95 protein-coding genes and 2 pseudogenes (1 of these 97 running past the window's edge) are annotated in these 115343 nt (G+C 63.1%); 49 read left to right on the top strand and 48 right to left on the bottom strand.

All coding sequences use genetic code 11. From position 1 onward, the window contains the following. The 12 genes from AAHB08_RS15805 to AAHB08_RS15750 all read left to right on the top strand — a co-directional run. Window positions 1-275, top strand: the 3' portion of a protein-coding gene (locus AAHB08_RS15805; RefSeq protein ID WP_342059459.1) for a hypothetical protein. The gene continues 439 nt to the left of window position 1, outside the view; 275 of the gene's 714 nt are visible here — the last part of the coding sequence; its start codon lies beyond the left edge, outside the window; its stop codon occupies window positions 273-275. A 667-nt stretch (window positions 276-942) separates the two neighbouring features. Beyond that, on the top strand, window positions 943-2076 hold the full coding sequence (gene hybO, locus AAHB08_RS15800; protein WP_342059458.1) for a hydrogenase 2 small subunit: 1134 nt from the start codon (window positions 943-945) through the stop codon (window positions 2074-2076). A gap of 2 nt (window positions 2077-2078) precedes the next feature. Beyond that, window positions 2079-3128: a hydrogenase 2 operon protein HybA gene (hybA, locus tag AAHB08_RS15795; RefSeq protein WP_342059457.1), complete on the top strand. Its 1050-nt coding sequence runs from the start codon at window positions 2079-2081 to the stop codon at window positions 3126-3128. Next, window positions 3121-4308 (top strand): Ni/Fe-hydrogenase cytochrome b subunit, encoded by a 1188-nt coding sequence (gene hybB / locus AAHB08_RS15790; protein ID WP_139744840.1) that lies wholly within the window; start codon window positions 3121-3123, stop codon window positions 4306-4308. The genes hybA and hybB overlap by 8 nt, the downstream gene beginning before the upstream one ends. Further along, a complete protein-coding gene (hybC, locus tag AAHB08_RS15785) occupies window positions 4305-6008 on the top strand; it encodes a hydrogenase 2 large subunit (RefSeq protein ID WP_342059456.1) in 1704 nt (567 codons plus the stop codon). Before hybB ends, hybC begins: the two co-directional genes overlap by 4 nt. Continuing rightward, window positions 6008-6538 (top strand): HyaD/HybD family hydrogenase maturation endopeptidase, encoded by a 531-nt coding sequence (locus tag AAHB08_RS15780; RefSeq protein WP_342059455.1) that lies wholly within the window; start codon window positions 6008-6010, stop codon window positions 6536-6538. The genes hybC and AAHB08_RS15780 overlap by 1 nt, the downstream gene beginning before the upstream one ends. Further along, complete coding sequence (hybE, locus tag AAHB08_RS15775; RefSeq protein ID WP_342059454.1) at window positions 6520-7047, top strand: hydrogenase-2 assembly chaperone; 528 nt, start codon at window positions 6520-6522, stop codon at window positions 7045-7047. The genes AAHB08_RS15780 and hybE overlap by 19 nt, the downstream gene beginning before the upstream one ends. A 104-nt stretch (window positions 7048-7151) precedes the next feature. Continuing rightward, complete coding sequence (locus AAHB08_RS15770) at window positions 7152-8768, top strand: ABC transporter substrate-binding protein (protein ID WP_342059453.1); 1617 nt, start codon at window positions 7152-7154, stop codon at window positions 8766-8768. After that, window positions 8753-9757 (top strand): ABC transporter permease, encoded by a 1005-nt coding sequence (locus AAHB08_RS15765; RefSeq protein WP_342059452.1) that lies wholly within the window; start codon window positions 8753-8755, stop codon window positions 9755-9757. Before AAHB08_RS15770 ends, AAHB08_RS15765 begins: the two co-directional genes overlap by 16 nt. Then, window positions 9747-10559 carry an ABC transporter permease gene (locus tag AAHB08_RS15760; protein ID WP_342059451.1) on the top strand — a complete coding sequence of 271 codons (813 nt, stop codon included), beginning with the start codon at window positions 9747-9749 and terminating at the stop codon, window positions 10557-10559. Before AAHB08_RS15765 ends, AAHB08_RS15760 begins: the two co-directional genes overlap by 11 nt. Continuing rightward, window positions 10553-11347: an ATP-binding cassette domain-containing protein gene (locus tag AAHB08_RS15755; RefSeq protein WP_342059450.1), complete on the top strand. Its 795-nt coding sequence runs from the start codon at window positions 10553-10555 to the stop codon at window positions 11345-11347. The genes AAHB08_RS15760 and AAHB08_RS15755 overlap by 7 nt, the downstream gene beginning before the upstream one ends. After that, a complete protein-coding gene (locus tag AAHB08_RS15750; protein WP_342059449.1) occupies window positions 11340-11981 on the top strand; it encodes an ATP-binding cassette domain-containing protein in 642 nt (213 codons plus the stop codon). The genes AAHB08_RS15755 and AAHB08_RS15750 overlap by 8 nt, the downstream gene beginning before the upstream one ends. Before the next feature lie 328 nt (window positions 11982-12309). Here AAHB08_RS15750 and hypB read toward each other — a convergent pair whose 3' ends face one another. Next, complete coding sequence (gene hypB / locus AAHB08_RS15745; protein WP_342059448.1) at window positions 12310-13188, bottom strand: hydrogenase nickel incorporation protein HypB; 879 nt, start codon at window positions 13186-13188, stop codon at window positions 12310-12312. On the opposite strand from hypB, the gene AAHB08_RS15740 reads away from it, so the two are divergent. After that, on the top strand, window positions 13069-13470 hold the full coding sequence (locus AAHB08_RS15740; protein WP_342059447.1) for a hypothetical protein: 402 nt from the start codon (window positions 13069-13071) through the stop codon (window positions 13468-13470). The two genes, hypB and AAHB08_RS15740, sit on opposite strands and share 120 nt — an antisense overlap. Here the strand turns inward: AAHB08_RS15740 and hypA are convergent. The 7 genes from hypA to AAHB08_RS15705 all read right to left on the bottom strand — a co-directional run bounded on the left by hypA (window position 13448) and on the right by AAHB08_RS15705 (window position 23589). Beyond that, complete coding sequence (gene hypA, locus AAHB08_RS15735) at window positions 13448-13789, bottom strand: hydrogenase maturation nickel metallochaperone HypA (protein ID WP_005301911.1); 342 nt, start codon at window positions 13787-13789, stop codon at window positions 13448-13450. The two genes, AAHB08_RS15740 and hypA, sit on opposite strands and share 23 nt — an antisense overlap. 69 nt (window positions 13790-13858) lie before the next feature. Further along, window positions 13859-14863 carry a hydrogenase expression/formation protein HypE gene (gene hypE, locus AAHB08_RS15730; protein ID WP_342059446.1) on the bottom strand — a complete coding sequence of 335 codons (1005 nt, stop codon included), beginning with the start codon at window positions 14861-14863 and terminating at the stop codon, window positions 13859-13861. After that, window positions 14860-15978: a hydrogenase formation protein HypD gene (hypD, locus tag AAHB08_RS15725; RefSeq protein WP_342059445.1), complete on the bottom strand. Its 1119-nt coding sequence runs from the start codon at window positions 15976-15978 to the stop codon at window positions 14860-14862. Before hypD ends, hypE begins: the two co-directional genes overlap by 4 nt. Further along, complete coding sequence (locus AAHB08_RS15720) at window positions 15972-16223, bottom strand: HypC/HybG/HupF family hydrogenase formation chaperone (protein ID WP_342059444.1); 252 nt, start codon at window positions 16221-16223, stop codon at window positions 15972-15974. Before AAHB08_RS15720 ends, hypD begins: the two co-directional genes overlap by 7 nt. A 5-nt stretch (window positions 16224-16228) precedes the next feature. Then, on the bottom strand, window positions 16229-18646 hold the full coding sequence (hypF, locus tag AAHB08_RS15715) for a carbamoyltransferase HypF (protein WP_342059443.1): 2418 nt from the start codon (window positions 18644-18646) through the stop codon (window positions 16229-16231). Between the two features lie 453 nt (window positions 18647-19099). Beyond that, complete coding sequence (kup, locus tag AAHB08_RS15710; RefSeq protein ID WP_342059442.1) at window positions 19100-20968, bottom strand: low affinity potassium transporter Kup; 1869 nt, start codon at window positions 20966-20968, stop codon at window positions 19100-19102. A 620-nt stretch (window positions 20969-21588) separates the two neighbouring features. After that, entirely contained in the window at window positions 21589-23589 is a 2001-nt protein-coding gene (locus AAHB08_RS15705) for a hypothetical protein (RefSeq protein WP_342059441.1), read from the bottom strand. A 711-nt stretch (window positions 23590-24300) separates the two neighbouring features. Here AAHB08_RS15705 and recR point away from each other — a divergent pair. The 9 genes from recR (at window position 24301) to AAHB08_RS15660 (ending at window position 34017) form a co-directional block, all read left to right on the top strand. Continuing rightward, a complete protein-coding gene (gene recR, locus AAHB08_RS15700) occupies window positions 24301-24900 on the top strand; it encodes a recombination mediator RecR (protein ID WP_025326665.1) in 600 nt (199 codons plus the stop codon). Between the two features lie 293 nt (window positions 24901-25193). Continuing rightward, entirely contained in the window at window positions 25194-27107 is a 1914-nt protein-coding gene (gene htpG, locus AAHB08_RS15695; RefSeq protein WP_247626671.1) for a molecular chaperone HtpG, read from the top strand. Window positions 27108-27360: 253 nt separating this feature from the next. Beyond that, on the top strand, window positions 27361-28005 hold the full coding sequence (gene adk / locus AAHB08_RS15690) for an adenylate kinase (protein WP_025326667.1): 645 nt from the start codon (window positions 27361-27363) through the stop codon (window positions 28003-28005). A gap of 155 nt (window positions 28006-28160) precedes the next feature. Next, window positions 28161-29135, top strand: coding sequence for a ferrochelatase (gene hemH, locus AAHB08_RS15685; RefSeq protein ID WP_025326668.1), 975 nt, complete (start codon window positions 28161-28163; stop codon window positions 29133-29135). Between the two features lie 64 nt (window positions 29136-29199). Continuing rightward, window positions 29200-29592: an MAPEG family protein gene (locus AAHB08_RS15680; RefSeq protein WP_342059440.1), complete on the top strand. Its 393-nt coding sequence runs from the start codon at window positions 29200-29202 to the stop codon at window positions 29590-29592. Between the two features lie 185 nt (window positions 29593-29777). Then, window positions 29778-31082, top strand: a complete 1305-nt coding sequence (locus tag AAHB08_RS15675) for an inosine/guanosine kinase (protein WP_139439438.1) — start codon at window positions 29778-29780, stop codon at window positions 31080-31082. Window positions 31083-31245: 163 nt separating this feature from the next. Beyond that, window positions 31246-32874 (top strand): methyl-accepting chemotaxis protein, encoded by a 1629-nt coding sequence (locus AAHB08_RS15670; protein WP_342059439.1) that lies wholly within the window; start codon window positions 31246-31248, stop codon window positions 32872-32874. Window positions 32875-32988: 114 nt separating this feature from the next. Beyond that, on the top strand, window positions 32989-33351 hold the full coding sequence (locus tag AAHB08_RS15665) for a DUF2750 domain-containing protein (protein ID WP_010674427.1): 363 nt from the start codon (window positions 32989-32991) through the stop codon (window positions 33349-33351). Between the two features lie 171 nt (window positions 33352-33522). Beyond that, the gene (locus AAHB08_RS15660) at window positions 33523-34017 is read left to right on the top strand and encodes a hypothetical protein (RefSeq protein WP_139439436.1); all 495 of its coding nucleotides are present in this window, start codon (window positions 33523-33525) and stop codon (window positions 34015-34017) included. On the opposite strand, the gene AAHB08_RS15655 is transcribed toward AAHB08_RS15660, so the two are convergent. After that, complete coding sequence (locus AAHB08_RS15655; protein WP_342059438.1) at window positions 33980-35620, bottom strand: EAL domain-containing protein; 1641 nt, start codon at window positions 35618-35620, stop codon at window positions 33980-33982. The genes AAHB08_RS15660 and AAHB08_RS15655 overlap by 38 nt on opposite strands. 187 nt (window positions 35621-35807) lie before the next feature. Between AAHB08_RS15655 and glgC the strand changes: the two genes are divergently transcribed. Then, window positions 35808-37082, top strand: coding sequence for a glucose-1-phosphate adenylyltransferase (gene glgC, locus AAHB08_RS15650; RefSeq protein ID WP_342059437.1), 1275 nt, complete (start codon window positions 35808-35810; stop codon window positions 37080-37082). A 64-nt stretch (window positions 37083-37146) separates the two neighbouring features. Here glgC and AAHB08_RS15645 read toward each other — a convergent pair whose 3' ends face one another. Together AAHB08_RS15645 and AAHB08_RS15640 are read right to left on the bottom strand one after the other, a co-directional pair. After that, window positions 37147-39144 carry a hypothetical protein gene (locus AAHB08_RS15645; RefSeq protein WP_342059436.1) on the bottom strand — a complete coding sequence of 666 codons (1998 nt, stop codon included), beginning with the start codon at window positions 39142-39144 and terminating at the stop codon, window positions 37147-37149. A 147-nt stretch (window positions 39145-39291) separates the two neighbouring features. Further along, window positions 39292-39843, bottom strand: a complete 552-nt coding sequence (locus tag AAHB08_RS15640) for a lipoprotein (protein WP_247626665.1) — start codon at window positions 39841-39843, stop codon at window positions 39292-39294. 322 nt (window positions 39844-40165) lie between these two features. Between AAHB08_RS15640 and AAHB08_RS15635 the strand changes: the two genes are divergently transcribed. The 7 genes from AAHB08_RS15635 to AAHB08_RS15605 all read left to right on the top strand — a co-directional run bounded on the left by AAHB08_RS15635 (window position 40166) and on the right by AAHB08_RS15605 (window position 55704). After that, a complete protein-coding gene (locus tag AAHB08_RS15635; RefSeq protein ID WP_342059435.1) occupies window positions 40166-41341 on the top strand; it encodes an isochorismate synthase in 1176 nt (391 codons plus the stop codon). A gap of 76 nt (window positions 41342-41417) precedes the next feature. Then, the gene (locus AAHB08_RS15630) at window positions 41418-43085 is read left to right on the top strand and encodes a (2,3-dihydroxybenzoyl)adenylate synthase (protein ID WP_202045228.1); all 1668 of its coding nucleotides are present in this window, start codon (window positions 41418-41420) and stop codon (window positions 43083-43085) included. Between the two features lie 23 nt (window positions 43086-43108). After that, window positions 43109-44017: an amonabactin biosynthesis bifunctional protein AmoB gene (gene amoB, locus AAHB08_RS15625; RefSeq protein ID WP_342059434.1), complete on the top strand. Its 909-nt coding sequence runs from the start codon at window positions 43109-43111 to the stop codon at window positions 44015-44017. Further along, window positions 44014-47103: an amonabactin biosynthesis non-ribosomal peptide synthetase AmoF gene (amoF, locus tag AAHB08_RS15620; RefSeq protein WP_342059433.1), complete on the top strand. Its 3090-nt coding sequence runs from the start codon at window positions 44014-44016 to the stop codon at window positions 47101-47103. The genes amoB and amoF overlap by 4 nt, the downstream gene beginning before the upstream one ends. Window positions 47104-47123: 20 nt before the next feature. After that, window positions 47124-47873, top strand: coding sequence for an amonabactin biosynthesis protein AmoA (gene amoA / locus AAHB08_RS15615; protein ID WP_342059432.1), 750 nt, complete (start codon window positions 47124-47126; stop codon window positions 47871-47873). A gap of 14 nt (window positions 47874-47887) precedes the next feature. Beyond that, window positions 47888-54160, top strand: coding sequence for an amonabactin biosynthesis non-ribosomal peptide synthetase AmoG (gene amoG / locus AAHB08_RS15610; RefSeq protein ID WP_342059431.1), 6273 nt, complete (start codon window positions 47888-47890; stop codon window positions 54158-54160). After that, window positions 54157-55704, top strand: coding sequence for an amino acid adenylation domain-containing protein (locus AAHB08_RS15605; RefSeq protein WP_342059430.1), 1548 nt, complete (start codon window positions 54157-54159; stop codon window positions 55702-55704). Before amoG ends, AAHB08_RS15605 begins: the two co-directional genes overlap by 4 nt. A gap of 83 nt (window positions 55705-55787) precedes the next feature. Here the strand turns inward: AAHB08_RS15605 and AAHB08_RS15600 are convergent, their stop codons facing one another. Further along, window positions 55788-56726: an iron-siderophore ABC transporter substrate-binding protein gene (locus tag AAHB08_RS15600; RefSeq protein ID WP_342059429.1), complete on the bottom strand. Its 939-nt coding sequence runs from the start codon at window positions 56724-56726 to the stop codon at window positions 55788-55790. Window positions 56727-56936: 210 nt separating this feature from the next. Here AAHB08_RS15600 and AAHB08_RS15595 point away from each other — a divergent pair, with 210 nt between their 5' ends. Further along, window positions 56937-57662, top strand: a complete 726-nt coding sequence (locus tag AAHB08_RS15595) for a 4'-phosphopantetheinyl transferase family protein (RefSeq protein WP_342059428.1) — start codon at window positions 56937-56939, stop codon at window positions 57660-57662. Window positions 57663-57720: 58 nt separating this feature from the next. On the opposite strand, the gene AAHB08_RS15590 is transcribed toward AAHB08_RS15595, so the two are convergent. The 5 genes from AAHB08_RS15590 to AAHB08_RS15570 form a co-directional block, all read right to left on the bottom strand. Then, entirely contained in the window at window positions 57721-58515 is a 795-nt protein-coding gene (locus AAHB08_RS15590) for an amonabactin ABC transporter ATP-binding protein (RefSeq protein ID WP_342059427.1), read from the bottom strand. Between the two features lie 43 nt (window positions 58516-58558). Continuing rightward, complete coding sequence (locus AAHB08_RS15585; protein ID WP_342059426.1) at window positions 58559-59641, bottom strand: amonabactin ABC transporter permease subunit 1; 1083 nt, start codon at window positions 59639-59641, stop codon at window positions 58559-58561. An 11-nt stretch (window positions 59642-59652) separates the two neighbouring features. Further along, a complete protein-coding gene (locus tag AAHB08_RS15580; protein WP_043132296.1) occupies window positions 59653-60669 on the bottom strand; it encodes an amonabactin ABC transporter permease subunit 2 in 1017 nt (338 codons plus the stop codon). 75 nt (window positions 60670-60744) lie between these two features. Beyond that, window positions 60745-62718, bottom strand: a complete 1974-nt coding sequence (locus tag AAHB08_RS15575) for a siderophore amonabactin TonB-dependent receptor (protein ID WP_139435299.1) — start codon at window positions 62716-62718, stop codon at window positions 60745-60747. Window positions 62719-62776: 58 nt separating this feature from the next. Continuing rightward, entirely contained in the window at window positions 62777-64012 is a 1236-nt protein-coding gene (locus AAHB08_RS15570; RefSeq protein WP_342059425.1) for an MFS transporter, read from the bottom strand. Between the two features lie 300 nt (window positions 64013-64312). On the opposite strand from AAHB08_RS15570, the gene AAHB08_RS15565 reads away from it, so the two are divergent. Continuing rightward, window positions 64313-65059: a hypothetical protein gene (locus AAHB08_RS15565; protein WP_342059424.1), complete on the top strand. Its 747-nt coding sequence runs from the start codon at window positions 64313-64315 to the stop codon at window positions 65057-65059. Window positions 65060-65077: 18 nt separating this feature from the next. Here AAHB08_RS15565 and AAHB08_RS15560 read toward each other — a convergent pair whose 3' ends face one another. From AAHB08_RS15560 to AAHB08_RS15550, 4 genes and pseudogenes are all read right to left on the bottom strand, one after another. Further along, window positions 65078-65539: a DUF2919 domain-containing protein gene (locus AAHB08_RS15560; RefSeq protein WP_342059423.1), complete on the bottom strand. Its 462-nt coding sequence runs from the start codon at window positions 65537-65539 to the stop codon at window positions 65078-65080. A 131-nt stretch (window positions 65540-65670) separates the two neighbouring features. Continuing rightward, window positions 65671-66618, bottom strand: coding sequence for a magnesium/cobalt transporter CorA (gene corA / locus AAHB08_RS15555; RefSeq protein ID WP_005332981.1), 948 nt, complete (start codon window positions 66616-66618; stop codon window positions 65671-65673). Window positions 66619-66908: 290 nt separating this feature from the next. Beyond that, a pseudogene (locus AAHB08_RS21175) lies at window positions 66909-66989 on the bottom strand (4Fe-4S dicluster domain-containing protein); the annotation flags it as partial. A gap of 19 nt (window positions 66990-67008) precedes the next feature. Beyond that, window positions 67009-68769, bottom strand: a pseudogene (locus AAHB08_RS15550) (electron transfer flavoprotein-ubiquinone oxidoreductase). Window positions 68770-68895: 126 nt separating this feature from the next. On the opposite strand from AAHB08_RS15550, the gene AAHB08_RS15545 reads away from it, so the two are divergent. The 5 genes from AAHB08_RS15545 to aroG all read left to right on the top strand — a co-directional run bounded on the left by AAHB08_RS15545 (window position 68896) and on the right by aroG (window position 74712). Further along, on the top strand, window positions 68896-69648 hold the full coding sequence (locus AAHB08_RS15545) for an electron transfer flavoprotein subunit beta/FixA family protein (protein ID WP_342059422.1): 753 nt from the start codon (window positions 68896-68898) through the stop codon (window positions 69646-69648). Window positions 69649-69751: 103 nt separating this feature from the next. Continuing rightward, the gene (locus tag AAHB08_RS15540) at window positions 69752-70681 is read left to right on the top strand and encodes an electron transfer flavoprotein subunit alpha/FixB family protein (RefSeq protein WP_247626650.1); all 930 of its coding nucleotides are present in this window, start codon (window positions 69752-69754) and stop codon (window positions 70679-70681) included. 225 nt (window positions 70682-70906) lie between these two features. Continuing rightward, window positions 70907-71995 carry a 3-phosphoserine/phosphohydroxythreonine transaminase gene (gene serC, locus AAHB08_RS15535; protein WP_342059421.1) on the top strand — a complete coding sequence of 363 codons (1089 nt, stop codon included), beginning with the start codon at window positions 70907-70909 and terminating at the stop codon, window positions 71993-71995. Window positions 71996-72167: 172 nt separating this feature from the next. Further along, window positions 72168-73448 (top strand): 3-phosphoshikimate 1-carboxyvinyltransferase, encoded by a 1281-nt coding sequence (gene aroA / locus AAHB08_RS15530; protein WP_163156478.1) that lies wholly within the window; start codon window positions 72168-72170, stop codon window positions 73446-73448. A 208-nt stretch (window positions 73449-73656) separates the two neighbouring features. Next, window positions 73657-74712: a 3-deoxy-7-phosphoheptulonate synthase AroG gene (aroG, locus tag AAHB08_RS15525; protein WP_265437431.1), complete on the top strand. Its 1056-nt coding sequence runs from the start codon at window positions 73657-73659 to the stop codon at window positions 74710-74712. A gap of 79 nt (window positions 74713-74791) precedes the next feature. Here aroG and AAHB08_RS15520 read toward each other — a convergent pair whose 3' ends face one another. Beyond that, window positions 74792-75514 carry a TerC family protein gene (locus tag AAHB08_RS15520; protein WP_404838290.1) on the bottom strand — a complete coding sequence of 241 codons (723 nt, stop codon included), beginning with the start codon at window positions 75512-75514 and terminating at the stop codon, window positions 74792-74794. 118 nt (window positions 75515-75632) lie between these two features. Here AAHB08_RS15520 and AAHB08_RS15515 point away from each other — a divergent pair, with 118 nt between their 5' ends. The 3 genes from AAHB08_RS15515 (at window position 75633) to AAHB08_RS15505 (ending at window position 78899) form a co-directional block, all read left to right on the top strand. Continuing rightward, the gene (locus tag AAHB08_RS15515) at window positions 75633-76748 is read left to right on the top strand and encodes an ATP-NAD kinase family protein (protein WP_342059420.1); all 1116 of its coding nucleotides are present in this window, start codon (window positions 75633-75635) and stop codon (window positions 76746-76748) included. Between the two features lie 108 nt (window positions 76749-76856). Continuing rightward, window positions 76857-77135, top strand: a complete 279-nt coding sequence (locus tag AAHB08_RS15510; RefSeq protein ID WP_005332956.1) for a YfcL family protein — start codon at window positions 76857-76859, stop codon at window positions 77133-77135. Between the two features lie 99 nt (window positions 77136-77234). Further along, on the top strand, window positions 77235-78899 hold the full coding sequence (locus AAHB08_RS15505) for an AMP-binding protein (protein WP_342059419.1): 1665 nt from the start codon (window positions 77235-77237) through the stop codon (window positions 78897-78899). A gap of 128 nt (window positions 78900-79027) precedes the next feature. Here AAHB08_RS15505 and cdd read toward each other — a convergent pair whose 3' ends face one another. From cdd to AAHB08_RS15490, 3 genes are all read right to left on the bottom strand, one after another. Continuing rightward, on the bottom strand, window positions 79028-79909 hold the full coding sequence (cdd, locus tag AAHB08_RS15500) for a cytidine deaminase (RefSeq protein WP_139435323.1): 882 nt from the start codon (window positions 79907-79909) through the stop codon (window positions 79028-79030). Between the two features lie 233 nt (window positions 79910-80142). After that, on the bottom strand, window positions 80143-80829 hold the full coding sequence (locus AAHB08_RS15495; RefSeq protein ID WP_247626647.1) for an LrgB family protein: 687 nt from the start codon (window positions 80827-80829) through the stop codon (window positions 80143-80145). Then, window positions 80826-81185, bottom strand: a complete 360-nt coding sequence (locus tag AAHB08_RS15490; RefSeq protein ID WP_139435327.1) for a CidA/LrgA family protein — start codon at window positions 81183-81185, stop codon at window positions 80826-80828. Before AAHB08_RS15490 ends, AAHB08_RS15495 begins: the two co-directional genes overlap by 4 nt. 130 nt (window positions 81186-81315) lie before the next feature. Between AAHB08_RS15490 and AAHB08_RS15485 the strand changes: the two genes are divergently transcribed. Beyond that, entirely contained in the window at window positions 81316-83031 is a 1716-nt protein-coding gene (locus AAHB08_RS15485) for a glycoside hydrolase family 36 protein (protein WP_342059418.1), read from the top strand. 58 nt (window positions 83032-83089) lie between these two features. Here the strand turns inward: AAHB08_RS15485 and AAHB08_RS15480 are convergent, their stop codons facing one another. From AAHB08_RS15480 to AAHB08_RS15455, 6 genes are all read right to left on the bottom strand, one after another. Further along, window positions 83090-83596: a hypothetical protein gene (locus tag AAHB08_RS15480; RefSeq protein ID WP_342059417.1), complete on the bottom strand. Its 507-nt coding sequence runs from the start codon at window positions 83594-83596 to the stop codon at window positions 83090-83092. A gap of 146 nt (window positions 83597-83742) precedes the next feature. Next, window positions 83743-85170, bottom strand: a complete 1428-nt coding sequence (sbcB, locus tag AAHB08_RS15475) for an exodeoxyribonuclease I (protein WP_342059416.1) — start codon at window positions 85168-85170, stop codon at window positions 83743-83745. A 187-nt stretch (window positions 85171-85357) separates the two neighbouring features. Further along, window positions 85358-86074: a metallophosphoesterase gene (locus AAHB08_RS15470; RefSeq protein WP_342059415.1), complete on the bottom strand. Its 717-nt coding sequence runs from the start codon at window positions 86072-86074 to the stop codon at window positions 85358-85360. Between the two features lie 203 nt (window positions 86075-86277). After that, window positions 86278-87048 carry an ABC transporter substrate-binding protein gene (locus tag AAHB08_RS15465; protein ID WP_342059414.1) on the bottom strand — a complete coding sequence of 257 codons (771 nt, stop codon included), beginning with the start codon at window positions 87046-87048 and terminating at the stop codon, window positions 86278-86280. A gap of 53 nt (window positions 87049-87101) precedes the next feature. Next, window positions 87102-87917, bottom strand: coding sequence for a carbon-nitrogen hydrolase family protein (locus tag AAHB08_RS15460; protein ID WP_342059413.1), 816 nt, complete (start codon window positions 87915-87917; stop codon window positions 87102-87104). Window positions 87918-87925: 8 nt separating this feature from the next. Next, window positions 87926-89077 (bottom strand): methionine aminotransferase, encoded by a 1152-nt coding sequence (locus AAHB08_RS15455; protein WP_342059412.1) that lies wholly within the window; start codon window positions 89075-89077, stop codon window positions 87926-87928. Between the two features lie 114 nt (window positions 89078-89191). Here AAHB08_RS15455 and AAHB08_RS15450 point away from each other — a divergent pair, with 114 nt between their 5' ends. Further along, complete coding sequence (locus AAHB08_RS15450) at window positions 89192-90082, top strand: LysR family transcriptional regulator (RefSeq protein ID WP_342059411.1); 891 nt, start codon at window positions 89192-89194, stop codon at window positions 90080-90082. 67 nt (window positions 90083-90149) lie between these two features. Here the strand turns inward: AAHB08_RS15450 and araA are convergent, their stop codons facing one another. Genes araA through AAHB08_RS15435 form a run of 3 tightly spaced genes read right to left on the bottom strand, consistent with a single transcriptional unit; the run spans window position 90150 to window position 94036 of the window. Beyond that, window positions 90150-91649, bottom strand: coding sequence for an L-arabinose isomerase (gene araA, locus AAHB08_RS15445; RefSeq protein WP_342059410.1), 1500 nt, complete (start codon window positions 91647-91649; stop codon window positions 90150-90152). Window positions 91650-91664: 15 nt separating this feature from the next. Then, window positions 91665-92363: an L-ribulose-5-phosphate 4-epimerase gene (locus tag AAHB08_RS15440; RefSeq protein WP_342059409.1), complete on the bottom strand. Its 699-nt coding sequence runs from the start codon at window positions 92361-92363 to the stop codon at window positions 91665-91667. Next, window positions 92360-94036: a ribulokinase gene (locus AAHB08_RS15435; protein ID WP_342059408.1), complete on the bottom strand. Its 1677-nt coding sequence runs from the start codon at window positions 94034-94036 to the stop codon at window positions 92360-92362. Before AAHB08_RS15435 ends, AAHB08_RS15440 begins: the two co-directional genes overlap by 4 nt. Before the next feature lie 360 nt (window positions 94037-94396). Between AAHB08_RS15435 and AAHB08_RS15430 the strand changes: the two genes are divergently transcribed. The 4 genes from AAHB08_RS15430 (at window position 94397) to araC (ending at window position 99039) form a co-directional block, all read left to right on the top strand. Beyond that, a complete protein-coding gene (locus tag AAHB08_RS15430) occupies window positions 94397-95380 on the top strand; it encodes an arabinose ABC transporter substrate-binding protein (RefSeq protein ID WP_342059407.1) in 984 nt (327 codons plus the stop codon). A gap of 66 nt (window positions 95381-95446) precedes the next feature. Beyond that, on the top strand, window positions 95447-96943 hold the full coding sequence (gene araG / locus AAHB08_RS15425; protein WP_342059406.1) for an L-arabinose ABC transporter ATP-binding protein AraG: 1497 nt from the start codon (window positions 95447-95449) through the stop codon (window positions 96941-96943). Window positions 96944-96993: 50 nt separating this feature from the next. Next, a complete protein-coding gene (gene araH / locus AAHB08_RS15420; RefSeq protein ID WP_342059405.1) occupies window positions 96994-97995 on the top strand; it encodes an L-arabinose ABC transporter permease AraH in 1002 nt (333 codons plus the stop codon). 132 nt (window positions 97996-98127) lie between these two features. Then, the gene (gene araC / locus AAHB08_RS15415) at window positions 98128-99039 is read left to right on the top strand and encodes an arabinose operon transcriptional regulator AraC (RefSeq protein ID WP_446699538.1); all 912 of its coding nucleotides are present in this window, start codon (window positions 98128-98130) and stop codon (window positions 99037-99039) included. 60 nt (window positions 99040-99099) lie between these two features. Here the strand turns inward: araC and AAHB08_RS15410 are convergent, their stop codons facing one another. Then, complete coding sequence (locus AAHB08_RS15410; RefSeq protein ID WP_139435369.1) at window positions 99100-99720, bottom strand: bifunctional 4-hydroxy-2-oxoglutarate aldolase/2-dehydro-3-deoxy-phosphogluconate aldolase; 621 nt, start codon at window positions 99718-99720, stop codon at window positions 99100-99102. After that, window positions 99704-100666 carry a sugar kinase gene (locus AAHB08_RS15405; RefSeq protein WP_342059404.1) on the bottom strand — a complete coding sequence of 321 codons (963 nt, stop codon included), beginning with the start codon at window positions 100664-100666 and terminating at the stop codon, window positions 99704-99706. The genes AAHB08_RS15410 and AAHB08_RS15405 overlap by 17 nt, the downstream gene beginning before the upstream one ends. 312 nt (window positions 100667-100978) lie before the next feature. On the opposite strand from AAHB08_RS15405, the gene kdgR reads away from it, so the two are divergent. After that, entirely contained in the window at window positions 100979-101773 is a 795-nt protein-coding gene (gene kdgR, locus AAHB08_RS15400; protein ID WP_139435373.1) for a DNA-binding transcriptional regulator KdgR, read from the top strand. A gap of 126 nt (window positions 101774-101899) precedes the next feature. Here kdgR and AAHB08_RS15395 read toward each other — a convergent pair whose 3' ends face one another. From AAHB08_RS15395 to kduI, 3 genes are all read right to left on the bottom strand, one after another. After that, entirely contained in the window at window positions 101900-102424 is a 525-nt protein-coding gene (locus AAHB08_RS15395) for a YgjV family protein (RefSeq protein WP_342059403.1), read from the bottom strand. 67 nt (window positions 102425-102491) lie between these two features. Then, the gene (gene kduD / locus AAHB08_RS15390; protein WP_319916901.1) at window positions 102492-103253 is read right to left on the bottom strand and encodes a 2-dehydro-3-deoxy-D-gluconate 5-dehydrogenase KduD; all 762 of its coding nucleotides are present in this window, start codon (window positions 103251-103253) and stop codon (window positions 102492-102494) included. A gap of 82 nt (window positions 103254-103335) precedes the next feature. Continuing rightward, window positions 103336-104172 (bottom strand): 5-dehydro-4-deoxy-D-glucuronate isomerase, encoded by an 837-nt coding sequence (gene kduI / locus AAHB08_RS15385; protein WP_342059402.1) that lies wholly within the window; start codon window positions 104170-104172, stop codon window positions 103336-103338. 279 nt (window positions 104173-104451) lie between these two features. Between kduI and AAHB08_RS15380 the strand changes: the two genes are divergently transcribed. Continuing rightward, window positions 104452-104784, top strand: a complete 333-nt coding sequence (locus AAHB08_RS15380) for a SemiSWEET family sugar transporter (protein WP_139435381.1) — start codon at window positions 104452-104454, stop codon at window positions 104782-104784. A gap of 160 nt (window positions 104785-104944) precedes the next feature. On the opposite strand, the gene AAHB08_RS15375 is transcribed toward AAHB08_RS15380, so the two are convergent. The 7 genes from AAHB08_RS15375 to AAHB08_RS15345 form a co-directional block, all read right to left on the bottom strand. After that, window positions 104945-105778 carry a sugar phosphate isomerase/epimerase family protein gene (locus tag AAHB08_RS15375; protein ID WP_342059401.1) on the bottom strand — a complete coding sequence of 278 codons (834 nt, stop codon included), beginning with the start codon at window positions 105776-105778 and terminating at the stop codon, window positions 104945-104947. 180 nt (window positions 105779-105958) lie between these two features. Then, window positions 105959-107602, bottom strand: a complete 1644-nt coding sequence (locus AAHB08_RS15370) for an alpha-glucoside-specific PTS transporter subunit IIBC (protein WP_139435385.1) — start codon at window positions 107600-107602, stop codon at window positions 105959-105961. A gap of 35 nt (window positions 107603-107637) precedes the next feature. After that, window positions 107638-108711: a beta-galactosidase BglB gene (gene bglB / locus AAHB08_RS15365; RefSeq protein ID WP_342059400.1), complete on the bottom strand. Its 1074-nt coding sequence runs from the start codon at window positions 108709-108711 to the stop codon at window positions 107638-107640. Further along, window positions 108708-111170, bottom strand: a complete 2463-nt coding sequence (locus AAHB08_RS15360; protein WP_342059399.1) for a hypothetical protein — start codon at window positions 111168-111170, stop codon at window positions 108708-108710. Before AAHB08_RS15360 ends, bglB begins: the two co-directional genes overlap by 4 nt. Window positions 111171-111715: 545 nt before the next feature. After that, complete coding sequence (locus AAHB08_RS15355; protein WP_342059398.1) at window positions 111716-112423, bottom strand: oligogalacturonate-specific porin KdgM family protein; 708 nt, start codon at window positions 112421-112423, stop codon at window positions 111716-111718. Between the two features lie 443 nt (window positions 112424-112866). Further along, window positions 112867-112992, bottom strand: a complete 126-nt coding sequence (ykgO, locus tag AAHB08_RS15350) for a type B 50S ribosomal protein L36 (RefSeq protein ID WP_025326720.1) — start codon at window positions 112990-112992, stop codon at window positions 112867-112869. Then, entirely contained in the window at window positions 112989-113258 is a 270-nt protein-coding gene (locus AAHB08_RS15345) for a type B 50S ribosomal protein L31 (protein ID WP_342059397.1), read from the bottom strand. The genes ykgO and AAHB08_RS15345 overlap by 4 nt, the downstream gene beginning before the upstream one ends. A 256-nt stretch (window positions 113259-113514) precedes the next feature. On the opposite strand from AAHB08_RS15345, the gene AAHB08_RS15340 reads away from it, so the two are divergent. Further along, window positions 113515-113769 (top strand): DinI family protein, encoded by a 255-nt coding sequence (locus AAHB08_RS15340; RefSeq protein WP_171273977.1) that lies wholly within the window; start codon window positions 113515-113517, stop codon window positions 113767-113769. A 127-nt stretch (window positions 113770-113896) separates the two neighbouring features. On the opposite strand, the gene AAHB08_RS15335 is transcribed toward AAHB08_RS15340, so the two are convergent. Both AAHB08_RS15335 and AAHB08_RS15330 read right to left on the bottom strand, forming a co-directional pair. After that, window positions 113897-114658, bottom strand: coding sequence for a DUF2927 domain-containing protein (locus AAHB08_RS15335; RefSeq protein WP_342059462.1), 762 nt, complete (start codon window positions 114656-114658; stop codon window positions 113897-113899). 84 nt (window positions 114659-114742) lie between these two features. Continuing rightward, window positions 114743-115246: a M48 family metallopeptidase gene (locus AAHB08_RS15330; protein ID WP_342059396.1), complete on the bottom strand. Its 504-nt coding sequence runs from the start codon at window positions 115244-115246 to the stop codon at window positions 114743-114745. Window positions 115247-115343 lie beyond the last annotated feature (97 nt).

Genomic DNA, 115343 nt, shown 5'->3' with positions numbered 1-115343 from the left:
CTGGGAACAAAATTTGTAACAGTGACGAGAGCGTGTTCTATTACTGTAAGACAAAATCGGGGAAAAATCTGAACTTATGTTACTCTCCTTTCTCAGGAGACATAACATATAATTATGGCAAGCAGGGAAAGGTGCTATCACTTAATGATTTTTCATTGATGGGTGAGATATTTAGTTTTAAGAATAAAAACACGATGTACAATGTGTCACCTGATAAAGGTGAGATATCAGTGATCCAGAATGGCAAGAAGTTATCTGTTATTTCATGTACATGAAATATTTCTTTTTGTACAGATTCTATTATATGTACAGATCTAGTTATCACCAGACACCGGCTTAAGGCCGGTTTTTTTATATCCATGATCGCGTAGTTACGGCTCTCAGGTTCGTTCTCTTTTATCTGAGCATCGAGCTCAGCTGCGTTCGTTTTTGTCGGGGATGTTGCCTGTGAGGTTCCCATTGAAGCCTTCCCTGGGTGTGGCATTAACAAGTTGGATGTAGGCAGCAGTGGCAGGTCCTGATGATTAGCAATCCAGGTTTGATTAATTAATCGGTCTTGTACTGCTTTTTCCAAGCTTTCTTTGCGTACCCCACTTGGAAAAATTGCGGTCCCAGTATCGATAACAGCCAATATCATCCGCAGGAGAATGATACTGTGACAACGCGTTCATTTTGAGAGATGGATCATTCTAATCACTCGAAGTTTAAATGTTTTTAATTCCAGTCGTTCAACTAATAACCCCTAATGGGTATTTTTTTGGTTGAGAATGATTTTCGATAACCTATTGCTGTATATGGATTTTTTTGTTTTGTGGTGATGAGTTTTATCGGTGGCTAATGACCTTCCACTTGATGGAGATCAACATAAAGGGGGAGGGGGAGGCATAGCATTCCCGCCATTAAGCATTTGTCAAACAATGCTCACTGACGGGAATAAAAAGAATGGTCGAGGATACTTTTTTATCGGCTCATGGAATTAATCGCCGTGACTTTATTAAATTGTGCGCCGGGATGGCCGCAACCCTGGGGTTAAGCCAGAATGCGGTGGCCAAGATGGCCACCGCGCTCACCAGCCCGGAGCGGCCGCCGGTGATCTGGATTGGGGCGCAGGAGTGCACCGGCTGTACCGAATCGCTGCTGCGGGCCACCCACCCCACCATAGAAAACCTGATCCTCAATACCATTTCGCTGGAGTACCACGAGGTGCTCTCGGCGGCCTTTGGTCATCAGGCGGAAGAGAACAAGCACAACGCCATCAAGCGTTATAAAGGCAAGTATGTGCTGGTGGTGGATGGCTCCATTCCGCTCAAAGATGGTGGCGTCTACTGCATGGTGGCCGGTGAGCCCATCGTCGACCATATTCGCCGTGCAGCTGCCGATGCGGCTGCGGTCATCGCCATCGGCTCCTGCTCCGCCTGGGGCGGTGTGCCCGCCAGTGGTGGTAACCCGACCGGCGCCGTCAGTCTGGAAGAGGCGCTGGGCAATATCGGCACCCCCATCATCAATATCCCGGGTTGCCCGCCCAATCCCCACAACTTCCTCACCACGGTCGCTTACTACATCACCTACGGCAAGCTGCCGGCGCTGGATAGCAAGAAGCGTCCGCTGTTTGCCTACGAGCGACTGATCCACGAGAACTGCGAGCGTCGTCCGCACTTCGACGCAGGTCGTTTTGCCAAGGAGTTTGGCGATGAGGGGCACCGTCAGGGCTGGTGCCTCTACCATCTGGGCTGTAAAGGACCGGAGACCTACGGCAACTGCTCGACCCTGGAGTTCTGCGATGTGGGCGGCGGCATCTGGCCGGTCGGCATCGGCCACCCCTGCTATGGCTGCAACGAGCAGGGGGTGGGTTTTAGCAAGGGGATCTTCCAGCTCGCCAAGGTCGAAAACCCGACCCCGCGGGTGGATAAACCCGATGTGAAGATCCAGGAGGGGGGCTATACCCCGCCCACCGCGACGGGCCTTATCGGTGGCGCCCTCGGGGTGCTGGTGGGGGTGAGTCTGATGACGGTGCGTGAACTCGGTCGCCAGCAGAAGCGCCACGAAGCCGGGCAGCACCCATCACGGGAGGAGTAACCGTGAACAGACGAAACTTCCTCAAATTCGCCTCTGCCAGCGCGCTGGCGGCAGGGGCTGCTGTGCCCGGCACCGCACTGGCGGCGGCCAAGAACAAACCGCCCATTCCCGGGTCGCTCGGCATGTTGTATGACTCCACCCTCTGCGTCGGCTGTCAGGCCTGTGTGGCGGAGTGTCAGCGTTTGAATGGCAACCCGGCCAATCCGGAGGGCGCACAGACTTGGTCCACCAACGACAAGCTGACGCCCTACACCAACAACATCATTCAGGTGTGGAAGAGCGGCACTGGCGAGCACAAGGATCAACTGGTGGATGGCTACGCCTACATCAAGAAGCAGTGCATGCACTGTGTCGATCCCAACTGTGTCTCGGTCTGTCCGGTGCAAGCGCTGACCAAAGATCCCAAGACCGGCATCGTTCACTACGACCCGGACGTCTGTACCGGCTGCCGTTACTGCATGGTGGGCTGCCCGTTCGATGTGCCCAAATATGACTACGACAATCCGCTGGGGGCGATCCACAAGTGCGAGCTCTGCAACCAGAAGGGGCTTGAGCGGATCGATCAGGGCAAATTGCCCGGCTGTGTCGAGGTGTGTCCCACCGGCGCCGTGATTTTCGGCACCCGCGAGGAGCTGATGGCCGAGGCCAAGCGTCGCCTGCTGGCGACCCCGGGCAGTGAATATGCCTATCCGCGCCAGACCTTCAGCGCCAACGATCCCTACCTGCATCAGGTGCCCAACTACCAGCCTTACGTCTATGGCGAGAAGGAGGGGGGCGGCACCCAGGTGCTGGTGCTGGCCGGGGTGCCCTATACCAAGCTCGATATGCCCGACTTGCCGGAGCTCTCCTCCGGTGCCCGCTCCGAGCATATCCAGCACACCCTCTACAAGGGGATGGTGCTGCCCATGGTGGTGCTGACCGGACTCTCGGTGCTCATTCGCCGCAACAGCAAGAAGAGCGGTCACGATCACCATCACGATGATGGTCATGATCAGAGCCGCGCTCAGATTAAAGATCAGGGCTCGTCAAAGGGAGGCAAGGATCATGAGTAATCACAAGGCACATCCCCTCGGCGGCAAGCTGGTCAGCTGGCCGGTGCTGGTGCTGGCCCCCTTTGCCGTGTTGTGCGGCATGTTGATCTTGAAACGCCTCTTCTTCGGGCTGGGTTCGGTCACCGACCTGAATGGTGGTTACCCCTGGGGGTTGTGGATCTCGTTCGATCTGTTGATCGGCACCGGTTTTGCCTGTGGCGGCTGGGCGCTGGCCTGGGCTGTCTATGTGTTCAATCGGGGCGAGTATCACCCGCTGGTGCGACCGGCGCTCTTGGCGAGCCTGTTCGGCTATTCGCTCGGCGGTCTCTCCATCACCATCGACGTGGGGCGTTACTGGAATCTGCCCTACTTCTACCTGCCCGGTCACTTCAACACCTCCTCGGTGCTGTTCGAGACGGCGGTCTGCATGACCATCTATATCGGGGTGATGGCGCTAGAGTTTGCGCCGGTGCTGCTGGAGAAGTTCGGCTGGAAGGCGTCACTCATTCGTCTCAACAAGATCATGTTCTTCGTGCTGGCGCTCGGGGCCCTGCTGCCCACCATGCACCAATCCTCCATGGGCTCCCTGATGATCGTCGCGGGGGAGAAGATCCATCCGCTCTGGCAAAGCTACGAGCTGCTGCCGGTCTTTTCGCTTCTGACCGCCTTTATCATGGGTTTTTCCATAGTCGTGTTCGAAGGCTCCCTGGTGCAGGCGGGACTGGCGGGGCGGGGCCCCAACGAGAAGTCGCTCTTCTACAAGCTGACCCAGGTGATCGACATCTTCCTGATCCTGTTTGTGGCGCTGCGCTTTGCCGAGATCGTCATCAATGACAAGTCGGAATACCTCTCCGAGTGGAATCGCTACGCCTTGATGTTCTGGAGCGAGATCGCGCTGATGATCTTCCCGCTGCTGGTATTCCACTGGGACAAGAGTCGCCGGGATTCGCGCATGTTGTTCCTGGGGGCCCTCAGCATGCTGCTGGGCGCAGCCCTCTGGCGACTGGACTACTCCCTGCTCGCCTTCAACCCCGGCAATGGCTACCACTACTTCCCCTCTGCGGAGGAGGTGCTGATCTCCCTGGGCTTCGTCGCCATCGAGGTGTGTGCCTATTTGCTGTTGATCCGGCTGCTGCCGGTACTGCCATCACTTGAACGTGTTCACCAAGATTATCAGGCCCGAGGGAAAGCCAACGTATGAGCCAACGTATCACCATAGACCCCATCACCCGCATTGAGGGGCACCTGCGTATTGACTGCGAAATCGAAGGCGGAAAAGTGACCAAAGCCTGGTCGTCCGGCACCATGTGGCGCGGGATGGAGGAGATCGTCAAGGGCAACGACCCGCGCGATGCCTGGATGATTGTGCAGCGGATCTGCGGGGTATGTACCTCCATTCATGCAATCGCTTCGGTGCGGGCGGTGGAGAATGCCATCGGCGCCAAGGTGCCGGTCAATGCCCAGTTCATCCGCAACCTCATCATCGCGGCCCACAACATCCACGATCACATCGTTCACTTCTACCAGCTCTCCGCGCTGGACTGGGTGGACATCACGGCGGCCCTCGAGGCCAATCCACAGAAGGCGGCGGATATCCTCAAGGGGGTATCGACCTGGTCCCTCAACAGTGCCGATGAGCTGACCAAGGTGCAGGATAAAATCCGCGCGCTGGTGGCCAGCGGCCAGCTCGGTATCTTTGCCAACGGCTACTGGGGTCACAAGGAGATGAAGCTGAGCCCGGAGGTGAACCTCATCGCCGTGGCCCACTACCTGCAGGCACTGGAGTGCCAGCGCGATGCCAACCGCATCGTCGCCATCCTCGGCGGCAAGACTCCCCACATCCAGAACCTGGCGGTGGGCGGCGTGGCCAACCCCATCAACCTGGATGCGCCGAGCGTGCTCAACCTGGAGCGGCTGCTCTATGTGAAGAGCTTTATTGATCGGCTCGGCGAGTTTATCGAGCAGGTCTACAAGGTGGATGCCGCCATCATAGCCGCTCACTACCCCGAGTGGCTGACGCTGGGGCAGGGGGCCAAGCACTACCTGAGCGTGCCGGAGCTCCCCACCGACGCCGACGGTGGCAGCTTCCTGATGCCGGGCGGCTATATCGAGAATGGCAATCTGGCGGGGTATCGCCCCATCGAGAGCCATCAGGATGGCTGGTTGATGGACGGTATCGCCGAGAGCAACAAGCACGCCTGGTACAAGGATGACGAGCCGCTCAAGCCGTGGGAGGGCAAGACCGAGCCCGACTACACCGGCTGGCAGGATGACGGCAAATACTCCTGGGTCAAATCCCCCACCTTCTACGGCAAGGTGGTGGAGGTGGGGCCGCTCGCAGACTTGCTGGTGAAACTGGCCGCCAAACACCCGGAGACGGTGGCGCACTTCGACCAGTTGAATGGCATCTACAAGGCACTCACCGGCTCGGCCATCAAGACCGAACAACTGCACTCCACCCTGGGCCGCATCATCGGCCGGGCGGTGCGCTGCTGCGTGCTCAAAGACACCCTAGCGCACCAGTGGAAGGCGCTGGTCGACAACATCGGCAAGGGGGATGTCAGCGCCTACATCAAGGCGGAAATCCCGGCGGACAAGGAGTTTCGCGGGGTGGGCTTTGAAGAGGCACCGCGCGGCATGCTCTCCCACTGGATCGTCATCAAGGGCGGCAAGATCGCCAACTATCAGGCGGTGGTGCCATCGACCTGGAACTCGGGTCCGCGCAACTTCAATGACGAACCTGGCCCCTACGAGCAGGCGCTGGTAGGTACCCCGGTGGCGGATCCGGCCAAACCGCTGGAAGTGGTGCGCACCATCCACTCGTTCGACCCCTGCATGTCCTGCGCGGTGCACGTGGTGGATACCCAGAATGGCGAAACGACCCAGGTGAAGGTGCTGTGATGAACACCCTGATCCTGGGCGTGGGCAACCTGCTGCTGAGCGACGAGGCCGTCGGTGTGCGCATCGTCGAGGCGCTGGGGCGCGAATACCGTTTCGCCCCCGGCATCGAGCTGCTCGATGGCGGCACGGCTGGCATGGAGCTGCTCGAAGCGATGGCCAGTCGCGACCACATCATCTTGGCGGACGCGGTGCGCAGCGGCAATCCGCCGGGTACCGTGGTGACCCTGCAGGGCGAGGAGATCCCGACCCTGTTTGGCCGCAAGATCTCACCGCACCAGCTCGGGCTGGCAGATGTGCTCTCGGCGCTGCACATGACGGGGGAGTCGCCAAAGCGGCTCATTCTGATCGGCATAGAGCCTGAATCTCTCGAACCGCGCATCGGCCTCACCCCTGTGGTGTCGGCTGCCATGGGGGAGGCGACGGATCGGATTTTGACCCTGCTGGCCAGTGTCGGTGCCCCCGCCATCCCGCTCTCTGAGCAGGAAAAAGCCGAACAAGCACGGGAGGGCCTATGGCGCAGTCCCATTTAAGCGAGCTTGATGCCGTGCAGGAGTTCTCGGGTTTTGCCAGCAATCCCGCGCCCCTGCTGGCTGCCCAGTACGAACGGATCGCTCGCGAAGAGATGCAGGCGTTGCCCTTCTATCACGCCACCATGCCCATAGTGGCCGAGTGCGTGCTGTTTGACGGTCAGTGGCTCGGCTGTGTGCTCACCCCCTGGATGCTGAGCGTGGTGGTGCTGCCGGGGCCGGATCAGCTGTGGCCGGTGCGCAGCAGCAGCGATCGGCTCGCCCTGCAGCTCCCCTGCGGCAACATGACCTTTATGGTGGGGGAATTGCCCGAGACGGGACAGCTGCTGGCCTGCTCCCTGATGTCGCCGCTCGATCCCCATCTCGGGGCCGAGCAGGGGCGCTCGCTGGTGAGCAGCACCCTCAAAATGCTGCACTCCTTGCCGCTGCAGCAAGGCGGTGACGTGGATCTGGGTCGGCGCCGGCTGTTTGGAGCCCGCCGCAGCCAGGGGCTAGGCGCCACCGAGTCCTAGGTTTCAGGGATCATCCGCCATAGTTCGGGGGCCCCTGTCGGCCCCCTCGTTCGATGAGTCGCCCGGCGCCCTGCGTCGGGTGGCTCAGATGGATAAGGAGTCTTATGACCATCCCCCGTCATGTCCATAGCCAGGTTCGCCCTTATGGCGCCCCTGAGGTTGCCACCCTCTTTCTGGCTCTGCTCTCGGGCATGTCTCATTCGGTGCAGGCTGCCCAACCTGTGCCTGCCGAACTCAAGCTCGCCATCGGCGCCGAACCTACCGAAGGGTTTGACCCCTTGCTGGGCTGGAGTCACGGCAGCTACCTGCTGCTGCACAGCCCTCTGCTCAAGCAGAACGCAGACCTCAGTTGGCAGGATCTGCTCACCCAATCGGTGACCACGAGCAAGGATGGCAAGGGGTGGCTCATCCGCCTCAAGCCCGATCTGAAATTCTCCAACGGTGCACCGCTCACCGCCGAGGATGTGGCCTTTACCTACAACAGCGCGGCCAGGGGCGGCGGCAAGATCGACATGGGCAACTTTGTCTCGGCCAAGGTGGTCTCGCCCACCGAGGTTGCCATCACCCTGAGTGCTCCCCAGAGCACCTTCGTCAACGTGCTGGGATCCTTGGGGATAGTGTCGAAGCGCGATTACGACGCAAAAGCGTATGCCCAAAAGCCGGTCGGTGCCGGCCCCTACCGGCTGGTGAGCTTCCTGCCCGGCCAGCAACTGGTGGTGGAGGCGAACCCCTATTACGCCGGTGGCAACAACGACTTCAAACGGCTGGTGTTTGTCTTTATCGATGAAGAGAGCGCCTATGCCGCTGCCCAGAGCAGCCAGCTCGATCTGGTGCGCATCCCCCCGTCGCTGGCCCCCACAGTGCCTGCCTCGCTCAAGCTCTGGGTGCGACCGAGCGTGGAGAACCGTGGCATCGTCTTCCCCATTCCGCCTGCGGGCGGCAAGGATGCCAAGGGTTATCCCATCGGCAACGACGTAACCTCGGATGTCGCGGTGCGCCGCGCCATCAACTACGCCATCGACCGCAAGCTGCTGGCCGATCAACTGCTGGAAGGTCACGCCATCCCCGCCTACAGCGCGGTAGAAGGCCTGCCTTGGCTGAACAAGGCCACCGCCTTCAAGGATGGTGATGCCGCCCATGCCAACGCCCTGCTCGACGAGGCGGGCTGGAAGAGGGGCAGTGACGGCATTCGCCACAAGGGCGACCTGCGCGCCGCCTTTACCCTCTGGTATACCAGCGGTGACAGCACCCGCCGGGATCTGGCGGAAGCGGTGCGGGCCATGCTCACACCCATCGGTCTCGACGTGAGCCTCAAGTCCGGCAGCTGGGAGCAGGTGGAGCGGGAGATGCACGCCAATCCGGTGTTGATGGGGTGGGGGAGTCTGGATCCCATGGAGCTCTATCACCACTACCAGAGCGGCTCCGGCGGCGTGGAGTTCTACAACCCTGGCTACTACAGCAACCCTGTGGTGGATGGCCACCTCAAGCAGGCGCTGGATGCCCCCGACTGGCAGGCGGCCGTGCCGTTCTGGCAGCAGGTGGAGTGGGATGGCAAGACAGGTGCCGGGGTACAGGGAGGTGCCGCCTGGGCCTGGCTGCTCAACGTGCAGCACACCTATCTCGCCAACCGCTGCATCGACCTTGGCAAGGGGGCGCCGGAAATTCACGGTAGCTGGTCACTCCTCAACAACCTCTCTGACTGGCGGTGGACGTGCCGTTAAGTTCGTCCACCATGATGACTGCCACTCTGAAAGCCCTGCTGCGTTTGGCAGGGCTGTTCTGTCTGGTCTCGGTCGCCACCTTTGTGCTGCTCAGCTACTCCCCCATCGATCCCATCAAGGCCTATATCGGCAACGATCTGCTGCATGTGCCACCCGAGCAGTATGCCCGCATCGCCGCCCGCTGGGGGCTGGATCAGCCGCTCTGGCTGCGTTACTGGCACTGGTTTAGCCAGGTGCTGCGGGGGGATCTCGGTTACTCCATGCTCTACAACGCGCCTGTGGGTGAGGTAATAGGGCAGCGCTTTGCCGCCTCCTTCCTGCTGCTGGCGGGGGCCTGGCTGCTCTCCGGTTTTTTCGGCATTTTGCTGGGGCTCTGCGCCGGTCGCTATCTCAACCGCTGGCCCGATCGCCTTATCTGCCGCTTCGCCTATCTGCTTGCCTCCCTACCCACCTTCTGGGTCGGTCTCTTGCTGCTCGCGCTGTTTGCGGTGTACTGGCCGCTGTTGCCGGTCTGCTGCGCCTGGACGCCGGGGCTCGCTGCCGATGAGGCGGACTGGCTGATGCGATTGCGCCATCTGCTGCTGCCGGTGACCACGCTGGCGCTGCTCGGGGTGGGCAACATTGCCCTGCATACCCGGGGGCGGGTGGCCGAGGTGCTGGAGAGTGACTTTATCCGCTACGCCCGCGCCCAGGGGGATGGCGGCTGGCCCATGCTGCGCTTTCACGTGCTTCGCCACGCCCTGACCCCGGCGCTTTGCCTGCAGTTTGCCTCCCTGGGGGAGTTGATTGGCGGGTCGCTCTTGGCAGAGAAGGTTTTCTCCTACCCGGGGCTCGGGCAAGCCACTGTGGATGCGGGGCTGCGGGGAGATATCCCCTTGCTGATGGGCATAGTGCTCTTCTGCACCCTGCTGGTCTTTATTGGCAATACGGTGGCCAGTTTGCTGCTGGCCCGCATCAATCGGGGTTGGGAGGGTGAGCATGCTGTTTAATCCGCTCCCCTCCTTGCTGCGTCTGGGTTTTGCCCTGATCTGCCTGCTGCTGTTGGCCAGCTATGGCTGGAGCCTCTCTCATCAGGATGTGCCCATGGATCTGCTGGCTCGCCAGCAGCCCCCCTCGCTGGTTCACTGGTTCGGTACCGATCAGATGGGACGGGATCTCTGGCTGCGGGCCTTTCAGGGCACCCTCACCAGTCTGGAGTTAGGGCTAGGCACCGCCCTGTGCAGCGGGCTGCTGGCCATGGTGGCGGCAAGCGTGTCGCTTATTCATCCCAGATGCGATGTGGCGGTGCGGCTGGTGATCGATGCCATGCTGGCGCTGCCCCATATGCTGCTGTTGATCCTGATCTGCTTTACCGCAGGGGGCGGCATGCACGGGGTGATCCTGGCGGTGGCGCTCACCCACTGGCCCAAGCTGGCGCTCATTCTCTGCGCCGAGGCGCGGCGGATCGCCTGCAGCGACTATGTGGTGCTGGCCCGCTGTCAGGGGATGGGGGCGCTGCGTCGCTGGCGCACCCACCTGCTGCCGGGGTTGTTGCCCCAGTGGTTTATCGGCACCCTGCTGATGTTTCCCCATGCGGTGCTGCACAGCGCCGCCTTGAGCTTTCTCGGCTTTGGGCTGGCGGCCCACGAGGCCTCCCTTGGCCTGCTGCTGGCCGATGCGTTGCGTTATCTGGCCGGTGGCGGCTGGTGGTTGGCCCTCTTCCCGGGGCTGATGTTGCTGACGTTGGTTTTACTGTTTGATCAAGCTACCCGCGCCCTGCAACAACTCTGGTTTGGGAGTGAACAATGCTGAGCTTCGACCATGTGACCATAGAGGCGGCCCACTACTCCTGGCTGGGGCGGCGCAACTGGCAGCCATTGCTGACCGATATCAGCCTGCAACTGGCGCCGGGGGAGATAGTGGCACTGGTGGGGGGGAGTGGCGAGGGCAAGAGCCTGTTGCTGCAAAGCGCCTTGACCCTGCTGCCAGACAACCTGCGGATGCGCGGCACTATTTCGCTCGATGGCGTGCCCCTGTGCGACAAGAGCCGGGCCCGTTTGCGCGGCCACACCCTCTGCTATGTGCCGCAGGGGGTGAGCGCCCTCAATCCGCTGCTGACGGTGGAGCGCCAGCTGGGGCGTGCGGCGCGTCTCTGCGGCCAGAATGGCTCCCGCGAGCGGCTCGGCCAGCAACTGCTGCGCTACCAGCTGCCCACCACCACCCTGGACAGCTATCCGCGCCAGCTCTCCGGCGGCATGGCCAAGCGCATTCTGGCCTGCACCGCGGCCCTTGGCGGTGCCCGCTACATTCTGGCAGACGAGATCACCGCCTGGCTTGACGAGGGATTGGCCTGCCAGCTGCTCAGCCAGTTGCGTGAATTGGCCAATCAGGGCAGCGGCATCCTCTGGGTCACCCACGATCTGGCGCTGGCGGCCCGCTTTGCCGATCGCATCGTGGCGCTGCATCAGGGCCAGGTGAGTGACACCTTGAGCAGCCACCATCTGCAGCAGGGGCAGGGGAGCGAGATGCTCCGCGCCCACTGGCAGGCGCTGCCGGAGTTCAATTCGCTCTTTTCTGTACCGGAGGTCGCTGATGTTTGAGGTACGGGATCTCACCATCGCCCAGGGGAAACGCCCCCTCTGGCAGGGGTTGTCGCTGACGGTGAAAGCGGGCGAGCGGCTCGGCATCTCTGCGCCAAGCGGCCACGGCAAGACCACGCTGGGGCGGGTATTGGCAGGTTGGCAACCGATTGGGGCTGGCGGTCAGCTCCTGCTGGATGGGCAGCCTGTGCCTGAACGGATAAAAGGTTATAACCCCATCCAGCTGGTGCCCCAGCGCCCGGAGCTCACCTTCAATCCCTATCGCACTACCGGGCAGGCGCTGTGGGATGTGTGGCGCCCCGATGACGCCATGCTGGCCCGCTTTATGGTCAAGCCTGCGTGGCTTGGTCGTAAACCCGGTCAGCTCTCCGGTGGCGAGTTGGCCCGCATCGCGTTGCTGCGCGCCCTCGATCCCCGCACCCGATTGCTGATTGCCGATGAGGTGACCGCCCAGCTGGATCCGCAAATCCAGCGCCAGCTCTGGAGGGAGTTGATGCTTGAGTGCGAGCAGCGCGGGCTCGCCATGCTTGTCTTCAGTCACCAGCAGGCATTATTGCGCCAGATCTGTCATCGGGTGCTGCGCTTTGGAGAGATACAGCCCGAATCTGGGGCGCTGACCGAAAGCGCGGCTTGAGAGTTGGTTCCCCTCATCCCCAGCCCTTCTCCCGCAAGGGGAGAAGGGCGCGGAAGGTGCCTTTCGCCTGGCTAGGGGTTTGTAAGACAGGGCGGGTTGTTATGCTGGCTGGCCCTCTCAGGGGGCGAATATTTCGAGCATATTGCCAGCATCCACGAACCGGTTCCCTCTCCCTGGGGAGAGGGCCAGGGTGAGGGGACGCGAGTGTGCGACGCTGCCCATTCTGGGCAGATAGAACGGCTGGCAAGGTTCGCAGATAAAAGAGAGGGAGGCATCAGCCTCCCTCTTTTGTTATCCACCGTTATCAGCGGTTGTGATCTATCCGCACTCAAGCAGTCGCCAGCCAGTTGAGCCAGGCATCCATCCCTTCGCCTGTGGTGGCGCTGACCTGGATCACCTGAATATAGGGGTTGACCCGTTTGGCGTTCTCGATGCAGCGGGCCACGTCAAAGCTGACATAGGGCAACAGATCGATCTTGTTGATCACCATCAGCTGGGCGGCGGCGAACATGTCCGGGTACTTGAGGGGCTTCTCTTCCCCCTCGGTGACGGAGAGGATCGCCACCTTGTACTTCTCGCCGAGATCGAAGCTGGCGGGACAGACCAGATTGCCCACGTTCTCGATAAAGAGAATGCCCCCTTGATTGGCGGGCAGCTGGTGGCAGGCGTCGTGGACCATTTTGGCGTCCAGATGACAGCCCTTGCCGGTGTTGATCTGCACGGCAGGGACGCCGGTGGCGCGAATGCGATCCGCATCGGCGCTGGTCTGCTGATCCCCCTCAATCACGGCGCAAGGGCGCTTGTCGGCCAGCTGGCGCAGGGTTTCGCACAGCAGGGTGGTTTTGCCTGAACCCGGGCTCGATACTAGGTTAAGCACCAGCTGGGCCGCCTGGTCGAAGTGTTCGCGGTTGTGGGCGGCCAGCTTGTTGTTCTTGGCCAGCACATCCATCTCGATGGCGATCAGCTGGCGTTGCCCCATGCCGGGTACCGACAATCCCGCTTCCCCTTTGCCATAGTGCAGATCACCCTGCTGATGGTCATGGTCATGGTCATGGTCATGGTCATGGTCATGGTCATGGTCATGGTCATGGTCATGGTCATGGTCATGGTCATGGTCATGGTCATGAGAATGGCTGTGATCATGGGGATGCTCATGATGATGGTCGTGGGGGTGATCGTGATGGTGCTCATGACCCTCTGCTCCCACTGGCGCCCGTACCCCGTGGTAGTGGTGATGGACATCCCCCTGATGGTGATAGTGGTGGTGAATGATCAGGGTGCGCGGTGCGCTCTGCACGTGGTCATGATGGTGATGGGCGTCATGAGCATGATGGTCGTGCTCATGGCCATGTTCATGGTGGTGCTCATGAGCGTGTTCATGGTCGTGATCGTGGTGGTGGGAATGTTCGTGATCATCTTTATGGCTGGCGATCCGCGCCTGGCCGCATCCGCATACGCTACACATATCAACTTACCTCGATGTCGGTGATGCGCAGGCTATCACCCTGCGCGACTCGTAATTTGTATCCGCCACACTCGGGACAGGCCTGCCCGCGCTCGGTGAGGGTGACCGTCTGGTTGCAGTCGTAACACCAGGCCTCTGCCGCTTGGTGCTGAAAGTGAAGCTGGGCCCCTTCGACGGCGGTGCCCTTGGCGGCTGCCTCGAAACAGAAGGCAATGGTGTCCGGGTCGACGCAGGAGAAGCTGCCGACCTCGAGCCAGAGGGCGGTCACCTTGTTAAAGCCCCGCTGGGTGGCCTGCTCGGCGGCCAGATCGATGGCGGCCATGGCCAGAGACATTTCGTGCATGGTGGCTCCTTAACCGATATGGAGAGGAGCAGTGACTCCTCCCTGTAATTGACGGAACGGCATGGCTGCTCAACAGATCCGCGGGAGCAGTTCCCCTTGCGGCAGCTCCAGATAACGGCGGCTGCCCCAGGGGTTATTGAGGATCACCTTGTGACGATCGCTCGTCTGCACCACGCCGATCTGGCTGGCAGCGGGGTTGAATTGCCGCAAGATGCCCAGCGCGTCCTGCGCCTGTTCGGCAGGCAGGGCCAGCACCATGGTCCCCTCGTTGGCGAGATCATGGGGCTCGAAACCGTAGAGTTCGCACAGGCCGCGCACTGGATCGCAGACCGGAATGGCGGACTCCTCCAGCTCGATGGCAACGCCGGAGGCGCTGCTCCACTCGTTGAGCACGGCGGCGAGGCCACCACGGGTGGCATCGCGCAGGGCGTGAGGGGTAATACCTGCCTGCAGCAGCGCTTCTACCTGCGGCCAGAGGGTGGTGCAGTCGCTTTTCAGATCAGATCCCAGTTGCAGGGCGTCGCGGGCCATCAGGATGCAGGCGCCGTGGCTGCCGATATCCCGCGACACCAGAATGGCGTCACCGGCTTTGAGGTTGCGCACCGAGATACCCCGGCTCTGTTCGGGCAGCGGGAAGGTGCCGACCCCGCTGGTGTTGATAAAGATCTTGTCGGCTGCCCCCTTGGGCACCACCTTGGTGTCGCCGCAGACGATGCGGGCGCCGCTTTTGGCCAGCTCTGCGGCCATCGACTCGACGATGCGGACGAGATCCGCGTAGGGGAACCCCTCCTCGATGATAAAGCTGGCGCTCAGATACTCGGGCTTGGCCCCCATCATGGCCAGATCATTGACCGTGCCAGCGATGGCCAGCTTGCCGATGTCGCCCCCCTCGAAGAACAGTGGCGAGACGGTAAAGCTGTCGGTGGTGAAGGCAACGGGCCCGCTCACCGGCAGCAGGGCGGCATCTTCACCGCGCAGCAGGATCTCGTTGCCAAAGTGGCGAAAGAAGAGCTGGTTGATCAGCTGATTCATTTCCACACCGCCGCCGCCGTGGCTTAACTGAATTTCTCTCATCGCTGCTGGATCCCCATATAGCGGTAGTAGGCATTGCAGGCCCCCTCGGAGCTGACCATGCAGCTGCCCATGGGCTGGGTCGGGGTGCAGCCCCGGCCAAAGACCTTGCACTGGTTCGGCTTGGCCAAGCCGCGCAGAATGTCGGCGCACTGGCATGCCTTGTGGTCATCGATGGGGGTCTCACTGAGTTGAAAGTGGCGCTCCGCATCGCGCCTAGTGAAGGCATCCCGCAGGCGCAGGGCGGAGGCGTTGATGTCCCCGAGACCTCGCCAGCGAAAGTGCTCGCGGGTCTCAAAATATTGGTCGACCAGCCGCTGGGCGGCCCGGTTGCCGCTGGCGGTGACGGCGCGGCTGTACTGCACCTCCAGCGCGTAGCGCCCCTCCACCTTCTGGCGCACCATCATCAGCAGGGCCTCCATTACATCCACCGGCTCGAAGCCGCTCACCACCACAGGCACCTGATAGCGATCAACGATGGGCAGGTAGATATCGGCACCTGTGATGACGCTGACGTGGGAGGGGCCGATAAAGGCGTTCACCTTGGCAACCCCGTCGGCCATCACCGCATGAATGGCGGGTGGCACCAGCACATGGTTGATATGAAACAGCAGGTTCTCAATCCCCTCAGCTTCAGCGGCAGCCAGCAAGGCGGCGGTCATGGGGGTGGAGGTCTCGAAACCGATGGCGAAGAAGACCACGGTTTTTTCCGGGTTCTCGTGGGCGATGCGCAGCGCATCGAGGGGGTCATAGACCGGGCGGATATCGCTCCCCTTGGCCCGCTGCTGGGCCAGCGAGCCCTTGGAGCCAGGCACCCGGATCATGTCCCCCAGGGTGACCAGAATGACGTTGGGCTGGCGAGCCAGCTCGATGGCCTGATCGATGCGCTCTTTGGGCATGATGCAGACCGGGCAGCCGGGGCCGTGGACAAACTCGATGCTGGCCGGCAGCAGCTGGTGCAGGCCGTACTTCATGATGGTGTGGGTATGGCCGCCGCACACCTCCATCACACGCAGCGGCTCGGGCAGATCGTTGGCGAGTTCAGTGATCTGGGCGGCGAGGGCGCGGATCACCTCGGGCTGACGAAAGCCCTGAAAGAGATCATTGAGGGTCAGCATGGCAAGATATCCTGTGCAGGCATCAGGGCCACCATCTGGCGGAAGCTCTCGAGGCTGGCCTGCGCCTCCTCCTGGTCAATCTTGCTCATCACAAAGCCGATATGGAGCAGCACATAGTCGCCCACCTGGAGGGGCTCTTCGAGCAGCATGCAGCTGACGCGCCGTTGCACCCCCAGGGTATCGACGGTGACGCAGTTATCTTCTGGGTGCAGCTGCACCACCTGAGAAGGTATGGATAGACACATGGATTTCAGGACTCCGACAAGGTGGCACAACCGGTTGTGGCAGGCTGGTGCGTGGCAAGATGGTGGATGGCAAACCAGAGCTGACCGGCGGCTATGCCACCGTCATTGAGTGGCAGGGTTTCAGAGGTCAATACCTGCCGACCGATAGCCTCAAGGCCGGGAACAAGCTGGTCCATCAGCACCCGGTTTTGAAACACGCCGCCCCCCAGCGCCGCCGGATAGCCGGGGAAGCGCTCGGCAAGGGCGATGACCAGATTGCTGATGGCGCGGATAAAACCGGCAGCCAGGCGGGCGTTGGAGGTGCCTTTGCGCTGTTCGTTGATAAGGGTTCTGAGCAACTCGGCCCACTCGATCTGCAGCGGCCCCTCTGCGCTCTGGTGCAGGCCAAAGGCGAGGGGGAAGGGCAATTCATCGGGGGTCAGCTGCAAGGCAGCCGCCTCCAGCAATAGCCCCGCTTCGCCCTCGTAATCCGGGGTGTCGATCACTCCCAAGAGCGCCGCCACCGCATCGAACAGCCGACCGATGGAGCTGGTGTAAGGGGCGTTGCGACCGAGATGCCAGAGCTGGTGCAGATTGCTGATCCGCTTAAGGGGCAGTTGCTTGATCGCCGGAATATCGAGGGCGCTGATCTGCTCCACACCATAGGATTCGAACAGCAGCCCCAGCAGCTGGCGCACCGGCTCGCGAATCGCCGCCTCGCCGCCGATCAGCTTGAAAGGCTGGAGGTGGGCAACCCGCTCGAATCCCTGAATGTCTGCGATCAGCAGCTCGCCACCCCAGAGGGTGCCGTCATCGCCAAGGCCTGTGCCATCGAAGGCAACCCCCAGCACAGGGCCCGTGATGTTGTGCTCGGCCATCACCCCCAGCAGGTGGGCGTGATGGTGCTGCACCTCGAGTTGGGTTGCACCATGATCGCGGCAATAGCTTTTGGCCCACTGATGGCTGAGGTAGCCGGGGTGGCGATCCGAAACCAGAAGTTCGGGTTTGAGATCGTAGAGGTCGCGAAAGGTCGCCAGGGTCTGCTCGAAGTGACCCTGCATCGGCAGGCTGTGCAGATCGCCGATATAGGGGCTGTAGATGCGCTGGCGACCGAAGGCGAGCGCCAGCTGGTTCTTCTGCTGCGCCCCGACCGCCAGCAGCGGCACCTTGACCGCCTCTTGCAGGCTGGGAGTGCAGGGGGCATAGCCCCGGGCGAGGCGCAACGTCTGGCGTCGCCCGCCCGCCCACTGCACCAGACTGTCGTCGCAGGGGTGCAGTATGGGGCGGTTGTGATCCAGGATGCCGTCAATCTCGCCCCCGAGTTCCCTGACCACAGCGTCGCACTCGATGAGGATCGGGCTGCCGCGGCTGTTGGCGCTGGTGGCCACCAGCGGCATGGCGCAGGCCTCCAGCAACAGCTGATGGAGCGGGGTATAGGGCAGCATGACGCCGAGATAGGGAATGCCGGGGGCGATCCCCTCGGCCAGCGGTGCGGCTGATTGTCGGGATTCTGAGTGCCGATCATCATTTTTGCGCTTGTGCAGCAAGGTGATGGGTCTGGCCTGAGAGGCGAGCAGTTGCCACTCGTCTTCGCTGCCGGTGACATGCAGTTTGGCCTCGGCAAGGGAGCCCATCATCACCGCCAGCGGCTTGCGCGCGCGCCGCTTGAGCGTTCGCAATCTGGCCACACTCTGTTCATTGCGGGCATCACACATCAGGTGATAGCCCCCCATCCCCTTGACCGCAATCAGCGCCCCGGTTTGCAGGGCGCGGGCGGCCGCTTGCAGGGCATCCTCCCGCTCGGCCAGCGCATCGCCGTGGCCGGAGCGCCAGCTGAGGTGGGGCCCGCACTCGGGGCAGCTCACCGGCTGGGCGTGGTAGCGCCTGTCCAGCGGGTTTTCATAGGCCGCCGCGCAGCGCGGGCACATGGCAAAGTCGGCCATGGCGGTGTGGGGTCTGTCGTAGGGGAGGCGGCGGATGATGGTGTAGCGCGGGCCGCAGTGGGTGCAGTTGGTAAAGGGATAGCGATGGTGGCGATCCGCGGGGTTGGCCACGTCCGTGGCGCACGCCTCGCACATCCCCTGATCCGGCGAGATGGCGACCGTGGCGGCGCTCTGCTGCTGGCTGGCCTTGATATGAAAGGTGCCGTCGTAGTCGGGATTATGTTCGGAGTCAGCGTCTTGAGGCAGTTCACGTTCGCTGAAATGATCGATGCGGCTTAAGGGAGGCGCCAATTCCCGCAGTTCGCGGGCAAAGCTGGCCAGTTGCTCGGGGGATCCCTCGGCGCCGATAGTGACGCCGCTCGCGTCGTTCAGCACATAGCCGGCAAGGCCGTGGCGCAGCGCCAATCCATAGACGAAGGGGCGAAAGCCGACCCCCTGCACTATGCCGTCCAGATGAAATTCGCGGCGCAGTCGGGTGCTCGTTGGGGTCCTGGTCGTCATGGCGCCATCCTGAGGGGGGCTGGTGTCCCAACCTGATAACAAGGGGGCAGAAGGCCTTCCCTGACGACAAGAGGGCAGGGTAGGGCCGGCCATCCGGCGATCATCCTGGGGAATGTCATGCGATATCGAACTCCCGTCTGCTGCCCTGCTGCCACGGCACGGGATCAGGGTGCAACGAACCAGGTTGCAATGGGCGCCGTGGGGGGAAGGGGCCTTGGTTTGGCAGGGAAAGGAGGAGAGTGGCCCCTGCCGCGGAGGCCAAGTTTATCGGGTCAGTGGCCCCCATTACCTTGATCTCGCACCGGTTTGAGTGCCAGATGCGGCGCTTCTTTGCGATCCTGTGAGGGTGGCCACGCCCGTTGACGGGAGAAGTCACCCGTTAGGGGAAATGAAGAAGGGAGGCGAAGCCTCCCTTTTGTGTGTCATGGCCGCGAGCATGATGCCCCTATGCCATCAGATATCCACCTGAGAGCCCAGCTCTATCACCCGGTTGGGCGGGATCTCGAACTGATCCGGCGCCCGCAGGGCGTTGCGTTGCAGCAGCATAAAGAGCTTGCCGCGCAGATAGAGGTACCAGGGGCGCTCCTTCATGATCAGCGACTCGTGGGCCATGAAGAAGGATGTCTCCATCATCCGGCAGCTTAAGCCCTCGGCGTTGCAGCGGTGGAAGATCTCCTCCACGTTCGGGGTCTCGCGCCAGCCGTAGCTCGCCACCACCCGCCAGAAGGTGGGGGAGAGCTGCTCGATGCAGACCCGGCGCACGTTGTGGACATAGGGCACATCCTCCACCTTCAGGGTGAGCAGGATGATCCGCTCGTGCAGCACCTTGTTGTGCTTGAGGTTGTGCAACAGCGCATGGGGGATCACATTGACCACCCGCGACAGATAGACGGCGGTGCCCGCCACCCGGGTCGGCGGGGATTTTTCCAGCGAGGCGATCATGGGATCTAGGGAGTTGCCGTGCTCGTTCAGGCGGCGAATGAGCTGGAAACGCTCGCTCTTCCAGCTGGTCATCAGGGTGAACATGACGGCGCCCAGGGTCAGCGGCAACCAGCCGCCGGAGAAGATCTTGGCGAGGTTCGCGGCAAAGAGCGGCACGTCGATGGCGAGCAGCAGGGCGAGCAGGGTCGCCACCAGATACTTGTTCCAGTGCCAGCTGTTCATCGCCACCGAGCAGGAGAGGATGGAGGTGAGCACCATGGTGCCGGTCACGGCGATGCCATAGGCCGCCGCCAGGTTGCTGGAGTGCTCGAAGCTCATGATGACGATCACCACGGAGACATAGAGCAGCCAGTTGATGACCGGAATATAGATCTGGCCGGACTCCTGCTCCGAGGTGTGCACGATGCGGATGGGGGAGAGATAACCGAGCCGCACCGCCTGTCGGGTGAGGGAGAAGACCCCGGAGATCACCGCCTGGGAGGCGATCACAGTCGCGAGCGTCGCCAGCAGCAGCAGGGGCAGCAGGGCCCAGTTTGGCGCGAGCAGGAAGAAGGGGTTGGCGATGGCTTCGGGGTTGCCGAGCAGCAGGGCCCCCTGGCCGAAGTAGTTGAGCACTAGCGATGGCAGCACCACCATGAACCAGGCGCGGCGAATGGGGCTCTTGCCAAAATGGCCCATGTCCGCATAGAGCGCCTCCACCCCCGTGATGGCCAGCACCACGGCGCCCAGGGCAAAGAAGGAGGCGCTCTGGTAGGCCATGAAGAAGCGCAGCGCCCAGACAGGGTTGAGCGCCCCCAGCACCTCGGGGTGCTGGAGGATGCTGTTCAAGCCCAGCACCGCCAGGGTCAGGAACCAGATCAGCATGATGGGGGCAAACAGCTTGCCCACGGTGGCGGTGCCGTGTTTCTGGATGGCGAACAGCAGGGTCAGCACCAGCACCGAGAGCGGCACTATATAGGGATCCAGGGAGGGGGCCGCTATCTTCAAGCCCTCGATGGCCGACATCACCGACATGGCCGGGGTGATCACCACCTCGCCGTAGAAGAAGCTGCTGCCCACGAGCCCCAGAATGATCAGCACCGGCGTCCATCTCTGCGGGGTGTTGCGGGTTGCGAGCGACATCAGGGTGAGTATGCCCCCCTCGCCGGCGTTGTCCGCCCGCATCACAAAGGAAAGGTACTTGACTGACACCACCAGGATCAGCAGCCAGAAGATCAGCGAGAGAAAGCCGAGAATGGAGGCCGGCTCGACGCCGAACCCGAATTGACCTGACAGGCACTCGCGCAGGGTATAGAGCGGGCTTGTGCCGATATCGCCATAGACCACGCCGATCGCTGCCAGCATGACGCCGGAGAGGGCGGGTTTGTTAGTACAGTTCATGAAATTATCTTGTCAGATTGCCGGTGGCGTAGTCGCCAACACAGGGGGCCCGAGCGATCGGAAAACCGGGATCGTTATTCGGGAGGGTATTCAAGGATTGCAATGGGAAAGGGCGTTAGCTGGATATAAATAGGAAGCTCATCATGGACACAGTCTGTTTATCTGCGATTCAGCTTATGATGACACAGAGCCCGTGGGAGTATGCTCAGGTATAAATAATCAAAAAGAGGTGGGTAACGAAATTATTAATTGGCCGCCGATTGAAATACCTCGTCCAGACCTTGGCAATTGATTGTTTTAGCTGGCTATCCATTTTTGCCAGCGTTTTGCATCAAGCTGGTCGAAAAATAAACGATAAAATGCTGGCTAATAAAGAGGGGCTTTGGCAGTAAAAAAGAGGGGGTAAGGCTGCGATGGAGTCTTTTTTTAGAAGATATGGGCTGTCAAGGAAGTGAATTGTAATGGCCAATAAATGGAATAAAGTTTGATAAGTATTCTTGACTTGGTATCTGTAGATGCTTCTATTAAGGTATTTGTAAACATTAAGTAAATGGCCCTTCAAACGGGCCATTTATTTAAAAATATAATTGCATTCTATAATTGGGATTTTAATTTTTGGATTATGACCAATCTTCTATAACATTTTCTAGCTTTTTGAAATAAAGTCTTAGTTGTTGAAAATCATCAGGTGAAATTGTTTTAGCGTGAGCATCAGGTCTCCCAGTCAAATTTATTTCCTCAAGCATCATTATCAATTTATTCTTCTCTATTTCAAAAACATTGCTGAAGCTATCCCATTCCCTTTTAATTATATTTATCAACTCGAGGAAGAACATAGGAGATGAGTCTTTTTCCAGTAGTTCTGAAAGACTATAGTTTTGTAGGTGGACTCTTCGTCCTTCTGGTATCGAAGCTATAATAGCATCTTTGGCTTTTTTAGCACCCATAGAGATTTTTAATGAATTTCTAACCAATACACGCAGACCTTTTTCCAATCTATTCCTACGCAAGGAAACTTCCTGAACTTTTTCTTCATCTGATAGATGTATTTTTTCATGCTTATGCTTATTCTTAAGTAATTCAGAAACTTCTTCCAAGTTAAAAAAGTACCCTGACGCTCCCTTTTGAATCAGGCCATACCCTTCTAGATGTAAGGTCTGACTGATATTTTCATTAGCGAATTCATTAAAGGTTTCCAGGTCATCCTGAGCTAAAAAACATAGCATCTCATACTCGTCAGGATACCATTCAGAGAGGACCTGAATCATCATCTCCAAGTAATCTCTGGATATTTTTCTGAATTCATTTTTTGCCTGGCTATATATGGCTTTGTCAATGGTCGTAGGCCTTTCAGACTTGGAGAGTTTATTTATTTGACTACATGCTTGTCGAATAAGAAATGGGTGGCCGCCATAATCTTCGGTGAGCTTTGCGGCCATTAACGAGTCAAACTTTAATCCCATGTAGTCCCCAAGACGGGTGACCATCTGAAAGACTTGTTCTGGTGTAAATGGTGGGACATATTGGCTTGGTATTGATGCATATATTGGGTTGTCATGACCTAGCAGAGTGGGAGATTCAATGCAACTTGGGTTTGTTCCAACAAGCATATAGCATAAAACATGAGGATGCTTCTGGTAAAACCCCCTCATTGTTTGCCAAAAGAAAATGAAGTCATTATCTTCACGCCAATGACTGGATGAACCAGTTTTTGGTGAAACTCGTTCAATCTCATCAAATATAAATAAAGTACTTGATGGCTTTTTCGATCGATATATTTTTTGTATATCCTCTTCAAAGCTATCTGCTGCAAACTTAGTACAATATCTTCCTATGGTATCAATTTTTATCTTGGAACCTTTTGTCTTGTGGTAGAGTCGCACTAATCGTTCAAGTAATTCGTTCCACCGCAAACCATGAATTGACGGACTTTCACAATCTAATGATACTACACAGTCATTATTTGATTCTAAACGTCTTTGTATTGCATAAACAATAGAGGTTTTTCCACTTTTCCTGAGCCCAAATAGACTGGTATGCTCTCCGGATTGATATCTACTGACAATTTCACTTATCAAGTTTGAACGTCCGAAAAAATAGGTGTCTTTTTTGAGCGGAGATAAGAATGAGAAAAGATCTCTTGAATAAAAATGCTTTCTAAATCTATTTTCTAAGACTCTGGTAGCATTTTGATCACTCATTTCTTTATAGGTTACAGGGATTATTATTTGATGTTCAGGATCTGCTTTTAATAATCCTTCAACTTTCTCTTCAACATCTTCTGCACGACTAATAAGAATCCCACAGACCGTTTCTGCTCGCATCTTCGGTAGTCGTCGATATACTTGCTCAAAGAAATCTAATGATCTCGGTTCGAAATTTTCATATCCACTTAGTACGCATACAACCTCTCGCTCTATATTGAACATTTCTGATGTCTTATGTGTTGGCTTCATCAGAAAATAATTATATGTTGACTGTGCTATTTGTAACTCTTTTCCTGAACTGGTTAAATACCATTCACGAGAAAGAGAAACGAGAATTTTTCTCTCTTCTGCGTTAAACCGATCAAGCACAAATTGTTTGTGAAATCCAGGATTAGTAATAGCCTTATCTAACATGAGCTTATCCTATGCTGATTATTTAAATGTAATAAGTGGGTCGTTACTTATTTTTATGAAATTGATTGAAGTTCTAATTTAGAAATATTGATGCTTGTTATCAATGGGAATGATACTAACTAGCATGGTAAAAAAATGAAGTAGGTAATGCTGAAAAGTAGCTCTAGTTCAACAAATTTATTAATAGTGATGCCTGAGGAAGGGGGCACGATTCTAGTGTCGACCTCGTCACTTTTGTCATGTCGATCAGGGGCTGGCCCCTTCGTCACGCTCGTCAGTTGCGGTAAATACCCCCTTGATCATCAACATTACCTTTATTTTCATAGGCTTGTGATTTTTTGGTGGGCCATTTTTCCGTGTTGGTCTGATAAATGCCTCGTGGGACAGACCGCGTTGTCGCCTGCCAGGTGGGTGAGGGCGGTCGGGTGTAACGAACCATTTAGGATCCCTCTCTATAAACAGCTTCGTGATTGCAGGTCCCAGTCTCTGTAAACCTGTGAGGTGGCGTGCGCCGTTTCACGCCTGTCCGGGCTCTGCGTTCAGAGTTGAGGCTGCCTTGAGTAGCCACTCGGTGGGGCACCGATCATTGGCGCTCGGGGCCGGCTCGGGTATAGTCCTGCGCCAACAAGATAGGTTCGGATGGAGGAGTCGGCGCCGCGTCAGGCAAGCGGGCCGACGCTTCCCTTCGGCGCGGCTTTAAAGGATATCCCCATGAAATTCAGTCCCCTGCTCGATGAGATGATGAAGGCGCTGCAGGTCTTGCCCGGCGTGGGCCCCAAGTCGGCCCAGCGCATGGCGTTCACCCTGCTGGAGCGCGAACGCAGCGGCGGCCTGCGTCTGGCCTCCCTGCTCAATCGGGCGCTGACCGAGATCGGTCACTGCAGCCACTGCCGCACCTTTACCGAGAACGATCGCTGCGAGATCTGCGCCAATCCCAAGCGCGAGGAGAACGGTCTGCTCTGCGTGGTGGAGAGCCCGGCGGACGTGGCGGCCATCGAGCAGACCGGCCAGTTCTCCGGCCGCTACTTCGTGCTGATGGGCCATCTGTCGCCGCTGGACGGCATAGGCCCGGAGGAGCTGGGGCTGGAGATCCTGGAGCGGCGGCTGAAGGATGAGCACATCAAGGAGCTGATCCTCGCCACCAACCCCACCATAGAGGGGGATGCCACCGCCTGGTATATCGCCGACATGGCCCGCGCCGCCGGGGTGGAGGTGAGCCGCATCGCCCACGGGGTGCCGGTGGGGGGCGAGCTGGAGCTGGTGGATGGCACTACCCTGTCCCACTCCCTGATGGGGCGCCAGCGCATCTAAACCTGCTTATGTGCCTGCTGCGAAACCGTGATCAAGGCTCATGTGCTGCTCGGAATCCTCATTTATGCCTATAAACTTCGGTTCCTGCGCTGCTCTTCACCTTGCTGACGGCTTCTCGCGACGGCTCATAAACAGGTTTGGCTGGATGGTACAAGAAATGGCCATCCGAGCCCGCAACAAGGGGTCTGTGTGCAAGTTTGCACTCAAGTTTGCACTCTGGCCCCTTGATATTTGGTGGGCCAGCCCCATCTAGGTTGGGAATCTGTTCAACCCGACGTTTTGAGGACTGGTCGATGACCCAAAGTGTTCACGCCGAAACCCACGGCTTTCAGACTGAAGTCAAACAACTGCTGAGCCTGATGGCTCACAGCCTCTACTCCAACAAAGAAGTATTCCTGCGCGAGCTGATCTCCAACGCATCCGATGCGGCGGACAAGCTGCGCTTCAAGGCGCTTTCCGATGCCTCTTTGTTCGAAAACGACGGCCAGCTGCGCGTGCGCCTGGTGGTGGACAAAGAGAACAAGACCCTGACCATCTCGGACAACGGCATCGGCATGACCCGGGACCAGGTGATCGAGCATCTGGGCACCATAGCCAAGTCCGGCACCGCCGAGTTTTTCAAGCACCTCTCCGGTGATCAGGGCAAGGACTCCCAGCTGATCGGTCAGTTCGGGGTGGGCTTCTACTCCGCCTTCATCGTCGCCGACAAGGTGACCGTCATCTCCCGCGCCGCCGGCACAGAGCCGGGCCAGGGCGTGCAGTGGGAATCGGAAGGGGAAGGCTCCTTCACCGTGGCTGACGTGACCAAAGAGGGTCGCGGCACCGACGTCATCCTGCACCTGCGCAGCGATGAAGAGGAGTTCCTGGACGACTGGCGCCTGCGCTCCGTGGTTGCTAAATACTCCGACCACATCAGCGTGCCGGTGGAGATGTTCAAAGAGGGTACTCCGGATCGCGAAGAAGACGGTGAAACCATAGTCGGGACCCCGGGCGAGTGGGAGCAGGTCAACCGCGCCACCGCGCTCTGGACCCGCAACCCCAAAGACATCAAGGACGAGGAGTATCAGGAGTTCTACAAGCACGTCGCCCACGACTTCGAAGATCCCCTGCTGTGGGGCCACAACCGGGTGGAAGGGGCTCAGGAGTACACCAGCCTGCTCTACATCCCGGCCCGCGCGCCGTTCGATCTCTACAACCGCGAGCAGAAGCACGGCCTCAAGCTCTACGTGCAGCGTGTCTTCATCATGGATGACGCCGAGCAGTTTATGCCGACCTACCTGCGGTTTGTGAAAGGGGTGCTGGACTCCAACGATCTGCCGCTCAACGTCAGCCGTGAAATTTTGCAGGACAACAAGGTGACCGCCTCCCTGCGCAAGGCCTGCTCCAAGCGGGTGCTGACCATGCTGAACAAGCTGGCGAAAGAGGACGGCGAGAAGTACGCCAAGTTCTGGAGCGAGTTCGGCAATGTGCTCAAAGAGGGCCCGGCTGAGGATTACGCGAACCGCGAAGAGATCGCCAAGCTCTTGCGCTTTGCCAGCACCGCCGGCGAGGGCGAGGCCCAGACAGTGTCGCTCGAGGACTACGTTGGCCGCATGAAGGAAGGCCAGCAGAAGATTTACTACATCACCGCCGACTCCTATGCCGCGGCCAAGAACAGCCCGCATCTGGAGATCTTCCGCAAGAAGGGGGTCGAAGTGCTGCTGATGTGGGAGCGGGTGGACGAGTGGCTGATGAGCCACCTCACCGAGTTCGACGGCAAGCAGCTGGTCTCCGTCACCCGTGGCGAACTGGATCTCGGCGAGCTGGAGGACGAGGCGTCCAAGCAGGCCCAGGAGGAGGCTGAAAAAGCCAACGCCGGTCTGGTGGCGCGGGTCAAGCAGAGCCTGGCCGATGCGGTGAAAGAGGTGCGTGTCACCCACCGCCTGACCGATTCCCCCTCCTGCATCGTCACCGACGACCACGGCATGAGCACTCAGATGATCAAGCTGATGCGCGCCGCCGGCCAGCCGGTGCCGGAGCAGAAGTATATCCTGGAGCTCAACCCCGACCACGCCCTGGTGAAGAAGTTGGGCGCCATCGAAGACGAGGCGCTGTTCGGCGAGTGGGTCGCCCTCTTGCACGAGCAGGCCCAGCTGGCGGAGCAGGGCGGGCTCAATGATCCGGCGAGCTTCGTCTCCCGTATCAACCGTCTGCTACTCCAGGCGTGATGTGATTGGCCCACTGCAAGGCAGTGGGCTTTTTTTTGACCGACGCCGCCCCCGGGGCGGCGTCGGTCGCCCTGGTGACTGCTGCATTTTCAATCATTTTTGGTGGCAGGGGCCTGCGTCTTTGGTCGCAGAGACGGCGCCAGGGAGTGGTGATAATCTGGCCACTCACACGGGGCGAGCTTGTTAATACGGGCGAAAACGTGTAGTTTTTTGCCTTCTCAAGAATTGAATAACCAATCAATTAGGAGCGTGTATGCGCATTGTTCTGTTGGGAGCACCGGGTGCCGGCAAGGGTACCCAGGCTCAGTTCATCATGGAAAAACACGGTATTCCGCAGATCTCCACCGGCGACATGCTGCGTGCGGCGATCAAGGCGGGCACCGAGCTGGGCCTCAAGGCCAAGGCCGTGATGGACGCAGGTCAGCTCGTCTCCGACGACATCATCATCGGCCTGGTCAAAGAACGTATTGCGCAACCGGATTGCGCCAACGGCTTCCTGCTGGACGGCTTCCCCCGCACCATTCCCCAGGCGCAAGCCATGAAGGATGCCGGTGTGGTGGTGGACTTCGTGCTGGAGTTCGACGTGCCGGACGAAGAGATCGTCAAGCGCATGAGCGGCCGCCGCGTGCACTCCGGCTCCGGCCGTACCTACCACGTGGTGTTCAACCCGCCGAAAGTGGAAGGCAAGGATGACGTGACCGGCGAGGATCTGGTGATCCGTGCCGACGACGAAGAGACCACGGTGCGCAAGCGTCTGGATGTCTACCATCAGCAGACTGCGCCGCTCATCGGCTTCTACGGCAAGGAAGCGGAAGCGGGCAACACCCGTTACGTCAAGATCGACGGCACCCAGCCGGTGGATCAGGTCAGCCAGCAGCTGGCGGCGATCCTCGGCTAAATCTGGTCTTGCCACCGGCATTGCCCGGCGTGCTGGCAATCCTCTTGCCACGCCAGGGGGCAATCGAGGGGCAACGACATTGAGACAAGGGTCCATACAGGGCCCTTTCTTGCATTATCACAAGCACGACAAACACCCCACGACAGGACGCTAACGTGACCACGAAAACCGGGATCTTGCTCGTCAATCTTGGGACCCCAGCGGCGCCAACCTCGGCGGCCGTCAAGGCCTTTCTCAGTCAGTTCCTGCAGGACCCCAGGGTGGTCGAGATACCTCGCCTGCTGTGGGCCCCGCTGCTGACCTTCGCCATACTGCCGTTTCGGGCCCCCAGGGTCGCCAAGCTCTATCAACAGGTCTGGACCGAGCAGGGCTCGCCCCTGATGGCCATCAGCCAGCGGCAGCGGGCGGCGCTGGAGCAGGAGCTCAAGCGGGAAGGGGTCGATGTGCCCGTGGTGCTGGCCATGACCTATGGCTCGCCCTCCCTCGACGAGGGCTGGCAGGCGCTCAAGGCCCAGGGGGTCAACCGGGTGATACTGCTGCCGCTCTATCCGCAGTATGCCGCCAGCACCACGGCTGCCGTGTTCGACGGCTGGGCCCGGGTGATGAAAAAGGAGCGCCACCTGCCGGTGATGCGCCTGATCCGCGACTATCACAACCACCCCGAGTACATTCAGGCGCTGGCCATGAGCGTGCGTCGCCAGTGGGAGCAGCAGGGCCAGGGTGAGCACCTGCTGATGTCCTTCCACGGCATTCCCCAGCGCAGCGAGGACGAGGGGGATCCTTACGGTCACCAGTGTCGCCGCACCGCCGCCCTGCTGGCGGAGGCGCTGGGTCTGTCCCCCGAGCAGTGGAGTGCCAGCTTCCAGTCCCGCTTTGGCAAGCAGGAGTGGCTCAAGCCCTATACCGACGTCACCATAGCCCAGCTGGCGGAACAAGGGGTCAAGCGGCTCGATGTGATCTGCCCGGCCTTCTCGGCGGATTGCCTCGAGACCCTGGAGGAGATCCAGGTCGAGAACCGCGCCGTCTTCATGGACGCGGGGGGAGAGCAGTTCCACTACATACCGGCCCTCAACAGCGATCAGGCCCACATCCGCATGATGGTGTCGCTGATCTGCCGCGAGCTGGCGTGAGGGGTCTTCTCGGCCGCGACTATGCGCGCCGGGTGTTCGGGTTCAACGATAAAGGAGTGTCTTGATGATGCATATCACGCTGATCTACGCAGGCCTCTTGGGGCTCTTGTTCCTGCTGCTCTCGTTCTGGGTGGTCAAGCGCCGGCGCCAGTTCAGGGTGAAGATAGGTGCGGGGGACGCGCCCGAGATGCTCTCCGCCATCCGTGCCCACGGCAACTTCGCCGAGTATGTGCCCCTCACCCTGCTGCTGATGGCCCTGTGCGAGCTGGCCGGGGTCGGCGTGTTCTGGCTGCACCTCGGCGGCGCGCTGCTGCTGGTGGGACGCGTCCTGCACGCCATCGGCATCCAGTTGCCAGAGGCACCGAACAAGCCGCGGCTGTTTGGCACCCTGTTCTTCTGGCTGGCCCTCGGCCTCTTCTCGGTGCTGGCGCTGGTGCAGGGGCTGTCATTCGGCTGAGGCCCGGGCTACTTGAGTGCGAAAAACCACCTCACCGCGAGGTGGTTTTTTGATGGGGAAAGATCAAACGTTTTCCTCGCAAACCCTTGCCTATACTGACCTCAAAATTTAATCGTGCGACTTTTCGGCGGGGTGGATTGTGTTAAAATCCCGCCCCTCTTTCCCCCAGAGCACAGAAGATTGCCATGAAATTTCCCGGTCAGCGCAAGTCCAAACACTACTTCCCGGTCGACAGGCGTGATCCCCTGATCCCGCAAAATCCCCAGCTCACCGAACTGGGCAAGGCCTATGTGGTGGGTATAGATCAGACTCTGGTGGATATCGAAGCCCATGTGGACGAGGACTTTCTGAACCGGTACGGCCTGAGCAAGGGCCACTCCATGCTCATCTCCGACGACGTGGCCGAGCGGGTCTATGAAGAGCTCAAGGCCAACAACATGGTGGTGAGCGAATTTGCCGGCGGCACCATAGGCAACACCATGCACAACTACTCTGTGCTGGCGGACTCCCACTCCATCCTGCTCGGGGTGATGAGCCAGGACATCCGCATCGGCAGCTACGCCTACCGCTATCTGTGCAACACCTCCTCCCGGGTCAACCTCGACTACCTGCAGCCGGTGGACGGCCCGGTCGGTCGCTGCTTCACCTTCATCACCGAAGGGGGCGAGCGCAGCTTCGGCATCAACGCCGGCAAGATGGACCACCTGGACGTGGCGCACATCCCGGAGGCCATCATCAAGGACTCCTCCGCCCTGGTGATCACCGCCTACCTGGTGCGCGGCGCCGACGGCACCCCCATGAAGGAGGCCGCCATGGCTGCCGTCCGTTATGCCCGCGAGGCCGGTGTGCCCGTGGTGCTGACCCTGGGCACCCGTTTCGTCATCGACGAGAACCCCCAGTGGTGGCGTGACTTCATCAGCGAGAACGTGACCGTGCTCGCCATGAACGAGGACGAAGCCGAGGCCCTGACCGGGATCAAAGACCCGCTCGGCGCAGCCGACAAGGCGCTGGACTGGGCCGACATGGTGCTCTGCACCGCCGGTCCCATCGGCCTCTACATGGCGAGCTACACCGACGAGGATTACAAGCGCGAGACCACCCATACCCTGCTGCCCGGGGTCATCCCCGAGTTCAACATGTATGAGTTCAGCCGCCCCATGGCCCGCGAGAAGTGCCGCAAGCCGGCGCGGATCTACTCCCATATCTCCCCCTACATGGGCGGCCCGGAGAAGATCAAGAACACCAATGGCGCCGGGGACGGTGCCCTGTCCGCCGTGCTGCACGACATGGTGGCCAACGCCTATCACCGCATGAATGTGCCGAACTCCGCCAAGCACCTCTCCGAGTTCCTCACCTACTCCTCCCTGGCCCAGGTGTGCAAGTACGCCAACCGGGTGAGCTACGAGGTGCTGGCCCAGAGCAGCCCGCGTCTCTCCCGCGGCCTGCCGGAGAAGGAAGACAGCCTGGAAGAGGTGTACTGGGAGCGGTGATCCCGTCATCCGGTCGACAACAAGAAAGGGTGCCCAGTGGCACCCTTTCTTGTTTTTGGGGCTGGATCATGTTTTTGGCACTGCTTTTGCTGACATCGTGGACAGGGCGCGCCGTGGCGGCATACCTTGTGTTAAGGATATGTAGCTGCTGCGGGGCTGGGGTATGTTGAGACAATGGAGTATCGGTCGGCGCCTGTCGCTGGTGACCCTGATGGTGCTGGCGCTGCTGGGACTGCTGCTGTTCTTCTGCCTGCAGATCTATCATCAGGGGCTGATGGGGGAGAAGAGCCGCCAGACCCAGGCCCAGGTGGACACCGCCTACAGCCTGGTGGCGGGGCTGGAGGCCAGGGTGCGCAAGGGAGAGCTGGGCGAGGCGAGCGCCAAGGCCGAGGCTCTCGCGCTGATCAAGGGGCTGCGCTATGGCGCCGATGACTACTTCTGGATCAACGACAGCCACCCCACCATGGTGATGCACCCCATGAAACCCGAGCTGGACGGCAAGGATCTCTCCGGGGTGGAGGACAAGCAGGGGCTCAGGCTGTTCGTGGCCTTCGCCGATCTGGCGCGGGCGCAGGGGGCCGGGGAGGTGGCCTACTACTGGCCCAAGCCCGGGGTGGAGGAGCCGGTGCGCAAGATCTCCTACATCAAGCGCTTCGCCCCCTGGGACTGGATCATCGGCACCGGCGTCTACGTGGACGACGTCGAAGCCCAGTATCAGGAGGTACTGCGGACCCTGCTCGGGGTCGGCCTGGTGCTGGCCCTCCTGCTGTTTGCCGTGGTCGGACTCATAGTGCGCAGCATAGTGGTGCCCCTCTCCCAGTCGGTATCGGCCCTCAGCAACATCGCCAGGGGGGAGGGGGATCTGCGTTTTCGGCTGCCGGAGTCGGGCCGGGACGAGCTGAGCCAGCTCTCGGTCAACTTCAACCTCTTCGCCGGCCAGATGGCGCAGCTGGTGGGGCGCAGCCAGCAGATCACGGCCCAGAACCGGGAGCAGGCGCACCAGCTGGCCCAGGTCGTCGATCGGACAGGCGCCATCGTCACCGGCCAGGAGCAGGACACCCTGCGGGTGGCCAGCGCCATGGAGCAGATGACGGTGAGCAGCCGGGAGGTGGGCCAGCACGCGGCCCAGGCCGCCGAGGCGGCGGACTCCGCGCTCAACCTCGCCCGGCACGGGCGCCAGGTGGTGGCCCAGACCCGGGAGACCATCAGCCAGCTGGCGGACGAGATGGTGGAGACGGTGCAGGCGGTGAGCCGGCTCGAGCAGGAGACCCAGCAGATTGGCTCGGTGCTCGACGTGATCCGGGGAGTGGCGGAGCAGACCAACCTGCTGGCCCTCAACGCCGCCATCGAGGCGGCCCGGGCCGGGGAGCAGGGGCGCGGCTTTGCGGTGGTGGCCGACGAGGTGCGCACCCTGGCGACCCGCACCCACAGCTCCACCGACGAGATCCGGCAGATGATCCAGCGGCTGCAGGAGGGGGCGGGCCGGGTGGTCAGCGGCATCACCCAGTTGCAGCAACTCTCCCGCTCGACCGCAGACCGGGCCGGTGACGCCGACGGCGCCATTCATGCCATCGATGGATCTGTGCACACCATCAATGCGATGAATAGCCAGATCGCCACCGCCGCCGCCGAGCAGAGCCGGGCGGCCGAGGAGATCAACCAGCGGCTGGTGGCCATCACCGAGCTGGCGGCGGATGCCCTGGCCCAGAACCGGTTGACCGAGCAGGCGGCAAGCCAGCTGGCGCTCTCCTGCGATGAGTTGGGGGCCCTGGTCGCCCAATATCGTACCTGATGGCGCTTATCCCCGCCTTTTTGGGGATAAGGCTTGAGTCTGGGGGGCTTTTGGGACACCATCAGCCCCATTATTGGCCAGCGTTGGCCGACCGCCTGCAAGAGAGAGACTCCCATGAGCAAACTAACTGACAATCTTGACGCCAATTTCCAGCTGTTCATCGAAGAAGTCCGCGAGTCGGGTCAGGTGTGGGGTCTGCGTTACGGTGAAGACTGGGTGGTGTGCCGCTCCGCCGAGTTCGAAGATGCCGACGTCATGCCGCTCTGGTCTGCCGAGGGCGATGCCCGTCTGCACTGCGTGGACGAGTGGGCGGACTACGAGCCGGAGGTGATCGAGCTGGAAGAGTTCCTCGACATCTGGATCAACGATCTGGACGAAGACGATGTGCTGGTCGGGCCGAACTGGAACGCCGATCTGGAAGGCCAGGAGCTCGAGCCCATCGAGCTGGCCAAGGCGCTGGTTGAGCTGGACGCCTGAACCGTGCTGCACTGATGGCCCCGACGCGGGTCATCGCCGAGACCAGAACCGACGGCTGCGAGGCCGTCGGTTTTTTTGTTCCCGGCTGGTCGCCAGCGTGAGCGGGCGATTTGGCTTTGCACCCGTCGCCGAGATGGGTCATCATCAACCCTTTGCCGATCGGGAGGTGCCATGTTTGTCTTTGACGTGACCACAGCGGCGGGCGCGCGGGCCCGGATCCGGGTGCAGGCGCTGGACTGGGGCCAGAGCGGTCCCGTGACCTTCCAGTGCGACAGCGACGCCCTGGCCCTGGTGCTGCTGACCGGCTGCCGCTGCGATGCGGTGGGCTATTTCGATCTGCTGGCCGGTTGCAAGCCGCTCTATGTGGAGCAGTGGCTCGCCTACCTGCAGGAGAGTGGCCATCTCGACAAGCAGAGCTGCCAGCTGGAGAGCCCGTCCCAGGAGGACTATCTGGCCCGGGCTGGGCTGGATGACGAAGAGCTCAATGCCTTGCTGGGACAGGTCTACAAGGTGGCCGGCTTCAATCGCCTGCAGATCAACCGTTACCTCAAGAACCGCCATAACCCGACCATGCTGGCGACCCGTTACGATCAGAAGGAGCTGGAGCGCTATCGCCAGCTCAATGACATCATTCTGACCTTGCTGAAGTTGAAACGTCCCCAGTGAAGATCCCCGGATGGGGAATGTCGGGCCCCAGCTCCTGGGGCCGTGCGATCAGATACCCCTGCAATCCGTCCACATACATGCCTTCCAACAACTGCTTCTGACCGAGCTCCTCCACCCCTTCCGCTATCACCAGACAGCCCATGCGATGGGAGACGTCGACTATCATCCGCACGAACTGCTGGTTGGCGATGTCCCGTTCCAGGGTGCCAAGCAGCAGCGGATCCAGCTTCACATAATCCGGCCTCAGCTCATGAAGCAGGGTGAAGGAGTCCATCCCCTTGCCAAAGTTGCGAATGGTGGAGCGACTGCCATGGCGCCTGAGCAGTTCAAACAGCCGCTTTCCACCGACCATGTTGTGTTTCAGGTGCTCTTCATCCAGGGCGAAGACCAGATTGGCACTGATGTTCGCATCCTTTTGCAGCTGGTGATCAAACCAGATCAAAAAGGCGCTGTTCTGCAACAGGCAGATGGAGAGGTTGATCCCCCAGCGGTGGGGCTGCTGGTCGAAGGCGCGATACTGGCGCATGACATGGGTGATCAGCATCTGCTCCAGCCGCATCAGCATTTCCAGGCGCTGTGCCATGGCAAAGAGCGTGTCTGTGGGGAGCTGTATCCCCTCTCGATTGCTGAAGCGGGCAGAGATGTCCTGGTAGGGCACCATGTCCCGATTGAACGACTGCACCGGCTGGCTGTAGAGCGTGATGCAATCCGGCTGGGACAGCAGATCCTCCAGCACTCTCTTCCAGTGCTGCTGGCCATGGAGGTTGCTGGAGTGATCATGCTGCTGGATGGCCCAGCCGTTGATGGTTTCAGTCTGGGCCCGTGCCAGGGCGAGATCGGCTCGGGCCAGGATAGCCTCGATATTCTGCGCGCGGGAGAGCTGGGTCAGCCCTGTGTAGGCCACATTTTCCAGTTCCCGCTCCCGATGATAGTGATCGAAGGCCCGCTTGAACTCCTGCCCCAGCAAATGGGGCGGAATGTTGATGTCAGAGGGGAGCAGCACCGCAAAATCAGAGCCCGAGATGCGATAGACCTGGTGCCCGGGAAAGCGGTTGACCACCAGATTGATGAGGTTGGAAATATCCCTGATGTAGGCATCCCCGGACTGGAAGCCACGCTGGGTGTTGAGGCGGGCAAGCTCGGTGGCGCGGATCAGCACCAGGATGGCGGTCTGGGTCGTCTCCTGCAGCAGCAGCTCGGTGAGATCGCGCCTGAACGCGTGACGGTTGCGCAGGCCCGTCATCTCGTCCTGGGTCGCCTGCTGCTGCAGCTCGCTTATCTGGCGATGTGCATCGAGTTCGGCTTCACTGAAGGAGGCAAGCAGCTGGCGTAGCGCCGTTTGTGCCTGCGGACTATCCAGCATGGCGGGATCTCGTTGTTGCAGCGCCAGCAGCCAGCGCTGCTCCTGCCTCTCCCGCTCCCCCTTGCGCACGCTGTGGGTGAGAAAGAGCAGCAGGGCAAAACCGATGAGGGTGGTCATCAGGACCAGCAGCAGGGTGAGGGGGGAGGCCGGAGGCGCAAGCCAGAGCCCCTGCAGCAACAGCATGGGAATGCAGACCAGGGCACTGACCAGCAGCAGATTTCCCTCGTGTTTATTCAACATCGTTTCATCCTTGATGATGCTCGTGATGTAGAAATTCTAACCAAGCCGCCGGCACAACGCTTGAGTACTCACGCAACTCCATGAAAAGGGTCGTCGGAAAGCGACTAAATGTGAGTGAAAACACTTTCACAGTTCGCAAAAAAAGCGAAGATGGGTTGAAAACAGCCCCAACAGAGCAGAGGTAGATATGTTGCTAGAACCCGTAGACACAGCCAAAGCACGGCAACTATTGAATCAGAGTATGGCCTTGGTGCTCGCAGGGGGACGCGGTAGTCGCCTGAAGCAGTTGACCGACAATCGCGCCAAGCCTGCCGTCCATTTCGGCGGCAAGTTCCGCATCATCGATTTCGTGCTTTCCAACTGCATCAACTCCGGCATTCGCCGGGTGGGTGTGGTCACCCAGTACAAGTCCCACAGCCTGCTGCGCCACCTGCAATCCGGCTGGTCCTTCCTGCGCTATCAGATGAACGAGTTCATCGATCTGCTGCCCGCCCAGCAGCGGGTGGACGAGGTGCACTGGTATCGCGGCACCGCCGATGCCATCTACCAGAACGTCGACATCATTCGTGACTACGGCCCCAAATACATAGTGGTGCTGGCGGGGGATCACATCTACAAGATGGACTACGCCGCCATGCTGCTCGATCACGTGCGCCTCGGCGCCAAGGTGACGGTGGCCTGCATCGAGGTACCGCGCGCGGAGGCGTCCGCCTTCGGGGTCATGGACATCGACGAGCAGCGCAAGATCCGCGCCTTCGTGGAGAAACCGGCCAATCCGCCCGCCATGCCGGGTAATGACCAGGTTTCCCTGGCCTCCATGGGGATCTACATCTTCGATGCGGAATACCTCTATCAGCTGCTGGAGGAGGACATCCACAACCAGGAGTCCAAGCACGACTTCGGCATGGACGTGATCCCGCGCATCGTGGGAGAGGGCAAGGCCTTTGCCCACCCCTTCACAATCTCCTGCGTCGGAGCCAAGGAGGGGCAAAAGCCCTACTGGCGCGACGTGGGGACCCTGGACTCCTTCTGGGAGGCGAACATGGATCTCGCCTCCGTGGTGCCCGAGCTCGACATTTATGACGAGAACTGGCCCATCTGGACCAGCCAGAACATGTCGCCCCCCGCCAAGTTCGTTCAGGACAGAAACGGTCAGCACGGCATGACCATCAACTCCATGTTCGCGGGCGGCTCCATCGTCAGCGGCTCCTTCGTGCTGAACTCGGTGCTCTTCACCAATGTGCGGGTGCACTCCTTCTGCACCCTGGATCAGGCGGTGATCTTCCCCGGGGTCGAAGTGGGGGCGGGCTGCCGCCTGCGCCGGGTGGTGGTGGACAAGGGCTGCAAGCTGCCCGATGGCCTGGTGGTGGGGGAGAACGCGGACGAGGATGCCCGTCGCTTCTACCGCTCCGAGCAGGGCATAGTGCTGGTGACCAAGGAGATGCTGGCCAAGCTGGGGTGAGTACAAGTGCTGAAAATACAAAGGGAGCCGCAGCGGCTCCCTTTTTCATGCGGTCATCGCCGACTTATTCGCTGACGATGGCCTTGCCGGCCATCACCATGGCGGTGCCGTGCTTGCCACCGGCGGCGGTCACCTGGGGGACGCCGTCTTCGTCGGTGTCACCACCGGCGCCGTCGATGACGTTCTCGCCGGAGTCGCCCACCCACTCGGCCATCTGCATGCCGCCGTTGACGGTGCCACGGAACCAGCTGACGTACTGGCCGGTCAGCTTGGCCAGCTCCAGCTCGGGCGCCTTCTCGGCCCCTTCGTTGCGCAGGTTCAGCATGGCGGAGCGCAGGGCGCCGGAGATGGCGGCCTGGGTCCAGGGGGTGTATTCACCCTGCTTGCCCGCCAGCCAGGTGCCCGCCTTGGCATTGAAGTAGGCCTTGTCGGTGGCGATGAAGAGATCCCGTGCGGCGGTGCGGTACTTGGCATCCGAGGTGGCCAGGAAGGCGGCGGTCAGGCCACGGATGGCGGCAAATTGCGCCTCCATGGATTGACCGGCGTCCAGCGCCCCGCCCAGGGTCAGGCCGTCGTGGACCAGACCGTTCTTGCCCACCAGCTTGCCGAGGATGAAGTCAGCCTGCTTGCGTACCAGCTCGAGCGCCTGTTGACCCTGCCGGGTCTTGAGGTTCAGCTCGCCGTTGTCACCGGCGGCGTAGCCGACCGGCAGGGCATCCTGGGCGCGCTGGAAGATCTGCAGGGCGACCAGGGCGTAGGCGGCGTCGAAGGTGGTGACGTGAGTGCCTTGCTTGCCCCCTTGCCAGCTGTCCACCAGGGTACCGGCCTTGGGCTCGAAGTGCAGGGCGGCCAGGTTCTTGAAGGTCAGGTTGGAGAGATTCAGCGCCAGGGAGAAGGCATCGCTGCCCGCCACCGCCTTGCCCAGATCATTGGCCTTGTTGGCGGCCGGGGCCGCGGCGAAGGGGGCGCCGTCAAACACGGCGTGGAAGGCCGGGTTCTGGTTGGTGTTGGCCGTGCGCTGATCGCTGAAGGCGTAGAACTCGGAGAGCGGCCACAGCAGCATCCAGGCGTCGCGCAGCTGGGCGGAGCCGTCCACCACTTCCAGCTTGCCGATGGCGCCGACCTCATTCTTGCTGGTCTCGGTCACTTTCACCTGATGGGGGAAGTAGACGACCCCCTTGGCCGGATCGTACTGGGGGCTGATCTTGGCGCCGAGCTGCTTGCCGTCGAAGCCGAGCTGGTTCTGCATGATGGCCAGCTTGTCGATGGACTGTTCGGTCAGCATCATGCCGTTGAAACCGTCGGCGGCGGAGACGCCGAGCTTGTGCTTGCCATCCTGATCCATGGTGGCGGACGCGGCTTCCACCTCTTCATCGCTCTCGGCCACGTGCATGCCGCCGAGGAAGTCCTGGGACCACATCACTTCCTTGAGCAGGATGCCGCCGACGGCCGCCGGCACCAGCAGGTTGTCACTGCCGCTCCAGCGCAGGGTGGCGTAGTCGCGGAAGTAGGCCGGAACCTGGGTCTTGACCGATTTTTCCGTGCCCTTGGCGGTCTTGATGGTGAGCTGATCGCCGTTGACCGGGGCGGCGTTCACCGCCTGGGCGAACTCCGGATTGGCGGAGGCGTAGGGCAGGGAGAGGGGATACATGCCCTGGGGCACTTCATCGGCCGGGAAGCCGACGGCGTCGGCCATGGCCAGCACCCGCTTGCCAAGGTCGGCCAGGGTGCCGCCACGGGCCAGGTTCTGCGGCCCGTTCACCAGGTGCGGGCCCATGCCGGACTGGTAGTTGAGGGCGTACATCGCCTCTTCGGAATACTCGTAGGATTCGATGCCGGCGGCGAAGTCGAAGGGGGTCGGCTCATCGGCGCGGTTGGCGTCCAGTACGTCCAGATCCAGCCCCAGGGCCTCGGCCAGCGGCTCGCCGGAGAGTTCGAATTCGGTATAGGCCAGCATGCTGGCGGCGGTGTTGAAGGTCTTGTCTTCCACCTTGACGGCAGCGTGCGCGGCGCTGCTGAGCAGTGCACAGGCGATCGCCTGCACCAGTACGGTCTTTCTCATGTCCTTTTCACCCATATGTTTGATTTTATTATGACGCTTCTCATGAATCTAAATGAGAATGGTGTGCATTATGAGGCAAGGGAGAGAACTTTAGAAGCGAAAAACCGCGCCCCGGGTCCCGGGAATAGGGGGGCGCGGCGGCAGGGGTTACATCAGCTTGAAGGGGATCACCAGGCGACCCGGCTCCACCTTGAGGGCCTCGACCTTCTCCTTGATACGCGCCTCGTTCTTGCGGCTGCCATCGAGCCGATAGACGGGGGTCTGGGAGAGGAAGAGTGAGAGCGACTGGTTGAAGGTGGGCAGCAGCGGGGTGAGGGCGGCGCCCACGTCGGCCGGCTCTGTCTTGACCGAGATGAGTTCGAGGTCACGCAGGTAGATGGCGCCCTGCTCCGCCACATAGTCCGGGCGGGCACTGAGGGAGAGGCGGATCTTCATCTGCTGGCTGCCAAGGGGGCTCGCGACCTGCAGATCGCCGGCGGCATCCAGCTCGACCCTGTCGGTCTGGTTGCGACCGATGCGACTCTCCATGTCGTCCAGGCGGATCTTGCTCGACATGATGCCGGGGATCCCCAGCTGTTTCTCGAAGGCGACTCGCTCCTTGAGGTACTGGTTGATCTCGCCCTCGCTGACGCTGTACTGGGTGAGGGAGCAGGCCGCCAGCAGCAGGGCGAAGGGGAGCAGAAGCAGGTGCTTTAACATGGGAAGGTTCCATCAAATGGGTGGCAACAACGGATGGCGCCATCTTAGGGGCAAAGCGGGTCGGCCGCCAGTGGGGGCTCCCTCGTCCCGTTTCTGTCGCATCCCCCATATGGGGATGGCAATTCGTGTTCATTCGAGTAGCGTTGTCATCCCCTGCGCCAGCAGGCCCGCCACGGCGCCATGGCACTAATATCCACAGAAAAGCCCCTGTTTTATCGACTCAAAATCCCATTGACCCCGTGATTTCAAAGCGAGTATTTTACCGCCGCACAAAGTCAAACTGATAATCATTATCATTTTGAATCTTCTTTGAGGGTGTAACGTGAATACTCGAGTAATGGAAAATGGCGCACCTGCCGAGGCGAAGATGTCGCCTGATTTCTTGTTTACCTCGGGTCAGGGCACGATCAGTGCCACTGACCTGGGCCAGCCCATCACCACCCCCGCCTGTGAATGGCCTTTGCTAGAACAGCAGATTGCCGACGCGCTGGCTGCCGCCAGGGCCGCCGGCCAGGCCAATCCCTTGCTGATCGGCGCCTTCGCCTTCGACCCGGCGGAAGCCTCCTGTCTCTATGTGCCCGGCCGCTATGAGCGGGGCGATCGTCCTGTCCCGTTGGCACAGGCGGCAGAGCAGGCCGCCGAGACCAACAGTGTCATCTCGGTGCAGAGCACCCCGGCGTCTGGCGAATTCCAGGCCTCGGTGAGTGCTGCGCTGGATGCGTTCGCCCAAGGCAAGCTCGCCAAGGTGGTGCTGTCACGCAAGCTCACCCTTACCCTGCATCAGCCCGCCGACCCTAAGCGGGTGCTGGCCCGTCTGATGGCCCAGAATCCCCACGCCTTCCACTTCTCCCTGCCGCTCGGCCAGGGCCGCCGCCTGCTTGGCGCCAGCCCGGAGCTGCTGCTGCGGGTCAGCGGGGGAGAGGTGTTCACCCACCCGCTGGCGGGCTCCGCCAGACGGGCGAGCGAACCGGCGCAGGACGAGGCGGTGGCCCGGGAGCTGCTGGCCTCTCGCAAGGATCAGCATGAACACAAGTTGGTGATCGACGAGATCCGCCGGGTGCTGACGCCTCACTGCCGCGAGCTGGCGATCCCCTCCCACCCTTCCTTGATGAGCACGGACACCCTCTGGCATCTGGGCACCCCCATAGCGGGCCGGCTGCACGGCAGCGATGCTTCGGTGTTGTCGCTTGCCTGCCAGCTCCATCCCACCCCGGCCCTGTGCGGTTACCCCACGGATCTGGCCCGCGAGTTTATCCGCGAGCAGGAGCCCTTCCGGCGCGCCCTGTTCAGCGGCATCGTCGGCTGGTGCGACAGCCAGGGCAACGGCGAGTGGGCCGTGGTGATCCGCTGCGGCGTGCTCGATGGCCATCAGGTCGAGCTGTTTGCCGGCGCCGGCATAGTCGCGGGCTCGGATCCCGCCATGGAGTGGGCCGAGACCGGCACCAAGCTGGGCACCATGCTCAAGGCCCTGGGCCTGGATTTGGAGGTGGCGCAATGAGCCAGCTTCAATATCTGGGCTGGCCGAGCGGGCAGCCGAATCTGAAAGCCCTGGGCCTGGGTCCGGAGGTGGCGCCATGACTCGGTCTAACCGCTTCCTGCCCTATACCCGCTGGCCTGAAGAGCTGGCCCAGCAGTACCGCGCCAAGGGTTACTGGCGCGGCGAGCCGCTGACCGCCATGCTGGCGCGTCAGTGCGGGCTGGCCCCCGACGCCGAGGCGATCCTCTGCGGCGAGCGCCGCTTCAGCTATGGCGAGCTGGATGCCGCCTCGAGTCGGCTGGCCGCAAATCTGGCCCGCCACGGCCTGGGGATAGGGGATACCGCCCTGGTGCAGCTCCCCAACGTGGCCGAGTTCTATCTGGTGTTCTTCGCCCTGCTCAAGGCCGGCATAGCGCCGGTCAACGCGCTCTTTAGCCACAATAGGCTGGAGCTTGCCGCCTACGCAGAGCAGATCACACCGCGCCTCTTTATCGGCTCCACCGGGCATCCGCTCTTTGCCGAGAACCCCCGTCAGAGCGAATTGCTGCAGACGATGGGCGCCGAACTGGTGCTGCTGGATGGGGAGGCGGGTGAGCTGAGCCTGGCCCATTGGCTAGGGGAACTGGATACCGATGGCGCAGCATCTCCCGCCTTTGGCCCGACCCCGGCGGACGAGGTGGCCTTCTTCCAGCTCTCCGGCGGCAGCACAGGCACTCCCAAGCTCATCCCGCGCACCCACGACGACTACCTGTACAGCGTGCGCCGCAGCAACGAAATCTGTGAATTGGGGCCCCATACCCGCTATCTGTGCGCCCTGCCGGCCCCCCACAACTTCCCCCTGAGCTCCCCGGGTGCCCTGGGGGTGTTCGAGGCGGGCGGCACCGTGGTGCTCGCACCCGATCCCAGCCCCATCAGCTGTTTCCCGCTGATCGCCCGCCACCGGGTCAACCTCACCTCGCTGGTGCCGCCGGCGGTCTCCCTCTGGCTGCAGGCCGCGGAAGCGGATCCCACTGCGCGCACCCAACTCGAGAGCCTCGACTTGCTGCAAGTGGGCGGCGCCAAGCTGGGGGAGGCGGTGGCCAGCAAGATAGAGCCGCTGCTCGGCTGCCGGCTGCAGCAGGTGTTCGGCATGGCGGAGGGGCTGGTCAACTACACCCGGCTGGACGACCCCGACGAGAAGGTCATTCACACCCAGGGTCGCCCCATGAGCCCGGACGACGAGGTGCGCATCCTCGATGAGGCGGGCAACCCGGTCGCCCCCGGCCAGCCTGGCGCCCTGCACACCCGCGGCCCCTATACCTTCCGCGGTTACTTCCAGAGCCCGGCCCACAACGCCCGGGTGTTCGATGCCGAGGGCTTCTACTGCTCCGGCGATCTGGTGGTACAGGATGCCGATGGCTACCTCACCGTGGTAGGGCGACAGAAGGATCAGATCAACCGGGGCGGCGAGAAGATCGCGGCGGAGGAGGTGGAAAACCAGCTGCTGCACCACCCGGCCATCACCCATGCGGCCCTGGTCTCCATGCCCGACAGCGCCATGGGGGAGAAGAGCTGCGCCTTTATCGTCACCACAGAGCCGGGTCTCAAGGCGCTGGCCTTGCGCAAGTTTCTGCGCGAGCGCGGGGTGGCGGACTTCAAGCTGCCCGACCGTTTCGAAACCCTGGACGCCCTGCCCATGACGGCGGTGGGCAAGATTGACAAGCAGGGGCTGCGGGCGCGCATTGCGCACGCCATCGCCGCCAACCAGTCCCTGACAACAGCATAAAACTAAAAAGGAATCATGACGTTATGGCTATCCCAACCCTGAACAATTACGCCATGCCCAGCCAGTGGAAGGCCAACAAGGTCGACTGGTCTCTGAGCCCCAAACGCGCCGCCCTGCTGATCCACGACATGCAGGAGTACTTCACCGCCTTCTACGGCGAAAACAGCCCGCTGATCGCGGCCCTGACCGAGCACCTGGCCGCCGTGCGCAAGCAGTGCAAGGCCCTCGGCATTCCGGTCTTCTACACCGCCCAGCCCAAGGATCAATCCCCCGAAGATCGCGCCCTGCTCAACGACATGTGGGGCCCGGGGCTCAACAAACGGCCCGAGCAACAGCAGGTGGTGGCCGCGCTGCGCCCGGAGCGGGACGACACCGTGCTGGTCAAGTGGCGTTACAGTGCCTTCCAGCGCTCCGAGCTCGAGCAGATGCTCAAAGAGCTGGGGCGGGATCAGCTGATCATCGGCGGCATCTACGGCCATATCGGTTGCATGATGACCGCCTGCGACGCCTTCATGCGCGATATCCAGCCCTTCTTCCTGGCGGACGGGGTGGCGGACTTCTCCCTGGCCGACCACCAGATGGCGCTCGACTACGTGGCGACCCGCTGCGGCAAGGTGATCCGCTGCGAGGAGGTGCTGGCCCTTGCGCCGGTTGCCGCTTCTGCCGTCCAGACCAATCCGTTGCTGACGTATGAGGGGCTCAAGGCGCGGCTGCTGAGCCATATCGACGAGGACGAAGATGAGTTTGACCCTGACGAGAATCTCATCGACTACGGTCTGGATTCGGTGCGGATCATGGCCCTGCTCACCGAGTGGCGCGCCGCCGGGGTGGAGCTCGGCTTCGTGGATCTCGCCAAGCTGCCGACCCTCAACGGCTGGTGGCGCCTCATTGAGGCCAAGCTGGCAGCCCAGGCGCTGGAGGTGACCCCATGAACCGCTTCCCCTTGACCATCCCCCAGCAGGGGCTCTGGTCCGGACATCTGCTCAATGACGACAAGGCGATGTTCAACACCGCCGAGTGCATTGCCTTCGACGGCAAGGTCGAGGCGGCCGTGCTGGCCGCAGCCCTTGCCAAGGCGGTGGGGGAGTGCGAGGCACTCAAGGGCCACTTCGAAGACGATAAGAAGGCGGTCTGCTTCGTCCCGGCCGATCTGCCCCTGGCCTATGACGAGGTCTCCCTCGAGCGCGATGACGAGACGCTGGCCCGCGCCTGGGCCTGGGCCGATCTGCGCCGCCCGTTCGAGTTGACCCAAGAAGCGCCCTGCCGTTTCGCCCTGCTGCGCGGCCCCGGCCGCGATTACCTCTACAGCTGCGTTCACCACATCGCCCTCGATGGCTTTGGCACCACCTTGCTGTTCCAGCGCATCGCCGAGCTGTATGCAGAGGGGCTGGCCGGTGAGATGAACTCCCCATCCCCCTTCGGTTCGTTGGCGGAGGTGCTGGCGGAAGAGGCGAGCCGTGAGCAGAGTGGCAAGAACTCCGCCGCTCGCGCCTTCTGGCAGGAGCAGCTGCAAGGCTGGCCCGAGGTGCGCTCCTTCAGCGAATCCCGAGCCCCCATCGCGGCCGAATTTATCCGCGAGAGCCGTCCGCTGCCGGCGGCACTGTGGCAATCCCTGACCGGCTTTGCCGACGAGCACAAGCTGGGCTGGCCCGATCTGCTGCTGGCCGGCCTCTCGGCCCAGCTGTCGCTGTCGAGCGGCCAGGGCCAGACCCTGCTCGGCCTGATGATGATGAACCGCATCGGCTCGGCGTCGCTGACCGTGCCCTGCATGCAGATGAACATTACCCCGCTGGCGCTGACACTGGGTGAAGAACTGGATCTGGCGGGAGCCGCCGGCGCCGTGGCCAAGGCCAAGCGCGGGGTGCGCAAACACCAGCACTACCGCTACGAGCTGCTGCGCCGCGACCTTGGCCTGGTGGGGGGCGACAAGCGCCTGTTCGGCCCCCTGGTCAACATCATGCCGTTCGATCACGCTCGCCGCTTCGGGCCGCTATCTGCCCATATTCTCAACATCAGCGCCGGCCCGGTGGAGGATCTCACCATAGAGGTGCAGGTCGGCGTCGATGGCCAGCCACGCCTGGATCTGGACGCCAACCCCGGCTGCTACTGTCAGGCGGATCTGGCAGCCATCGCCGATACCCTGTTTGCCCTGCTGGGCCGCTGGCTGGCCGAGCCCGCCCAGACCCTGGGTGCGCTCAAGGCCGACTGGCTGGCCGAGCAGCGAGCCAGCGCCCTGATCGCTGGCCTCGCCCATGAAGCTCTCCAGGTGCGGCCGGTGCTGGAGGCGCTCTGCCACTTCGCCGCCCAGACCCCGGACAAGATCGCGCTGGAGCAGGGAGAGGCCCGCTTCAGTTACGAGGCGCTGCTGGCCCGATCCGAACAGATGGCGGCCGCCCTGCAGGCCGAAGGCGTCGTCCCCGGCGACAAGGTGGGAGTCATGCTGGCCCGCACCCCCCAGGCCATCTTCGCCCAGCTGGCGGTGCTGCTGGCGGGCGCCGTCTACGTGCCGCTCGATCCCGAGCAGCCGCTGGAGCGTCAGGGCCATATCCTGCGGCTGGGGGAGGTCAAGACCCTGATCACCCAGGCCGAGTACCGTCACAAGCTGGCCAGCCTGTTCGAGGGGCGCACCCTCCTGGCGGGGGATCTGGTGAGCGGCGATCGGCTCAACCAGCCGGCCGCCGGCCGCGCCGTCGCCTACCTGATGTTCACCTCGGGCTCCACCGGTCTGCCCAAGGGGGTGGCGGTCAGCCACGGCGCGCTGGATCACTTCGCCGCCGCCGCCCGCTGCCGCTACCACTTGGGAGAGGGGGCGCGGATGCTGCAATTCGCCCCCTTCAACTTCGACGCCAGCATCGAGGAGGTGTTCGCCACCCTGAGTGCAGGTGCCACCCTGGTGCTGCGCACCGACGCCCTGCTCGAATCCATGCCCGCCTTTGCGGCCGGGGTGGAGCAGATGGGGATCACCCACCTCGACCTGCCCACCGCGTTCTGGAACGAGTGGGTGGTGGCGCTGACGGCGGGTCAGGCCCACATTCCGGCATCCCTTGCCACCGTGATCATTGGCGGCGAGGCGGTCTACCCCGAGCAGCTGGCCCAGTGGCAGCGCCAGGGCCGCGCCGATGTGCGCCTGTTCAACACCTACGGCCCCACCGAAACCACAGTAGTGGTGACCACCCAGGAGCTGCAGCAGGAAGACCCGAGCCAGGCCCAGTTGCCCATCGGCCTGCCGCTGCCCGGCATGAAGGCGCTCATCCTGGGGGCGGGGGATCAACCCGCCAGCGAGGGTGAACTGGTGCTGCTCGGCCCGCAGCTGGCCAACGGCTATGTGGGGGGCGTACAAGGGAGCTTTGGCACCCTGCGGATCGGTGAGGAGGATGTGCCCGTCTATCGCACCGGCGATCGGGTGCGCCTGGTGGCTGGCCGGCTGGTCTACCTCGGTCGGCGCGACAACGAATTCAAGATAAGCGGCTATCGCATCCAGCCCGGCGAGGTGGAGGCCCAGCTGCTGGCCCTGCCGGGGGTGGACGAGGCCTGCGTGCAGGGGGTGAGCATCGGCAGCGTACGCCGGCTGGTGGCCTTCGTGGCGGGGCTGGAGCGCGACAGCCGGGTCATCAAGGCGCAGCTGGCTAGGGTGCTGCCTGCCGCCATGATCCCCACCGACTATCGCCACTATGACCAGCTGCCCCGCACCGGCTCCAACAAGCTGGATCGCAAGGGCCTGCTGGCCGCCTACCAAGCGGGGGGCGAAGCGTTGACCCTTGGCAGCGAGACCGAGAACCGGGTGGGCGCCATCTGGCAGCAGATCCTGGGGCTGGCCACCATGGCGCCCGCCGACAACTTCTTCGAGCTGGGGGGCCAGTCCCTGCAGACCATCCAGATCGTCAACCGGCTCGGCGCCGAGTTCGGGGTGCAGGTCAAGGTCTCCGACGTGTTCGATCACCCGCGCCTCGATGACTTCTGCCGTTTCCTCGACGGCCTGCTTTCCGAGGACGAAGAGAGCGTGGAGATGGTGTGGTGATGAGCAAGGAGCAACAAGCAATGGCCTTTGATTTCACTGGCAAGCGGGTCTGGGTAACCGGGGCCGGGCGCGGCATCGGCCGCGAGGTGGCGACGCAGTTCGTGGCGGCCGGCGCAATCGTGGTGGGGCTGGATCTGGCGTTTCCCGAAGCGGACTACCCCTATGCCACCCGGCTGCTCGATATCGGCGACTCGAAGGCGGTCAACGCCTGCTGCACAGCGCTGCTGGCGGACGGCGGGCTGGATGTGCTGGTGAACGGGGCCGGGGTCTTGCGCCTCGGTTCTACCGAAGTCCTGAGCGATGACGACTGGCACGACTGCATGACGGTCAACGCCAGCGGCGTCTTCTATCTGCTGCGGGCCCTGGTGCCCCACTTCAAGGGGCAGCGGCGCGGTGCCATCGTCACCATCGGCTCCAACGCCGCCCATGTGCCGCGCATGCAGATGGCAGCCTATTGCGCCTCCAAGGCGGCGGTCACCAGCCTGACCCAGACGGTGGGGCTGGAGCTGGCCCCCTTCGGCGTGCGCGCCAACCTGGTGTCGCCGGGCTCGACGGATACCCCCATGCTGCGCGGCATGCTGCCAAGCGAGGAGGCCATGGCCCGTACCATTGCCGGGCTGCCGGAGCAGTTCAAGCTCGGCATCCCCCTGCGCAAGGTGGCCACCCCGGCGGAGATCGCCCATACCGTCCTCTTCCTGGCCTCGGATCTGGCCAGCCACATCACGCTGCAGGATCTGGTCGTCGACGGCGGCGCCACCCTGAGTGCCTGAGGCTTGAGAAACAGATGAACAATATGATTTTGCTGTTGAAACAGCTGGAACGGCAGGGTGTCAAGCTGGCGCTGAACGACAAGGGCCAGCTTATCTCCCAGTCGAGCAAGGAGGCGGTGACGCCGGCCATCGGCGCCACCATCAAGGCCCACAAGGATGAGCTGGTGCGCTGCCTGGCGGCCCGCGCCGCCTTCGAGGCGCCCATTCTTGCGCAACGTGATGCCGAGGGCGCCCTGCAGGGGCCGCTCTCGTCCTCCCAGAGCGGGCTCTGGTTTATCGAGCAGTACGAGGAGGCCTCCCACCTCTACAATATGCCGGTCTATTTTCGCGTGAAGGGAGAGCTGGACACGGCGGCGCTGGAGTTTGCCTTCGACCACCTGTTTGCCCGCCACCCCAGCATGCGTACCCGCTTTATCAAGGACGAGGCGGGCAGGGGGGCGCAGGAGATCCTGCCCCACACGCCCTTCAAGTTGCAGATTGAGGACGTGAGCGCAGAGCCCATTGCCGAGCGTGAGGCCTATGTGGCCCGCCGGGTGCGCGAGGAGATAGGGCGTCCCTTCTCCCTGACCCTGGGGGATCTCAGCCGGGTGCACCTGATCCGCCTCGGCAGCCGCGAGCACGTGCTGCTGATCACCCAGCACCACATCATCTCCGACGGCTGGTCGGTCAAGAACATGTTCGCGGATCTCAAGCGCGCCTTTCTTGCCCACCAGAACCGCGAACCCCTGCAGGTGAGCGAGCTGCCGCTCACCTACATCGACTATGCCCGCTGGTTCAACTCGCCGCGCTTTCTCGATTATCACGCCGAGTTCAAGCCGTTCTGGGTCGACCGGCTCGGTGGCAGCCCGGAGGTGCACGGTCTGCCGCTCGACAAGCCGCGCCCGGCCCATCAGGACAGTGGCGGCGAGCTGGTCTTCTCCACCATAGACAACGCGCTGTGGGATAGCTTCAAGCGCCTGTGCCAGCGCCACAGCACCTCCAATTTCATCGGTCTGCACGCCCTGTTTGCCCTGCTGATGGTGCGCCAGAGCGGCGAGAAGGAGGTGGTGATCGGCACCCCGCTCGCCTATCGCGAGCGCCACGAGATCGAGTCCCTGGTGGGCTTTTTCGTCAATACCCTGGTGCTGAGAACCCAGCTGGCAGGGCGGCCCAGCTTTGTCGACTATCTGCAGCAGTGCCGGGAGGAGGATCTGGCGGCCTTCGATCACCAGCTCTACCGCTTCGAGGCGCTGGCCGAGGCCATCGGCGCCGATCGTACCACCGCCATCAACCCCATCTTCCAGATCATGCTGGTCTATCAGGCCAAGGTGGACTTCAACGATCTCATCCCCGGTTGCCAGCTGGTGGAGGAGACCTCGCCGGTGCTGCCGGCCAAGACCGACATCTCGGTCAAGGTGACCGAGCTGATGGACTCCGTCCGGGTAGACTGGCTGTTCGCCACCGCCCTGTTCGAGCGAGAGACCATCCAGGCGCTTGCCGATCGCCTGCTGCACCTGATGCGCGCCGTGGTGGCGGCCCCCGAGACCGACATCTGGCAACTGCCGCTGGAGGCGGGCACCGACCAGGCGGCGATGGCCGCACAGCTTGCCGACTTGCCGCCGGACTACCCGAGCCGCGACACCCTGCTCTGTCATATCGAGCGGCGCGCTATTCAGTTACCGGACGCGCTGGCGGTGAGCGACGGCGCGCAATCGTTGACCTATGGCGAGCTGGAGGTGCGTGCCAACCGGCTGGCCCACTGGCTGCAGGCTCAGGGGGTCACCCCGGGCGCCGCCATCGGCATCCAGGCCAGACGCGATGTCGCCTTCGTCATCGCGCTGCTCGCCTGCTGGAAGGCGGGGGCGGCCTATGTGCCGCTGGACCCGGCCTATCCCGCCGAGCGGCTGGCCCATATCCTCACCGACGCTGGCATCAGCCTGGTGCTGGGGGGCGTGCCGGACCCGCGGCTTGGCGAGGCGCTGGCGGGCACGACTGCCGCGTATCACGACCTGCACCAGTTGGCGCTGGACAAGATGCCAACCAGCACGCCCGCACTGCCTCGAGACGCTGCCATGCTGGCCCAGATCATCTACACCTCCGGCAGCACCGGCCTGCCCAAGGGAGTCATGGTGGAGCAGGGCAGCCTGGTCAATCTGATGGCGGATCACGGTGAGCGCATCGCCCTTGATCAGAATGGCGCCATGTTCAACTGCATGTCCCTCTCGTTCGATGCGGGCAACATGACCAGCTTGCTGCCGCTCTACTGCGGCGCGGCCCTGCACTTCGGCGAGCCGGGCGAGGGGGTGATCGGCGCCGCCATCGCTTGCGGTGCCAGCCATATGATCCTGCCCACGGCGCTGTTGGCGAATCTATTGCCAGCGGCGGATCTCGGTTCCCTCAAGGCCATCGGCTTTGGCGGCGAGGCGTGCCCGAGCAGCCTGGTGGAGCGCTGGGGGGAGCGGGTGGCACTGTTCAACATGTACGGCCCGACCGAGTGTACCGTCACCGCGCTCTGCGCGCGGCTCACCCCGGGGGCGCCCATCACCATAGGTCGACCCGTCAACAACCTGAAGGCGCTGATCCTGGACGAGGCGGGCAACCTCTGCCCGGTGGGGGTGCCCGGCGAGCTCTGCCTGGCGGGGCTGGGGCTGGCCCGCGGCTACCTCAATCTGCCGGAGCGCACCCAGGAGGCCTTTATCGAGCTGGCGCTGGCTGATCGTACCCATCGCCTCTATCGCACCGGCGATCGGGCCCTACTGCGCCGCGACGGCAACATCCAGTATCTGGGCCGGATTGACGAGCAGATCAAGCTGCGGGGCTATCGCATCGAGCCGGGGGAGATAGAGACCCAGATTGCCTCGCTGTGCCCGGCGATGCGCCAGATCAAGGTGGTGGTGCAGGAGGGGCGCCTGCTCGCTTACGCCTGTCTGCAGGCCGGGGAAAACGAGCCCGACGGCGATGCCCTGCTGCAGCGGGCCGGCGAGTGCCTGCCCGAATACATGGTGCCGGCGCGGCTCTGCTGGCTGCCCGAGATGCCGCTCACCCCCAACGGCAAGCTGGACCTGCGCCGCCTGCCCGCCATCGTCTGGCAGCAGAGCAAGGGTGAGCCGCAAAACGCACTGGAGCAGACCGTGCTTGCCATCTGGCAAGGGGTGCTCAAGCAGCCCCTCGGGGTGGAGGATGACTTCTTCCGCTTAGGCGGTGACTCCATCCTCAGCATCCAGCTCACCACCCGGTTGCGGGATGCGGGGCTGCACTGCAGCGTGAAGGACGTGTTCGAAGCCAAGACGGTGCGCCGCCTCTGCCGCCAGCTCGGCCAGCAGCAGGCGGTCAGCCACAGGAGCGAGCAGGGCAGCCTGACCGGCGAGTTCCCGCTCCACCCCATTCAGCACTGGTTCTTCGAGCAGGGCTTTGCCAAGTCCGGTCACTGGAACCAGGGGGTGATACTGCGCCTGCCGGCCGGGGTGGAAGACGAGGCCCTGCGCGGCTGGCTGGATGCCTTGCGCCAGCACCACGATGCCCTGCGCCTGGCGGTGACCCCGGCCGGCCAGCGCTATCTGGCCGAACTGCCATTGCCGCCGCTGCCGACCCTGGAGGCCGGCAGCCTGGATGAGGCCGGGCTGCAGGCCCGCCTGAGCGAGCTGCAGGGAGATTTCGACCCTGCCAGCGGCCATACCCTGGCCTGGGCCCGCCTGCGCAATCTCTCCCTCGAGGGTGAGACGGTGGAGGGGCTCTTCCTCGCCTTCCATCATCTGGTGATCGATGCGGTCTCCTGGCGCATTCTGGCCGAGGATCTCGCTCGGGTGAGCAGGGGCGAGCCGCTGCCCGCCAAGGGCAGCAGCTATCGCCAGTGGGGCGAGGGGCTGGCGGCCTACGCCAAACGGGAAGAGGATCAGATGGGCTTCTGGCTGGCTCAGGGGGCGGGCTGCGAGTCAGGCTTGCTCTCGGCGCAACGTGCCGCCGATGGCCGCGCCGCCGCCAGCCTGCTGCAACTGAGTCAGGAGACCACGGCCCGCCTCATCGACACCGCCAACCAGGCCTACTTCACCCGGGTGCCCGACCTGCTGCTGGCGGCACTGACTCGTACCCTGAGCGAACAGGGTTACGGCAGCCGTCACTGCGTGATGCTGGAAGGGCACGGCCGTGAGGCCATCGATGCCGAACTCGATGTGAGCCGTACCCTGGGCTGGTTCACCAGCACCTATCCGCTGGCGCTGGAGGATGCCGGGGCCTGGGATGGGCTGGTCTGCGCCACCAAGGAGCGGCTGCGCGCCGTGCCGGACAAGGGGGTGGGCTTCAACGCCCTGCGTCTGCACCACCCTCGCGGGCAGGAACTGCCCCAGGCGCTGGTCGTCTTCAACTATCTGGGGGTCAGCCATCAGGGCGAGGCCGCTCAGCCCTGGCAGCCCCTGCCCGTGGCACCGGGGGCACCCACGTCCCCGGACAACCTGCCGCGGGAGCTCATCAGCCTGCACGGGGGCGTGTTTGATGGCCGCCTCACCCTGCGCCAGGTCGGCGCCCTCAACCAGCAAGGGAGCGACGCCCTGATGGCGCGGCTGGCGGACAACCTGACGGCGCTGGTGGAACACTGCTGCACCCGGGCGGCTCCGCGCCACACCCCGAGCGACTTCCCGGGGCTGGGACTCTCCCAAGCTGCGCTGGACCAGGTGCTGGCCGGGCGCGAGGTGGAGACCCTGCTGCCCATGACCTCCTTGCAGCAGAGCATGTTCCATCACAGGGCGCTGGTGCCCGGTGACACGGCCTATCACCTGCAGACCGAGATCGACTATCACCAGCCGCTGGACGTTGCGGTCTACCGTCAGGCCTGGCAGGGGCAGATCGCCCGCTGGCCGGCCCTTCGCAGCGAACTGGTGCTGGCGGACGGGGTCGCGCTGCAGCGCATCATGAAGCGCGCCGAGCTGCCGTTCCACTATGAGGACTTGTCTGAGGTGGGAGATGCGGTGGGAGAGGCAGAGGCACGGATCCAGGCCTATCGGCAGCAGGATCTGGCCCGCCCGATCCCGCTCGAGCAGGCCCCTCTGCTGCGCCTTGCCTGCTTCAAACTGGCCCCCGATCACCACAAGGTTGTCTTCAGCGCCCATCACTGTGTGCTGGATGGCTGGAGCGGACCCGTGTTGCTGGGGGCGCTGCATCGCGGCTATCAGGCGTTGATGAACGGCCTGTTGCCGCAGCGCGATCCGGATACCGCCTGGCTCGAATTTGGCCGCCATATCGCGAGCCAGACCCGCAGCGCCGACGCCTACTGGCAGGGGCGTGGCGAGCTGCTAACAAAGCCTAACGATCTCGCCTGCCTGTTCGGGGTGGCGCTGGATCCCCAGCTGACCCGGCGCCATACCCAGCATCGGCCTGCGGTGTGCGGCCAGCCTCTGGCACCGGCGCTGTCGCGCCAGCTGGAGAGCCGTGCCCGCGATCTTGGCGTGACTGCGGGCTTGCTGGCCCAATATGCCTGGCATCGCCTGCTGGCACGCCGCTCGGGCGATGCCGTCACCCTGGTGGGGAACGTGACCCCGGGCCGGGACTACCCCATCGAGGGGATCACCCAGAGCGTCGGGCTCTATATCAACAGCCTGCCCCTGGCCCTGGCGTGGCGCACCGAGCTGACCCTGGCCGAGCATATCGCCAGGCTGCAGATGGATCTGGTGGCCCTCAACGAGCACGGCACCCAGTCCCTGGCGGCGCTGACCAAAGGCCGGGCGCGCCTGTTCCAGAGCCTGTTCGTGTTCGAGAACTACCCCATGCCGGCGGCCCCTGCCGCCCCCGAGCCCCACCAGCTGGTGCCGCAGTTTGGCGCGGTGGTGGAGAAGGTGGAGCTGCCGCTCTCCCTGGTGGTCAATGCCCGTGGCGGCCAGCTCAACCTGCGCCTCGAGTTCGACGGGGATCAGATCCCCATGGTGCAGGCCGAGGCCGTGCTGGCCGACTGGATAAGAGAGCTGGAATGGCTGGCGCAGGCGAGTCTGGCGCAATCGGCCAGATCCGAGGTGCCGAGTCTGACGACAGAGGTGGCCGCGCGCGCCGCAGGGGCTGAGCCCTGCCCGGCTGACATTCCTGTGGCGGCCCGCTCCCTGGTGGAACTGTGGCAGCGTCATTGCGGTGTGCCAGGGGTCTGGCAGCAGAGCCTGCAGGATCTTGGGGTGGACTCGGTGCAGCAGCTTGCCCTGCTGGCGGCCCTCAATGAGGCCTTTGCCGATGGGCGGGTCCCCCTCACCCTGGGGGATCTCAAGAGATATGGCTCCCCCAGCCGGCTGTTCAACCATTGGCTGGTGCGCCAGCCCGAGGAGGTGCTATGACGATGGCGATAGGCTCAGGCAAGGGGGTGGGCGCCGGGGCCAGGGAGCACTCCCTCGGCTCTCGGCTGGCGGCTTGCCTCGCCGCCACCCCGCTGGCCCCCGCCCTTCGCCTGGGCGTGGGCATGAGTGTGGAAATGGCAGAGACCCGTGATGGTGAAAACGCAGGGCAGTGGCTCAGCTACGGGGCGCTCAATGGGCGGGTCGAGCACGTCGCCGCCCGCCTGCAGGGGCTGGCGGTGGGAGAGCGGGTCGGCCTCTATCTCTCCCGCAGCCCGGATCTGGTGGCCAGCCTGCTGGCTTGCCTGCGGCTCGGCCTCTGCTTCGTGCCGCTCGAACCTGACTTTCCCCTGGAGCGGCTGCAGGGGATAGCCCGCCAGGCCAGGCTCTCGGCGGTGATCTGCGATGAGGAGGCGGGGACCCCGGATTTCGGTTGCCCCCTGCGCCCCCTCAAGGGGCCGGCCCCCGGCGGGGCTCTCTCCTGGCCCAGGGTGGACGACGCCCTGGCGGCCTACATGATGTTCACCTCGGGCTCCACCGGCGAGCCCAAGGGGGTGGTCATCAGCCGCCGGGCCCTGCTCTGTTTCCTCGACGGGATCCGCGAGCGGCTAGGACTCCCCCCGAGTTGCCACTGGCTCTTTATCACCACCCCTGCCTTCGACATCTCCTTGTTGGAGATGCTGGGGCCGCTCTGGGGCGGTGGCAGGCTGACGGTGGCGGGGGGCGAGCACAACAAGGATCCCCTGGGGATGCTGGCCCTGCTGGCGGCAGATCCTTCCATCAACGTCCTGCAGGCCACCCCGGCCTGCTGGCGCATGCTGCTCAAGGCCGGTTGGCAGGGGGGCGATACCCTCACCGCCCTGTGCGGCGGCGAGGCGCTGGATATGGGGCTGGCCGAGCAGCTTTGCGCTCGCACCCGGCGGTTGTGGAACTGCTACGGGCCCACCGAGGCCACCGTCTGGTCCCTGGTGAGCGAGGTGCGCTGGCCACCGGCTGGGGGGCAGATCACCATCAGCCACAGCCTGCCCGGCTATCGCCACTGGGTGCTGGACGAGGCGGGGCAGCAGGTGCTGGAAGGGGAGGTCGGTGAGCTCTGCATCGAGAGCCCGGCCCTGTGCGAGGGGTACTGGCGCAAGCCCGCTCTGACGGCGACCGCCTTCCTGCGCCTGGGGAGCCATCGTCTCTATCGCACCGGCGATAGGGTGCGACTGCTTGGGGCGGACAGCTTCCTCTATCTGGGGCGGCGGGACGATCAAGTCAAGCTGCGGGGCTTTCGCATCGAACTCGGGGAGGTGGAGGCGGGGCTGCGCCGTCAACCCGGGGTGCAGGAGGCGGCGGTGCGCCTGGTGGGCGAGGGGGACGAGGCCATGCTGGTGGGCTATGTGGAGGCGAAAAGCGGGGTGACCCTCCATCGCCTGGCCCTGCGCAAGGGGCTGCAGGCAACGCTCCCTCACTACATGGTGCCGGCGCGACTTATCCTGCTGGATGCCCTGCCCAAGACCGGCAGCGGAAAACTGGACAGAAAGGCGCTGCCCCTGCCGGAGTAGCATTGCCCGTTGCTCGCAAGCGTTGATAAACAAAGAAGCCCGCATCAAGCGGGCTTCTTGTTGGCAGTCAACCGAGATGGGGATCAGTGCGCGATGGGAGCCGCGTCCGGCTTGGTGAGCAGCTGCTCGACGTCGTCGATCACCTTGAGGGCCGCCTGGGGGCCGCCGGTGGAGGTCCAGAGCGACCCGTCCACGGCGCCGAAGCGCTTGCCCTTGATGGCGCCAAGTTGCTGGAAGGCCGGGGTCTGCTCGGCCTGCTTCATGGCATCCACCGCATCGCCGCTGGTGCTCAGGGTGCCGACCACCAGCCAGTCACCGTCCAGCAGGTTGAGGGATTCGAGGCTCAGCGCCGGGGAGTGGGGGCTCTTGTCGCCGATCTGGTGGGCAGGGCGAGCCAGCCCCATCTCGGTGACCACGCTGCTGGCGAAGGTGCCGCCATGCATGTAGCTAGGCCCCTTGGGGTTCCAGCGCACTATGCTCACTTGCTCCCCCTGGTGCTTGGCGAGCTTGCTGCGGGCCTCTGTCAGGCGGGCGTCATACCGGGCGAGGAAGGCCTTGGCCTCGGCCTCCTTGTTCATCACATTGGCGCTGCGGTTGAACACGGTTTTCCAGGGCTCGCCCCAGTTGCCGGTGACGACTGTGGGGGCTATCTCCTTGAGCAGGGCCAGGAGTTCGGGCTTGGTCTGGCCGGTGAGGATGAGGTCGGGCTCCAGATCGATGAGTTTCTCCAGATTGGGGTTGTCCAGATCCCCGACCACCTGGATCTCCTTGCCCGCCATGTCCAGCAGATAGCGGGGCAGGGTGGACTGGCCGCGGCCGTTGACTGTGCCGACCGGTTGCACCCCCAGGGTCAGGGCGCTGTCGAGATCGAGCTCGCTCAGCACCACGACCCGCCGGGGCGCATCGGGGACAGTGTGGGTCTGGCCGTTGGCATCGAGCACCTGGCGGGTGCCTGCCTGGGCCTGAAAGCCGACCAGACTGGCCAGCATGAGCGCGGCGGCCAGGGGGGAGGAGATCTTCATGGTTACATCCTTAATGGGTGAAATCGGCGGCACGCTTGGCCCATGCAGGGCGGCCCCTGTTGGTCGTGCCTGCCAGTCAGCCTAAAACCGGGGTCCAAATGGGCGGGGACATGCTATCACAGAAGCGCAAGTGAGAAACATTGTCATTTGTATTTGTGGTGTCTGCCCTGGGGGGTTTGATACCATGAGGCGCCATTGCGAGGAGCCCAGATGCCCCCCTTATCCCCTCTCACCGCCTTCCTTTTGCAACGGGATCACCTGCTGCTGCCGGGTACGCCCCCCTTGACCCTGCATCGCATCTGCTTCGATGTCGCCGCCTTTACCCCCGCCTGCTTCGCGGCCCACGACATGGCGCTGCCCGCCAGCCTGCAGCGTGCGGCCCCCAAGCGGCTGGGGGAGTTTCTGGCCGGGCGCCTCGCGGCCCGCGAGGCCCTGCGCCCCTTTGGCCTTGCGGGATGCAGCGTGGCCATCGGGAGCGCCCGGGAGCCCCTCTGGCCTGCGGGAATGGAGGGGAGCATCAGCCACAGCCAGCTGGCGGGGCAGGGGGTGGCGCTGTGCGGGGTGCGCCCCGCACAGGGGGGCATGGGGCTGGATCTGGAGGCCTGGCTGGGGCCGGAGCAGGGGAGTCAGCTCTGGCCCGGCATAGTCGATGAGGATGAGTGGGGGCGACTGGAGGGCGGGGCCCGCGCGCTCGGGCTGGACAGGGCCAGAGGGCTGACTCTGGTGTTTTCCGCCAAGGAGAGCCTGTTCAAGGCGCTCCATCCCAGGGTGGGGCGCTACTTCGACTTTCTCGATGCCCGCTGGCTGGGGATGACGGCCCAGAGCCTCACCCTCGAGCTGAAGGTCCCGCTGACGCCGACCCTGCCGGCCGGCTGGCGCTGCACCCTGCGCTGGCAGCCGCTGCCGGGGGGCGTGCTCACCGCATTGTTGCTATGAGAGTGAGGCTTTGACCCAGACAAAGAAACCGCCATCAGGCGGTTTCTTGCTATCCGGCTCAGGCCGACTGCGCATGGTCGACACGCCGACGGGGCACTATGACGGGGGCACCGTCGCCGGGGGCGTGCAATATGTCCACGTCGGTCTGGTAGAGCCGATCGATGAGGGACTTGGTCACCACCTCCCGGGCCGGGCCCATGGCCTGGATGCCGCCGTCTCCCAGGGCAATCAGCTCGTCGCAGTAGCGGGCGGCGGTGGCGAGATCATGGATGACGATGAGCACAGTCTTGCCCTCGGCGGCGACCCTGTGGATGGCCTCCATCACCTCGGTCTGGTGGCCTATGTCCAGGGCGCTGGTGGGCTCGTCCAGCAAGATGAGATCCGCATCCTGGGCCAGCACCATGGCGAGCCAGACCCGCTGGGCCTGGCCGCCGGAGAGGGAGCTGGCGCTCTGCTGCCAGATGGCATCGAGCTGCATCCGCTCCCTGGCCCAGCTCACCATGCGGGCGTCCTCCTCGCTCCACTGGGTGAACCAGCCCTGATGGGGATGGCGGCCATACTGCACCAGCTGCTCGACCCGGATGCCGGGCGGCACCAGGGGGCGCTGGGGCAGGTAGGCCAGCTCCCGGGCAAGGGCCTTCATGCCATAGCTCCCCAGGGGCTTGCCCTTGAGCAGTATCTCCCCGGACTGGGGCTGCTCCTGGCCCGCCAGCAGTTTGAGCAGGGTGGACTTGCCGCCCCCGTTGGGGCCGACGATGCCCACCAGCTTGCCCTGGGGGATGGAGAGGGAGATCTCCTTGAAGATGGCCTTGTGCTGATAGCCGAAATGGAGTCGATTCACGGTGAGCGTCATCAGGCGGCCCTCGGTCTGTCTTGGAAATGGATGAATGGCATGGTCAGTCCGCCCGTTGTCTGTCTTTGATCAGGATGAACAGCAGCAGCAGGCCGCCGAGAATGCGGGTCATGATGCCGGTGGCCACCTCATGGGGGCTGGCCAGCACCCGCACCAGGGTGTCGCTGGCGAGCAGCATCAGGGCGCCGCACAGGGCCGCAATCCAGAGCGGCACTATGCGATCCCGGGAGAGCCAGGAGGCGAGTATGGGGGCCGCCATGGCGATAAAGACCACGGGGCCGCCGATGGCGGTGCCAAGGGCCGCAACTATGATGGCCTGGGCCAGCACCCCGAGCTGCACCCGGTTCACGTTCACCCCCAGGGTTTTGGCGGTGACGGGGCCGAGACGCAGCACGCCGAGGGCGCGGGAGAGATAGACGATCCAGGGGCAGATGAGCAGGATGAGTATACCCACCGGCAGCACCGTGCCGTAGCCCTGGCCGACGAAGTTGCCCATGTTCCAGAGATAAAGGCTGGTGAGGTGCACCAGGGACTGGGTGGACATGGCGAACTGGCCGATGGCGTTCATCAGCTCGGAGACGCCGATGCCGATCACCACGAACAGGTAGCCCTGCTCCCCCGGCTTGTTGCACAGGGCGTAGAGCACGGCGGCGGCAAACAGGGCGCCAAAGGGGGCGGCCCACCAGGGCCAGCTGCCGAGGGTCAGGTAGAGGGAGAAGATGATGATGGCAAGGGACGCCCCCTCGTTGACCCCTATCATGTCCGGGGTGGCGAGGCGGTTGCGGACCAGGGTCTGCACCAGGCAGCCGGAGAGGCCCATGGCGGCGCCGGCCACCAGCACGGCGACGATGCGCGGCAGCCGGATCTTGAACACCGTCACCTGGTCGAGCCGGCTCCCCTCTCCAAGCAGTGTCTGGATCACTCCCGGCATGGTGATCTTGCCTGAGCCCAGGGTCAGGGCCAGCAGGGAGAGCAGGGTGAGGGCGAGCACCAGCCCGAGGGTAATAAGCCAGGCGCGGCGCTCCAGCAGCAGGGTGCGGCGGCCGAGGCGCAGGCGCAGGGTGCCGGTGGGGAGTGAGGTCCCGGGCAGGGAGCCCGTCAGGGTGTCATTCATGGGGTTGTTCATGGGAGGGCACCTTATTTGACGGCCAGCAGGGAGCGGAAGCCGCCGCTGCGCACCACCAGGATGAGCACGGGGGCGCCGATCAGCGCCAGAATGACGCCGTTGGGCAGCTCGAACGGCTGCAGCAGCCAGCGCGCCAGTATGTCGGCACCGAGCAGGAACAGCACCCCGAACAGGGCGGAGAAGCGCACCTGGATGGCGAGGCGCACCGGCTCCACCAGGCGGGCGCAGTAGGCGGCCAGGAAGCCGACGAAGCCGATGGGCCCGGCGATGGCGATGGCGCAGGCGGTGAACAGGGTGGCGGCGAGCAGCACGCCGATGCGCACCCGGGTCGGCCGGATGCCGAGGGCCTGGGCCTGGTTGTCCCCCATCTGCATCAGGGTGAGCTGGCGGCAGAGCGCCAGAGTCAGCAGCAGGGCTGCCAGCGCGAAGGGGGTGACCGTCAGCACGGACTCCAGGCTGGAGGCGGCAAGGGATCCTAAGTTCCAGAAGCGGAACTGCTCCAGCACCACCCGGTTGGAGAGCAGCAGGAAGTTGGAGAGGCCGCCGAAGGTGGCGGAGAGGGCGACCCCCACCAGGATGAGCTTGAGGGGGTTGGATCGCCCCACCATGAGGCCGAGGCCGAGCACGATGAGGTTGCCAAGCAGGGCCCCCATACCGGACCAGAGCAGGTAACCGTAGGCGGATTCGACGCCAAACCAGGTGAGGCCGATCACTAGGGCGAAGACGGCGCCGGCGTTGACCCCGAGCAGGCCGGGCTCGGCCAGGGGATTGCGGGTGGCGCTTTGCAGCATGGAGGCGGCGAGCGCGAGACAGACCCCCACCACCAGGGCCGCCAGGGTGCGGGGCAGGCGCAGGGTATTGACTATCATGGCGAGTTTTTCATCGGCCAGGAAGGCGGGATCGCCCATCAGGAAACCGGCGACCTCGCGGCCACCATAGACACCGGCGCCTGTGGCCAGTGACAGAGAAATCAGCAGTAAGAGGAGCAGCACTCCGAGCCAGAACAGCTGTGCTTGGTATCTGAGCACGCAACAACTCCTTTGATACGGGGCAGTAGAAACGCAAAAAGGGAGCCCCGATCTCGGGGCTCCCGCAGGGAGAGCTTACAGCTTGTAATCGACACCAGCGTAGACGGTGCGTCCTTCCAGGATGAAGTCGGCGTCGGTGGCCACCTCGTCACGCTTGGTGTTGGTGAGGTTGGTGATGCCGAGCTTGAAGTCCAGCGCCGGGGTGACGGTCCAGTTGGTGTTCACGTCCAGAGTCTGGTAGTGCTTGGAGGTGAACGCCTGGGAGTTGCGGGCCGGCACCTTGATCACCTGGCTGCCGACATATTGCCAGGCCAGGTTGGCGCTGACGAGCTCGCTCGCCTGCCAGTCCAGGCCGAGGTTGCCGGTGTGATCCGGGGTCTTGGCCAGATCATCCCCTGTGCTCCTGTCCTCGGAGTCCAGCAGGGTGAAGTTGCCGGTCAGCTTGACGTTGTCCAGCACGTCGACCCAGCCGGTCAGCTCCAGACCCTTGATGCGGGCCTCCTTGACGTTGAGGTAGGTCATCACGGTCGGACGGTAGCCCGGGCCCCACTGATCGCTCTGGATCAGATCCTCGATCTCGTTGTGGAAGCCGGTCACCCCGGCGCCGAAGCGCGCGGCCTCGTAGGCGGTCCCCAGCTCGTAGCTGACGGCGGTTTCCGGCTTCAGGTTCGGGTTGCCGATGACCTGGCAGGCGCCGCGGCAGGCGGTGGTGGAGAAGCCTTCGCTGGACTGGGCCAGGGTCGGGGCCTTGAACGCCTTGCCGGCGCCACCCTTGATCACCCACTCGTCGGTCAGGGTGTAGAGGGCGTAGGCGCGCGGGCTGAACTCGGTGCCATAGGTCTCGTGGTGATCCAGACGACCGGAGAGGGTCAGGGCCAGATCGCCGAAGCCGAACTCGTCTTGCAGGTAGACGGCGCTCTGGGTCGCATCCACGCTGCCATTGGCGATGTTGCGGCTGTGCTCCAGCTCGGTCTTGCGCAGCTCGGCGCCTGAGGTGAGCAGGTGATCACCCAGGTAACCGCTGACCTGACCGTCCACCGTGTTGTTGGTCTGGGTGATGTCGGCGGCGCCGCCATTGAGCTGGGAGTCATCCATCAGATCGATCTGCTCGAAGTAGTAACGAGCGCGGCTGTCGAAGTGCTCCCAACGGCCGTTGTGGGTCAGCCCCAGGCTCAGGCGATCCAGGTTCTGCACGTTGTGGGGGGTGGCCGGTGCGGTCGGGGCGCGGGGCACGTTGTTGAAGTAGCTGTCCATGTCGTTCTGGTTGTAACCCAGATCGAAGTCGATGTCCTGGTTGTCCGCCACCAGCCACTTCAGGCTGGTCAGCACGTTGACCACTTCACGCTTCTCCAGGGCATCGGCGTCCGGGTTGTTGGACTGATCGCTCTTCCAGTTGTCGCGCTGATAGCCTTCCACCACCACGCTGCCCAGCAGCTTGTTGTCGATCAGGGCGCCGGAAACATAGGCGCTGGCCTGGTTGGCATCGCCGCCATCACCCTCGGTGGGCATGCTGTGGGTGTAACCGACGGCAGCCTCTGTCTTTTCCTTGGCCTGGCGCAGGATCACGTTGACCACGCCCCCCAGGGCATCGGCCCCGTACAGGGAGGAGACGGGACCACGGATCACCTCGATGCGCTCGATGGCGGCCATGGGGATGGAGCTCAAGTCGAAGTCGTTGCCGTAGGCGCTGCCCAGGGTCTCGCGGGCGTTGACCCGCTTGCCGTTGATCAGCAGCAGGGTGTAGTCACCCCCCATGCCGCGGATCTTGATCTCGTTGCGGCCGGTGGGGTTGGTGGAGACGATGTTGACGCCCGGCACGTGCTTGAGGGCATCGCCGATGTTGTTGACGTTCATCTTGTCCAGATCGGCACGGGTCACTACCGAGACGCTGGCCGGGGCGGACAGCTCGGTGTGCTTGGTCTGGGTGGCGGTGACCACCATGGTCTCGTTGGCCTTGACCGACTCTGCCTGGGCCAGGCCAGGTACGGCCAGCAGGCCGAGGGAGAGCAAAATCGGGTTCAAACGAAATACGCCATGCTGCAACTGCATTGTCAAAACTCCATGAATAAACAGAGGTTATGGGGTAGGGCGCGGTGGGCCCAAATGCTCACTGACTTCCTTGTCTGGCAGTACCAGAGGCAGGATTATTGTTATCTCTTGTCCGCTCCAGTCCCCGGATGAGGAACCAGACGCCGGTGCAGGCCAGGAGGCCGCAGCCGATGTTGATCCAGGCCAGGGTGGAGAAACCGTGCAATGCGCCTCCTTCGTCGGAGACCAGGTATCTGGCGGAGATCAGGCTGCCGAGGCCCGCCGCCACATTGGTGACCGTGCCCTGGAAGGACATGAAGGCGGCGCGCTGATGGGGGGCCGGAATGGCGGCGGTGACCGCGAGGGTGGTGCTGGCGCGGGCCGAGCTCAGGGCCATGAAGAGGGTGAACAGCAGGTAGACGGGCAGGCCGACCGGCAGGGCGAAGCCGAGCAGGGTGACCAGGGCCAGCAGCAGGCTGGTGAGCAAGATGGCGCCCTGGGCGCGGCCCTGGTCTATCCAGCCGCCGCACAGGCGCATGGTGGCCATGCTGGCGAGGCCGCCGCACAGATAGAGGGCGGCTATCTGCTGGCGCGGGAAACCGAGGTTGAACTGGAAGTAGTTCGCAAAGTGCGGGATCAGCAAGAAGTGGCCGAACATCTGCAGACAGAGGATGCACAGGGCTCCCTGACAGAGCGGCGAGCCCAGCAACTGGCGCAGCCCCTGGCCCTGCGGGGCGCGGCTGACCGGTAGCGAAGGCAGCAGGCGGGCGCAGATCAGGGCCAGCAGCAGGCCGCTCGCACCAAACAGCAGGAAGGGGCTCTGCCAGCCGAGCCACTGGGCCAGCACCAGGGCGACGGGCACCACCAGAATGGCGGCAAGTGAAAACGCCATACCCACGTAGGCGAGGCGGCGTCCACGCTCGGCCGGTGGCACCAGATCCAGCACGGCGGCCATCAGGATGGCGGCCAGGGGCCCGGCCACGCAGCCGGACAGGATGAAGAGCAACAGCAGTTGCTGGCTGTCTTGCACCAGGGCACAGGCCATCAGCAGCAGAAAACGCAAGGTGAGCAGCACCAGCAGGGCGGGTTTGCGATTGACCCGATCGAGCCAGGGGGCGGCAAGGAGCCCCGTCAGGGCGGCTCCCAGGGTGGCGCCGCCGCTGAAGTAGCCTGTCTGCTCCGGTGCCATGCCGAGGCTGGTCACCAGATCGGGCCCGAGCGGCATCACCATCATCATGCTACCCATGGAGAGCATGTTGATCAGCAGGGCCAGATGGATGGCAGCAGGGGAGGAGACGACAGGTTCTGGCTTCATCAGAGGCTGACTCGAAAAAATGAGTCCGAATTGTATCCGAGGGATATTGTCGTGACAACAAATGATAACCATTTTTATTTGTATTGAGTGGTCTCTCAATGAGTCTTTTCTTTGGGCTCTAAAGCGAGCCGGAAAAGGACCTTCATGATATCGTCCTGGGCCAGGCCGCTTGCCCCTTGCCATTGCAATCGGGGCGCCATGGCCCATGATCGCAAGGAGTGATGAGAGAGACGCCATGAGAGACGGCAAAAGGGACGATAAAAGGGACGGCAAGAGAGAGACGGCAAGAGGGAGACGAGGATGAGAGCTTGGTGCTGGGTGCTCGGGTGTTGCGGACTCTGGGCCTTGCCCCTGCAGGCCGAGGTGAAGGTCATCCCGGTGTTTGAGGCAGAGGGGGCGGTGCAGACCCTCAAGGAGCTCTACCCCGAGCTTGGGGTCAGTGCCATGGGCAACCAGCTGGTGCTGAGCGGGACGCCCGCCCAGTTGCAGGAGGCCGAGAAGGTGCTGGATAAGCTCAATCAACCGCCCCAGAGCCTGCTCATCGAGTGGCGGGTGGCGGGGGAGTCCGGCAACCGGCAGGTGGGAATAGGCGTCGGCAATGACAACGCCAGACGGCGCTGGCTGGTGGAGGGGGGCGCCGAGGATTACCAGCGCACCCAGCAGGACAACTGGCAGGTGCGCGGCCTGTCTGGGCGGCCCGTGCTGCTGCAGATGGGCTCCTATCAGCCGGTCACCTTCTACCGCTGGCAGGGAGGCCGGGTAGTGGCCATGATGCCGCTGATAAGCGGTCTCTACGCCACCGCCACCCTGATAGGGGACAGGGTACAGATAGCGCTCAGCAGCGAGCAGGCCAGGCTTGAGCGGGGCGACATCAAGACCGGCCAGAGCGCCACCGAGGTGAGCGGCGCCCCGGGTCAGTGGCTGACGGTGGGGGAGCTCTCCACCAGCCAGGAGGATCAGGGGGCCGCGCTATCCAATCCGTCACGGGTCGGGGTGGCGAGCGGCAGCGAACGCCAGACCCTGCAGATCCGGGTCACCCGTCAATGAGGCGGCCGACGGCGCCTGTTAATGGGGTTGATCCCGGGTGTAATCCCGCAGCTGGCGGCTCTTGAGCAGATACCAGAGCGCCCAGAGGCTGGCGACCAGCACCAGGGCGGTGGGCCAGCTGAACGACCATGCCTGCAGATTGAGGCTGTGCAGCTGCATCAGCAGACCGCTCGCTGTGGAGCAGAGCAGCAGGCCCCGGCTGTGGCGCCTGAGTCTGGCGCGAATGCCCTGGGTCTGCTGATAGGTGCCGCCGCAGGCGAGCAGCGCCAGCATGGCGGGCACGTCCGTCAGCAGGCCGAGATAGAGGCTCATCTTGTCCGGGTAGAAGAGGGTCAGGATGGCGCTGCCGCTCTCCCGGGTGACGCCGGCCATCAGAAACAGCCAGACCGAGCGAGTCAGCAAGAGGGCGATGGGCCAGAACCAGAGCGGCGGGCGCAGCTGGCCATGATCGTCGTAGCGATGTTCGGGGTAGAGGGTCATAAGGCCCGCTCCGGGGTTGAACTATTGATGCAGGGGATATGGGGCGGGGGGCGGCCCTTTGCAAGGCAGGGCAATGAATCGGGGGGCCACGCCCCCCAATCTCAGTTCGGCTTGTCTGACGCTAGGTGACGTTACAGCCAGCCCTTGCGCTTGAAGAAGAGGCCGGTGCCGAGCGACGACATTACCATCAGCACCAGCGACATCTGATAGCCGTACTCCCAGGCGAGCTCCGGCATGCGGCCGAAGTTCATGCCGTAGATGCTGGCGATAAGCGTCGGCGGCAGGAAGATGACCGCGGCCACCGAGAAGATCTTGATCACCTTGTTCTGCTCCAGATTGGTCACCCCCATGGAGGCCTCCAGCTGGAAGTTGATCTTGTCGAACAGGAACTGGGTGTGGGGCAAGAGGGACTCCACGTCGTGCAGCATCTCGTCGATCCACTTGTTCTGCTCGCCGGTCATCCGTTGGCGCAGGCTGCGTTTGAGGAAGCGCAGGGCACGGCGGGTATCGTGCAGGGAGAGACGGATCTGGCCGTTGGCCTCTTCCTGGGCCATCAGCTCCTTGAGCATGGAGTTGATCTGATCCGGCTCGAAGATCTGATCGGCGGTGTTTTCCAGGGTCTTGTAGCCATCCTCGATGAGATCCGAGAGGTACTCCACCTTGAGGTTCTGCACCTCCAGCAGGATGTCGAGGGCGTTCTCCACCTCCAGCCGGTCCTGACGCATGTAGTGGCGCAGCAGGCGCACCAGGCCGATGTCATCCTCGCGAATGCTGATCAGCAGGTTGTTGCGCAGGGTAAAGGAGACGTGGACACCCTTGGTGTCGCGGCCGATGCGCTGGGGGAACAGGGAGTGGATGTGCAGACCATCTGTGTCCCAGTAGAAACGGGCGGACGCCTCTATGTCGTCCAGCTCTTCCTTGTCGGGGACCTCTTCCAGAAACAGGCCCGTCAACCATTCTCGCTCCGCTGTATCCGGCTTGTAGGCATCCAGCCAGACGGTGTTGTCGGGGACTATGTCGTCCGGCCCGAGCGTGACTATGTCCAGCACCTTGTTGTTGAGAATGTAGGCGGTGATCATCTGTCCCCCCTTAAGAAGTCATGGGTAATCAGGGATGGTTGCACAGGTTCATGCGGCCTTAGATCGCACAGAAAGCGATCCCATGAAATAGCATAACGAGGCCGATGGACAACCTGAATGCGGCGAACTATACAGGGGCGGGCCCCGCTTGTCAGGGGCTATTCATCGGGGCTTCAGCCTGTTTGCTCAAAAAAACGGCGAGGTCGGAGCAGCTGCCTGGGCTGGCATAACCTGGCCCAGGCGGGGGAGTGCCGGGGGATAAATTGACCAGGATCCCTGCATCCCAGGGATCACATATTGGGATAGTTCGGGCCGGATCCTCCCTGAGGCGGTGTCCAGACGATGTTCTGGGGCTGCGCATCCTTGATGTCACCAGCCGGTTTGCCTATCTCACATATTGGGATAGTTCGGCCCCGAGCCTCCCTGGGGCGGTGTCCAGACGATGTTCTGGGGCTGCGCATCCTTGATGTCAGGCCTCAGCCCGAACTGCGCCGGTCACATATTGGGATAGTTTGGCCCCGACCCTCCCTGGGGCGGCGTCCAGACGATGTTCTGGCTGGGATCCTTGATGTCACAGGTCTTGCAGTGAATGCAGTTGGCGGCGTTGATCTGCAGCCTTGGCCTGGTATCCCCATCCAGGATCTCGAACACCCCGGCCGGGCAGTAACGCTGGGCGGGTTCGGCCCAGGTGGGCAGGTTGACCGCCACCGGGATGCGCTCGTCCTGGAGCCTCAGGTGGCAGGGCTGATCCTCGTCGTGGCTGGTGTTGGCCAGGTACACAGAGGAGAGCTTGTCAAAGCTGAGCCACCCGTCCGGCTTGGGGTAGTCGATGGGCTGGCAGCGGCCGGCCAGGCGCAGTTGGCGATAGTCCGGCTCCTTGTCCAGCAGGGTAAAAGGAGAGGCGCGGGGGAACAGCCGCTGCTCCAGCCAGTTGAAGGCGCCGCCGAGCCAGGGGCCGAAACGGTGCAGGGCGGCGCCAAAGTTGCGGGCCGCGATCAACTCCCGGGCCAGCCAGCTCTGTTGCAGCGCATCGCTATACTCGGCGAGGTCCCGCCCGCCCTCATCGCCGCCGCGCAGGCTCATGGCGACAGTGGCGGCCGCCAGCATGCCGGACTTCATGGCAGTGTGAATACCCTTGATGCGGGAAAAATCCAGGGTGCCCGCATCGCAGCCGATGAGCAGGCCACCGGGAAAGTGCATGCGGGGCAGGGAGTGCCAGCCCCCCTTGGTGATGGCCCTGGCGCCGTAGCTGATGCGCTCCCCCCCCTGCAGGGTCTGGGCGATAAGAGGGTGGTGCTTGAGGCGCTGGAACTCGTCGAACGGACTGAGCCAGGGATTCTGGTAGTTGAGATCGACGATAAGGCCGACCGCCACCTGGTTATCTGCCAGATGATAGAGATAGAAGCCCCCCTGACTCTTGCTGCCCCGCTGCTCCCCGAGCGGCCAGCCGCTGCCGTGCAGCACGCGGCCGGGATGGGACTGACCGGCGGGCACCTGCCACAGCTCCTTGAAGCCGATGGCATAGTGCTGCGGTTGGTGCCGGGGCTGGGCGGTTTTTTCCAGCGTGAACAGGGCGCCAAGCTGCTTGCCAAGGTGGCCGCGGGCTCCTTCGGCGAACAGGGTATAGCGGCCATAGAGTGCCATGCCGGGCACGTGATCCGCCTTGGGATTGCCCTCTTTGTCGAGACCCAGATCCCCCGTCAGCACCCCTCTTATCCTGTTCTCTTCCACTATGAGCTCGCTCGCCGCGAAGCCGGGGTAGATCTCGACCCCGAGCGCCTCGGCCTCCCGGGCGAGCCAGCGGCAGAGGTTGCCGAGGCTGATGATGTGGCAGCCGTCGTTGTGCATGCGCGGCGGTACCGCCCAGCGGGGCAGTTGCAGGGCGCTGGACGCGCTTTGCAGCAGATGGACCTGGTCATCCGTGACCGGTACGCCGAGGGGGGCCTCTTGCCAGCGCGCCGGCAGCAGCTCCTTGAGGGCGACGGGATCGAGCAGGGCGCCGGAGAGCAGATGGGCGCCCACTTCTGCCCCCTTCTCCAGCAGGCAGACCGAGAGATCCGGGGCCTGCTGCTTCAATGCGATGGCGGCGCTGAGGCCCGCCGGGCCGCCACCGACGATGACGACATCAAATTCCATTGCTTCGCGTTCCATCTTGCCTCTGCGCTCGACTTGGCCTAGGGTAGTGCTGGTAGTTTACGTAAACGTAAACCATTTTGTCAGCATAAAAGTGTGAGAGTGCAAAATGGATTCACTCAACCGATACGAGGGATGACCGCCATGAAGCTGCTGGTCGCTGTCAAACGGGTCGTTGATTTCAACGTCAGGATCCGGGTCAAGAGCGATGGCTCCGATGTGGAGCTCGCCAATGTGAAGATGGGCATCAACCCGTTTTGTGAGATCGCGGTGGAGGAGGGGGTGAGGCTGCGCGAAGCCGGGGTGGCCACCGAGCTGGTGGTGGTGACCTTTGGCCCGGAGGCGGCGGCCGAACAGCTGCGCCATGCCCTGGCGCTGGGGGCGGATCGGGCCCGCCATTATGTGACCGATGAGACGCTCACTCCACTCACCGTGGCCCGTGCCCTGCAACAGGTGTGCGAGCAGGAGCAGCCCAGTCTGGTGCTGCTCGGCAAGCAGTCCATCGACTCTGACAACAACCAGGTGGGCCAGATGCTCTCGGCCCTGTGCGACTGGCCGCTCGCCACCTTCGCCTCCGCCGTCAGTCTGGTGGAGGGGGAGCTGCAGGTGACCCGCGAGATAGACGGCGGTCTCGAGACCCTCGGCATGGGGCTGCCTGCCGTGGTGACCGTGGATCTGCGCCTCAACGAACCCCGCTTCGCCTCGCTGCCCAACATCATGAAGGCCAAGCGCAAACCGCTCGAGAGCGCCCCCTTTGCGGCCCTGGGGGTCGAGCCAGCCGGTCAGACCCGGTTGCTCGGGGTGATGGCGCCAGCCCCCCGACGCGCCGGTGTCAGGGTGGGCTCGGTGGACGAGCTGCTGGACAAGCTCAAGAACGAAGCCAAGGTGATCCCATGAGCGCATTGAGGGTCAAGGCCTATCCCGCGGGCCGGCCGATTGCCGCCAGCGGGCGCGTTGGCGAAGGGACAGGAAGATCAACGGACGACATCAAGGTGCTGCCATGAGCGTACTCATCATTGCCGAACATCATCAGGGCCAGCTGGCGGACAGCGCCGCCCGTCTGGTCACGGCGGCGAGCCTGCTCGGCGCCGAGGTCCACCTGCTGCTGCTGGGTCAGGGGCTGGCGGAGGCGGGGGAGCAGGCGGCCTCCTTGCAGGGGGTCAACCGGGTGCTGCTGGCCGAGCACCCCATGCTGGCGGAAGGGCTCAATGACGGGCTCGACCGACTGCTGGCCCCCGTGGTGCGGGACTATCAGCACTGCCTGATGGCGGCGAGCAGTCACGGCAAGGATCTGCTGCCGAGGGTGGCGGCCAGGCTGGGGGTGGAGATGATCTCCGAGGTGACGGGCATAGAGGGGCCGGATACCTTCCTGCGTCCCCTCTATGCGGGCAACGCCATTGCCCGGGTGGCGAGCACGGCGCCCGTCAAGGTGCTCGGCATACGGGCATCGGCCTTCCCTGGCGTCGAGAGCGGGGGGGCTGGGGCCAGGGTCGAGCACCTTCCCGTCCCCGAGCTGGCGTGCCGGACCCGGCTCATCGAGCGGCGTGCGGTGCGCTCCGCACGGCCCGAGCTCGGCGCGGCCCGGGTGGTGGTCTCGGGCGGGCGGGCGCTCGGCTCCAAGGCGCAGTTTGCCCTGATTGAAGCCCTGGCCGACAAGCTCGGCGGGGCTGTGGGGGCCTCGCGGGCCGCGGTGGATGCAGGCTTTGTGGCCAACGATCTACAGGTGGGACAGACCGGCAAGGTGGTGGCCCCCGAGCTCTACATCGCCATCGGCATCTCCGGGGCCATCCAGCATCTGGCGGGGATGAAGGAGTCCAAGGTGATCGTCGCCATCAACAAGGATGCCGAGGCCCCCATCTTCCAGGTTGCGGACTACGGCCTGGTGGGGGATCTCTTCACCCTGCTGCCTGAGCTCACCGCCAAGCTGTAAATGTGCCAAAAGGGGGCGCAGAAAGCCGTCTGTGCTGTCTCGCCCCCGTTTCCATGCATGTTCTCTGCAAGCCCTGGCCCGTTCAGGGCTTTTTCCATGGCGGCGGCGTCGGCCATGTGAGGTAAAAGGTTGCGCTGGATCCCAAAAAGCCTTTGCCCCGACGGGGGCCTGTCGTGTAAAAACATTCAAGTCACCGATCACACTCATCCATTCACGGAAAGCGTCATGAGCAAACAGATTTACAACTTCTGCGCCGGCCCCGCCATGTTGCCGGTTGAAGTCATGGAGCGCGCCCAGCGCGAATTTTGTAATTTCCAGGGGCTGGGAGCCTCGGTCATGGAGCTGTCCCATCGCGGCAAGCCCTATATGGCGGTCGCCGAGAAGGCCGAAGCGGATCTGCGGGATCTGCTGGCGGTGCCGGACAACTACAAGGTGTTGTTCATGCACGGCGGCGGTCGCGGCCAGTTCTCTGCCGTGCCCATGAACCTGCTGGGTGGCGCCAACAAGAAGGCGGATTACCTGGTGACCGGCGTCTGGGCCCAGAGCGCCGTGGATGAGGCCCAGAAATACGGGGAGATCCAGACCTTCCAGGGGGTCGCCAAGAACGAACAGGGGATAAGCCACCTGTTGCCGACCCCGGCGTTTCGTGCCGACGCGGCCTATGTGCACTACTGCCCGAACGAAACCATAGATGGCATCGAGATGTTCGATATCCCGGCCACCGGCGATGTCCCCCTGGTGGCGGATCTCTCCTCCACCATCCTCTCCCGTCCCATCGACGTGAGCCGCTTCGGCATCCTCTACGCCGGTGCCCAGAAGAACATAGGCCCCTCTGGGCTGGCCATCGCCATAGTACGGGACGACCTGCTGAACCAGGCCCGTGCCGACGTGCCCTCTATCTTCGACTACCAGCTCACCGCCAAGAACGACTCCATGTTCAACACTCCCCCCACCTACGCCTGGTATCTGGCCGGTCTGGTGTTCGAGTGGCTGAAAGAACAGGGCGGACTGGAGGCGATGGAGGCGCGCAACAAGGCGAAGGCCGATTTCCTCTACGGCTACCTCGACGACTCCAGCTTCTACGGCAACAAGGTGGACGTGGCCTGCCGCTCCCGCATGAACGTGCCCTTCCAGCTGAAAAACGAGGCCCTGGACAAGCAGTTCCTGGCGGAGTCGGAAGCGGCCGGTCTGCTGGCGCTCAAGGGGCACCGCATCGTCGGCGGCATGCGCGCCAGCCTCTACAACGCCATGCCGCTGGAAGGGGTCAAGGCCCTGGTCAGCTTCATGGATGGCTTTGCCAAGCGCCACGGCTGAGGCCTGTTCCCCCGATAGCAAGGCGCCGGGGACTCCCCGGCGTCTGTTTTTCCAGAAGATCCTGACCGCCAGCCCGGTTGCCCCGGTTTTGTGCCACAGACGGTCTTGCCGCGCGGGGCGCGGGCTGTTAACGTCCGGTCAGGTGATTTACTTGAGATTGTACAGGAAGTCTATGAATTCGTTGCGTTTGGAACCCATTTCTAGCGTGGCCGGGGTGGTCAATCTACCTGGCTCCAAAAGTGTCTCTAACCGTGCCCTGCTGCTGGCAGCCCTGGCACGAGGCACTACCCGGCTGACCAACCTGCTCGACAGCGATGACATCCGCCACATGCTGGCGGCGCTGACCCAGCTCGGGGTCAAGTACAAGCTCTCCGCCGACAAGACGGAGTGCACCGTGCATGGCCTGGGTCGCAGCTTTGCGGTATCGGCACCGGTCAACCTCTTCCTCGGCAACGCCGGCACCGCCATGCGCCCACTCTGTGCGGCGCTCTGTCTGGGCTCCGGTGAGTACATGCTGGGGGGCGAGCCGCGCATGGAGGAGCGTCCCATCGGTCATCTGGTGGATGCCCTGCGCGAAGCGGGTGCCCATATCCAGTACCTGAAAAAAGATGGCTATCCGCCCCTGGTGGTAGACGCCAAGGGTCTGTGGGGCGGCGACGTGCACGTCGACGGCTCCGTCTCCAGCCAGTTCCTGACCGCCTTCCTGATGGCGGCCCCCATGGCGGCGGGCGACACCCGCATCCACATCAAGGGGGAGCTGGTCTCCAAGCCCTACATCGACATCACCCTGCACATCATGAAGCAGTTCGGGGTGGTCATCGAGCATGACGACTACAAGGTGTTCTACATCAAGGGCAACCAGACCTATGTCAGCCCCGGTGACTTCCTGGTGGAAGGGGATGCCTCCAGCGCCTCCTACTTCCTCGCGGCAGGCGCCATCAAGGGCAAGGTGCGGGTCACCGGCATCGGCAAGCACAGCATCCAGGGGGACATCCACTTCGCCGACGTGCTGGAGAAGATGGGCGCCCGCATCACCTGGGGTGACGACTTCATCGAGGCCGAGCAGGCCCCCCTGCACGGCGTCGACATGGACATGAACCACATCCCCGATGCGGCCATGACCATCGCCGTGGCGGCGCTGTTTGCGAAGGGGCCCACCGCCATTCGCAACATTTACAACTGGCGGGTGAAGGAGACGGATCGCCTGCACGCCATGGCGACCGAGCTGCGCAAGCTGGGCGTGGAAGTGGAGGAGGGGCACGACTTCATCACAGTGACGCCGCCGGAACAGCTCAAGCACGCCGAGATCGATACCTACAACGATCACCGCATCGCCATGTGCTTCTCCCTGGTGGCGCTCTCCGATACCGCGGTCACCATCAATGATCCGGGTTGTACCTCCAAGACCTTCCCGGACTACTTCACCAAGCTGGCCAGCATCAGCCAGGCCTGAGTCCGTCGGGCCCGCCTTGTGCGGGCCCGTTCGTTTCTGCCTCCCGTCTTCTCCCCGGTTTGCCAACGCCCTTTAGCAGCATTATCCAAACTTGCAAGGTGTGCAGATAAAATTCCTTGTCCAAGAATGTAATTTTCTATTTACACCGTCCCGGTCGCGGGCTAGATTGAAGTTTCTTCATCGCAGTCATTTAGCAGGAAACTTGGTCATGCAGCATCAAACCGACGACGTTCGTATCAGTGAAATCAAAGAGTTATTGCCCCCGGTTGCGGTGCTTGAGAAGTTTCCGGCGACCGAGACCGCCTCGTCCACCGTGTTTGAATCCCGTCAGGCCATCCACAACATCCTGGCCGGTGACGATCAGCGCCTGCTGGTGGTGATAGGTCCCTGCTCCATCCACGATCCGGTGGCCGCCCTGGAATACGGCAAGCGCCTCAAGACCCTGCGCGACGAGCTGAAAGATCAGCTGGAGATCGTGATGCGGGTCTACTTCGAGAAGCCGCGCACCACGGTCGGCTGGAAGGGGCTGATCAACGACCCCTACCTCGACAACAGCTGCCAGATCAATGACGGCCTGCGCCTAGGTCGCAAGCTCTTGCTGGATCTCAACGACATGGGGCTGCCGACCGCCTCCGAGTTCCTCGACATGATCACCCCGCAATACGTGGCGGATCTGATGAGCTGGGGCGCCATCGGTGCCCGTACCACCGAATCCCAGGTGCACCGCGAGCTGGCCTCCGGTCTCTCCTGCCCGGTGGGCTTCAAGAACGGCACCGACGGCACCATCAAGGTGGCCATCGATGCCATCGGCGCCGCCAGCGCCCCGCACCACTTCCTGTCGGTGACCAAGTACGGCCACTCCGCCATCGTCTCGACCGCCGGCAACCCGGATTGTCACATCATATTGCGCGGCGGCCGCGAGCCGAACTACAGCGCCGCCCACGTGGATGAGGTGGTGAAGGGGCTGGACAAGGCGGGTCTGCCGCAGAAGGTGATGATCGACTTCAGCCACGCCAACAGCAGCAAGCAGTTCAAGAACCAGATGCTGGTGGCCGAGGACGTGGCCGGTCAGCTGCGCGCCGGCAGCAAGGCGGTGTTCGGTGTCATGGTGGAGAGCCACCTGGTGGAGGGGCGTCAGGATCTGGTGGAAGGGTGCGAGCTCACCTTCGGCCAGAGCATCACCGATGCCTGCATCGGCTGGGCCGATACCGAGGTGCTGCTGCGCAATCTGGCCGATGCGGTCGCCACCCGCAACGCACTCTGAAACCGGGGCGGGATGCCCCGCTCACGGCAATAAAAAAGCGCGACTTCGGTCGCGCTTTTTGTTGGCTCGGGAAGAGGGCCTACTTGGCCCGCTCCTGGTGGCCACGCAGGCGGATGTTGATCATCTCCACCACCAGCGAGAAGGCCATGGCGAAGTAGATGTAACCCTTCGGAATGTGCAGATCCAGCCCTTCGGCCATCAGGGCGACCCCGACCAGGATCAGGAAGGAGAGGGCCAGCATCTTGATGGTGGGGTGGGTGTCGACGAAGTCGCCGATGGCCTTGGCGGCAAACATCATGACGCCGACGGCGATGACGATGGCCAGCACCATGACAGGCACGTGGTCCGCCATGCCGACGGCTGTGATGACGGAGTCCAGGCTGAAGATGATGTCGAGGATGGCGATCTGCACCAGTGTCGACATGAAACCGGCGGTCTTGCTCACCATGCCGGGCTCCTCGGCGGCGCCCTCCAGGCTCTGGTGGATCTCGTGGGTGCTCTTGGCGATGAGGAACAGGCCCCCCACCAGCAGGATCAGATCCCGGCCGGAGATGGCTTCATTCAGCACGCTGAACAGCGGCTCGGTGAGGCGCATCACCCAGGCGAGGGAGAGCAGCAGCAGGATGCGGGTGCCCATGGCGAGTCCGAGTCCCAGAATGCGCGCCTTCTGGCGCTGGGCTTCCGGCAGGCGCCCCACCAGGATGGAGATGAAGATGATGTTGTCGATGCCCAGCACGATCTCGAGCAGGGTCAGGGTGGCGAGCGCGACCCAGGCGGAGGGGTCAGCAATCCATTCCAGCATGATAGAACCTTGGTTGAACTTTGATTGAGGGGTGAAGTCGCGCATTCTAGCAGGGGGTTATGGCTTGTCCCAGTGGCGGGAAAAGATAAAAATGGCAGCCATCCAACGGGAGGAAAACATGTTTCGATTAGGGCTCATCATCAACCCCATCGCCGGCATCGGCGGGGCCGTCGGTCTCAAGGGCAGTGACGGCATGGTGGCCGAGGCGCTGGCGCGGGGCGCCGTCCCCAAGGCCCGGGAGCGGGCCCGCCATGCCCTGCTGCCCCTGTGCGAGCTGTCCACGCCGTTCGAGCTGCTGACGGTGGCGGGGGAGATGGGGGAGACGCTCGCCGCCGAGCTGCATCTGCCGCACCGCATCGTCTACCAGCCAGCCGGGGCCCAGACCTGCGCCGAGGACACCCGGGCCGCCGCCCTGGCCCTGCGGGAAGCGGGGGTGGATCTGCTGCTCTTCGCCGGTGGCGACGGCACAGCCCGGGACATCTGCGCGGCTGTGGGGGAGTCCTGCCATGTGCTCGGCATCCCGGCGGGGTGCAAGATCCACTCCGGGGTCTACGGGGTGACGCCGGCGGCGAGTGGCCGGGTGGCGGCCAGAATGATCGCAGGGGAGCTCCTGAGCCTGGTGGATGCGGAGGTGATGGACATCGACGAGGAGGCGTTTCGCGCCGGCAAGGTGCGTGCCCGCCATTACGGCCAGCTGCTGGTGCCCGGGGATCTGCGCTACGTCCAGGCGGTCAAGCAGGGCGGAAAGGAGTCCGAGGAGCTGGTGCTCGCCGATCTCGCCGCCGGTGTGGTGGAGCAGATGGAGCCCGATACCCTCTACCTGATGGGGTCGGGGAGCACGGTGGCCGCCTGCATGGCCGAGCTCGGTCTCGAAAATACCTTGCTCGGTGTGGATCTGGTGGAAAATGGCCGGCTTATCGGGCAGGATCTCTCCGCCGCCGAGATCCTGACCCGGATCCGCGGCCGTCGCTGCCGCCTGATCATCACCCTGATCGGTGGCCAGGGACATCTGTTCGGGCGCGGAAATCAGCAATTGAGTCCAGACGTGATCCGGGCCGTCGGGCGAGACCATATCCAGGTGCTCGCCACCAAGTCCAAGCTGGCGGCTCTCGAGGGCCGTCCGCTGCTGGTGGATACCGACGATCCGGCACTGAACCGGTCGTTACGTGGTTATCTGCGCATCACCACGGGATACAAGGATCAGGTCATCTACCCGGTGGCCAACCCGGAATAGGACATCAAGGATGCGGCTGGCCTGGCGCCAGAGAGCCGCGATCAACCGGATCGCGGTTCCACTCCCCCGAATTTTTTGCCGGCAATCCCGGAAATGAGGCTGCGTTAAATGACGATTCACGATTTTGAACACAAGTTGTTGGGACTGATCGACGCCATGGTCGCCACGGCCAGCGAGGACGAGCTGTTTGCGGGCGGCTACCTGCGGGGTCATATCTCCCTCGCGGTCGCACGCGCCGAGCTGGAGGGCAAGACGCTGGTGCGGGACGTAAAGAGCTATGTGCTGCGCAGCCTGAACGAGGCCATCTTGCAGGGGGAGCTCTCCGAGCAGGACGAGGTGCTGGTGCAGGAGATGTGGAAGCGGCTGCAGCAGCAGGCGGAAGCTTGATCCCATTCGCAATTCAAACAGAAGTTTAAGTAATCTGCTTCCCTGAGTGTTATCAAAAGGTTAATAATGAGGCTCGCCTTTTGTTTCAGGGATTAAACTATGGCCTCCACCTCACGCATTGCCACCAAACTGCCGCTCGAGATGCTCTATCACTGGGAGCGGCAGTGTCCCGACCGGATCTATCTTCGCCAGACCATCCACCGCGAATACGTCGACTTCACCTGGGGTGAGGTCGCCGACGAGGCGCGCCGCATGGTGACGGCACTGCGTCATCTGGGGCTGGTGCCGGGGGACAAGGTGGCCCTGCTCTCCAAGAATTGTGCCCAGTGGTTCATCGCCGATCTGGCGATGCAGATGGGGGGCTACGTGAGCGTGCCCATCTACCCGACCGCCAACGTCGACACCATCGAATACGTGCTGCGCCACAGCGAGGCCAAGGCGATCTTCGTCGGCAAGCTGGACGACTGGAAGAGCCAGGAGGCGGGGGTGCCCGCGGATCTGCTGCGTATCGCCCTGCCGTACGACACCATGCCGGCTCCCCACCAGTGGGACGCGCTGCTCGATGCCCATGAGCCCATCCCGGACAGCCCGGTGCAGGCGCCGGACGCCCTGCTGAGCCTGGTCTACACCTCCGGCAGCACCGGCAAGCCCAAGGGCGCCATGCTGAGCGTGGAGCGCTACGCCTGGTCCTGCGAGAAGCTGGTGGAAGCGGTCTCCCTGACGGCGGCGGATCGCGGCTTCTCCTACCTGCCGCTCGCCCACATCACGGAGCGGGTCTACATCTACGGCGGCAGCCTGTTCAGCGGCGCCACCATCGCCTTCCCCGAATCCCTCGACACCTTCATCGAGGACGTCAAGCGCTGCCGTCCCACCGTCTTCATCTCGGTGCCGCGGCTGTGGGCCATGTTCCGCATCAAGATCCACGAGAAGCTGCCCCAGAAAAAGCTGGCGCTGCTGCTCAAGATCCCCCTCGTCTCGGGCCTCATCAAGAGCAAGCTGCAGAAGGGGTTGGGGCTGGATCAGGCGCGGGTGCTGGGCTGCGGCTCTGCCCCGGTGGCCCCGGCCCTGCTGGAGTGGTATCACAGCATAGGCCTCGAGATCACCGAGGCCTGGGGCATGACCGAGAACCACGCCTACTCCACCCTCAACTTCCCGTTCCGGGCCGACAAGATAGGCACCGTCGGCAAGGCCGGGCCCGGGGTGACCATCAAGATCTCCGACGAGGGGGAGATCCTCTGCCGCTGCGACGGCATGATGCTGGGCTACTACAAGGATCCCGAGCACAGCCGCGAGGCCATCGATGACGACGGCTGGCTCCACACCGGCGACATGGGCAAGCTGGACCGGGAGGGCTACCTCACCATCACGGGCCGGATGAAGGACGTGTTCAAGACCGCCAAGGGCAAGTACGTGGCCCCCGTGCCCATCGAGGGGCTGCTGGGGCAGGAGCCCATCATAGAGCAGCTGTGCGTCATCGGTTACGGCATGCCGCAGCCGGTCGCCCTGGTGCAGCTGGCCGAGAGCGCCATGAAGGGGGACAGGGGAGTGGTCGACGCCCAGCTGGAGGCCGCCCTGACCCGGGTCAACGGCCAGCTCGAATCCCATGCCCGCCTGCGCGGCATCCTGGTGGTCAAGCATCCCTGGAATATCGAGAACGGGGTGCTGACCCCCACCATGAAGATCCGCCGCCACCTGCTGGAGCAACAATACGCGGACATCGGGGAACGCTGGTCCGGTGTCAGGACCATCATCTGGGAGTCCTGACAGGGCCGACGAGGGGCCTCCCGGGCCCCTCTGGGCATTTGGCAAATCAATGCAAAGCGCCACACCATTAAAAAATCAAATGACAAAGGGGAGCCAGTGGCTCCCCTTTTTGCACTCAACGAATCGGTCTAGACGGCCTGGTACTCCAGCTCCACCAGTCCCAGCGCCTTGAGGGTCGACTGGGCCGAATCCCGCTGGCTGATCTGGCCATCCTTGCTCTCCAGCAGCACGGCGCGGCGCACTGTGGTGAGCTCCTCGCCATTCAGTACCGCGTGGGCGCAGGCCATCTGCATGGGGGGGAGGCTTGGGTTGAAGGCGGCGTTCTCGGCGTAGCGGCCGCAGAAGATACGCCCGTCCTCGAACTGCAGCGCCACCGCGGCATAGCCCTGGCTGTAGGGGGCATAGCTCTGGCGGGCGGCGGCCAGCGCGGCCTGCCACAGGGGGTCGTCGCTCTCGAGCTTGAGCTCGTCGTGAGCCTGGGGGCTCATCAGGGCATCGGTGATGTCAAGATCGGCGGGGCCGAAGGAGTGGGGCAGGAAGGATTGCAGCTCGCTCAAGTCATCCGGCAGGGAGACTTTGAGGGTCTTGGCGGTGCTCAGCTCGTTCATGAACTGGCGGCAGTGACCGCAGGGGGTGTAGTTGACGGTGATCTCACTGATCCCGGTCTCGCCGCCGAGCCAGGCGTTGGAGATGGCGGACTGCTCGGCGTGCACCGAGTGGAACAGCCCCTGGCCCGCAAACTCCATGTTGGCGCCAAAATACCAGGCGCCGCTCAGGCCGCAGGCGATGGCGCCGACGAAGAACCTGGAGATGGGGGCCACCGAGCAGGCGGCCGCCAGCGGCAGCAGGGCCAGGCGCAGGGCCCGATCGTCGAGCCCGGTGGCGGCTTTCAGGGTCGCCACCTGCTCAGGGGTGAAACGGGCCTGGAAATCGTCCCCCAGCATGGGCAGCAGGGCGGCCTGGAGCGGGGCGGAAAGGGTCTCGAATGGCTTGGCAAAGCGGGGATGCATACTGTGTCCTCAAAGGCCAATTGGGGGGCCATTGTAGGGAGCAAGCGCGGCGAAATGTGTGAGCGCGCTCACGCCTTGATGGGCAAAGGGGCGGGGATGGTAAAGGAAACGTTTGTCTTTCGCAATCTGTGCGCTTGCTCGCAGCATCAGGGGAGTGGCTGTGCCCTATGGCTGTGATTGCAGGGCAAGGAGGCCATGGCCGCAGGGGCGACCATGGCAGAGGGGGGCCGGGCTCAGGTCAGCCAGTGATAGAGGGCAAACAGCAGGGGGGCGACGGCGGCGGTCAGCACGCCGCACACCACCATGGCGAGCGACGAGAAGGCCCCCTGGGTGACCCCCTGCTCGGCGGAGGCGGCGGTGCCGATGGCGTGGGCGCAGGCCCCCATGGCGAGCCCCTGGGCCTCGGGGTCGGTCACTCGCATCAGCCTGAGCAGGGGATAGCCTATCAGGGCCCCCAGTATCCCCACCACCACCACCACGGCGGCGGCGATGGCGGGAATACCGCCGAGGGACTGGCTGACGCTCATGGCGAGCGGCGTGGTGATGGACTTGGTGGCGATGGAGGCGAGCAGTGCCGGATCCGCCCCCATCAGGTGGCCAATGCCTAAGGTGGTGCAGACCGAGATGAGCACAGAGGTGAGGGTGCAGAGGACGATGGGCTTGAGCTTGTCCCGGATCTGGCGCGCCTGCTGGTAGAGGGGCAGCGCCAGCGCCACCACGGCGGGCTCCAGCAGGGCCGTGATGGGGGCGGTGCCGCGCTGGTACTGATCCAGCGGCAGATCCAGCCAGAGCAGCAGGCCTATGATGGCGGCGGTGGGGATCAGCACCGGATTGATGACGGGCCAGGGCAGGCGGCGATAGAGGGCCCGGGTCATGAAATAGAGGGCCAGGGTCAGGGGCAGGGCGAACCAGAACATCATTCTCTGTTCATCCTCTGGTAGAGGTGGCCGACCGCCCCCAGGATCAGCACTATGCCGAGCACGACGCAGAGCATGATGAGGCCAAACGACTGGCGCAGGGGCTCGAGCCAGGCCACCAGACCGACGGCGACCGGCACGAACAGGACCCCCATGTGACGCAGCAGCAGGCCGCCCCCCTGCTCGACCCAGGAGAAGCGGATCAGCTGCAGGGAGAGCAGCACGAACAGCAGCAGCATGCCGAGGATGCTGCCGGGGAAGACGAAGGGCAGCAGGGCGGCCAGGGCCTTGCCCGCCAGCAGGCAGGCGATGATGACCAGAAAATCACGGAGGTAGCGCAAGGCGCGTTGCAACAACACGGGGGCCTCATCTTGGCAACTGTGAGCGAGGTCGCAGTTTAACAGGCACGGGGGGCATGGAACAGGGTCAACTGACCCGCAGGGGATACAATGGCCCCGGCATCATCCCCATTCACCAGAAGGAGTTCCCATGTCGTACCCCTCTCTCCTGGCCAGGTTGCGCCAGTTGCCCGCCGATCCCGCCCTGCCTCCCCAGCTGCTGCAAACCCGTCAGTGGGAGGGCCCCCTGTGCCGGGTGAGGCTGGACAACAGGGGGGCCAGCCCCGAGGCCGTTCGTCACTGGCGGCTGTTTGAGGGGAAGCTCGGCCTCTCTCCCGAGGCGGCCATCTACGGAGAGGGGTTCCAGATGCTGGCCCAGACCATGGGCAGCTGGCAGGCCCCCGAGCCGGTGGGCCGCTGCCCCGACGCCGGCGTCTATCGCATCACCGACGACGACGGCTATCACACGGTGCACAACCTGCTGCTGGTGGCCTGCGAGGGGGGCTGGCTGCTGCTGGCGTTCGCGAGCTGCCAGCGCTTTGGCGGGGAGTTTCGCCTCTTTCCGGACGGGCGCCTCGAGATAGTGATGAACGCCGAAGGGCGCACCCTCGCACCCGGCCAGCACTGGCAGAGCGAGGCGCTGATCTGCCTGGAGGGGCCGGACAGGGAGGCCCTGCTGGGGGCGCTGGCGGACTATATCGAGGCCGAACACCCTTCGCTGGTGAACGAGGTGCCCGCGCGCCCGAGTGGCTGGTGCTCCTGGTATCACTACTATGCGGACGTGAGCGCCGCCGACATTCGCGAGAACCTGGCGGTGCGGGCGGTGCGCTTCCCGGCCCTGCGCTACGTGCAGATAGACGACGGCTATCAGGCGAAAATGGGGGACTGGCTCACCCCTTCCCCCAAGTTCGAGCAGGGGGTGGCAACCCTGGCCGGGGAGATCCGCGCCGCCGGCTGCGAGCCCGCGCTCTGGGTCGCCCCCTTTATCGCCGAGCCCGGCTCCCAGGTATTCCAGCAGCATCCGGAGTGGTTCGTGAAGGGGGAGGATGGCCTGCCGCTCCCCTCGGAGCGGGTCACCTACGGCGGCTGGCGCTGCACCCCCTGGTATGTGCTGGACGGCACCCATCCCGAGGTGCAGGCCCACCTCGAGCAGGTGTTTCGCACCCTGCGCGAGCAGTGGGGCATCCACTACTTCAAGCTCGATGCGAACTTCTGGGGCGCCATCCACGGCGGGCGCTTCCACGACCCCGCCGCCACCCGGGTCGAGGCCTATAGACGCGGCATGGCCGCCATCCTGCGCGGGGCGGGGGAGGGCGCCTTCCTGCTCGGTTGCAACGCCCCCATCTGGCCAAGCCTTGGCCTGGTGCACGGCATGCGGGTGAGCGATGACGTGGAGCGCCAGGGCCGGCGTTTTCGCCAGATAGCGCGGGAAGCCTTCTGTCGCGCCTGGCAAAACGACAGGCTCTGGGCGCTGGATCCCGACTGCGTCTGCCTGCGGGATATCCCGGGCCAGCACGCCAGCCGCGCCGAGTACGACTTCCACCTGGCTGCCCTGGTGGCGAGCGGTGGCATGGTGCTGGCGGGGGACCGATTGCAGGATCTGGACGAGGGGCAGGGGGCGCACCTTGGCAAGCTGCTGGCCCTGTGCGCGGCGCGCACCCCGGCGGCTCGCTTCGAGGGGATGACATTTGAGCGCGGGCGGGTGGCGCTGCCCGGGGGCGGCGAGCTGCTCTGCCTGTTCAACTGGGGCGAGCAAGCCACAAAGATGGCGCTGCCCGCGGGGGGCAGGGATTTCTGGGACGACACCCCCCTGGGAGAGACGCTGGAACTGGCGGGGGGCCAGGGGGCGGTGATCCGCTACTCCTGAATGTTGCACTCAGCAAAAAGGCTCCCTTGGGAGCCTTTTTATCGGGTGGGGTTGACCCCTAGAAATGCCACTCCATCCCGATGGCGTAGTTGGCGGAGCCATAGCCCGGGATCTCGTTGCTGGAGGCGAGCGCCTTGAGGGTCAGGCGGGCGCTGAGGGGAATGCCGAGCCCCATGCCGATGGCGACCTCGTCGCTCTGATCCCCCATCATGTCCACCCGCAGGGTGCGGTAGAGGGAGAGATCCTGGCTCATCTGGGCATAGATCTGGGACGACTTGTTGTAGAGCTGGCCGAAGATCTCCATCTGGAAGCCGTTCTGGGGCGTGATGGCCAGGGGAATGCCGGCGAAGCGATAGAGATCCGAGTGGTTGAAATAGCTGTTGGTGATCTGGGGGGTGAAGTCGGTCTGCCGGTAGAGGGTGCTGAAGTTGCGCTCGATGAGCCTATAGGTCTGCTCCGGCAGACGCAGCAGATAGTCTGGCACTTCGAAACGTACCCCGGCCAGGGTGCTCTGGGGCAGCAAGGCACAGGCGACAAGGGTGAGAGCAGGCAGTGCTGAGCGCATAAAACGTGAGATCCCCAACAGTCGAGGCGCGGCATCCATGCCGGCAGCGCATGTAATTATCAAACTATCAGGAGCTTGGCTCCCCTGCTCATTATGTCGCGAGCGCGGGGAGCCGACAGGGTTTTATGTGTGAAACGCCTCACATCTCATAGATCTTCCAGGTAGCGATAGAGACTCTTCAGAATCGCAAAGTTCCGTTCGTTACCCTGATTCTGCTCCGCCAGCGCCTCGAGACGGGGCACATAGTCCGGCAGGCGGCGGCTGAAGTAGTCGCTGCAGTGCAGGCGCCAGCGCTTCTGCTCCGCTTCGCTCAGGGTGTGGGGCCAGTTGCGGGCGCGGTAGCGGAACAGCATCTGGGGCAGGCGCGGGTCGCTGAAGGCAAACTCCCGCTCACCCAGCAGCTCCGCCGGGGTGGCGCGCACCAGATCCATGGTGGCCTTGTCGCCGTGGCCGAAGAAACCGGCGTAGAGCTGGGTATCGGGATCGCTGTCGTTGCTGCCGGCAAACTCCTGATTGAACACCTCCACCAGTTTTTCCCGCACCTCGGGGTGGGCCCGCAGCAGATCCAGGCTCTTGCGACACTGCTCCCGGTCGATGCCAAGCTGGTCGGCCCGCTCCGGGGTCAGGGTGGCGGCTGGCGCCAGCACCGGGCACTTGTTGATGTGCACCAGTTTGACCGGAATGGCCGCCAGATCCCCGAGATCATCCTTCCTGGTGTAGAGGCGTTCGCGGATCTCCTCGCTGGTGAGCTCGATGAGGGGGGTGGGGTCGCGGGTCAGATCCACCATGATCACCGCGTTCTGGTTGCTGGGGTGCCAGGCGAGCGGTGACACCCAGCTTGCGCACCCCTGCCAGGGGGAGAACATGCCGGAGACGTGCACCAGCGGCTTCATGGTCACCACGTCGATGAGGGCCTTCACCTTGTTCTTGTTGCGCAGGGCAAACAGGTAGTCAAACAGCTTGGGCTGGGCCTTTTTCACCAGCCTGGCCATCTCTATGGTGGCCAAGACGTCCGAGAGCGCATCGTGGGCGTTGGCGTGGGCCACCCCGTTGGCCACCGTCAGTTTCTCCAGTCGGAAGCTCGGCTTGCCCTCCTCGTCGAAGGCCCAGGTGATCCCCTCAGGCCGCAGGGCGTAGCAGGCCCGCAGCATGTCGAGGATGTCCCAGCGGGAGTTGCCGTTCTGCCAGGCGTAGGCATAGGGGTCGTAGAAGTTGCGATAAAGGGTGTAGCGGGTCACCTCGTCATCGAAGCGGATGCTGTTGTAGCCCAGCACACAGGTGTTCGGGGTGGCGAACTGCTCGTGGATCTGGCGAATGAAGTCCGCCTCGCAGAGCCCGTCCTTCATCGCCTTCTGCGGCGTGATGCCGGTGATGAGGCAGGCTTCCGGCTCCGGCAGGTAGTCCGCGGGCGGCTTGCAATAGATCACCAGCGGCTCGCCGATGAGGTTGAAATCGGCGTCGGTGCGAATGCCCGCAAACTGCGACGGCCTGTCCCTGGCGGGACTGATGCCGAAGGTCTCGTAGTCGTGAAAGTAGAAGGTGGGCTCGCTGCCGGGCTGTGCTGTTTTGCTCATGTTGCTCGAGGTGAGGTGTCCGATGGCGGCGCCATGGCGCCTGGGTGGGCGGTGCCATGCACCGCAGTTGCCAGCATGGTAAACCATAGCGCAGGCAGAGCGAAGCCCGGGCGCCCTGGCTGCCGGTTTATTGAACGCTCAGGGCGTCGGCTCAGGGGGCTGTGCAGGATTGCGGCTGGATGGGGGCTTATCGGGCCATACCCGGGGGCAGCGGCATCAGGGTGTGGAGGTCGAGCAGGGTGAAGTAGCCGCCTTCGTCGGGGTACCAGCCGCCGGTGTCTATGTAGTACACATTGCCAAGACGGGCCGGGCGGCCCACCGGGGTGTGGCCCACCACCAGGGCGACGAGATCCTCGACACCGCTCTCGTCCAGCCGCTCGATGCGGCGCCTTGACCAGAGGCAGACGTTCTTGATGGCGCGCAGCCTGCCGCCGCTCACCCCCGCATCCAGTTGGTCCAGCAGCCCCTGCCAGGAGGGGAAGGGGCAATCGGCGTGGAGCAGCCCGACCGGGCCGGCCGGGGTGGCCACCTCGATGGCAAGGGGCAGGGTGCGGTAGTGGGCGGCGAACGCCTCCTGCTCGTCCGGGGTCAGCTGCTGAAACCAGCCGCCGCCGTTCTGGATCCAGTTCTCCCGATCGCAGCTCTCGTAGCGGCAGACGTAGTCGTCGTGATTGCCGCAGACAGGGTGAAACCAGGGCCTGGCCAGCCACTCGAGCACGGCTGTGCAGTCGGGGCCGCGATCCGTCAGATCCCCCACGGAGAAGAGGCGATCCCGAGCGGGATCGAATCCCGCCTGGTTCAGGGTCTGTTCCAGCCGCGAAAAGTAGCCGTGGATATCGCCGACGGCGAGATCCCGCCCCAGAGGATTGCGGGAGAAGCGTCTGATCAGCGGGGACGGATTCATGGCTAGCCTCCTTGCCTGGTCGGTGCGCGGCAACGGCGGTTGCGCGATGGCCCGTTAATGGCCCATGGATAGCTGCAGCATGGCACGCTTGGCCTCGACCTTGAAGAGGTAAACGCCAGCATGCCCGGACGCGCCGCCTCACCGGGATAAAAAATGCCAGTCGGTGTCGACTGGCATGGTGTGATGGCGGTCCGTCGTCGGGATCAGAGCAGATCTTCGAGCTGGTACTTCTTGAGCAGGGTGTCGAAGGTGCCGTCGGCCTTGACGCTCTCGATGGCGGCATCGAAGCGGGCCTTGAGCTTGTCATCGTTCTTGCGCAGGGCCACCGCCACCCCTTCTCCCAGGATCTTGTCCTGGGTGCCGTTGAACTGGGGACCGACGAAGGCGAACTGCTTGCCCATCTCCTTGTCGAGGAAGCCCACCTTCAACTGCACCATGTTGCCGAAGGTGTAGTCGGCGCGGCTGGACTGCAGATCCAGCATGGGGGACTGGGCGTTGACGTAGCGCTTGATCTTGGCCACCTCACCGTAACGGGCGGTGATGAAGTTGTCCTGGGGGGTGCCCTCCTGCACCGCGATCACCTTGCCCTTGAAGTGCTCAGGGGTGTCGGCAAAGTCGCCCGCCTTGTCGCTGCGCCCCACGAAGCGGTTCTGCATCATGTAGTAGACCTGGCTGAAGGCGACCTTCTGGCGCCGCTCGTCGGTGATGTTCATGGAGGACATGATGGCGTCGTATTTGCGCACCTGCAGACCGGGCAGCAGGGCATCCCAAGGCTGATTGATCACCTCGCACTCGGTCTTCATGGCCGCGCACAGGGCATAGGCCAGATCGACCTCGAAGCCGCCGAGCTTGCCGCTGCTGTCGACCATCTCGAACGGGGGATAGGTGGCGTCGGTGGCGATCACCAGGGGTTTGGCGGCCGCCTGGCCGGCGGTGGCCAGGGCCACCAGCATCATCAGTGTGTTGAGTTTCATGGTCAGTCCCTTGAAGTGTGGTGTCATTCCTAGCGTGCTAAAGGGTGCCGGCCTCAAGGGCCGACGGCTATTTTGCGATGGGCGAGGGCCGGCAACTGGCTGCGCACCCTGCGCTGGGCCGCCAGATCCAGGGTGGCGATGGCCAGTCCCTGACCCTCCTCTACCTGGGCCAGTACCCGGCCCCAGGGATCGATGATCATGCTGTGGCCGAAGGTACGGCGCCCGCCGGGGTGCTCACCTCCCTGGGCGCTGGCCAGCACGAAGGCCAGGTTCTCCACCGCCCGGGCCCGCAGCAGCAGCTCCCAGTGCGCGAGCCCCGTGGTGTGGGTGAAGGCGGCGGGCAGGGCGATGAAATCGGGGGCAGGGTCCAGGCGAAACAGCTCCGGGAAGCGCAGGTCGTAGCAGATCCCGAAGCGCAGCAGCCCCCAGGGCAGGGGATGGCTCACCACCTCCCGGCCCGGGCTCATGGTCGCGGCCTCGTCATACTGCTCCTGCCCGGTGCAAAAGCCAAACAGGTGCAGCTTGTCGTAGCGGCTCGCGAGCTCACCTTGCGGGTCGATGAGCAGGCTGCTGTTGTGCATCTTGCCGGGCTCGTCGCTTTCAAGGGGCAGGGTGCCCGCCAGCAGCCAGATCCCGAGCTCCCGGGCCAGCTCCCGGGCCCAGGCCAGCAGGGGGTGACTGCTCACGGGGGCGGCCAGGGCCACCCGCGCCCGCTCATCGACGGGCATCAGGTAGAAGTATTCGGGCAGCAGGGCCAGCTCGGCCCCCTCGGCCGCCGCCTGACGCAGCAGGGCCTCGGCCTGGGCCAGGTTGTGGTCGAGATCATCCCCGGAGACCATCTGGAGGACGGCAACGCGCACTGAATCCATGGTGCCTCCTAGACGCCGCACAGGCGCTCGGCGCCCGCCAGCAGGGTGTCGTCATCCTTGGAGAAGGAGAGGCGGATGACCCGCTGATCCGTGCCGTCGTGATAGAAGGCGGAGACCGGTATGGTGGCGACCCCGTGATCGCGGATGAGCCGCTGCACGAACAGGCTGTCCGGCTCGTCGCTGATGCGCTCGTAGCTCGCCAGCATGAAGAAGCTGCCCGCCGAGGGGAGCAGGGTCAGGCGCGAATCCGCCAGGGCCGAGGTCAGCAGGTCGCGCTTGCGCTGGTAGAAGGCCGCCAGCCCCTGATAGTGGGCCGGTTGCTGCAACAGGTGGGCGAAGCCGTACTGCATGGGGGTGTCGGCGGCGAACATGGCGAACTGGTGCACCTTGCGGATCTCCTCCATCAGGGGGCGGGGCGCCACGCAGTAACCCACCCGCCAGCCGGTGACGTGGAAGGTCTTGCCGAAGGAGAAGACGGCGACGGAGCGCTCCACCAGCTCCGGATAGCGGATGACGCTCTGGTGCAGGGCGCCGTCGAATACCACGTGCTCGTACACCTCGTCCGAGAGGATGAGGATGTCGGTGCCGCGCACCAGGCGGGCGAGGTGCTCCTGATCCCCCGCCTGCCAGACGGTGCCGGTGGGGTTGTGGGGGGTGTTGAGCACTATCATGCGGGTGCGCGGTGTGATGCGGGCGGCCACCTCCTCCCAGGGGATGGCAAAGTCCGGCGCCTTGAGGGCGATCACCACAGGGGTGGCTCCCTGCAGCTGGATCATGGGGCGGTAGCTGTCGAACGCCGGCTCGAACATGATCACCTCGTCGCCGGGGTGGACCAGGGCGGTGATGGCGCAGAACAGAGCCTCGCTGGCGCTGGCGGTGATGGTGACCTCCTCGCCCGCGTCATAGTGGTGGCCATAGCTGGTCGCTATCTTGGCCGCCAGCTGCTCGCGCAGGGCGGGCAGCCCCGTCATGGGGGCATACTGGTTCTCTCCCGCCAGCATGGCCTCATGGGTCACCCGGATGAGCTCGGGATCGCAGGGGAAGCTCGGCGCCCCCTGGGAGAGGTTGATGCTGGGATGGCGGGCGGCCAGATCCCCGATCACGCTGAAGATGGTGGTGCCCACCTGGGGCAGTTTGCTGACAATGCGGGGGGAAGACATGGCGCCGTCACCTGAGTGTGTGAAAGAGGTCCCTTTTTAGCCCCCGCAAGGGTTGCCGGACAACGGATTATTCGGCATGTTATGCATGAGTTTTTCTCAAGCATGGAGGCTTGTATGTTGTCCACCCAACCCCGCAGCCAGTTGCCCCTCTATGGCCTGCAGGTTTTCGAGTGTTCTGCCCGCCATCTGAGTTTCACCCTGGCCGCCGACGAGCTGTGCGTGAGCCAGGGGGCGGTGAGCAAGCAGATCGCCCAGCTGGAGGCACGCCTGGGGCACCTGCTGTTCGTGCGCGGCACCCGCTGCCTCACCTTGACCCCGGCCGCCGAGCGGCTGCTGCCCTTCGTTCGCGAAGGGCTGAGCCGCATGGGGGAGGGGCTCAGTGCCCTGCAGACCCTGCCCCACGAGCAGGCGATCAGCATCAAGGTGCCCTCCTGCGCCAGCCGCTGGTTGCTGCGGCGGTTGCAGGCGTTCGAGGGGGAGGCGGTGGAGGTGCGCGGCAGCCACAGCCACGGCATCGACTTCTCCCGGGAGCCCTTCGATCTCGCCATCGTCTATCAACCCTGCCTGGGGCGCTATCCCCACAGCCAGCCCCTGTTTCGGGAGCGGCTGACCCCGGTCTGCGCCCCGGCGTTTGCCGCCAAGCATCACCTGTTCGAGCGCGACCTGAGCGAGCTGCCCCTGCTGCCCCTCATCCATGCCAGCGCCGATCGGCGGGACTGGCGCAACTGGTTTGCCGCCTTCCTCGACGCCCCCTGGCAGCCCCAGGGAGGGCAGCTGTTCGATACCCTGGACCTGGCGATGAATGCCGCCCTGCAGGGGTTCGGCCTCTCCCTCGGGGACCCGACCATAGTGGCCGAGGAGCTGGAGAGCGGCGCCCTGGTCGCCCCCTTTGCCCCCGTGCTGGAGACGGATCACGAATACGCCCTGCTCGCCCGCCCCGACAGCCGGCGCCACGGGGTGCAGCGGGTCTGTCACTGGCTGCTGGAGGGGGAGGCGCACCCTTGAGGGGGCATTAACAGAAACAGCCCCGCGGGCGGGGCTGTGATCATGGGGCTGCTGGCCCAGGAAGGGCTCAGTGGCAGATCTTGTAGTAGACCTCGTTCCAGCGCAGCTGCTCCTTGAGGGCGGAAATGCGGGTGTGCTCGTCGATCACCACGAACTCGATACCCAGGATGTCGGCGAAGGTGCGCAGCTGCTCTATGTCCACCGATTGGGTGAACACCGAGTGGTGGGCGGCCCCCGCCAGGATCCAGGCTTCGGCGCTGGTCTGCAGGTCCGGCAGGGGTTTCCACAGGGCGCTGGCCACCGGGAGTTTCGGCATGGCCTCTGGCAGGTCCACCACCTCCAGCTGATTGACCACCAGGCGAAAGCGATTGCCCAGATCGATGAGGCTGGCATTGACCGCCTTGCCGGCGGGGGCCGCGAACAGCAGGCGGGCCGGATCGGCCTTCTTGCCTATCCCCAGATGCTGGGCGTCCAGCACGGGTTTGGCTGCGGCGATGGAGGGGCAGACCTCCAGCATGTGGGCTCCCAGCACCAGGTTGTTGCCCGCCTCCAGGTGGTAGGTGTAGTCCTCCATGAAGGAGGTGCCCCCCGCAAGGCCTGAGCCCATCACTTTCAGGGTGCGCAGCAGGGCGGCCGTCTTCCAGTCTCCCTCCGCGCCAAAGCCGAAGCCTTGCTGCATCAGGCGCTGACAGGCCAGCCCCGGCAGCTGGTGCAGGCCGTGAAGGTCTTCAAAGGTGGTGGTGAAGGCGCCAAAACTGCCGTCGGTGAGGAACTTCTTCATCCCCAGCTCCTGGCGCGCCGCCTCATAGAGAGAAGCGCGAAGCTCCCCACCCACCTGCACCGCCTCGGTCAGGGTGTAGGTCGCCTCATATTCGGCCAGCAGCGCCTCGATGTCGCTGTCAGGCACTGCGTCGATGACCTTGACCAGATCGCCGACCGGGTGGTAGTTCACCTGATAGCCGAACTGGATCTGGGCCTCAATCTTGTCGCCCTCGGTGACCGCCACGTTGCGCATGTTGTCGCCGAAGCGGGCGATCTTGAGGTGGCGGCTGTCGTGGATGGCGGCGGCGACCCGCATCCAGTTGCCCAGCTTGCGATGGGCCTCTTCATCCTGCCAGTGTCCCACCACCACGGTGCGCGGCAGCCGCAGCCGTGCCCCCATGAAGCCGAACTCGCGTCCGCCATGGGCGGTCTGGTTCAGGTTCATGAAGTCCATGTCGATCTCGCTCCAGGGGAGATCCCGGTTGAACTGGGTGTGGAACTGCAGCAGGGGTTTCTGCAACTGGCTCAGGGCCGGGATCCACATCTTGGCGGGGGAGAAGGTGTGCATCCACACCATGAGCCCCACGCAGCGCTGGTCGTGGTTGGCATCGCGAGCTACCGCGCTTATCTCGTCGAGGGTGGTGCCGGTGGGCTTGAGCACTATCTTGAGGGGCAGGTTCGCCCCTTCGTTGAGCTGGCTGGTGATGGTGTGGGCGTGATCGGCCACCTGCTTCAATGTGGTGGCGCCATACAGGTGCTGGCTGCCGACCAGGAACCACACCTCCAGCTGTTTCATCAATTCCATCTTGGTGTCCTCTTTTTAAGCTTTTGTCTGGCCGTAATAGGCGTGTTTGCCGTGCTTGCGCTGGTAGTGTTTCTCCAGCAGGTAATCGGGCAGGGGGCGGGCCCCCGGGTTGATTTGACCGGTGAGCCAGGCCATGCGCGCCACCTCCTCCAGCACCACGGCGTTGTGTACCGCGTCCTCGGCGCTCTTGCCCCAGCTGAAGGGGCCGTGGTTGGCCACCAGCACCCCCGGCATGGTGAGGATGGGGGTCTGCCTGAGGGTCTCGACGATGAGATGACCGGTCAGCCCCTCGTAGTCCTCCTCGACCTCACCCGGGGTGAGCAGGCGGGAGCAGGGGATCTCGCCGTGGAAGTAGTCGGCCTGGGTGGTGCCGAAAATGGGGATGGGGCGCCCCGCCTGGGCCCAGGCGGTGGCATGGGTGGAGTGGGTGTGCACCACGCCGCCAAGCTCCGGATAGGCGCGATAGAGCACCAGGTGGGTGGCAGTGTCGGAGGAGGGGCGCAGCGCCCCTTCCACCTGCTTGCCCGCGAGATCCAGCACCACCATGTCTTCGAGCAGCATCCGCTCGTAACTGACGCCGCTGGGCTTTATCACCACCAGATTGCGCTCTCGGTCGATGCCGCTCACGTTGCCCCAGGTGAAGGTCACCAGCTCGTGGCGCGGCAGATCCAGGTTGGCGACGAGCACCTGCTCCTTGAGCGTTTTGAGGTTCATGCAGTTATCCCCCGGTTGTAGAGGGGCTCGGCGGCGGCGCCCCAGGCGAGGTAGCGCTGGTAGAGACGCTCGTATTCGGCGACCCGCTCGGGGTTGGGCTGGTGGGTGCGCTCCACGGCGCTCGCCATGTGGTGCTGGGCCTTGGCCACATCAGGATGGATCCCGGCCGCCACGGCGGCAAAGATGGCCGCCCCCAGGGCGCAGCACTGATCTGAGGCCACCACCTGGATGGGGCGATTCATCACGTCGCTGCAGGTCTGCATCACAGTCGTTGATTTGCGGGCTATGCCGCCGAGGGCGATCACCTGCTCCACCGGCACCTGCTGACTGGTCATGCACTCCATGATGCTGCGGGCCCCGAAGGCGGTAGAGGCCACCAGGGCACCGAACAGATCGGGGGCATCGGTGCCGAGGTTGATCCCGGTGAGGGTGCCCTGCAGGCGCTGGTTGGCGTAGGGGGTGCGGCGGCCGTTGAACCAGTCGAGCACCACCGGCAGGTGGGCGAGGTCCCGCTGCTGCTCCCAGGCGGCGGCGAGGCTTGGCAGCAGCTCCCGCTTGTGGGCCTCGATGGCGGTGCGCAGCTCCGGATACTGGGCGGCGAGGCTCTCCAGGGGCCAGCCGAGCTGGCGCTGATACCAGGCGTAGATGTCGCCGAACGCCGATTGTCCCGCTTCCAGCCCCACCCTGCCCGGCACCACGCTGCCGTCCACCTGGCCGCAGATCCCGGCAATGGCCCGATCACCTATGGTGGCGTCATCGGCGATCAGGATGTCGCAGGTGGAGGTGCCTATCACCTTGACCAGGGCATTGTTGCCGGCCCCGGCCCCCACCGCCCCCATGTGGCAGTCGAAGGCACCGCCCGCGATCACCACCTCGCAGGAGAGGTGCAGCCGCTCCGCCCACTCCGGGGTCAGGGTGCCGACCGGCAGATCGGCGGTCCAGCTGTGGGTAAAGAGGGGGGAGTCGAGATCCTGGGTCAACAGCGGATCCAGGGCATTGAGGAAGTCGGCGGGGGGCAGGCCGCCCCAGCTCGGGTGCCAGAGGGACTTGTGGCCGGCGGCGCAGCGCCCGCGCCGGATATCGGCCGGGGCCTGGGTGCCGCTCAGGATGGCGGGCACCCAGTCGCACAGCTCGACCCAGTTGCAGGCGGCGGCGCGCACCGCTGTATCGGCGCGGGAGACGTGCAGTATCTTGGCCCAGAACCACTCGGAGGAGTAGATGCCGCCGATGTAGCGGCTGTAGTCGGGGAACCGGCCGCCGTGGCACAGCGCCGTGATGGCCTCGGCCTCCTCGATGGCGGTGTGATCCTTCCACAGCACGAACATGGCGTTGGGGTTGTCGGCAAATTCCGGACGCAGGGCCAGCACGCGCCCCTCCCTGTCGATGGGGGCGGGGGTGGAGCCGGTGCTGTCCACCCCGATGCCGCGCACGGCGGTGCGCTGGGCCGGGGTGAGCTGGCTCACCACTGCCACCACCGCCTGCTCCATGGACTCCAGATAGTCGAGGGGGTGGTGGCGGAACTGGTTGTTGACCGGCTGGCAGTAGTGGCCTGCCTGCCAGCGGGGGTAATAGACGACCTGGGTCGCCAGCTCGGCGCCGTCCAGGCAGCGCACGGCGAGTGCCCTGACCGAGTCGCTGCCGAAATCGAGTCCGATGACGATGTGCTCAGACATATCTGCTCCTGACCATCAATGAGGGGTGACTGGTGAGGAACCATAGGAGATGGGCAGGAGGGGCGGTTAGCCATTGGCTGCTGGAAATATGGATTTTAACGCTGTCAGTGCGAGAGGGTGACGGCTCTCGAAAATTCAATATGTAACGATTTTGCTAAAGATATAGACAAAATGGCTGCAATCTCATGGCGTGATCCTGCTCTCCATTTTTCCATGTGAAAACGATTACAACTTGGTTCGCTCATCTAGCAACAACAATAACGTCCTGTTTAAGCATGATTTAGATGGCTGTGACTTGATTGACTCAAGGAGCAGCACTGCGTGGATACATGGATTGATAGAACCGTTGGAGACATTCGCATGAACAAAATCGTTAAAGGCATGATCGCGATGGGGTTTGCCATGGGTATGGCAAATTCTGCTTTCTCGGCCGAGGCACTGAAGCTGGGCTACCTGGTCAAGCAGCCGGAGGAGCCCTGGTTCCAGACCGAGTGGAACTTCGCCGACAAGGCGGGCAAGGATCTCGGTTTCGAGGTGATCAAGATCGCCGTCCCCGATGGAGAGAAGACCCTCAATGCCATCGACAGCCTGGCGGCCAACGGCGCCAAGGGCTTCGTCATCTGCACCCCTGACCCCAAGCTCGGGGCTGCCATCATGGCCAAGGCCAACAGCATGGATCTCAAGGTCATCACGGTGGACGACCAGTTCGTCAACGCCAAGGGCCAGCCCATGGAGCAGGTGCCCCTGGTGATGATGGCCGCCACCAAGATAGGTGAGCGCCAGGGCCAGGAGCTCTACAAGGAGATGGAAAAACGTCAGTGGGACCTGAAGGCCACCGGCGTGCTCGCCATCACCGCCGACGAGCTCGACACTGCCCGCCGCCGGGTCGACGGCTCCTTGAGTGCGCTCAAGGCCGCCGGTTTCCCCGAAGGCCAGATCTACCGCTCTCCCACCAAGGCCAACGACATTCCGGGGGCGCTGGATGCCGCCAACTCCATGCTGGTGCAGCACCCCGAGGTGAAGAACTGGCTCATCGTCGGCATGAATGACAACACTGTGCTCGGCGGCGTGCGCGCCACCGAAGGGCAGGGCTTCAAGGCAGACAACGTCATCGGCATCGGCATCAACGGAGTGGATGCGGTGAACGAGCTCTCCAAGTCCAGCGCCACCGGCTTCCTCGGCTCATTGCTGCCAAGCCCGGACGTGCACGGCTACAAGAGCATCCAGATGCTCCATGACTGGGTGGTCAATGGCGCAGAGCCTGCCAAGTTCACCGAGGTGACCGATGTTGTGCTCATCACCCGCGACAACTTCAAGGTCGAGCTGCAGAAGAAAGGTCTGTGATCGCCAATCCCTGATACCCATGCCGGCATGGCGCCCTGCGCCGTGCCGGCTGGCTGGAGTCATCTCATGAATCAAGTTCCTTATCTGGAGTTTTGCGGCATCAGCAAGGAGTTCCCCGGCGTCAAGGCGCTGCAGAACGTCTCCTTCTGCTGCCAGCAGGGCTCGGTGCACGCCCTGATGGGGGAGAACGGCGCGGGCAAGTCCACCCTGCTCAAGATCCTGAGCGGCTTTCAGGCCCCCACCACAGGGGTGGTGAAGCTGGCGGGCCAGGAGAAGGTGTTTCAAGACACGGTCGACGCCCTGGAGAGCGGGATCGCCATCATCTATCAGGAGCTGCACCTGGTGCCCGAGATGAGCGTGGCGGAGAACATCTACCTCGGGCAGCTGCCCACCCGGCGCGGCGTCATCGATAGGGAGAAACTCTATCAGGATGCGGCCAGACAGCTGGCGCGCCTCGGCATGGATGTGTCGCCGGAGACGCCGCTCAAGTACCTGTCCCTCGGGCAATGGCAGATGGTGGAGATCGCCAAGGCGCTGACCCGGGACGCCAGCGTCATCGCCTTCGACGAGCCGACCAGCAGCCTGTCGTCGCGCGAAATTGAGCAGCTGTTTCGGGTCATCCGCCAGTTGCGGGACGAGGGCAAGGTCATTCTCTATGTCTCCCACCGCATGGACGAGATCTTCGCCCTGTGCGATGCCATCACGGTATTCAAGGATGGCCAGTTCGTGCGCACCTTCGCCTCCATGGCCGAGGTGGACCGGGATCTGCTGGTCAAGACCATGGTGGGACGGGAGCTGACCGACATCTACGGCTACAGCCCCAGAGCGCTCGGGGAGGTGGGCCTCAAGGTGGAGAGCCTGATGGGGCCTGGCCTCAGGGGGCCCATTTCGTTCGAGGTCAGACGGGGGGAGATCCTCGGCATCTTCGGGCTGGTGGGGGCCGGTCGCAGCGAACTGATGAAGCTCATCTTCGGCGCCGAGACGCCCCGAGGCGGCGAGATAGCGGTGTTCGGCAAGCCGGTGGTCATTCGCAATCCCATCGACGCCATTCGCGGCGGCATCATGCTCTGCACCGAAGACCGCAAGGCCCTCGGCATCATTCCCATCCACTCGGTGCAGGAGAACATCAACATCAGCGCCCGCCGCCACCAGGCGTGGGGGGGCTTCTGGATCAACCAGCAGTGGGAGGACGAGAACGCGAGGCTGCGGATCCGCGACATGCGGGTCAAGACCCCGTCCCCCCATCAGGCCATCATGAACCTCTCCGGCGGCAACCAGCAGAAGGCCATTCTGGGGCGCTGGCTCTCCGAGGACATGAAGGTGATCTTGCTCGACGAGCCGACCCGCGGCATCGACGTCGGGGCAAAGAACGAGATTTACAACGTGATTTACGATCTGGCCAAGGTGGGCATCGCCGTGGTGGTGGTCTCGAGCGAGCTGCCGGAGGTGCTGGGCATCGCGGATCGGATCATGGTCATGCGGGAGGGGGTGATAGCAGGGGAGCTATCCCACCATGAGGCCGACGAGGTCAAGGCGCTCAATCTGGCCATGCCGGCCCGTTAATCCCCCGTGACTGCAACGCGATAGCACCCGGAAACTTCAGGAGAAATACCATGACAACAACTACCTCAGCCGGTCAGGCCGCGACCGTCTCGGCGGCCAGCGGCTCCCGCCTGCAACTGGCCCGCGTCTGGGATCAATACGGCATGCTGGTGATCTTCGCCATCCTGTTCCTGCTGGCCTGCGTGCTGGTGCCCAACTTTGCCAGCCTGATCAATATGCGCGGGCTCGGGCTCGCCGTCTCCATGTCGGGCATGGTGGCCTGCGGCATGCTGTTCTGCCTCGCCTCCGGCGAATTCGACATGTCGGTGGGCTCGGTGGTGGCCTGCTCCGGCGTCGCCTGCGCGGTCGGCATCAATGCCACCGAGAGCATCACGGTGGGCATCCTGGCCGGCATGTCGGTGGGGGTGCTGTTTGGCCTCATCAACGGCATAGTCGTGGCCAAATTCAAGATCAACGCCCTCATCACCACCCTGGCCACCATGCAGATGGCGCGCGGGGTGGGCTACATCATCTCCGACGGCAAGGCGGTCGGCATAGTGGAAGAGGGCTTCTTCGAGCTCGGCAACTCCGCCCTGCTCGGCATCCCGACCCCGGTCTGGCTGACCGCCGTCTGCTTCGTGCTGTTCGGCCTGCTGCTCAACAAGACCACCTTCGGCCGCAACACCCTGGCCATGGGGGGCAACGAGGAGGCGGCGCGTCTGGCCGGGGTCAACGTGGTGCGCACCAAGATCATCATCTTCACCATGACCGGGCTGATTGCCTCCATCGCCGGCATCATACTCGCCTCGCGCATGACCTCGGGCCAGCCGATGACCTCCATCGGCTTCGAGCTGGTGGTGATCTCCGCCTGCGTGCTGGGAGGGGTCTCCATGAAGGGGGGGATCGGCAAGATCTCCTACATCATCGCCGGGGTGCTGATCCTGGGGCTGATGGAGAACGCCATGAACCTGCTCAACATCTCCCCGTTTGCCCAGTACGTGGTGCGCGGCCTCATCCTGCTCGCCGCCGTGCTGTTCGACCGCTACAAGCAGGTACGCAAGGCGCGCGTCTGAGCGGTTGTCCCCTCCGGCACCAGGTCGGCCCATGCTGGCCTGGTGCCTCCTTCAGGCAAGCTGTGAGCCAGTTCAATAAATTCACATCAGGCCGCTTGCGAAAATAGGTTGTTCCAACGCCGGATCTCTACAATGGCCCAAGCCGATTTTTTTACCCAAGCGCTGTTTTCCGCCATGTCCTCGATGCAAAAAGAGAAGCCGAAACAACTCAACCCCCTGTTGCCGGGCTACGCCTTCGACGTCTTCCTGGTCTCGGGCATGACTCCCATAGAGCAGGGGAGCGCCCTCGACTTCATCATCGACAGGCCCCAGGGTATGAAGGGCTTCATTGTCAATCTGACCATCAGGGGCAAGGGGCAGATCTTTCAGGGGGATCAGGCCTTCACCGTGGAGCCAGGGGACCTGCTGCTGTTTCCGCCCGCAGCCGTGCACTATTACGGCCGGGCGCCAGATGCCCGGGAGTGGTATCACCGCTGGGTCTATTTCCGGCCGCGGGCCTACTGGGCCGACTGGCTCAAATGGCCCCAGGTGACGGAGCGGGTGGGGCGATTGCAACTGGCTGACGCCGGCTTGCTCACCGAATTCGATGCCCTCTTCCTCGACATCGAAGAGACCCACCAGCAACTGAGGCCCATGTCGGAACAGCTCGCCATGAACCTCTTGGAGCGGCTGCTTATTCGCTGCTATGAAGCCTCCTCCCTCAGTGCCTATCCCACCCTAGATCACAGGGTTCACCAGGCGTGCCAGATCCTGAGCGAATCTCTCTGCGCCGAGATCTCGGTGGAGGCGCTGGCGGAGCAGGTGTTTTTGTCCCCTTCACGGCTGGCCCACCTGTTTCGCGAGCAGGTGGGGGTGAGCATAGTGCGCTGGCGCGAGGATCAGCGGATCATGCGGGCCAAGCTGCTGCTGCAGACCACCCCCATGTCGGTGGCCACTATCGGCCAGCAGGTGGGCTATGACGATCAGCTGTACTTCTCGCGGGTATTCAGGAAACGGGTCGGGGTCAGCCCCACCGAATACCGCAAGTGCGCCACCCCGTTGTGAGAAGAACCCAGAGATGACAAAGCCCTCATGATGAGGGCTTGTTTATTTGGGGGCCTGGGCTCAGAGCGCCGCCATGGCCTCACGGACCAGGGCGCCTATCTTGTCCCACTCCTGTTTCTCGATGAGATCCGCCGGGACCATCCAGGTACCGCCGCAGGCAAACACAGATCCTTGCGCCAGATAATCCTTCACGTTGGCGGGGCTGACGCCCCCGGTCGGCATGAAGCGAACCGGGTAGACGGCGCTCATGGCCTTGAGCATGGGGAGACCGCCTGAGGGCTCAGCCGGGAAGAACTTGAGGGCACGAAGGCCCAGCTCCATCGCCTGCTCGACCAGGCTGGGGTTGTTGACCCCCGGGATCATCAGCACGCCGCGCGCCTGGCAATACTGGACGATGCGCGGGTTGAGGCCGGGGCTGACGATGAAGTCCACCCCGGCGTCTATGGCCTGATCCACCTGGGCCGTGGTGAGGACGGTGCCGGCCCCGATGATCATCTCGGGGAAAGCGGCACGCAGCTGGCGGATGGCCTCGGCCGCCGCCGGGGTGCGGAAGGTGATCTCGGCGCTCGGCATGCCGTTGTCCATCAGGGCTTGGCCCAGGGCCACGGCGTCGTCGGCGTTCTGGATGGCGATGACGGGGATGATCTTCAGGGTTGAGAGTGTTTCAAGCAAGGTTGACATGGGTTGCCTCAGCAGTGGGAAGGGGGGTTGTTGGCATCGCCGAGCCGGGAATGATGGCCCCGCGATGCTGGATGACGGTGCCGGCCAGCAGGTGGGCATGGTGGGCCGCCTCGCTGGCCGCGCGCCCGGCGAGCCGCGTGGCGAGGTAGCCGGCGCTGAAGGAGTCGCCCGCTGCCGTGGTGTCGATCACTCGTTCCCTGGCCAGTGACATGGCAGGCACTTCGTCCTGCCGCTCGCCTTGCACTATGAGGCAGGGTTCGGCGCCACGCTTGATGACGATCTCGCCGACCCCGAGCCCCCTGGTGCGTGCCAGGGTCTGGGCCTCCTGGCTGTCGCCCCACAGGGAAAACTCGTCGTCCAGGGTCAGGAAGGCGATGTCGGTCAGCGCCAGCATGGCGCGGTAGGCCTGTTGCGCCGCCTCCTTGCTTTCCCACAGCCGGGGGCGGTAGTTGTTGTCAAAGGCGATCTTCACACCGGCTGCCCGGCACAAGGCCAGATGCTGCAGCAGGCTGGCCCGATCGGCGGGGGGGAGGATGGCGAGGCTGATGCCGCTCAAATAGAGCCAGTCAACGTGCTGCAACTGCTGGCAGATAGACCCGGCGTGTTCGCCCTGCAGCCAGTAGCGGGCGGCGGCATCATTGCGCCAGTAATGGAAGGTGCGCTCGCCCCGGGCATCGGTCTCGATGAGATAGAGACCGGGCAGTTTGTGCTCCAGCCTCTGTACCAGCTCAGTGTGCACCCCTTCCTGCTGCCACTGGGTCAGCATGGCGTCGCTCATGGTGTCGGTGCCAAGGGCTGTGACATAGAAGACGGCCAGCTCGGGGTTGGTACGGGCCAGGTAGACGGCGGTGTTGAGGGTGTCCCCTCCAAAATGACGCACTATGCCCGCCTTGCTCTCGGATAGTTCGATCATGCACTCGCCAATGACGGCAATCTTGGTCGGCATATGCCCTCCCGTGTTGATGACGCCGTCATTATATTTAATGTGTCATCTGCATTAAATAAAATAAAACATCATTTCATAAAAATATCGTGTGGCCCCTCTATGGGGCTGAGGGTGCGATCCTGACGTCGGGGGGAGGGTATGGCATGGCAGCCGTGCCGCCGGTTGCAAGGGTTGTGGCGTCGGTCAGCCGGGTCTGTGACCTCACCGGCAATGACGCAGGATCTGGGCATTGCCCTTTGAAACACACCCATGGCTATGATTGGGCTTGCGTTTCAAATACACTGAAACGATGGAGCTTATAAGGAGAACCCTATGTCAGTGGTAGATACCTCGCCAGATTCCGTTTCATCCGTCCTGAAGGTCTTTGGCATCCTGCAGGCGCTGGGGGAGCAGAAAGAGATTGGCGTCACCGAGTTGTCCCAGCGGATCATGATGTCGAAGAGTACCGTCTATCGCTTCTTGCAGACCATGAAGACCCTGGGTTATGTCAATCAGGAGGGGGAGTCCGACAAGTACACCCTGAGCCTGAAGCTGTTCGAACTCGGCGGCAAGGCCCTGGAGCACCAGGAGCTGATCCCCATCGCGGATACCCAGATGCATCGTCTGGGCAAGCTGACCAAGGAGACCCTGCACCTGGGGGCTCTCGACGAGGACAGCATCGTCTATCTGCACAAGGTAGACTCCGAGTACAACCTGCGGATGTACTCCCGCATCGGTCGCCGTCGCCCGCTCTACAGCACCGCCCTTGGCAAGGTGATGATGGCCTGGTTGCCCGAGGACGAGGTGCGCGGCATGCTGGCCAATGTGAGCTTTGAGCGCTTTACCGAGCACACCCTGACCGACATCGACGCCTTGCTGGCCCAATTGGTCCTGGTGCGCGAGCAGGGTTACGCGGAAGACAACGAAGAGATGGAGCCGGGCCTGCGCTGTTTCGCCGTGCCCATCTACAGCCGCATGGGGCGCATCATCGCCGGGCTCTCCCTGTCACTGCCCCTGGTGCGTTTCAGTGAAGAGAACAAGGAGGAGCTGGTGGGCTTGCTGCACGAGGCTGCCGCCCGCATCTCGGCCGAACTCGGTTTTCACGATTATCCATTCCGGACCAGGTAACAGGGGATGAGCCGCGGCGGCCTGCCGCGTGCTTTCTCGAACCAAGCCGGGGGCGGGACTGTCTGCCCGCAGTTCCGCCCCCGGCTTTTTTGTCCCTTGTCGTGCTCGCTCTGGCACCACCAGGGCTTATCCCTGTGGCGTGCTCACGCATCCCCCCTGTCGCCGCGCCCTGTAGAGGCCGAGGATGAGGTTGCCGTTGACGATGAAAAAGCTGCCCTCCAGCAAGATGCCTCCCCATGATCCCGCCCAGATGTTGTGGACAAGCCAGCAGACTGTGCTGCTCAGCATGCACAGCCGCAGCGCCATGCCTTCTAGCCGAAACAGGGCGTAGGTGCTCAAGGTGGTGCCGAGCAGCGTCAACAGCTGGATGGGGTGTATGACCTTGGGCATCACCAATAGCCAGGTCAGTCCCAGAAAAAACAGCATCACACCCAGGCCGCGATAATAGCCGGAGACCCAGGTCCGTACCGCACAGAGCAGGCAGTTGATGGCGGCGGCCGTGGCGCCGAGCAACATGAAATGGGCTGTGAGGAGTACGCCGTTGAGGGTCAGGTGCAGCCGCAGTTTACTGTCCTGGGATTGCCGGAAGGCGGTGATGCCTATGGCACAGGCGAGCAGGCCAAGCAGCTGGGCCAGGGGGTCGAGCGACATTGAATGGATTCCGAGACGAGATGAACGAAAAAAGGCGCCTGATGGCGCCTTTTGTATGGGCTAAGGGTTAGCGGGCCAGCCAGCCACCGTCGACGGCAATGGTGTAGCCGTTGATGTAGTCGGAGGCGGGGGAGGCCAGGAAGACCACGGGGCCCATCATGTCATCCGGCACCCCCCAGCGTCCGGCCGGGATCCGCTCCAGGATGGCGGCGTTGCGATCCTCATCGGCGCGCAGGGCCGTGGTGTTGTTGGTGGCCATGTAGCCGGGGGCGATGGCGTTGACGTTGACGCCCTGGCTGGCCCACTCGTTGGCCAGCAGGCGGGTGATCCCCATGACGCCGCTCTTGGAGGCGGTGTAGGAGGGGACGCGAATGCCGCCCTGATAGGAGAGCATGGAGGCGATGTTGACTATCTTGCCGCCCCGGCCCTGGGCCATGAACTGCCTGGCCACCGCCTGGGACATGAAGAAGACGCTCTTGATGTTGATGTTCATCACGTCGTCCCAGTCCTTCTCGCTGAAGTTGATGGCGTCGTCGCGGCGGATGATGCCGGCGTTGTTGACCAGGATGTCGACGCGGCCGAAGCGGGAGACAGCCTGATCCACCAGGGCGGGCAGGGTATCCACCTTGCTGACATCGGCCTTGAGGCTCAGGAACTGGCGCCCGAGCGCCTCCACCTTGGCGATGGTGTCCGTGGGCTCGACGATGTTGATGCCGACGATGTCACAGCCAGCTTCGGCCAGACCGAGCGCCATGCCCTGGCCGAGGCCGGTGTCACAACCGGTCACGATGGCAACCTTACCCTTCAAATCGAATGCATTGAGAATCATCTTGTTTCCTCTGCTGCCACCCTGGGTGACAGGCATGATGGGGGAAAACGGGCAGTGCACACTGCCCGGCAAAGAACGGGGATCAGCGCAGATCCCTGACGGCCACATGATCCATGTCGCCGAACACCTGGTTTTCGCCGACCATGCCCCAGATAAAGGTGTAGGCCTGGGTGCCGACACCGGAGTGGATGGACCAGCTTGGGGAGATCACCGCCTGCTCGTTGTGGACCAGCAGATGACGGGTCTCGTCCGGCTTGCCCATCATGTGGAACACGGCGGCATCCTCTTGCATGTTGAAGTAGAAGTAGACCTCCATGCGGCGCTCGTGGGTGTGGCAGGGCATGGTGTTCCACAGGCTGCCCTCTTCCAGCTGGGTCAAGCCCATCACCAGCTGGCAGGTCGGCAGCACGTCCGGCACCAGGTACTTGTAGATGGTGCGGCGGTTGCTGGTGGCCGCGTCTCCCAGGGTGGCCGGTGAGGCTTCTGCCCGGGTGACCTTGCGGGTCGGGAAGCTCACATGGGCCGGGGCGCTGTTGTAGTAAAACTTGGCAGGCTGCGCGGCGTCGACGCTGGCGAAGCTCAGCTCGCGGGCTCCCTGGCCCACATAGAGCGCCTCGGCCTTGCCTACTTCATAGGTAGTGCCATCCACCACCACCAGGCCCGGGCCACCGATATTGATAAGCCCCAGCTCGCGGCGCTCGAGGAAATAGCTGACGCCGAAGGTCTTGCCCAGCTCGTCCGAGAAGGCGAGGGGGGCCTGAATTGGCATGATGCCGCCGAACACGATGCGGTCGATGTGGCTGTAGGTCATGGTCAGCCGATCGGCGCTGAAGATCTCTTCCACCAGAAACTCACGGCGCAGGCCCTGAGTGTCCAGCTGCCTGGCATGATCGCTGTGAATGCTTTGACGAATTTGCATGGTTAACCTCGATGAGCGCCGCAGGTTGGCAGTCGCGTTGTCTGTAGTGTCAATAATGATAACAAGTGAAAAATAAAAATCAAAACACTGTTTTGTATTTTTATTTGTTGAGATTAAACTTCCTGCCCAGTGTGGCTCATGGCCGTGCCGGGCCCGTGAAACCGGGCCACAAATCCCTTTGCCGCACCAGAAGACGCGTGCGGCCAAGAGTGGCTGCCACCCTCCGGGTGGCGGCGACAGGACATTCGTTGCCAATCTCATTCAATAACAGGTCTATCAATGAACAAGTGTGCTTCATCCAATCGAATCATCATGCTGGCCGGGGTGGCTGCCCTGAGCACGGTTCTGTTTGCCTTCGATACCGCCTCCCTCGGGCTCTGTGCGGCCTTCCTGACCACGGGATCCTTTTCCCTGCAGGTGTTCGACATCCTCAAGACGCGGGAAACCAAGGCGATCTCCACCAAGATGTACCTGGTCTTCATCAGCGGTCTGCTGCTCTGGCTGACCTATGGCCTGAAGTCCGGCGATACCCCCCTCATCATGGCCAATGGCATCACACTGCTGCTGGCCAGCGCCGTCATGGTGCTGAAGTGGAGCAATGAACGGGCCTGATCCCGAGGGGCCAGGGAGGCCATCCACCCATGGGGATGGCCATCTGGCGCCAAGCTGTGCCCTCCTTGTCAGCACTCAGTACCCTCCCTTTGGTTGATGAACCAGGCGGCGCCCCGGGCGCCGTTTGTCGTCTTGGGCCCATCCCCTCCACCCATCTGATTTACCGACTCAGGCGGCGCAGGTAGGCCACGCTCTCCCGCAATGGGTCTCCCGTCAGCTCCTCGACGATGATGGGAACATGGGTCAGCTGGCGCTGCGCCAGCATGAGCAGCACCTCGGCATAGTCGATCAGCCCCTGCTCCAGCCCCACCGATACCTTGTTGCGCCCCGCCAGGATGAAGTTCTTGAAATGAAACAAGCGGATATGCTCGCCATGCTGGTCGAGAAAATCCGCCAGGATCTCGCGCCAGTTTGCGACATTGTCGGCATCCAGCAGATTGGCCAGATCCAGGGTCACCAGGAAGTGCTCCCCCAGGCGGGCATTCAGCCGCGTCAGGCTACGGGCATCGTGAATGATGTGATCGCACACCGCTTCCACCAGAAAGTCGCAACCGGCCTGCGCCAGATCGGGCCTTAACTGCACCAGACTCTGCTCCACCCTGTGGAAGGCGGCGGCCCCGTGGTTGTCCGGGTGCATGGTCCACTCATCATCGTTCAGGGAGCCGGTCTCGCTGCCCACGGCGCCGATCTGGCAGCGCCGGGCGAGCTCGATGTTGAGGCGCACCCGCGCCAGATCCCGTGCCAGGACGTCGGCGTCGGAGTGGGCGGGGTTGAAGTAGCTCGCCAGCAGGAAGAGGGGGAGGCCGGCCTCTTGCAACTGCTGGATGTGGGTGGTCAGGGCGTGGATATCACGGGCCTGATAGGCCTCGGGCCAGCTCTTGTGCACGGCGAGCTGCAGCCCGTCGAGGCCGAGCTCATGTGCCTGGGCGATCAGCGCCGCCGGCGACTGATCCGCGAGATCATGGGCGCGGGCCCCAATCTTCAATCTGTTCATGACATGCTCCAGTGGGTCATGGCTGTCTCTGACAGCGGTTTGGCGCCTGGCGAGGGCCGGTGTCAGAAACGGCTTGCGAGCCCAGGGGGGCCCGCAAGTTCAAGAGGCAAGCGGCGGCGCGACTGGCCCCCTGCGGGAGGCCAGATGCGGGCGCTTGCCATCGGCACTGTCAGTGCTTCATCAGGCGGCAGGGGCCGGGACGACGGCATCGGGGGCGGGTTGCGGGCCCTTGTTGTACTCCTGCTCGAAGTACTCGCGCACCATGGGAGCCGACAGACCGACCACCACCTGCAGGTTCTTGCCCGAACGCATGACCCCCAGGGCTCCGGCCTGTTTGAGGGCCTTGTCATCCTGTACCTGGGTCTGATCCTTCACCACCAGACGCAGTCGGGTCTGGCAGTTACCTATGGTCTCGACGTTGTCACAACCCCCGACACAACGCAGTATGGCGGCGGCTCTGAGGCGATCCGGCTCCTGACCGGCCACGGCCTTGCCAGACTGCTTGTCGCGGTAGTCCTGTTTGGAGTAGAGACGCACGTCGTCTTCCTCCTCTTCATCGCCACGACCCGGGGTGAGGAAGTTGAACTTCAGGATCATGTAGCGGAACACGAAGAAGTTGATGGCGGCGAAGCCGAGGCCCAAGGCGAGGTGGATCCAGATGAGGTGGGCATGGTTCTTGGCGTAGAAGACCCAGTTGAACAGAATGATGTCGTTCAGACCGCCCCCCATGAAACCGACCACACCGGACAGATAGAGCGCCACGCACAGGGTCGCGCCTATGATGGCATTGACCAGGTAGAGCACCGGCGCCACGAACAGGTAGGTAAACTCGATGGGTTCGGTGATGCCGACCGCCATGGCAGTGATGATGGCCGGGATCACCAGGGCGGCTATCTTGCGCTTCATCTTCTGCTTGGCGGTGGCATAGATGGCGAGGCCGGCCCCCAGGGAGCAGAACACGCTGATGTTGCCGTACAGGGAGTAGCCGGCGGCCGGGAACTGATCAACCAGGGGCACGGTGGACGCCGCATAGGTGGAGACGTTCTCGATCCAGTGGGTATAGAGGCCGCCGTCGACCACGGCCGGGCCGAAGAAGAAGGGGAAGTAGACGAAGCGGTGCAGGCCGGTGGGCACCAGGATCCGCTCCACGAAGGCGAGCAGCCACATGCCGAAGGCATCGGCTTCTACATAGAAGCCCTGCATGGCGTTGATCCCCACCTGGACCTTGGGCCAGAACTCGCAGGTCAACCAGGCCATGGGCAACATGACGAAGAAGGAGATGATGAACACCAGGCTCATGCCCTGGAAGATGGTGAGGTAATCCGGCAACTTCTTCTCGAAGAAGCGGTTGTGGATCCAGGTCACCACGCCGCCGATGATGAGGGAGAAGACGATGCTGGTATCCAGCGTCTTGATGCCCCCCACCAGCGCCAGGCCGCTGGAGCCGCCCACTTCCTGGTTGAAGTTGACCCCGAACTCAGGCCCCCAGAAGGTGAGCATGCTGTTGGTGAAGTAGTTGTAGGCCATGTAGGCAAAGAAGGCGACCAGCGCCGCCCGGGCCTGCCCCGTCCTGGCGAGACCCACCGGCAACGCCATGCAGAACAGCAGGGGGAAGTTGCGGAAGATGGTCCAGCCCCCCGACTTGATGATGGTCATCACCTTGAAGAAGTTGGAGTCTGGGTGCGCCAGGTCCCCCATGATATCGGGCATGGTGAGCAGCCCGGTGATGGCGAGCAGCAGACCGGTAAAGGGTAGAAAGGCAATGGGGACAGCCATGGCACCGCCAAAGGTCTGGAAGGCCCCCATAAAGTTCCGTTTGGACATTAAGTTTTCTCCGAATGGTTACAGCAATAAAGTGTTCAGGCCAGCCACTGGCCCTGCTCCAGCTCGAGCAGCAGCAACATCGTCAGCGCCTGGGCATAGGGCACGGGCGCCATGGCAATGTCGCAGTAGTACTGATGGTCATGACCGACCATGGTGCCTTTGGAGGCCTCGAGGACGATGCCGTCCCCGTCGATGCGTTGCCAGACGGCACGGGCCGCCCGCAGGGCAGGTTCAATCGTGGCCTCATCCAGCAGGCCCAGACGGACACAACGCAACATGCCATAGGCGATCCCCGCCGTGGCCGAGGACTCCTGGGGGGAGAAGGGATCGTCCAGCACCGTGTGCCACATGCCGTTGTCGGCCTGCAGCTCGCACAGGGAGCGCACCTGGCGCGCCACCACCTGGGTGAAGTAGCGCCGCACCCCGGCATCCAGGTGATCCCCCATCAGATCGATGAACTCGGGGATGGCTACCGTGATCCAGGCGTTGCCCCTGGCCCAGAAGGCCTCGGCGTAATGGTGCCGGTCGAGGAAGGTCCAGCCGTGATACCAGAGGCCGCTCCTGGGCTCGCTCAGGTAGCGGGTGTGCAGCAGGAACTGGTAGACGGCCTCGTCGATCAGATCCTGGCGCGCCAGCACGATCCCGGCGGTGCCGAGGAACAGGCAGGTCATGAAGAGGGTGTCGTCCCAGAGCTGGCCGGTATTGGGCTGCTCCTTCACCACGTGCTGGAAGCCGCCCTCCTCGGTCCTGGGCAGGTTGGCCATCAGATCGTCGGCCCAGGCGTTGACCGTCTCGCGCAGATCGGCGCGGCCGCTGTGGCCTGCCAGCAGCGCCAGGGTGATCATGGGAGCCGTGGTGTTGATCTGCATGGCGGGCAGCCCTTTGGCTATCTGTCCTTCATACCAGGCCAGCAACGAGGCTTGCAGTTCGGCATCCTCCTGGTGCCGGGCATAGCGCCAGAACCCGTAGAGCCCGACCCCGACCTCCCACTCCCACTGTTCGAACTGGATGGCCAGGCCCTGGCTGGCGGTCAGCTCGCCCATGCCTTTGAGCTGGCAGAAGCCGCGGACCACCCGCTCCAGGGTGGGGATGAGTGCTTGCTGTTTCATTGTGCCTCTCCACGATAGGTGATGACGGGATCGCATCCCGCCTCGGCGGGGAAGGAGTGGGAGACCCCCTCGATCAGGCAGTTGCCCTGCCAGTCCAGGCGCATGAGCTCAGACTCCGGAGTACAGGCGATGGCTGTCTCGCCCTCGAGGCGGACTTCGAGCTTGGCCATGCGTTGGCAGAAGGCCGCGAAGGCGGCGTCGTCGCCATGGCCGACCTCGATATACCAGGCCACCCGGTGCGCCTTGGCGCGATATTCGTTGCCGGCGGTCAGCCCGGTCGTTACCGCGCACAGGGGGGCCGAGCAGCCGATGGCGGCAAAGGCATTGCCGGCCCGGATCAGGCAGCCGTGGGCCGTGGCGATCACCCGATCGAAGGCCTCTGCCGGCAGGTAGAGGTGGGTCCAGGGGAAGGGGTCATCCTCGGCCAGCCGATAGAGCTGCAGGGTGCGGTTCTCCACCTGCATCACCCGCGGCAGCACGCCGTTGCCGGACCAGTAGGAGGGGCGCTGCTCGCCGCCGGGCTCGGCTTCGCCGGGGTGGTTGACCCAGAACTTGGCGTCGTGACCGGAGGCGAACTGCACATCCACCAGATGCTGCTGATGGCCGCGCTGACCGCTGTGGTGGTCGACGCAGCTGGAGAGGCTGACCCCTGGCTCCTTCCAGACGACTATCTTGCCGCCTCCCGCCTGATAGCTGGCCGCCAGCGTGCCCTGTTGCAGGGTCGCGTAGCGGTTGGCCTCGAGGGGAGGCTGATAGTCGCTGGCACAGAACAGCGGCAGGGAGGCGCACTTGCGGTTATACCAGCCGCCGCCCCAGGCGACGTTGCCGTAGGCCGACAGCTCGGTGAGCACGCCGGCCAGCAGCTCTTTCTCGTAGACCCGCCCCATGGTGCCGGCGGCGATCCCGGCCTGATAATGCAGGGCGCTGAGCAGCATCAGCCGATCGATGAGCGCCTTGGCGCGCTCGCGCACCCAGGCATCTCCCGCCAGCTGATAGAGCGCGAACAGGCCGATGTAGTCGACCGGGTAGTAGGGCGCCGAGTTCCACTCGACGAAGCCGTCGCGATCGATGGCATCGAACCACTGCGCCAGACGCTCTGCCGCGATGGCGCGTTGCTGCTGGCCGCTGCGTCCCGAGGCCAGGAAGCGCTCGTGGGGGAACAGCTGGCCGGCCAGGTATTGGGCGGTGTGGAAGCAGAGGGTATGGTTCTCGCTCCAGAACCACATCACGTCGTTGCCCGGCTCATCCAGCCAGTAACGGTAACCGAGGATGGCGCTGCGCACCCGGCGCCACAGGGTGGGGGAGAAGTGCTCGCCCTGATGGCGCTGCCAGATCCAGAGCAGCGGGACCAGGGAAAAATCGGAGCAATCCTCGCGGGCGCTGATCCGCGCCAGGGTGTCGAGCAGCAGTTGATCGGCCTCGGCCGTGAGCTCGCCGCAGTGCAGCATGGCCAGCAGGCGAGCGGTGCGATCCATGCCATGACGGGCGGTGTGGCGCAGCGCCTGCTGCTTGCGATCGCTCAGGCTGGCTGATTGCTCGGCCTGGCCGAGGGGCTGCATGACGTTGACACCAATGCTGCGGCTGATGGTGACGCCGGCGCAGTGCATGTTCAGCACGATCTGGTAGTGCGCCGGCCCTATGTCGGCAGGGAGCGTCAGGGTCAGCAGCTGGCTGCCCGGCGCGAGGGTGCCGAAATCCAGCTGGCGCGCCTTGAAGTTGTCATTGCCCATGCCGTGGATCTCGCCTTGCAGGCGCACGGGGTGAGTCGGTGCGGCCACGCCGAGCCGGATGCGGGCCTGGTTGTGCCAGGCGCTGAGTTCAGGGCGCATGGCGCCAGCAAACTGGCACAGCTCATCGAGCACGGCGGCATCGACATGGGGCAGCGAGACCCCAAGAGGCGCGTGACCACGGTAGATGAGCCGCAGCGCAAACAGAGTATCCCGCTCGAACAGCTCTTCCAGATGAATCAGCAGGGTGTTCTTGCCCGCCTGCAAGGGCAGCATCAGCTCGCAGCTCTGCAGCTTGTTGCGGGTGAAGGGGGTGAACCGGGCGATGGCCACCCCGTCGCACCACAGGCGAGCTCCCCCACAAGTCGATAGCTGGAAGGGATAGTTGCCCGCCTCGTCGGCATGCAGCTCCACCTCCAGCCAGCGCTGCACATGGAATGGCACACGCTGGAAGGAGGAAAAAGAGACGGTATCGCTCTCGCCGGTGAAACTCACCTGTGTGCGCGGCAGGGCGTCATCCGGTTCGACGGTGCGCTCGGCCATCTGCTGGCGGAAGACTCGTCGGCAGAAGGCATCTTCTTGCGGCCCGGCACCATTCTGGAAGCGGTAATCCATGGTCATGTCCATGGCTTCACCGGCAAAAAACTCGGCGAATCGCTCCTCGCGGGGCGCGGATACGCAAAAACGGGTGAGTGCCGCATTTGGCTCAAGCACCCAATTTCCAAGCTTCATACTACTCTCCTTGAAGCTATTGAGACCCATAGGGATTATTAATATTGAGTAATCAGATGGACCCCTTTTTATTTTATTAAAGGGGCTCGTCACCTTAATGAATATAAAAACAGATGGCAGCGTTCTTTAACGGCAATTGATGAAAGTCATTGGGCCGTTGGACATCTGATTTCATCTCTCATTCAACGCAATGATGCAAACTGTGACCTGAGCGACAATATGTCGAAAGTCAACTGGTTAATGTTTCCTGAACTGGAGCCTAACCATAATGTTTGCTCATTCAGTGATAGCGAAATGTCAATTTCAGATAAGTCTGTATTGCGTGACACAAGGCCCATATTCAGCGATGAATGGTCACTCGAAATGAATGATAGGGGTCATTGGATTCCCTTTTTACTTCATCTCTCACGGCTCTTTATTTATCGTGCCATAGGACCTGGTTGGCATTGACTTTCAAGGGTGCTGTCGTTATTCACTGACCCCAATGGCTCTCGATATCGCAGAGGTGAGCCTGGGGCCTCTGCCCTGGGATAGCCGATTCAGGTCTAGAAGATGTACTCAATCCCGACGCGCCAGCGCCACTGCCAGTCATTGGGGTAGGGGTTGTCATCGGCCGGATCGTTGTATGATACGTAGCCGATCTCGGTGAAGGGTCGCCAGTTCTTGTTGATGGGGACGCGGATGGTGACGTTGTTAAGATATGAATACTCTTCGCCATTGAAGTCAGGATAATCGAGCTTCTTATATTCGAAGTCATAGGCAACAGACCAATTCTCTGCGTTATAACCAAAGTAATAATTCAACTGGAAATAATGGCCATTTTCCTTGTTGAGCGAATCATCGTAGTTACGCTGACCCACCCGGAAACGTGCGGCAGTATAAAAATTGGGATTGAACCAGTAAGTCGGTTTGAAATGAACACGCAGATCTTGCACGTCATTGGTGATCTCGGTATTAAAGCCGGCTTCCCACCACCATTTGTCATTGGGCTTGGCAAGATAGCTCAGGTCATATTCAGTGCCCGTGGTGTGAAGTTCATCGAAAGCACCTTCACCCTCACCTCCGTTGGTAAATTTGGATTCGACACCAAACCCCCAACCATTATCGAAGCGGTGGGAAACCACCAGACGATCGCTTTGTTGATCCTGTTTTTCCAGGAACTCGTGTCGATAATTGAGGCTCCATGCATTTGCATTCATGCTGGTGAGCGCCGAGCAGACGGCGATGGCTGCACACGTGAATTTCAGCGTCATAACGTTCGATCAATCCTATGAAAAAAAGCTACTGACAGTGGTCCCATTGCCAGATAGCGCATGTGGCTTTCAATCTGGATTGGACTCGTTGGTGTCGAATTTGGTGGCGGAGCACGGCCGCGTGGAGGTCAGCACGCGCATCTGTGAGGACGTGCTGGCCAGGTTTTATCTCATCGGGTACTTTGCATTTTCAAAACGACGGTTCAAATATAGTTCATTTGGTGTTTCATTTACAACGGTGGCGCCATGATGAGATCCGAAAATGGGATCTATATCTATATAAAATGAAACGTCGTTTCTTTTGTTGGGGCTGGAGGGGGTTGACTGGAACTTGCTGGGGAGCGTTCAGGGCTCGAAGACGAGCAGGCGGTGTTTGCGATGAGCCAGAAACGATCTGGCCCTCGGAAAGAGGGCCAGCGAGGATGGACATTGTGTCTGGGGGTTTAGCCCTGGCGAGCCTTGAATCTGGGATTGCTCTTGCAGATCACGAACAGCTTGCCGCGCCGACGTACGACCTGGCAGTCCGGGTGACGTGACTTGGCTGATTTCAGGGAGGCGAGTACCTTCATGACTTCTCTTTTCCTTTGTCGAAGAATTGGCCGAATCGCTGGCCGAAGCGGGCGACTTGTCCTTCCTTGCCGACCTGCTTCTGCTTGCCGGTATAGAAGGGGTGGGAGGCACTGGAGACATCAAGCGTCACATAGGGATAGGTGTTGCCATCTTCCCACGGCTTGGTGCGATCGGTCTGCAAGGTGGATCCGATCAGGAAGCAGGTGTTGCTGGCCAGATCGTGAAACAGGACTTTGCGGTATTGAGGGTGAATGTCGGGGCGCATGATTGTCTCTTTTTGTTATGTTATAACATGAAATAATGATGCGACGGATGAGAACCAATATCAACCATTTTTTTCTCCCGAGGTGGTCAGGCAGGATGAAACGCGCTGAGAAAGGGGAAGCAGGGCGAATGCGGATAAGGTCATGACAGAGGGGCGCGATGGATTGTTGAGCGATGGAAGGGGAACGAGAAGTTGAGTCTTTACTTTTGGTTTTTACTGTATAAAAATACAGTTAACCATCATGGAGACGTATCCTATGCGCCTGGAAATCATCATCGACAGAAAACATCAGATCCCCACTGCGACCATGGAGGCGCTGCGCCAGGAGTTGCTCAAGCAACTGGGCGAGCGATTCCCTGATCTGCATGTGCGGGTCGCCCCGGGCAGTGCCATGGCCTTGACGGTCAGTCGAGCCAGCAAGGAGGACAGGGAACTGGCCGAAGCCATGGTGCAGGAAGTGTGGGAGAACGCCGAGAGCTGGATGCCGGAGGCAGAAGGCGCCGAGGCCTGATCAGGGGCAGGTTGTCGATTTGCCTGTCCTGATCGGGCTGGGGTTCCCCGATTTGAACGAAACGCAGCTCAAGGCTGCGTTTCGTGTTTGTGGGCAGGCGACCGAGTGCTGGGCCCGCTAAGAGGTCTCAGAGCCCGGCCCAGCGTTTGAGGCTGCCGCCCTGTACCCGCTGGTTGGACTCTGAGATGTCGCCATTGGCGCGAAGCGCCTTGAGGGCAATGGGCAGGGCCGTGCGCACCTCGTCGGCCGTCATCCCTGCCTGGAGGGCGGGATGGTAGGCGAGCTTGAGCAGCACATAGTCGAGACCTGTGGGGAAGCTGTCGATGCTGTTGTCGTTGAAGATGGAGGGAAACACCTTGTCCGAGTCGTTGGGCAGCCCCATCACCTGGGTGAGCTCCTCCACTACGCAATCCAGAAAACGGCCCTTGGCCCGGCTGTAGTCCACCGGGATGATGATGGTGGCACGGGTGATCTCATAGCGGCCGTTGGTCGCGAAATTGGCCAGGCAGATCCCCTCCTTGAGGGCAATGCCGACAGAGTCATCCTGGCGCATGGTGCGGCGGGCCCAGCTGGCCATCTGCTGGTGCCTGGTCATGATGAGGGTGAGATTGGGGTTGTCACTGACGAGCAGTATGGGGTGACCGGTGATCCTGGCCAGATGCTGGCTCTGCACCTTGACCACCTCGGCCTGCAGCGGCTTGTCGCCAAACTCGTTGATGAGCTTGAGGCGGATGGGGCCTTGCCAGCGGGAGAAGCGTACCTGGGCATCATGGCCATATTCCCGCTTCATGGCGACTTCCATGAAGCTCTGGATCAGATAGTCGTTGCTCTGCCAGCGTTCGGTGGCCTGCAGTGAGCAGGGCAGCAGCATGGCGAGCCACAGGACCATCACCCGGCCTCGCGCGGCATGCCGAGGGCTGCGCCCTGAACGAGTGTGCCCTGGGATCATCTTGCCTCCTTGCAACCGATGGCCTCAGCCCGAGGTGCGTTCGATGTCACGCCAGGTGAGCCAGAGCCTGAGATCGAACTCCAGTTGATGATAGTCCGGTTCCATGTGCTGACAGAGCTGATAGAAGGCCTTGTTGTGATCCTTCTCCCGCAAGTGGGCCAGCTCGTGCACCACTATCATCTTCAGGAAGGCGGGATGGGCCTCCTTGAACAGGGCGGCGATGCGGATCTCGTTCTTGGCCTTGAGCTTGTTGCCCTGTACCCGGCTGATATAGGTGTGCAGGCCGAGGGCATCCTTGATCACGTTGATCTTGCCGTCGAAGATCACCTTGGAGAGCGGCGCCGAGCTTTTCAGGTAGCGGTTTTTCAGCTCCATGGTATAGGCCAGCAGCGCCTTGTCACTCTGGACGAGGTGGGTCTCGGGGTAGCGTTTGGCCAGCATCTCGCCGAGTTTTCCCGCCGCGATCAACTGCTGTACCTGGTACTTGAGGGGATCAGGATAGCCCCCCAGATAGGTCAGTTCCGCCATGATGTCTCCCCCTTCACACTAAAAAAGAGCGCCATTGTAATCATGATGGGCCCCCTTGAACACAGGTCTGCACGCCAATGAAAGGGGCCCGAGGGGG

The organism is Aeromonas sp. OTU364 (assembly GCF_038440395.1).
Lineage (GTDB): Bacteria > Pseudomonadota > Gammaproteobacteria > Enterobacterales > Aeromonadaceae > Aeromonas.
The sequence above is the reverse complement of the archived record's forward strand: the minus strand, read 5'-3'. Positions and strand labels throughout refer to the sequence as shown.

What these genes read in the sequence shown, in the direction of transcription:
- hybO (WP_342059458.1), top strand. Translation starts at nt 943, where the DNA reads ATGGTCGAGGATACTTTTTTATCGGCTCATGGAATTAATCGCCGTGAC.
- hybB (WP_139744840.1), top strand. Translation starts at nt 3,121, where the DNA reads ATGAGTAATCACAAGGCACATCCCCTCGGCGGCAAGCTGGTCAGCTGG.
- hybC (WP_342059456.1), top strand. Translation starts at nt 4,305, where the DNA reads ATGAGCCAACGTATCACCATAGACCCCATCACCCGCATTGAGGGGCAC.
- AAHB08_RS15780 (WP_342059455.1), top strand. Translation starts at nt 6,008, where the DNA reads ATGAACACCCTGATCCTGGGCGTGGGCAACCTGCTGCTGAGCGACGAG.
- hybE (WP_342059454.1), top strand. Translation starts at nt 6,520, where the DNA reads ATGGCGCAGTCCCATTTAAGCGAGCTTGATGCCGTGCAGGAGTTCTCG.
- AAHB08_RS15770 (WP_342059453.1), top strand. Translation starts at nt 7,152, where the DNA reads ATGACCATCCCCCGTCATGTCCATAGCCAGGTTCGCCCTTATGGCGCC.
- AAHB08_RS15760 (WP_342059451.1), top strand. Translation starts at nt 9,747, where the DNA reads ATGCTGTTTAATCCGCTCCCCTCCTTGCTGCGTCTGGGTTTTGCCCTG.
- AAHB08_RS15755 (WP_342059450.1), top strand. Translation starts at nt 10,553, where the DNA reads ATGCTGAGCTTCGACCATGTGACCATAGAGGCGGCCCACTACTCCTGG.
- AAHB08_RS15750 (WP_342059449.1), top strand. Translation starts at nt 11,340, where the DNA reads ATGTTTGAGGTACGGGATCTCACCATCGCCCAGGGGAAACGCCCCCTC.
- AAHB08_RS15740 (WP_342059447.1), top strand. Translation starts at nt 13,069, where the DNA reads ATGGTCATGGTCATGGTCATGGTCATGGTCATGGTCATGAGAATGGCT.
- hypA (WP_005301911.1), bottom strand. Translation starts at nt 13,789, where the DNA reads ATGCACGAAATGTCTCTGGCCATGGCCGCCATCGATCTGGCCGCCGAG.
- hypE (WP_342059446.1), bottom strand. Translation starts at nt 14,863, where the DNA reads ATGAGAGAAATTCAGTTAAGCCACGGCGGCGGCGGTGTGGAAATGAAT.
- hypD (WP_342059445.1), bottom strand. Translation starts at nt 15,978, where the DNA reads ATGCTGACCCTCAATGATCTCTTTCAGGGCTTTCGTCAGCCCGAGGTG.
- AAHB08_RS15720 (WP_342059444.1), bottom strand. Translation starts at nt 16,223, where the DNA reads ATGTGTCTATCCATACCTTCTCAGGTGGTGCAGCTGCACCCAGAAGAT.
- hypF (WP_342059443.1), bottom strand. Translation starts at nt 18,646, where the DNA reads ATGACGACCAGGACCCCAACGAGCACCCGACTGCGCCGCGAATTTCAT.
- kup (WP_342059442.1), bottom strand. Translation starts at nt 20,968, where the DNA reads ATGAACTGTACTAACAAACCCGCCCTCTCCGGCGTCATGCTGGCAGCG.
- AAHB08_RS15705 (WP_342059441.1), bottom strand. Translation starts at nt 23,589, where the DNA reads ATGTTAGATAAGGCTATTACTAATCCTGGATTTCACAAACAATTTGTG.
- recR (WP_025326665.1), top strand. Translation starts at nt 24,301, where the DNA reads ATGAAATTCAGTCCCCTGCTCGATGAGATGATGAAGGCGCTGCAGGTC.
- htpG (WP_247626671.1), top strand. Translation starts at nt 25,194, where the DNA reads ATGACCCAAAGTGTTCACGCCGAAACCCACGGCTTTCAGACTGAAGTC.
- adk (WP_025326667.1), top strand. Translation starts at nt 27,361, where the DNA reads ATGCGCATTGTTCTGTTGGGAGCACCGGGTGCCGGCAAGGGTACCCAG.
- AAHB08_RS15680 (WP_342059440.1), top strand. Translation starts at nt 29,200, where the DNA reads ATGATGCATATCACGCTGATCTACGCAGGCCTCTTGGGGCTCTTGTTC.
- AAHB08_RS15675 (WP_139439438.1), top strand. Translation starts at nt 29,778, where the DNA reads ATGAAATTTCCCGGTCAGCGCAAGTCCAAACACTACTTCCCGGTCGAC.
- AAHB08_RS15670 (WP_342059439.1), top strand. Translation starts at nt 31,246, where the DNA reads ATGTTGAGACAATGGAGTATCGGTCGGCGCCTGTCGCTGGTGACCCTG.
- AAHB08_RS15665 (WP_010674427.1), top strand. Translation starts at nt 32,989, where the DNA reads ATGAGCAAACTAACTGACAATCTTGACGCCAATTTCCAGCTGTTCATC.
- AAHB08_RS15660 (WP_139439436.1), top strand. Translation starts at nt 33,523, where the DNA reads ATGTTTGTCTTTGACGTGACCACAGCGGCGGGCGCGCGGGCCCGGATC.
- AAHB08_RS15655 (WP_342059438.1), bottom strand. Translation starts at nt 35,620, where the DNA reads ATGTTGAATAAACACGAGGGAAATCTGCTGCTGGTCAGTGCCCTGGTC.
- glgC (WP_342059437.1), top strand. Translation starts at nt 35,808, where the DNA reads ATGTTGCTAGAACCCGTAGACACAGCCAAAGCACGGCAACTATTGAAT.
- AAHB08_RS15645 (WP_342059436.1), bottom strand. Translation starts at nt 39,144, where the DNA reads ATGAGAAAGACCGTACTGGTGCAGGCGATCGCCTGTGCACTGCTCAGC.
- AAHB08_RS15640 (WP_247626665.1), bottom strand. Translation starts at nt 39,843, where the DNA reads ATGTTAAAGCACCTGCTTCTGCTCCCCTTCGCCCTGCTGCTGGCGGCC.
- AAHB08_RS15630 (WP_202045228.1), top strand. Translation starts at nt 41,418, where the DNA reads ATGACTCGGTCTAACCGCTTCCTGCCCTATACCCGCTGGCCTGAAGAG.
- amoB (WP_342059434.1), top strand. Translation starts at nt 43,109, where the DNA reads ATGGCTATCCCAACCCTGAACAATTACGCCATGCCCAGCCAGTGGAAG.
- amoF (WP_342059433.1), top strand. Translation starts at nt 44,014, where the DNA reads ATGAACCGCTTCCCCTTGACCATCCCCCAGCAGGGGCTCTGGTCCGGA.
- amoA (WP_342059432.1), top strand. Translation starts at nt 47,124, where the DNA reads ATGGCCTTTGATTTCACTGGCAAGCGGGTCTGGGTAACCGGGGCCGGG.
- amoG (WP_342059431.1), top strand. Translation starts at nt 47,888, where the DNA reads ATGAACAATATGATTTTGCTGTTGAAACAGCTGGAACGGCAGGGTGTC.
- AAHB08_RS15605 (WP_342059430.1), top strand. Translation starts at nt 54,157, where the DNA reads ATGACGATGGCGATAGGCTCAGGCAAGGGGGTGGGCGCCGGGGCCAGG.
- AAHB08_RS15600 (WP_342059429.1), bottom strand. Translation starts at nt 56,726, where the DNA reads ATGAAGATCTCCTCCCCCCTGGCCGCCGCGCTCATGCTGGCCAGTCTG.
- AAHB08_RS15595 (WP_342059428.1), top strand. Translation starts at nt 56,937, where the DNA reads ATGCCCCCCTTATCCCCTCTCACCGCCTTCCTTTTGCAACGGGATCAC.
- AAHB08_RS15590 (WP_342059427.1), bottom strand. Translation starts at nt 58,515, where the DNA reads ATGACGCTCACCGTGAATCGACTCCATTTCGGCTATCAGCACAAGGCC.
- AAHB08_RS15585 (WP_342059426.1), bottom strand. Translation starts at nt 59,641, where the DNA reads ATGAACAACCCCATGAATGACACCCTGACGGGCTCCCTGCCCGGGACC.
- AAHB08_RS15575 (WP_139435299.1), bottom strand. Translation starts at nt 62,718, where the DNA reads ATGCAGTTGCAGCATGGCGTATTTCGTTTGAACCCGATTTTGCTCTCC.
- AAHB08_RS15570 (WP_342059425.1), bottom strand. Translation starts at nt 64,012, where the DNA reads ATGAAGCCAGAACCTGTCGTCTCCTCCCCTGCTGCCATCCATCTGGCC.
- AAHB08_RS15565 (WP_342059424.1), top strand. Translation starts at nt 64,313, where the DNA reads ATGAGAGCTTGGTGCTGGGTGCTCGGGTGTTGCGGACTCTGGGCCTTG.
- AAHB08_RS15560 (WP_342059423.1), bottom strand. Translation starts at nt 65,539, where the DNA reads ATGACCCTCTACCCCGAACATCGCTACGACGATCATGGCCAGCTGCGC.
- corA (WP_005332981.1), bottom strand. Translation starts at nt 66,618, where the DNA reads ATGATCACCGCCTACATTCTCAACAACAAGGTGCTGGACATAGTCACG.
- AAHB08_RS15545 (WP_342059422.1), top strand. Translation starts at nt 68,896, where the DNA reads ATGAAGCTGCTGGTCGCTGTCAAACGGGTCGTTGATTTCAACGTCAGG.
- AAHB08_RS15540 (WP_247626650.1), top strand. Translation starts at nt 69,752, where the DNA reads ATGAGCGTACTCATCATTGCCGAACATCATCAGGGCCAGCTGGCGGAC.
- serC (WP_342059421.1), top strand. Translation starts at nt 70,907, where the DNA reads ATGAGCAAACAGATTTACAACTTCTGCGCCGGCCCCGCCATGTTGCCG.
- aroA (WP_163156478.1), top strand. Translation starts at nt 72,168, where the DNA reads ATGAATTCGTTGCGTTTGGAACCCATTTCTAGCGTGGCCGGGGTGGTC.
- aroG (WP_265437431.1), top strand. Translation starts at nt 73,657, where the DNA reads ATGCAGCATCAAACCGACGACGTTCGTATCAGTGAAATCAAAGAGTTA.
- AAHB08_RS15520 (WP_404838290.1), bottom strand. Translation starts at nt 75,514, where the DNA reads ATGCTGGAATGGATTGCTGACCCCTCCGCCTGGGTCGCGCTCGCCACC.
- AAHB08_RS15515 (WP_342059420.1), top strand. Translation starts at nt 75,633, where the DNA reads ATGTTTCGATTAGGGCTCATCATCAACCCCATCGCCGGCATCGGCGGG.
- AAHB08_RS15510 (WP_005332956.1), top strand. Translation starts at nt 76,857, where the DNA reads ATGACGATTCACGATTTTGAACACAAGTTGTTGGGACTGATCGACGCC.
- AAHB08_RS15505 (WP_342059419.1), top strand. Translation starts at nt 77,235, where the DNA reads ATGGCCTCCACCTCACGCATTGCCACCAAACTGCCGCTCGAGATGCTC.
- cdd (WP_139435323.1), bottom strand. Translation starts at nt 79,909, where the DNA reads ATGCATCCCCGCTTTGCCAAGCCATTCGAGACCCTTTCCGCCCCGCTC.
- AAHB08_RS15495 (WP_247626647.1), bottom strand. Translation starts at nt 80,829, where the DNA reads ATGATGTTCTGGTTCGCCCTGCCCCTGACCCTGGCCCTCTATTTCATG.
- AAHB08_RS15485 (WP_342059418.1), top strand. Translation starts at nt 81,316, where the DNA reads ATGTCGTACCCCTCTCTCCTGGCCAGGTTGCGCCAGTTGCCCGCCGAT.
- AAHB08_RS15480 (WP_342059417.1), bottom strand. Translation starts at nt 83,596, where the DNA reads ATGCGCTCAGCACTGCCTGCTCTCACCCTTGTCGCCTGTGCCTTGCTG.
- sbcB (WP_342059416.1), bottom strand. Translation starts at nt 85,170, where the DNA reads ATGAGCAAAACAGCACAGCCCGGCAGCGAGCCCACCTTCTACTTTCAC.
- AAHB08_RS15470 (WP_342059415.1), bottom strand. Translation starts at nt 86,074, where the DNA reads ATGAATCCGTCCCCGCTGATCAGACGCTTCTCCCGCAATCCTCTGGGG.
- AAHB08_RS15465 (WP_342059414.1), bottom strand. Translation starts at nt 87,048, where the DNA reads ATGAAACTCAACACACTGATGATGCTGGTGGCCCTGGCCACCGCCGGC.
- AAHB08_RS15460 (WP_342059413.1), bottom strand. Translation starts at nt 87,917, where the DNA reads ATGGATTCAGTGCGCGTTGCCGTCCTCCAGATGGTCTCCGGGGATGAT.
- AAHB08_RS15455 (WP_342059412.1), bottom strand. Translation starts at nt 89,077, where the DNA reads ATGTCTTCCCCCCGCATTGTCAGCAAACTGCCCCAGGTGGGCACCACC.
- AAHB08_RS15450 (WP_342059411.1), top strand. Translation starts at nt 89,192, where the DNA reads ATGTTGTCCACCCAACCCCGCAGCCAGTTGCCCCTCTATGGCCTGCAG.
- araA (WP_342059410.1), bottom strand. Translation starts at nt 91,649, where the DNA reads ATGGAATTGATGAAACAGCTGGAGGTGTGGTTCCTGGTCGGCAGCCAG.
- AAHB08_RS15440 (WP_342059409.1), bottom strand. Translation starts at nt 92,363, where the DNA reads ATGAACCTCAAAACGCTCAAGGAGCAGGTGCTCGTCGCCAACCTGGAT.
- AAHB08_RS15435 (WP_342059408.1), bottom strand. Translation starts at nt 94,036, where the DNA reads ATGTCTGAGCACATCGTCATCGGACTCGATTTCGGCAGCGACTCGGTC.
- AAHB08_RS15430 (WP_342059407.1), top strand. Translation starts at nt 94,397, where the DNA reads ATGAACAAAATCGTTAAAGGCATGATCGCGATGGGGTTTGCCATGGGT.
- araG (WP_342059406.1), top strand. Translation starts at nt 95,447, where the DNA reads ATGAATCAAGTTCCTTATCTGGAGTTTTGCGGCATCAGCAAGGAGTTC.
- araH (WP_342059405.1), top strand. Translation starts at nt 96,994, where the DNA reads ATGACAACAACTACCTCAGCCGGTCAGGCCGCGACCGTCTCGGCGGCC.
- araC (WP_446699538.1), top strand. Translation starts at nt 98,128, where the DNA reads ATGGCCCAAGCCGATTTTTTTACCCAAGCGCTGTTTTCCGCCATGTCC.
- AAHB08_RS15410 (WP_139435369.1), bottom strand. Translation starts at nt 99,720, where the DNA reads ATGTCAACCTTGCTTGAAACACTCTCAACCCTGAAGATCATCCCCGTC.
- AAHB08_RS15405 (WP_342059404.1), bottom strand. Translation starts at nt 100,666, where the DNA reads ATGCCGACCAAGATTGCCGTCATTGGCGAGTGCATGATCGAACTATCC.
- kdgR (WP_139435373.1), top strand. Translation starts at nt 100,979, where the DNA reads ATGTCAGTGGTAGATACCTCGCCAGATTCCGTTTCATCCGTCCTGAAG.
- AAHB08_RS15395 (WP_342059403.1), bottom strand. Translation starts at nt 102,424, where the DNA reads ATGTCGCTCGACCCCCTGGCCCAGCTGCTTGGCCTGCTCGCCTGTGCC.
- kduD (WP_319916901.1), bottom strand. Translation starts at nt 103,253, where the DNA reads ATGATTCTCAATGCATTCGATTTGAAGGGTAAGGTTGCCATCGTGACC.
- kduI (WP_342059402.1), bottom strand. Translation starts at nt 104,172, where the DNA reads ATGCAAATTCGTCAAAGCATTCACAGCGATCATGCCAGGCAGCTGGAC.
- AAHB08_RS15380 (WP_139435381.1), top strand. Translation starts at nt 104,452, where the DNA reads ATGAACAAGTGTGCTTCATCCAATCGAATCATCATGCTGGCCGGGGTG.
- AAHB08_RS15375 (WP_342059401.1), bottom strand. Translation starts at nt 105,778, where the DNA reads ATGAACAGATTGAAGATTGGGGCCCGCGCCCATGATCTCGCGGATCAG.
- AAHB08_RS15370 (WP_139435385.1), bottom strand. Translation starts at nt 107,602, where the DNA reads ATGTCCAAACGGAACTTTATGGGGGCCTTCCAGACCTTTGGCGGTGCC.
- bglB (WP_342059400.1), bottom strand. Translation starts at nt 108,711, where the DNA reads ATGAAACAGCAAGCACTCATCCCCACCCTGGAGCGGGTGGTCCGCGGC.
- AAHB08_RS15360 (WP_342059399.1), bottom strand. Translation starts at nt 111,170, where the DNA reads ATGAAGCTTGGAAATTGGGTGCTTGAGCCAAATGCGGCACTCACCCGT.
- AAHB08_RS15355 (WP_342059398.1), bottom strand. Translation starts at nt 112,423, where the DNA reads ATGACGCTGAAATTCACGTGTGCAGCCATCGCCGTCTGCTCGGCGCTC.
- ykgO (WP_025326720.1), bottom strand. Translation starts at nt 112,992, where the DNA reads ATGAAGGTACTCGCCTCCCTGAAATCAGCCAAGTCACGTCACCCGGAC.
- AAHB08_RS15345 (WP_342059397.1), bottom strand. Translation starts at nt 113,258, where the DNA reads ATGCGCCCCGACATTCACCCTCAATACCGCAAAGTCCTGTTTCACGAT.
- AAHB08_RS15340 (WP_171273977.1), top strand. Translation starts at nt 113,515, where the DNA reads ATGCGCCTGGAAATCATCATCGACAGAAAACATCAGATCCCCACTGCG.
- AAHB08_RS15335 (WP_342059462.1), bottom strand. Translation starts at nt 114,658, where the DNA reads ATGGTCCTGTGGCTCGCCATGCTGCTGCCCTGCTCACTGCAGGCCACC.
- AAHB08_RS15330 (WP_342059396.1), bottom strand. Translation starts at nt 115,246, where the DNA reads ATGGCGGAACTGACCTATCTGGGGGGCTATCCTGATCCCCTCAAGTAC.